At 64.4% G+C, this 90,705-nt stretch carries 82 protein-coding genes and 1 rRNA gene (1 of these 83 running past the window's edge); 43 read left to right on the plus strand and 40 right to left on the minus strand.

Annotated features, from left to right (window positions below; all coding sequences use genetic code 11):
- A protein-coding gene (locus tag J3S28_RS17960; protein WP_207842071.1) for a citrate synthase 2 crosses the window boundary here: on the minus strand, positions 1-88 show its 5' end (the start). The gene continues 1,040 nt to the left of window position 1, outside the view; the window shows 88 of its 1,128 coding nt (coding positions 1-88); the start codon lies at positions 86-88; the stop codon falls past the left edge of the window.
- A 128-nt stretch (positions 89-216) separates the two neighbouring features.
- Between J3S28_RS17960 and pdxH the strand changes: the two genes are divergently transcribed.
- Positions 217-894 (plus strand): pyridoxamine 5'-phosphate oxidase, encoded by a 678-nt coding sequence (pdxH, locus tag J3S28_RS17965; RefSeq protein WP_207842186.1) that lies wholly within the window; start codon positions 217-219, stop codon positions 892-894.
- Entirely contained in the window at positions 895-2,172 is a 1,278-nt protein-coding gene (locus J3S28_RS17970; RefSeq protein ID WP_207842072.1) for an MFS transporter, read from the plus strand.
- A gap of 60 nt (positions 2,173-2,232) precedes the next feature.
- Here the strand turns inward: J3S28_RS17970 and J3S28_RS17975 are convergent, their stop codons facing one another.
- From J3S28_RS17975 to J3S28_RS17995, 5 genes are all read right to left on the minus strand, one after another.
- Positions 2,233-3,573, minus strand: coding sequence for an ABC1 kinase family protein (locus J3S28_RS17975; RefSeq protein ID WP_207842073.1), 1,341 nt, complete (start codon positions 3,571-3,573; stop codon positions 2,233-2,235).
- Positions 3,574-3,901: 328 nt separating this feature from the next.
- Positions 3,902-4,921, minus strand: coding sequence for an oxygenase MpaB family protein (locus J3S28_RS17980; RefSeq protein WP_307797235.1), 1,020 nt, complete (start codon positions 4,919-4,921; stop codon positions 3,902-3,904).
- 859 nt (positions 4,922-5,780) lie between these two features.
- Positions 5,781-6,056 (minus strand): hypothetical protein, encoded by a 276-nt coding sequence (locus J3S28_RS17985; protein WP_207842075.1) that lies wholly within the window; start codon positions 6,054-6,056, stop codon positions 5,781-5,783.
- A 32-nt stretch (positions 6,057-6,088) separates the two neighbouring features.
- On the minus strand, positions 6,089-7,426 hold the full coding sequence (locus tag J3S28_RS17990) for a hypothetical protein (protein WP_207842076.1): 1,338 nt from the start codon (positions 7,424-7,426) through the stop codon (positions 6,089-6,091).
- Positions 7,423-7,680, minus strand: coding sequence for a hypothetical protein (locus J3S28_RS17995; protein WP_207842077.1), 258 nt, complete (start codon positions 7,678-7,680; stop codon positions 7,423-7,425). The genes J3S28_RS17990 and J3S28_RS17995 overlap by 4 nt, the downstream gene beginning before the upstream one ends.
- Before the next feature lie 171 nt (positions 7,681-7,851).
- Between J3S28_RS17995 and J3S28_RS18000 the strand changes: the two genes are divergently transcribed.
- From J3S28_RS18000 to J3S28_RS18030, 7 genes are all read left to right on the plus strand, one after another.
- On the plus strand, positions 7,852-8,784 hold the full coding sequence (locus tag J3S28_RS18000) for an aldose 1-epimerase family protein (protein ID WP_207842078.1): 933 nt from the start codon (positions 7,852-7,854) through the stop codon (positions 8,782-8,784).
- A 30-nt stretch (positions 8,785-8,814) separates the two neighbouring features.
- Positions 8,815-9,729, plus strand: a complete 915-nt coding sequence (locus J3S28_RS18005; protein WP_207842079.1) for a carbohydrate kinase family protein — start codon at positions 8,815-8,817, stop codon at positions 9,727-9,729.
- Positions 9,730-9,839: 110 nt separating this feature from the next.
- On the plus strand, positions 9,840-11,162 hold the full coding sequence (locus J3S28_RS18010; protein ID WP_207842080.1) for a citrate synthase: 1,323 nt from the start codon (positions 9,840-9,842) through the stop codon (positions 11,160-11,162).
- A gap of 4 nt (positions 11,163-11,166) precedes the next feature.
- Positions 11,167-11,526 (plus strand): FKBP-type peptidyl-prolyl cis-trans isomerase, encoded by a 360-nt coding sequence (locus J3S28_RS18015; RefSeq protein ID WP_084835735.1) that lies wholly within the window; start codon positions 11,167-11,169, stop codon positions 11,524-11,526.
- Between the two features lie 76 nt (positions 11,527-11,602).
- A complete protein-coding gene (locus J3S28_RS18020) occupies positions 11,603-13,132 on the plus strand; it encodes an alpha-amylase family protein (protein ID WP_207842081.1) in 1,530 nt (509 codons plus the stop codon).
- Positions 13,129-15,804, plus strand: coding sequence for an MGH1-like glycoside hydrolase domain-containing protein (locus J3S28_RS18025; RefSeq protein WP_207842082.1), 2,676 nt, complete (start codon positions 13,129-13,131; stop codon positions 15,802-15,804). Before J3S28_RS18020 ends, J3S28_RS18025 begins: the two co-directional genes overlap by 4 nt.
- Positions 15,805-16,021: 217 nt before the next feature.
- The gene (locus J3S28_RS18030; protein ID WP_207842083.1) at positions 16,022-17,371 is read left to right on the plus strand and encodes a cryptochrome/photolyase family protein; all 1,350 of its coding nucleotides are present in this window, start codon (positions 16,022-16,024) and stop codon (positions 17,369-17,371) included.
- Between the two features lie 74 nt (positions 17,372-17,445).
- Here J3S28_RS18030 and J3S28_RS18035 read toward each other — a convergent pair whose 3' ends face one another.
- The 5 genes from J3S28_RS18035 to J3S28_RS18055 all read right to left on the minus strand — a co-directional run bounded on the left by J3S28_RS18035 (position 17,446) and on the right by J3S28_RS18055 (position 21,917).
- Complete coding sequence (locus J3S28_RS18035; protein ID WP_207842084.1) at positions 17,446-18,195, minus strand: enoyl-CoA hydratase-related protein; 750 nt, start codon at positions 18,193-18,195, stop codon at positions 17,446-17,448.
- 38 nt (positions 18,196-18,233) lie between these two features.
- Positions 18,234-19,292, minus strand: coding sequence for an ABC transporter substrate-binding protein (locus J3S28_RS18040; RefSeq protein ID WP_207842085.1), 1,059 nt, complete (start codon positions 19,290-19,292; stop codon positions 18,234-18,236).
- A gap of 101 nt (positions 19,293-19,393) precedes the next feature.
- Positions 19,394-20,263 (minus strand): ABC transporter permease, encoded by an 870-nt coding sequence (locus J3S28_RS18045; RefSeq protein WP_237341721.1) that lies wholly within the window; start codon positions 20,261-20,263, stop codon positions 19,394-19,396.
- Complete coding sequence (locus J3S28_RS18050; protein ID WP_207842086.1) at positions 20,260-21,069, minus strand: ABC transporter permease; 810 nt, start codon at positions 21,067-21,069, stop codon at positions 20,260-20,262. Before J3S28_RS18050 ends, J3S28_RS18045 begins: the two co-directional genes overlap by 4 nt.
- Positions 21,066-21,917 (minus strand): ABC transporter ATP-binding protein, encoded by an 852-nt coding sequence (locus J3S28_RS18055; RefSeq protein WP_207842087.1) that lies wholly within the window; start codon positions 21,915-21,917, stop codon positions 21,066-21,068. The genes J3S28_RS18050 and J3S28_RS18055 overlap by 4 nt, the downstream gene beginning before the upstream one ends.
- 122 nt (positions 21,918-22,039) lie before the next feature.
- On the opposite strand from J3S28_RS18055, the gene J3S28_RS18060 reads away from it, so the two are divergent.
- Positions 22,040-23,335 (plus strand): glycosyltransferase, encoded by a 1,296-nt coding sequence (locus J3S28_RS18060; RefSeq protein ID WP_207842088.1) that lies wholly within the window; start codon positions 22,040-22,042, stop codon positions 23,333-23,335.
- Between the two features lie 83 nt (positions 23,336-23,418).
- Here the strand turns inward: J3S28_RS18060 and J3S28_RS18065 are convergent, their stop codons facing one another.
- From J3S28_RS18065 to J3S28_RS18090, 6 genes are all read right to left on the minus strand, one after another.
- The gene (locus tag J3S28_RS18065; protein WP_207842089.1) at positions 23,419-24,633 is read right to left on the minus strand and encodes an ABC transporter permease; all 1,215 of its coding nucleotides are present in this window, start codon (positions 24,631-24,633) and stop codon (positions 23,419-23,421) included.
- Complete coding sequence (locus tag J3S28_RS18070; RefSeq protein WP_207842090.1) at positions 24,630-25,526, minus strand: ABC transporter ATP-binding protein; 897 nt, start codon at positions 25,524-25,526, stop codon at positions 24,630-24,632. The genes J3S28_RS18065 and J3S28_RS18070 overlap by 4 nt, the downstream gene beginning before the upstream one ends.
- Entirely contained in the window at positions 25,523-26,170 is a 648-nt protein-coding gene (locus J3S28_RS18075) for a hypothetical protein (protein ID WP_207842091.1), read from the minus strand. The genes J3S28_RS18070 and J3S28_RS18075 overlap by 4 nt, the downstream gene beginning before the upstream one ends.
- Positions 26,167-26,445, minus strand: coding sequence for a helix-turn-helix transcriptional regulator (locus tag J3S28_RS18080; protein ID WP_207842092.1), 279 nt, complete (start codon positions 26,443-26,445; stop codon positions 26,167-26,169). The genes J3S28_RS18075 and J3S28_RS18080 overlap by 4 nt, the downstream gene beginning before the upstream one ends.
- 143 nt (positions 26,446-26,588) lie before the next feature.
- The gene (locus tag J3S28_RS18085) at positions 26,589-27,587 is read right to left on the minus strand and encodes an esterase/lipase family protein (protein WP_207842093.1); all 999 of its coding nucleotides are present in this window, start codon (positions 27,585-27,587) and stop codon (positions 26,589-26,591) included.
- An 82-nt stretch (positions 27,588-27,669) separates the two neighbouring features.
- Positions 27,670-28,794: an NAD(P)-binding domain-containing protein gene (locus J3S28_RS18090; protein ID WP_307797238.1), complete on the minus strand. Its 1,125-nt coding sequence runs from the start codon at positions 28,792-28,794 to the stop codon at positions 27,670-27,672.
- A gap of 30 nt (positions 28,795-28,824) precedes the next feature.
- Between J3S28_RS18090 and J3S28_RS18095 the strand changes: the two genes are divergently transcribed.
- The 3 genes from J3S28_RS18095 (at position 28,825) to J3S28_RS18105 (ending at position 32,270) form a co-directional block, all read left to right on the plus strand.
- Positions 28,825-29,556, plus strand: coding sequence for an enoyl-CoA hydratase (locus J3S28_RS18095; protein WP_207842095.1), 732 nt, complete (start codon positions 28,825-28,827; stop codon positions 29,554-29,556).
- A gap of 174 nt (positions 29,557-29,730) precedes the next feature.
- A complete protein-coding gene (locus J3S28_RS18100; RefSeq protein ID WP_207842096.1) occupies positions 29,731-31,419 on the plus strand; it encodes a purine-cytosine permease family protein in 1,689 nt (562 codons plus the stop codon).
- A gap of 188 nt (positions 31,420-31,607) precedes the next feature.
- Positions 31,608-32,270 carry an NAD(P)H-binding protein gene (locus J3S28_RS18105; RefSeq protein WP_207842097.1) on the plus strand — a complete coding sequence of 221 codons (663 nt, stop codon included), beginning with the start codon at positions 31,608-31,610 and terminating at the stop codon, positions 32,268-32,270.
- 7 nt (positions 32,271-32,277) lie between these two features.
- Here J3S28_RS18105 and J3S28_RS18110 read toward each other — a convergent pair whose 3' ends face one another.
- The 3 genes from J3S28_RS18110 to J3S28_RS18120 form a co-directional block, all read right to left on the minus strand.
- Entirely contained in the window at positions 32,278-33,192 is a 915-nt protein-coding gene (locus J3S28_RS18110; RefSeq protein ID WP_207842098.1) for a carbohydrate kinase family protein, read from the minus strand.
- A 4-nt stretch (positions 33,193-33,196) separates the two neighbouring features.
- Positions 33,197-33,847 carry a class II aldolase/adducin family protein gene (locus tag J3S28_RS18115; protein ID WP_207842099.1) on the minus strand — a complete coding sequence of 217 codons (651 nt, stop codon included), beginning with the start codon at positions 33,845-33,847 and terminating at the stop codon, positions 33,197-33,199.
- A gap of 71 nt (positions 33,848-33,918) precedes the next feature.
- Complete coding sequence (locus J3S28_RS18120; protein ID WP_207842100.1) at positions 33,919-35,292, minus strand: styrene monooxygenase/indole monooxygenase family protein; 1,374 nt, start codon at positions 35,290-35,292, stop codon at positions 33,919-33,921.
- 177 nt (positions 35,293-35,469) lie between these two features.
- Here J3S28_RS18120 and J3S28_RS18125 point away from each other — a divergent pair, with 177 nt between their 5' ends.
- The gene (locus J3S28_RS18125) at positions 35,470-36,096 is read left to right on the plus strand and encodes a nitroreductase family protein (protein WP_207842188.1); all 627 of its coding nucleotides are present in this window, start codon (positions 35,470-35,472) and stop codon (positions 36,094-36,096) included.
- A gap of 4 nt (positions 36,097-36,100) precedes the next feature.
- Here the strand turns inward: J3S28_RS18125 and J3S28_RS18130 are convergent, their stop codons facing one another.
- The gene (locus J3S28_RS18130; protein WP_207842101.1) at positions 36,101-36,493 is read right to left on the minus strand and encodes a VOC family protein; all 393 of its coding nucleotides are present in this window, start codon (positions 36,491-36,493) and stop codon (positions 36,101-36,103) included.
- Between the two features lie 100 nt (positions 36,494-36,593).
- Here J3S28_RS18130 and J3S28_RS18135 point away from each other — a divergent pair, with 100 nt between their 5' ends.
- Positions 36,594-37,406 (plus strand): mycofactocin-coupled SDR family oxidoreductase, encoded by an 813-nt coding sequence (locus J3S28_RS18135; RefSeq protein WP_207842102.1) that lies wholly within the window; start codon positions 36,594-36,596, stop codon positions 37,404-37,406.
- Between the two features lie 73 nt (positions 37,407-37,479).
- Here the strand turns inward: J3S28_RS18135 and ykgO are convergent, their stop codons facing one another.
- A complete protein-coding gene (gene ykgO / locus J3S28_RS18140; RefSeq protein ID WP_084835712.1) occupies positions 37,480-37,602 on the minus strand; it encodes a type B 50S ribosomal protein L36 in 123 nt (40 codons plus the stop codon).
- A 69-nt stretch (positions 37,603-37,671) separates the two neighbouring features.
- On the opposite strand from ykgO, the gene J3S28_RS18145 reads away from it, so the two are divergent.
- From J3S28_RS18145 to J3S28_RS18160, 4 genes are all read left to right on the plus strand, one after another.
- Positions 37,672-39,180 carry a carboxyl transferase domain-containing protein gene (locus tag J3S28_RS18145; RefSeq protein ID WP_207842103.1) on the plus strand — a complete coding sequence of 503 codons (1,509 nt, stop codon included), beginning with the start codon at positions 37,672-37,674 and terminating at the stop codon, positions 39,178-39,180.
- Positions 39,181-39,326: 146 nt separating this feature from the next.
- Positions 39,327-39,761 (plus strand): SRPBCC family protein, encoded by a 435-nt coding sequence (locus tag J3S28_RS18150; RefSeq protein WP_207842104.1) that lies wholly within the window; start codon positions 39,327-39,329, stop codon positions 39,759-39,761.
- Between the two features lie 39 nt (positions 39,762-39,800).
- A complete protein-coding gene (locus J3S28_RS18155) occupies positions 39,801-43,145 on the plus strand; it encodes a DEAD/DEAH box helicase (RefSeq protein ID WP_207842105.1) in 3,345 nt (1,114 codons plus the stop codon).
- 117 nt (positions 43,146-43,262) lie between these two features.
- Positions 43,263-44,072 (plus strand): hypothetical protein, encoded by an 810-nt coding sequence (locus tag J3S28_RS18160; RefSeq protein ID WP_207842106.1) that lies wholly within the window; start codon positions 43,263-43,265, stop codon positions 44,070-44,072.
- Positions 44,073-44,152: 80 nt separating this feature from the next.
- Here the strand turns inward: J3S28_RS18160 and J3S28_RS18165 are convergent, their stop codons facing one another.
- The 10 genes from J3S28_RS18165 to J3S28_RS18210 form a co-directional block, all read right to left on the minus strand.
- Positions 44,153-45,631 (minus strand): flavin-containing monooxygenase, encoded by a 1,479-nt coding sequence (locus tag J3S28_RS18165; protein WP_207842107.1) that lies wholly within the window; start codon positions 45,629-45,631, stop codon positions 44,153-44,155.
- 102 nt (positions 45,632-45,733) lie between these two features.
- Positions 45,734-46,456, minus strand: coding sequence for a DUF1684 domain-containing protein (locus tag J3S28_RS18170; RefSeq protein WP_207842108.1), 723 nt, complete (start codon positions 46,454-46,456; stop codon positions 45,734-45,736).
- Between the two features lie 220 nt (positions 46,457-46,676).
- Entirely contained in the window at positions 46,677-48,524 is a 1,848-nt protein-coding gene (locus J3S28_RS18175; RefSeq protein WP_237341723.1) for an ABC transporter ATP-binding protein, read from the minus strand.
- Positions 48,505-50,364: an ABC transporter ATP-binding protein gene (locus J3S28_RS18180; RefSeq protein ID WP_207842109.1), complete on the minus strand. Its 1,860-nt coding sequence runs from the start codon at positions 50,362-50,364 to the stop codon at positions 48,505-48,507. The genes J3S28_RS18175 and J3S28_RS18180 overlap by 20 nt, the downstream gene beginning before the upstream one ends.
- The gene (locus tag J3S28_RS18185) at positions 50,364-52,055 is read right to left on the minus strand and encodes a dipeptide ABC transporter ATP-binding protein (protein ID WP_207842110.1); all 1,692 of its coding nucleotides are present in this window, start codon (positions 52,053-52,055) and stop codon (positions 50,364-50,366) included. Before J3S28_RS18185 ends, J3S28_RS18180 begins: the two co-directional genes overlap by 1 nt.
- Positions 52,052-53,017 (minus strand): ABC transporter permease, encoded by a 966-nt coding sequence (locus tag J3S28_RS18190; protein WP_207842111.1) that lies wholly within the window; start codon positions 53,015-53,017, stop codon positions 52,052-52,054. The genes J3S28_RS18185 and J3S28_RS18190 overlap by 4 nt, the downstream gene beginning before the upstream one ends.
- A gap of 1 nt (position 53,018) precedes the next feature.
- Positions 53,019-53,987, minus strand: coding sequence for an ABC transporter permease (locus J3S28_RS18195; protein WP_207842112.1), 969 nt, complete (start codon positions 53,985-53,987; stop codon positions 53,019-53,021).
- 82 nt (positions 53,988-54,069) lie between these two features.
- Positions 54,070-55,752 carry an ABC transporter substrate-binding protein gene (locus J3S28_RS18200; protein WP_207842113.1) on the minus strand — a complete coding sequence of 561 codons (1,683 nt, stop codon included), beginning with the start codon at positions 55,750-55,752 and terminating at the stop codon, positions 54,070-54,072.
- A 48-nt stretch (positions 55,753-55,800) separates the two neighbouring features.
- On the minus strand, positions 55,801-56,973 hold the full coding sequence (locus J3S28_RS18205) for an acyl-CoA dehydrogenase family protein (protein WP_207842114.1): 1,173 nt from the start codon (positions 56,971-56,973) through the stop codon (positions 55,801-55,803).
- Positions 56,970-58,166 carry an LLM class flavin-dependent oxidoreductase gene (locus J3S28_RS18210; protein ID WP_207842115.1) on the minus strand — a complete coding sequence of 399 codons (1,197 nt, stop codon included), beginning with the start codon at positions 58,164-58,166 and terminating at the stop codon, positions 56,970-56,972. The genes J3S28_RS18205 and J3S28_RS18210 overlap by 4 nt, the downstream gene beginning before the upstream one ends.
- Positions 58,167-58,493: 327 nt before the next feature.
- Here J3S28_RS18210 and J3S28_RS18215 point away from each other — a divergent pair, with 327 nt between their 5' ends.
- Both J3S28_RS18215 and J3S28_RS18220 read left to right on the plus strand, forming a co-directional pair.
- Positions 58,494-59,363: a LysR family transcriptional regulator gene (locus J3S28_RS18215; protein ID WP_207842116.1), complete on the plus strand. Its 870-nt coding sequence runs from the start codon at positions 58,494-58,496 to the stop codon at positions 59,361-59,363.
- Complete coding sequence (locus J3S28_RS18220) at positions 59,363-60,205, plus strand: sulfurtransferase (protein WP_207842117.1); 843 nt, start codon at positions 59,363-59,365, stop codon at positions 60,203-60,205. Before J3S28_RS18215 ends, J3S28_RS18220 begins: the two co-directional genes overlap by 1 nt.
- Positions 60,206-60,253: 48 nt before the next feature.
- Here J3S28_RS18220 and J3S28_RS18225 read toward each other — a convergent pair whose 3' ends face one another.
- Positions 60,254-61,576 carry an FAD-binding oxidoreductase gene (locus J3S28_RS18225; protein ID WP_237341724.1) on the minus strand — a complete coding sequence of 441 codons (1,323 nt, stop codon included), beginning with the start codon at positions 61,574-61,576 and terminating at the stop codon, positions 60,254-60,256.
- A 197-nt stretch (positions 61,577-61,773) separates the two neighbouring features.
- On the opposite strand from J3S28_RS18225, the gene J3S28_RS18230 reads away from it, so the two are divergent.
- A complete protein-coding gene (locus J3S28_RS18230) occupies positions 61,774-62,790 on the plus strand; it encodes a ketopantoate reductase family protein (RefSeq protein ID WP_237341725.1) in 1,017 nt (338 codons plus the stop codon).
- A 46-nt stretch (positions 62,791-62,836) separates the two neighbouring features.
- On the opposite strand, the gene J3S28_RS18235 is transcribed toward J3S28_RS18230, so the two are convergent.
- Together J3S28_RS18235 and J3S28_RS18240 are read right to left on the minus strand one after the other, a co-directional pair.
- Complete coding sequence (locus J3S28_RS18235) at positions 62,837-64,516, minus strand: amidase (protein WP_207842119.1); 1,680 nt, start codon at positions 64,514-64,516, stop codon at positions 62,837-62,839.
- Positions 64,513-64,995, minus strand: coding sequence for a cupin domain-containing protein (locus J3S28_RS18240; RefSeq protein WP_207842120.1), 483 nt, complete (start codon positions 64,993-64,995; stop codon positions 64,513-64,515). Before J3S28_RS18240 ends, J3S28_RS18235 begins: the two co-directional genes overlap by 4 nt.
- Positions 64,996-65,069: 74 nt before the next feature.
- Between J3S28_RS18240 and J3S28_RS18245 the strand changes: the two genes are divergently transcribed.
- The 10 genes from J3S28_RS18245 (at position 65,070) to J3S28_RS18290 (ending at position 75,347) form a co-directional block, all read left to right on the plus strand.
- On the plus strand, positions 65,070-66,467 hold the full coding sequence (locus J3S28_RS18245; protein ID WP_207842191.1) for an acyl-CoA synthetase: 1,398 nt from the start codon (positions 65,070-65,072) through the stop codon (positions 66,465-66,467).
- A gap of 137 nt (positions 66,468-66,604) precedes the next feature.
- Positions 66,605-67,369 (plus strand): phosphotransferase family protein, encoded by a 765-nt coding sequence (locus J3S28_RS18250; protein ID WP_207842121.1) that lies wholly within the window; start codon positions 66,605-66,607, stop codon positions 67,367-67,369.
- A gap of 106 nt (positions 67,370-67,475) precedes the next feature.
- Complete coding sequence (locus J3S28_RS18255) at positions 67,476-67,847, plus strand: nuclear transport factor 2 family protein (RefSeq protein WP_207842122.1); 372 nt, start codon at positions 67,476-67,478, stop codon at positions 67,845-67,847.
- Positions 67,848-67,894: 47 nt separating this feature from the next.
- The gene (locus J3S28_RS18260; RefSeq protein WP_207842123.1) at positions 67,895-68,881 is read left to right on the plus strand and encodes an NAD-dependent epimerase/dehydratase family protein; all 987 of its coding nucleotides are present in this window, start codon (positions 67,895-67,897) and stop codon (positions 68,879-68,881) included.
- A 516-nt stretch (positions 68,882-69,397) separates the two neighbouring features.
- Positions 69,398-70,417 (plus strand): hypothetical protein, encoded by a 1,020-nt coding sequence (locus tag J3S28_RS18265; protein ID WP_207842124.1) that lies wholly within the window; start codon positions 69,398-69,400, stop codon positions 70,415-70,417.
- Positions 70,418-70,515: 98 nt separating this feature from the next.
- Positions 70,516-71,487, plus strand: coding sequence for a phosphotriesterase family protein (locus tag J3S28_RS18270; RefSeq protein WP_207842125.1), 972 nt, complete (start codon positions 70,516-70,518; stop codon positions 71,485-71,487).
- A gap of 21 nt (positions 71,488-71,508) precedes the next feature.
- On the plus strand, positions 71,509-72,696 hold the full coding sequence (locus tag J3S28_RS18275; protein ID WP_207842126.1) for an ATP-grasp domain-containing protein: 1,188 nt from the start codon (positions 71,509-71,511) through the stop codon (positions 72,694-72,696).
- Positions 72,697-72,814: 118 nt separating this feature from the next.
- Positions 72,815-73,117, plus strand: coding sequence for a hypothetical protein (locus tag J3S28_RS18280; protein ID WP_207842127.1), 303 nt, complete (start codon positions 72,815-72,817; stop codon positions 73,115-73,117).
- Between the two features lie 5 nt (positions 73,118-73,122).
- Positions 73,123-74,832 carry an alpha/beta hydrolase gene (locus J3S28_RS28785; protein WP_207842128.1) on the plus strand — a complete coding sequence of 570 codons (1,710 nt, stop codon included), beginning with the start codon at positions 73,123-73,125 and terminating at the stop codon, positions 74,830-74,832.
- Positions 74,829-75,347, plus strand: a complete 519-nt coding sequence (locus J3S28_RS18290; protein WP_207842129.1) for a hypothetical protein — start codon at positions 74,829-74,831, stop codon at positions 75,345-75,347. The genes J3S28_RS28785 and J3S28_RS18290 overlap by 4 nt, the downstream gene beginning before the upstream one ends.
- Here J3S28_RS18290 and J3S28_RS18295 read toward each other — a convergent pair.
- On the minus strand, positions 75,344-76,402 hold the full coding sequence (locus J3S28_RS18295; protein ID WP_207842130.1) for a chymotrypsin family serine protease: 1,059 nt from the start codon (positions 76,400-76,402) through the stop codon (positions 75,344-75,346). The genes J3S28_RS18290 and J3S28_RS18295 overlap by 4 nt on opposite strands.
- Before the next feature lie 124 nt (positions 76,403-76,526).
- Positions 76,527-77,090: a MarR family winged helix-turn-helix transcriptional regulator gene (locus J3S28_RS18300; protein WP_207842131.1), complete on the minus strand. Its 564-nt coding sequence runs from the start codon at positions 77,088-77,090 to the stop codon at positions 76,527-76,529.
- Between the two features lie 427 nt (positions 77,091-77,517).
- Between J3S28_RS18300 and J3S28_RS18305 the strand changes: the two genes are divergently transcribed.
- The 8 genes from J3S28_RS18305 to J3S28_RS18340 all read left to right on the plus strand — a co-directional run bounded on the left by J3S28_RS18305 (position 77,518) and on the right by J3S28_RS18340 (position 85,486).
- On the plus strand, positions 77,518-79,071 hold the full coding sequence (locus J3S28_RS18305; RefSeq protein ID WP_207842132.1) for a sugar ABC transporter ATP-binding protein: 1,554 nt from the start codon (positions 77,518-77,520) through the stop codon (positions 79,069-79,071).
- On the plus strand, positions 79,068-80,048 hold the full coding sequence (locus J3S28_RS18310) for an ABC transporter permease (RefSeq protein ID WP_207842133.1): 981 nt from the start codon (positions 79,068-79,070) through the stop codon (positions 80,046-80,048). Before J3S28_RS18305 ends, J3S28_RS18310 begins: the two co-directional genes overlap by 4 nt.
- Positions 80,049-80,101: 53 nt before the next feature.
- Positions 80,102-81,121, plus strand: coding sequence for a sugar ABC transporter substrate-binding protein (locus tag J3S28_RS18315; protein WP_207842134.1), 1,020 nt, complete (start codon positions 80,102-80,104; stop codon positions 81,119-81,121).
- Positions 81,122-81,142: 21 nt separating this feature from the next.
- Positions 81,143-81,970: an SDR family NAD(P)-dependent oxidoreductase gene (locus J3S28_RS18320; RefSeq protein ID WP_207842135.1), complete on the plus strand. Its 828-nt coding sequence runs from the start codon at positions 81,143-81,145 to the stop codon at positions 81,968-81,970.
- An 85-nt stretch (positions 81,971-82,055) separates the two neighbouring features.
- On the plus strand, positions 82,056-83,363 hold the full coding sequence (locus tag J3S28_RS18325) for an FAD-binding oxidoreductase (RefSeq protein WP_207842192.1): 1,308 nt from the start codon (positions 82,056-82,058) through the stop codon (positions 83,361-83,363).
- Positions 83,364-83,379: 16 nt separating this feature from the next.
- Positions 83,380-84,144: an alpha/beta fold hydrolase gene (locus J3S28_RS18330; protein ID WP_207842136.1), complete on the plus strand. Its 765-nt coding sequence runs from the start codon at positions 83,380-83,382 to the stop codon at positions 84,142-84,144.
- Positions 84,144-84,881, plus strand: coding sequence for an SDR family NAD(P)-dependent oxidoreductase (locus tag J3S28_RS18335; protein ID WP_207842137.1), 738 nt, complete (start codon positions 84,144-84,146; stop codon positions 84,879-84,881). The genes J3S28_RS18330 and J3S28_RS18335 overlap by 1 nt, the downstream gene beginning before the upstream one ends.
- Positions 84,878-85,486, plus strand: coding sequence for a VOC family protein (locus tag J3S28_RS18340; RefSeq protein WP_207842138.1), 609 nt, complete (start codon positions 84,878-84,880; stop codon positions 85,484-85,486). The genes J3S28_RS18335 and J3S28_RS18340 overlap by 4 nt, the downstream gene beginning before the upstream one ends.
- A 31-nt stretch (positions 85,487-85,517) precedes the next feature.
- Here J3S28_RS18340 and J3S28_RS18345 read toward each other — a convergent pair whose 3' ends face one another.
- Genes J3S28_RS18345 through J3S28_RS18355 form a run of 3 tightly spaced genes read right to left on the minus strand, consistent with a single transcriptional unit; the run spans position 85,518 to position 87,964 of the window.
- On the minus strand, positions 85,518-86,423 hold the full coding sequence (locus J3S28_RS18345; protein WP_207842139.1) for a hypothetical protein: 906 nt from the start codon (positions 86,421-86,423) through the stop codon (positions 85,518-85,520).
- A 1-nt stretch (position 86,424) separates the two neighbouring features.
- Positions 86,425-87,441 carry a COG1361 family protein gene (locus J3S28_RS18350; protein ID WP_207842140.1) on the minus strand — a complete coding sequence of 339 codons (1,017 nt, stop codon included), beginning with the start codon at positions 87,439-87,441 and terminating at the stop codon, positions 86,425-86,427.
- Positions 87,442-87,448: 7 nt separating this feature from the next.
- Positions 87,449-87,964, minus strand: coding sequence for a hypothetical protein (locus J3S28_RS18355; RefSeq protein ID WP_207842141.1), 516 nt, complete (start codon positions 87,962-87,964; stop codon positions 87,449-87,451).
- Between the two features lie 546 nt (positions 87,965-88,510).
- Between J3S28_RS18355 and J3S28_RS18360 the strand changes: the two genes are divergently transcribed.
- The 3 genes from J3S28_RS18360 to J3S28_RS18370 form a co-directional block, all read left to right on the plus strand.
- Positions 88,511-88,960 (plus strand): hypothetical protein, encoded by a 450-nt coding sequence (locus J3S28_RS18360; protein ID WP_207842142.1) that lies wholly within the window; start codon positions 88,511-88,513, stop codon positions 88,958-88,960.
- Positions 88,961-89,050: 90 nt separating this feature from the next.
- Positions 89,051-90,088: a hypothetical protein gene (locus J3S28_RS18365; protein WP_207842143.1), complete on the plus strand. Its 1,038-nt coding sequence runs from the start codon at positions 89,051-89,053 to the stop codon at positions 90,086-90,088.
- Positions 90,089-90,581: 493 nt separating this feature from the next.
- Positions 90,582-90,705 (plus strand): 16S ribosomal RNA (locus J3S28_RS18370); the annotation flags it as partial.

Raw genomic sequence — 90,705 nt, forward strand, 5'->3', positions numbered from 1 at the left:
TGTCCGGTTCGGCGATCTGGGTCGTGAAGGCGGTGACACCCTCGAGGCCCTCGACGAAACCTTCGGGTATTTCCACGTTGACTGCCATCGAACCGGACTCCTCTTGCCATGTGCGCCATTGCCGTACTTGTTAGGACTGTAGTGGGCCGAAGAGTTTCCGGTTACCCGGGAGTAGCGTTATTTGCCGTGGATAGCGAACCAATCGATTTGGCGAACATGCGGGTGTCCTACGCGGTAAGCGGCGGCGACGATGCCGCGGGCAAGGATGGGGTGAAAGGGAACCTCGATCCGAGCTGGCTGGCCGGTGATCCGCCCTGGACAGCACTGTTCTCTCAGTGGCTGCACGAGGCCATCGATGCCGGTGTCGCCGAACCCAACGCGATGGTGCTCGGCACCGTCGATGCCGATGGTCATCCGTCGACCCGGACGGTCCTGTGCAAAGGCGCCGACGCGGCGGGCGTTGTTTTCTTCACCGGCTACGACTCCGACAAGGGTGCCCATCTCGCGGCAGTCCCGTATGCGTCGGTGACGTTCCCGTGGATCGCGATGGAACGGCAGGTGCATTTCCGTGGAGCCGTCGAGGTGATCCCTGCCGAGCAGACCGAGAACTACTGGGTCAAACGCCCGCGCGGTTCGCAGCTGAGTGCATATTCGTCCGCGCAGTCCGAGCCGATCGAGTCTCGCCAGGCTCTGGAGGACAAGGCTGCCCGGACCGCTGCCGAATTCGGTGGCCCCGACGGTGATCAACCGGTGCCGGTGCCGCCGCGCTGGGGCGGATATCGGCTCGTGCCGACCGAGGTCGAGTTCTGGCAGGGCCGGGCGAACCGCTTGCACAATCGGGTTCGCGCCACCCTGGTCGACGGCCGGTGGTCCGCAGTGCGACTGCAGCCGTAGGTGGCCCGCCGCTTCCTCGCCGACACCACTCCGCTCGCGCAGCCGGATTTCCGGCGGCTGTGGTGGGCGAACATCGTCACCGTCATCGGCGCGCAACTCACCGTCGTCGCGGTCCCGGCGCAGATCTATCAACTCACCGGAAGCTCCGCGTACGTCGGATTGACGGGTCTGTTCGGCCTGGTCCCGCTGGTGGTGTTCGGACTCTGGGGCGGCGCCCTGGCCGACGCGATGGATCGCCGCATCCTGCTCATCATCACGACCATCGGCCTGATCGGTACCAGCGCACTGTTTTTCGTGCAGTCGTTCCTCGGGTTCGGCAACGCCTGGCTGATCCTGTGTCTGTTCGCGGTCCAGCAGGCATTTTTCGCCGTCAATCAGCCGACCCGCACCGCGATCCTCCCGAAGTTGTTGCCGGTGGCGCAGTTACCCGCCGCGAACTCACTGAACATGACGGTGATGCAGGCCGGCGCCATCGCCGGGCCGCTGGTGGGCGGTGCGATGATCCCCATCCTCGGTTATTCGCTCCTCTACTTCGTCGACGCACTGTTCTTGTTCGCGACGATGTGGGCCGTCATACGGCTGCCGTCGCTGCGGCCGGGTGATGGACTCACCAAGGCGCAGACTCCCGGACTCAAATCCGTGATCGACGGATTCCGCTATCTCGCCGGGCACAAGGTCCTGATGGCGTCCTTCCTGGTGGACCTCATAGCGATGATCTTCGGCATGCCGCGGGCATTGTTCCCGCAGATGGCTCATGAGAGTTTCGGCGGTCCCGACGGCGGTGGTGTCGCGTTCGCGCTGTTGTTCTCCGCGATCGCCATCGGGTCGGTGATCGGCGGTGTCTTCTCCGGGTGGGTCTCCCGCGTCGAACGGCAGGGTCGCGCCGTCATCATCTGCATCCTGATCTGGGGCGTGGCCATCATCGGGGTCGGCGTCAGTGTCGGATTCGCCGGTGGCACGGCACTTCCCATGCTGCCGGTCGCGGTCACCCTGTTGATGATCGGCGGAGCCGCGGACATGGCCTCGGCGGCTTTCCGCCAGTCGATGCTGCAGGCCGCGGCGAGCGACGAGGTCCGCGGCCGCTTGCAGGGCGTCTTCATCGTGGTGGTGGCCGGCGGACCCCGGATCGCCGACGTCGCTCATGGCGCCGCAGCGGCCTCGGTGGGTACTGCAGTGGCGACCGCGGGCGGCGGTGTTCTCGTCGTCATCGGCACCGTGATCGCAGCCCTCGCGATCCCGGCGTTCGTCCGCTACCGCATCACCCGCGACCCCCGATAATGGGTCGTTTTGGCGAACAAACCCGCAGGTCGGCTCCGCCAAAAGGACCCATTTCCGGGGTTACCGGGCGGCGGTGGTGCGGGCCCGGCTCGAGTCTTTGAGGAGTCCGGCGGTGTAGCCGACGACCATCGGATCCGACATCGCCTTCCAGCGCGGGGCCAGCAGCTTCATGTACCGCTCGACGTACAGCAACTGCTTGCCGACGAGGACGAGCTCGCGGGGGAGCCGGGCGTCGTAGGTCTTGGCCATCGCGGCCAGCTGCCTGCCGAGGTTCGCGTAGGACATGTCGCCGAGCTCGGTGCCGCCGATCGGCGCCGCGACCCTGCGCAGGTCCTTGGCGGTCTCCCGAACGGTTCCGGGCTTGCCGAACGTGCCCATGGAGGCCAGTGCCTGGCCGGCGGCTTCGTAGTCGCTGCGCATCATGTTGCCGAGCAGCGAACGCACGATCATCCGGGTCTCATCGTCGAAGCGGCCGACGATGCCCCAGTCCAGGAACACAATTCGACCCTGCGCGTCGACCAACACGTTCCCGGCATGAAGGTCGCCGTGGAAGATGCCGTCGGTGAACGCGGACTCGAGCAACGACATCAGCAGGGTCTTGACGATCGCGGCAGGGTCGTGACCCGCTCGGCGGATGGCCTTGACGTCGTCGATGCGTACGGCGTCGACGTATTCGAGGGTGAGCACCTTCTCGGTTGTGTAGTCCCAATACACCTGCGGGACACGAACCTTGTCGGCGAAACGCGAGCCGGAGATGGCGCTCGTCCACTCCTCCATGGTCGCGGCCTCGGTGCGGAAGTCGAGCTCGGAATTGAGGTTTGCCGTGAAGTCCTCGATGACGGCCTTGGCGCTGAGCATGCGACCGTACGACGAGAACTCCGCGATGGCGGCCGTCCGCTGCAGGATTTGCAGGTCGGCAGCAAGCCTGGACTTGATGCCGGGACGCTGGATCTTGACGACGACGGACTCGCCGGTCAGGAGAGTGGCGGTGTGGACCTGGGAGATCGACGCCGACGCGATCGGCTCGGGATCGAACTCGGCGAAGATCTCGTCGGGGTCGCTGCCGAGCTGGGCCGTCAGCAATGCCCGGACCTCGGTGGGGTCGGCGGCCGGCACCCGGTCGAGGAGCGTGCGGAACTCATCGGAGAGGACCTTGGGGAACACCCCGGGACTCGACGCGATGAGCTGCCCCAGTTTGACGTAGGTCGGGCCGAGCGCTGCGAACGTGTTGCGAGTCTCCCCGGCGCCCTTGGAGGCCAGGTCACCCGCTCCGGGCACGCGAGCGGCGAAGCGGGCTCCACCGCACACGGCTTGCCACGCGGTGGCCCCGATGCGGGCCGCCTCGGTGGTGAGCGACACCTTCTGCAGGGTCAGGGGTGCTTTCTCGGTCGTGATCGTCATAGGTCCTCCGCATGCGACTTCTTGCCTGGGTCGGCCCTGGTGGGGCCACAGTTACTCGACTGCCGGAATGCTCCGGGTGAGTTTAGGGCATTCGGCCGATATCGCCAGGTCGATCAGTATCCGCAGACCGCAGTTGTTACCGCGCTGCGCTGTTCTCGTACTGATAAGGAGTCGAAAACGCAGGCCACGATGTTAACGCGCCACGCCGACAAATGCCTGTGTTGTCGCTAACACTATGCGAGAAAACTGCGCATGCCGCCCACCCGTTTCGCGCCTCCCAGCCGCAATTGCTGGTGGTTCGTACAAAAACGGGTGGGGGATGCGGCGATCAATGTGCGACGGGACATTCCCCGGTCTCGTTGGCCTGCCAGGGCAGATTCGCCCGCCGGGCTGTGGTGACCGGGCAATAGTGCATCGATCCGCCGCGCACCGCCTCGGGCGGCAGGTTGCGGGTCGGCGTCTCGAGCAGTGGTGCGTCGACGGGCACCGTGCCGGCGAGGCGATCCCACGCGTCGCGGCAGCGCGGATGTTTCCGGTATCGCTCGGGCAGTGCGTGCATGAACATGTTGACGGCCTTGCCGAACCGCCGGAATCGGCGTTCGTCCGCATCCGACCACGTGAAGCCCATCATCTCGCGGACGGCCGGGTGATACAGCCCGACGGTCAGCCAGGTGAAGAACTTCTCGGTCGGCTTGACCATCACCTTCCACACGGGCCTGGGCAGGCGCGCCATCCATGGCGGCGGCGGTAGCTCGGAGATGTCGAGCACGGTTCGCACGGCAGGATGATCTTCGAGCACGTTGCGGCACATGTGGTCCCAGTACTCGAGGAACTCCTCGTAGGTGTCGGGGCAGGGCCGGGTGCTCACGCCGTACATCGAATACCAGATCCGCGATTCCTCGAAGAGCTCCCGCTTTTCGGCCTCGGTGATCGGCGGTCCGAACACCTCCGCGCACCGGATGTTGCCGTACCAGAACGTGGCGTGAGCCCAGTAGAAGACGTCGGGATCGAGGGCGTGATAGCGGCTGCCGTCGGGCATCGCGCCCTTGATCTCGCGGTGATAATCGCGGACCTCGCGGCCGGTGTCGGTGGTGCCGTCGAAGACGACCCCGATGATCGGGTACAGCGAGCGGTTGAGGCGTTGCCAGCGTTCGCCGAAGAAGTCCGAGTGCTCCCAGACCGCGGCACCCAGCTTCGGGTGCATGTTCTGCATCGATCCGGACCAGAGGCCTATCAACATGCCGTGCCAGCCCCCGAAGAACTTCCAGGTCACCGAATCCGGTCCCAGGGGTGCGGGTTCGGCCGGACTCGGCTGCGAGATCTGTTCGGATTCGTGGACGTCGGTCACGGGCGGCACCTTCCATCGACAAGCTGTCTGAGACGAAACTCTAGATCCGTCTCAACCCGATTGTCAACGATCGCGAAGTCAGTGGGAGCTGAATCGAACCCAGCGCAGCCGGACGCCAGGTCGCCGTCCCCGTGGTGTCCCAGCTGCCGGTCGCCGGTCGATGCGGACGCCGATGCGATCGGACTCGTGGTTCACTCGCCACGTGCTGGTGTAGAGGGCGCGCGGTTTGCTGACTCGGTCGACCCGGGGCCGGGGGAGAGGCGTGCAAGGTCACAGGGGCGTCGGGGGTGGGCATCTCCCCCGGAGCATGGGTCGCGGACGGCCATGGTCCGGCGAGGCCTCCGACCGCCAGTTTATCGGCGGCCTGCAGTGTCGGCGGGCCGAGTCTGGACAGTCGGTCGGCCGAGCGCGAACCCAGCACACCGGTGCGACGTCGATGCCACCGAGGATCGCCAGTTAGATGCGTAGTCCCGCCAGGGGCGGCGGAACTTCGAGTTCGGCGCGTAGTAGCGCACTACCGCCTCGATGGTCGCTTTGTCGCTAGCGGACCCGACTCGGTCGTGAAGTCGATGCAGCAACGCATCTCCCGCTGGCAGCTCACGCATCGCCGTTCACCTCGTTGCCGCTCACGCTAGCGGTCGTCAGGCTGCGTAGATCAGCAAGGCTACGACCAGGATCGGGAATAACAGCAATACACCGCACGAAACCTGTGCCGGCCGTGGCTTTCGTGCGTTCAACCCAACCAGCGCCGCGAAGAATGCCAACCAGATAACGGGGGTGACGAAATATCCAACTGTCCCGATCACAAGCCCCAGGACGATTCCAGGCTGCGTCCACGGGCCGAAATGTGCTCGGTCGCTCATCCCCATCCGAACAACGAGTTGGCGGCCGGAATGGCTGCAATCAAAACGACGGCGAAGCAGGCGCCGTGGACGACGGCGAGCAGCCCGTTCATGCGAAAACGTCGAACCACGAAGAGAATCGCAGCGTCGGCCACACCGGCTACGACGACTACTGAAATGGGGTGATGCAGGCCTTCGAAGGAGGGATGATGCCGCGAGTACCGTGCCCCGATGCCGATGGCGACCCCTGCCACCACGATGGTCGTGAGGTTGGATATCAGCCATCCGGACATTCGCACCCGTCGCCCGACTTTGTGTCTCATTGTTATTGCACAACAATTGTCTGCGGTGGATCCGACGGCGCCCCCGAGGTCGTTCCGTCCACTCGTAAATGGGGAACAACCGCTCGACTTCCCGGACCGGCCTTGTTTTCGAACAGTTCGTCGAATCCCTCCGGTCTTTCTCCGACGATGTGATAGCTTCCGAGTTCCAGAAGCGGACCATGTTGACTTTTATTGTCGGCGTCATCGGTGAGCAGCGTTGGTACGCCTTCGCGTTCTGAGTATGCCTCCGCAGACGGGTAGTCGCCGATGTTGCCGTAAAGGGCGGGGCCGTCCGGACCCGGTGTCACGATGACCTTCCCTCGTACGATTCGATCGACTACCTCCGATCCGGGAGGAGCGAAAGCGTTCTCCGCTCTGTAGTCGACCATCACGGTCCCATCGGGCAGCTGCCAGGTTTTTGCGGATGGAGCCTCGACCCTTACCTGTCCGTCACTTTGGATTGACGGATTCTGTCGTGTGATCACGATTCCGTTTTCGTAGTCGATGTAAACGGTCGCTCGAGTGTTTTCGGGACCGAAGTTCTTGTCGAACCCTCGGTCGTCACCGAGATCCCCGTCCGGGATGTTGAATACCATTTCGTTGGGGATGAATAGACCCAACTTGACTGTTCCCTGTCCGGGCACCGGCTGAATTTTCGAGACGACGACCTCTGATCTGACTCCTTTGGAGTCGGGTTTGTAAGCCGTTGTGTTCAGCATCGCGGCGGTTCGCCAGTCGGTCTCGGTCACTGGATCCCGGTGAAAGGTCTTTCGGAAAGCATCGCGATCGGTTTGATCTCGGTTGGATTCGTATACGGCAACCTGGCCTGTGGCACCCAGAATGGCGGCCGCGAGGTCTCCGTCCGCATCGTCAGCGGCTCTGAGGATGGAATCGATGTCTGCTTGCAATCTCTCGATCTGCTGCGCCTTGTGGGCGGTGTAGCGCTCGATAGCTCGCAGAGTCCACCCGTCCGTTGTGGGCCTCTTGGACGTGTCCTCTGAAACGACACCGTCGTCGGCGATGAGTAGAGATTCGTGACGGGCAGTCGCCCTTGCGCCATCCAGTCTGAGTTTTACGGATTCGACCTCTGACTCGACATTGTTGACCGCTCGCCGGATCTGTACCGATTGGGCCATCAAATCCCCGACGTCGACACGGGTCCTGCCGAGCGAATTCTCGGCGGCCAATGCAGCTGCCCCACCCCATCCTTCAAGTCGTCCGACATCCTTCAGGGTGTCGTCCAGGCGAACGCATTCGTCCCGGATTCGCGTGCACCGATCGAATACCTCTTCAATTGATTCGATTTCCCACGAGTCAATCTGAGACAACGTGATTGTCACGCGGGGCGGCTCGAATGGATCGTGGCTGCTTCGTCGTCGTCGACTCTTTCAAAAGCCCTTCGCGCGTCCGAAACGGAAGCTCCGAGATAATCAATTCTCTGAGTGATCGATGCCACTGATGCATCCCAGCTCACACCGAGGGCTTTCATCGCTCCCCGCGACCGCCCCGGCCAGCAACTGATGGCCTCGGCGATGCCGTCGCTATTCTGACGGATGCCGGTTTGCGCTACCTCGGCTGCCGTCTGCAGGCTCACTGACGCGCTGTGGAGTGCCCGATTGTCTGCTCGCAGTTCTTGTGCCACCCAATACCCCCCCGGGATTTGCTTGCATGGATGGCGGAAGACTAACAGAGTGCCGCAGTCGGCCTGATGCAAGGCAAGTGGCGAATGCTACAGCCTCAGATCTTTGCCCGCTAGACTGCACCGGTGGCCGGTCACAGCATCGAAGCGAATGGATACAGCGCACAGATCGCGAGCACGGGTGCCGGCCTGAGGGCGGTGCGGTGGGGCGATCGGCTGCTCACCGAGACCTGGGAGATCGAGCCGGGGGTCAAGCCCCCGCTGTCCTGTGGACTGGTCCTCGCGCCGTGGCCCAATCGCACCGGCGACGGTCGCTACACCTACGACGGCCAGAGCTATGAACTGCCGATCACCGAAGCCGCCCGCAACAATGCCAACCACGGTTTCGTTCGGATGGTCGACTGGAACGTTCTCGACACCACCGGGTCCTCGGTCACGCTGGGGATCGCGGTCGGGCAACATCCGGGCTGGCCATTCGATCTGCAGCTGACCGTCACATACTCGCTGGACGCCGGCGGGCTGACGGTCACGCACACCGCCACGAACTCCGGGAGACAAAGAGCTCCATACGCCCTGGGGCAGCACACATTCGTGCGACTCGGTGATGTCCCCGCCGACGATTGCGAGCTGCAACTGGCGGCACGCAAGTATCAGCCCCTCGACCCCGAGCGTCAGCTGCCTGACGGTCCCCCGGTCGACGCGGCGGGCACCGACTTCGATTTCTCCAGACCTCAACCGGTCTCGGGGCATTGGCTCGACACTCCGTTCACCGATATGGCGGACGTGGCGGGCTTCATCACGCATCGACTGATCGGTCCGGACGGGGACGCGACGGAGCTGTGGACCGACCTCAATTTTCCATGGGTGCAGGCTTTTACCGCCGATCCCGCGCATGACCAGCCGTATCCGGGTCGTGGCCGCGCGGTGGCCATCGAGCCGATGACGGCGCCGCCGAACGCCCTCGCGAGCGGCACCGATCTGATCGAACTGGAACCGGGTCAGATCTGGACGGGGCGGTGGGGTTTGCGCTACCGCGGCGCAGGGGACAATTTCCGATGACCGGGAGCGACTGACTGGAATGGGTGCGCGGTGAAGGAAATCGTTGTCTGCGGGGAAGGACTGGTCGACCTGGTGCCCGCGGGCGCAGGCCCGCTCAGCCCGTTGGTCCCCGCGCTCGGTGGTGGGCCGTTCAACGTGGCCATCACCCTGGGGCGTCTCGGCTCTGCGGTGTCCCTGATCTCGCGGTTGTCGAACGATCCGTACGGTGACGCGCTCGCCCATGCGCTCCGGGCGGCAGGGGTGAATCTGTCTCTGCTGCAGCGGGGTTCCGAGTCCACCACCCTCGCCCTGACGAGTATCGCCGAGGACGGGTCCGCCCAGTACAGCTTCTACCTCGAGAACACCGCCGACCGCCTCGTCGTGGACCCGGGTGAGTTGCCCCGCACGGTCGGTGCGCTGGCTTTCGGCACCTTGTCGATGGTGCTCGAGCCCGGCGCGAGCGTCTACGAGGCACTGCTGCACCGCAGTCACGCCGAGGGCCGGTTGACCCTGCTCGACCCCAACATCCGCGCGGGTGTCATCGACGACCCCGACGCGTATCGGACCCGGTTCGCTTCTTGGTTGCCCTCCCTGGACATCCTCAAGGTCTCCGACGATGACGCGGAGTGGCTCACCCCGGGCGGCGACGGGCCGGAGCAGTGGGTCGAGGCGGGGGTCGGTGCAGTGCTGATCACTCGCGGAGCCGAGGGTCTGAGCGTCCTCACCGAGAGGTTCTCGGTCGAGGTTCCTGCGCCCGCCGCCACCGTCGTCGACACCATCGGCGCCGGGGACACGATTTGTGGTGCGCTGCTCCACTGGCTCGATACGCACCGGCTGCTGGAGCCGCGCTCAGTTCGGCAGATGTCGCAAAGTGACTGGTCGGAGGCCATGGGTTTCGCGGCCACCGCCGCGGCGGTGACCGTCTCGCGGCCCGGGGCAGACCCTCCATGGGCGGGCGAGCTTTAAACCGACTAGGTTGTTAGGCGGATCGCGCGACCAGTTCGGGCGACCCCGGAGGTCAAACACCTGCACCGGTTCACGAGACCGGTGCAGCCCGTCGAAAAGGGGAGGACCAAGTGTCCGCCGAAACAGTGTCTGCCAATGGAAACGCAACGGAGGCCAACGCCTCGTTCGTGTATCCCGGTGGAGAGATCAAGCTTCCCATCGTCAAGGCGACCGAGGGTAGCGACGGCGTCGGATTGGGCAAGTTCCTTGCCGAGACCGGACTGACCACATTCGATGGCGGATTCGTCAACACCGCGTCGACCAAGTCGGCGATCACCTACATCGACGGTGATGCCGGCATCCTGCGTTACCGGGGCTACCCGATCGAGCAACTCGCCAAGGGCTCGAGCTTCCTCGAGGTGAGCTACCTACTCATCAACGGTGAACTGCCGACCCCATCCGAGCTCGCCGAGTTCACGGACAAGATCCAGCGCCACACGCTGTTGCACGAAGATCTCAAACGGTTCTTCGACGGATTCCCTCGCAACGCACACCCCATGCCGGTACTCTCCAGCGCGGTCAATGCGCTGAGTGCCTACTACCAGGACTCGCTGGATCCGAAAGACCCCGAGCAGGTCGAGCTCTCGACGATCCGCCTGCTGGCGAAGCTGCCGACGATCGCTGCGTACGCGTACAAGAAGTCGGTCGGGCAGCCGTTCCTCTACCCGGACAACTCGCTCAACCTCGTCGAGAACTTCCTCCGCATGACCTTCGGCTTCCCGGCAGAGCCCTATGTCGTCAATCCCGACGTGGTCAAAGCCCTCGACATGCTGTTCATCCTGCATGCCGACCACGAGCAGAACTGCTCGACCTCGACTGTGCGCCTGGTGGGCTCGTCGCAGGCCAACCTGTTCACGTCGATCTCCGGCGGCATCAACGCACTCTGGGGCCCGCTACACGGTGGCGCCAACCAGGCCGTGCTCGAGATGCTCGACGAGATCAAGGCCTCCGGTGGCGACACCAAGGAGTTCATGAACAAGGTCAAGAACAAGGAAGACGGTGTGAAGCTCATGGGCTTCGGACACCGCGTATACAAGAACTACGACCCGCGCGCTGCGATCGTCAAAGAGACTGCCGACCAGATCCTCGAACTCCTCGGAGTCAACGATGACCTGCTCGACATCGCCAAGGGGCTCGAGGAAGTGGCCCTGTCCGACGACTACTTCATCTCTCGCAAGCTGTACCCGAATGTGGACTTCTACACGGGCTTGATCTACCGTGCGATGGGCTTCCCGACCCGGATGTTCACTGTGCTGTTCGCTCTGGGCCGGCTGCCCGGTTGGATCGCGCACTGGCGTGAGATGAACACCGACCCGACCGGAAAGATCGGCCGTCCGCGGCAGATCTACACCGGCTACACCGAACGCGACTACCTGAATATGGATCAACGCTGAAGCCATGACTAAACCTGAGATCGAGTTCCCGCAAGGCCCCGCCCCGACCGAGCTGGTCGCCACCGACATCACCGTCGGTGAGGGCGCCGAAGCCGTCGCAGGCGGCATCGTCGACGTGCACTACGTCGGCGTCGAGTTCGAGACCGGTGAGGAGTTCGACTCCTCCTGGAACCGCGGCCAGTCGGCCAACTTCCCGCTCGACCGGCTCATCCCCGGCTGGCAAGAAGGCATCCCGGGTATGAAGGTCGGCGGACGGCGCCAGCTCATCGTGCCGCCGCTGCTGGCATACGGCCCCGAAGGCGCCGGACACCGGTTGTCCGGTAAGACCCTGGTCTTCGTGATCGACCTGCTGGGCGTCGGCTAGACCCGGATCAACAGCTCTTCCACATGCCCTGCGCGGTTCACGCGCAGGGCATTTGGCGTCGGGATAGATTTGCAGGGTGATCGCGAACCCCTTCGTCTACGAGATCAACACCTGGCCCTGGCTGCATGACGTCGGCGAGCGATACGGCCGCGACGTCGGGCTCGGTGCGGTACCCGCCGAGGAGTGGGATGCCGTCGCGGCGACCGGCTGCGACGCCGTCTGGCTGATGGGCGTGTGGCGGCGGAGTCCGGCCGGCATCGCGATCGCTTTGTCTGACAACGGACTCGTCGACACCTTCGGCGAAGCCCTGCCGGACTACACCCCCGAGGACGTGGTCGGCTCCCCGTACGCGGTCCGTGAATATGTCGTCGACGACCATCTCGGGGGTCCGGACGGACTCGCGCGGGCCCGCGCCGAACTGGCTCGGCGCGGACTGTCGCTGATCCTCGATTTCGTACCGAATCACGTGGCTGCCGATCACCCCTGGGTGGCTGCTCATCCGGAGGTCTTCATCCACGGCACGACCGATGAACTGCAGCAGGATCCGTTGTCCTACCTCGAGGTGGACGGGCAGGTCCTCGCCAACGGCAAAGACCCCTACTTCGCAGCGTGGACGGATGTGGTCCAGCTCAATGCGTTCTCACCGCTGCTCCGGACGGCGGCCATCGATACGCTGCTGCAGATCGCATCGCAGTGCGACGGTGTCCGCTGCGACATGGCGATGCTCATGATGAGCGACGTCTTCGCCAGGACGTGGGGCGACCGTGCCGGACCCAGACCACGAAACGAGTACTGGCCAGTGGTCATTCGGGCCGTTCGACGTGAGCACCCGGAGTTCGTGTTCATCGCGGAGGCCTACTGGGACCTCGAGGCCGCGCTGCAGGATCAGGGATTCGACCATTGCTACGACAAGGGCCTGTACGACAGGCTGGTGGCGCAGGAGGGCGCTGACCCGGTGCGTGGTCTGCTGGCCGACGACCGCCGGTACCAGAGCGGACTGATCCGATTCCTCGAAAATCACGACGAGCCGCGTGCGGCAGCGGTGTTCGACGACGACCAGCAGCGTGTCGCAGCGGTGACAGCATTCACGACGCTGGGAGCCCGGCTGATCCACGACGGGCAACTGCAGGGCCGGACCACGCGGCTGCCGGTGCAGTTGGGACGCTATCCCCATCAACCGGACGATCGGGAGCTCGGCGACTTCTATCGACGATTGCTCACGGTGCTGCAGGACAACACATTCCGAACGGGACGATGGGAACTCTGCGAGACCCGCGGCTGGCCCGACAACCCGACGTCGCAGGACCTCATCGCGTGGACATGGACGGGGTTGACCGGAGATCAAGCGAAGCGGGACTCGACCTCTTCGTCACGGTGGCTCGTTGTGGTCAACCTGAGTGCGGAGACAGCCAGCGCAGCGGTGAGTATCGACTGGGACGACCTGCGTGGCAAGGAGTTCGAACTGGTCGACGACACCAGGGACCTGCGGTTCACCCGAAAGGGCGACGACCTACGCGGGGGCATGTTCGTCGAACTCGGCCCATGGCTGTGGCATCTGCTGCGCATCGACCCGATCGACCCGGCATCATCTGAGGAGCGCGCGTGAACGAGCACCGTAAGCCACCGACCGGCACCGTCGAACACGGGAGACTGGCGGAGGCCACCGGCCGCCTCGAGGACGGCTTGCACGACGCGAACCCCTGGTACGAGTGGGGTCCGTACCTGTCCGAACGGGCATGGGGCACAGTGCGAGAGGACTACAGCGCCGACGGCGACGCGTGGTCGTACTTCCCGCACGACCACGCCCGGTCGCGCGCGTATCGCTGGAACGAGGACGGGATGGCGGGAATCTCCGACATCGCCCACGACTTCTGCCTGGCGCTATCGCTCTGGAACGGCGTCGACCCCATCCTGAAAGAGCGGATGTTCGGCCTCACCGGACCACAGGGTAACCACGGTGAGGATGTGAAAGAGTACTGGTGGTATCTGCAGGGACTGCCCAGTCACGCACTGCTGCAATGGCGCTACCACTACCCGCAGGCCGAGTTCCCGTACGCGGATCTGATCGCGGAGAACGCCAGACGCGGCCGGGAGGACTTCGAGTACGAGCTGCTCGACACAGGGATCTTCGACGACAGCCGCTTCTGGATTGTCGACGTCACCTACGCGAAGGCGAGTCCGACCGACCTTCTGATGCAGGTCGACGTCACCAACAACGGACCCGATGAGGCGACCATCGATGTGCTGCCGACCGGATGGTTCCGCAATTCCTGGCGGGTGGCAGGCATGTCGGAGATCCCGGGATTGTCGTTCAGCGGTGACGCGGTGGTGCTCGATCATCATCGACTCGGCGGGTACCGCCTGCAGGCCGCGCCGGCGAGTGATGGGACGCGGCCACAGATCCTGTTCTGCGACAACGAGACCAACATCCCCAAGATCTTCGGCGGCGACCCGATCTCTGCCTATCCGAAGGACGGTATCAACGACCACGTGGTCTCCGGTGCCGCCACCGTCAACCCGAACCGCACCGGCACCAAGGCGGCGTGGCATTACCGGCTCGCGGTGCCGGCGGGGCAGACGGTGCAGCTCCGGCTCCGACTCTCCGATGCGGACTCCGCAGCACACGATATCGATTGGGCGGGAACCTCATTCGAGGAAACCCAGGATGCGCGGCAGGCGGACGCCGACGAGTTCTACGCCGCGCTCGCACCGGATGACATCGACACCGAGCGGATGCGGATCGTCACCCAGGCCAGCGCCGGGTTGATCTGGAGCAAGCAGATGTATTCCTACGACGTGAGCCGCTGGCTCGACGGTGATCCGGGGGAACCGCCGCCACCGGCCGGGCACAAGGCTGTGCGCAACGAAGGCTGGCGACACCTCGACGCCCGAGACATCCTGGCCATGCCGGACCCCTGGGAGTACCCGTGGTTTGCCGCGTGGGACCTGGCTTTTCACACGATTCCCTGGGCCCATCTGGATCCGGCGTTCGCCAAGTACCAGCTCGTCGTGCTGCTGCGGGAGTGGTTTCAGCATCCCAACGGCGCGCTGCCGGCCTACGAATGGAACTTCGACGACGTCAATCCGCCCGTCCACGCGCTCGCTGCCCTGCGGGTCTTCATCATCGACGGTGGCACCGACGTACAGTTCCTCGAGCGAGTCTTCCAGAAATTGCTGCTCAACTTCACCTGGTGGCTCAACCGGGAAGATCCGGAGGGCAACAACATCTTCGGAGGTGGGTTCCTCGGCCTCGACAACATCAGCCCGGTCGACCGGTCACACCTGCCACCCGGCGCCACGCTGGAACAGTCCGATGGCACGGGCTGGATGGCGTTCTATTCGGCCGCCATGCTCAGCATCGCCCAACATCTCGCCGATACCGACTCGGTTTACGAGGACATGGTCATCAAGTTCCTCGAGCAGTTCGCCCTGATCGGGGAAGCACTCGAGAAGTCGGGCCTGCACGACCAGGAGGACGGCTTCTACTACGACCGGTTCACCGACTCCGCCGGAAACTCCTCGGCCATCAAGGTGCAATCACTCGTCGGGGTGATCCCGGCGCTCGCCGCGGCCACGGTGCCACTCCACGATGCGACCCGCGCGGGCCGCCTTCGAAAACGCTTCCAGCGACGGTTCAGCAACCTCGAGAAACGAGAGCGCCGATCGTGGCGATTCCGGACCGACGCAGCCGGCCACACCCGGATACTGCTGTCGGTGCTGACCTCCGACCAGCTACAACGACTGTTGCACACCGTGTTCGACGAAAACGCGATGCTCTCGCCCTACGGCCTGCGTTCGGTGTCGAAGAAGTACGAGGTGCCGTACGTCCTACCCAACGAGGCGGGTGCGGTGATCGACTACGAACCCGCCGAATCACGAACCGCCATGTTCGGTGGCAACTCGAACTGGCGCGGCCCGATCTGGTTCCCGATCAACTACCTCGCCATTCGCGCCATGGTGCAATACGGGCGATTCTTCGGCGAGGAGACCCGGATCCACTATCCGACCGGATCGGACGACGAACTGAGCTTCTTCGAGATCGCCCACGACATGGCCGAACGCCTCATCTCCATCTGGCTACCCGATGCGAACGGCAGACGCCCCGTCTACGGCGGGACCGACATCCTCCAGACAGACCCGGCCTGGAAAGACAACCTGCTGTTCAACGAGTACTTTCACGGCGACAACGGAGCCGGACTGGGAGCCGGCCACCAAACCGGGTGGACGGCGCTGGTGATCGATCTGCTGCTGCGGCCGCCGAACAAGTCGCATCATTGAGGGTTTTGTTTTTGCTCGCCTGAGCTTTGTTGTGCGTGCGTCGAGCGTGCCGTTGCGTGCGTCGAGCGTGCTTTTCCGGACGCCGAGCGTGCCGTTGCGTGCGTCGAGCGTGCTCTTCCGTGCGTCGACCGTGCCAATAACGCCGTCGAGCGTGCCGTTTCGAGGCAAGCGGGCACGGGTAGGTCACTTCCGTGAACGTTTTCGGCAGGATGGTGTGATGAGCGAACAACCGATCGTCCTGTGGTTACGCCGCGACCTGCGACTCAGTGATCTGCCCCCGTTGCTGACAGCGCAGGGACGGCAGGTGCTGGCGTGCTTCGTCCTCGACCCCACGCTCGAGGCGTCATCAGGGGATCGCCGTTTGTCATTTCTCTACGACTCGCTGCGCGACATCGAGGATCAGCTCGACGGATCTCTGCTCGTCGTGCGCGGCGAGGCAGAGAAGGTCATCCCGAAGATCGCCAAGGCGGTCGACGCCGAGGCCGTACACATCAGCGCGGACTACTCGCCGTACGGCACGCGCCGCGATGGCAAGGTGAAGGAGGCCCTGGGCGAGATTCCTCTCAGAGCCGAAGGCTCGCCCTACGCCGTCGCGCCCGGACGCGTACTCAAGGACGATGGCGAACGATACCGGGTGTTCACCCCGTACTTCCGGAAGTGGCGTGAGCACGGTTGGCGCGACCCCGCAGACACCGGCGTCGACAGCGCAACGTGGCTCACACCCGATGATGTGTCCGGGATACGTTCCATCAAGATCCCAAAGTCCAAGGCTGAGTTGGACATCCCGGCCGGCGAGCGGGCAGCGTATGCGAGGTTCGCGGAGTTCATGGCAGACGACATCAGCGGGTACGACGACGACCGGAATCGCCCCGACCACGCGTCGACGAGCCGGATGTCGGCATACCTCAAGTTCGGCAACATCCACCCGCGGGCCCTACTCGCCGATCTCGAGAACGGCGACGGCAAAGGCCGCGCGGCGTACATCCGCGAGCTGGCGTTCCGGGACTTCTACGCAGACGTCCTGCATCAGCGTCCCGACAGTAGTTGGTGGAACCTGAACAAGAAATTCGATGCTATCGAACATGATTCGGGCAAGGACGCCGATGCTGACTTCGACGCTTGGCGCCAAGGCAAGACCGGCTACCCGATCGTCGACGCCGGGATGCGACAGCTGTCGGGTAGTGGTTTCATGCACAACCGGCTGCGGATGATCGTCGGCTCGTTCCTGGTCAAAGATCTGCACCTGCCGTGGCAGCGCGGAGCCGCCTGGTTCCTCGATCAACTCACCGACGGCGACATGGCGAGCAACCAGCACGGCTGGCAGTGGGTGGCCGGTTGCGGCACCGACGCCGCGCCCTACTTTCGCGTCTTCAACCCGACCACACAAGGCAAGAAGTTCGACCCCTCCGGCGATTACGTGCGTCGCTGGGTGCCGGAACTACGGGAGATCAAAGGTTCCGCAGTGCACGAGCCGGGCGATGCACGACCCGACGACTATCCCGAGCCGATCGTCGATCACAAGACCGAACGCCAGGTTGCCCTGGACCGTTACAACAGCCTGTCCTAGGGCCCGCTCGACGACATCTACGGCACGCTCGACGACGATATCGGCACGCTCGGCGGCACTGCGGGGCACGGAGGCTACCGGGCCGTCCATTCCGGCGGCCGCTTCTCGAAGAACGCATCGATGCCTTCGCGCATGTCGTCGGACGCGAGAATTTTCTCCTGGGCCCGCCCTGTCGCATCCCAGCCGGCGGCGTCGGCCGCTTCGTACTGTTCGTTCAATGCAGCCAGGGTCGCGCGCACGGCGACGGGCCCGGAGGCGTTGATGTCGTCGGCGAGCACTTGGGCGTCCGCCAGCGCCTGCCCGGGCTCGCTGACCACGTTCACCAGGCCCAGGTCGTACGCGCGCTGCGCGGTCAGCCCTGCGCCGGTGATCAGCAGTTGCCGGGCAATGTTGGGCGGCAGCGCGCGGGTGACCCGGAAAAGCGCCCCCGAGGTGGCAACGAGACCACGCCGGGTCTCAGGTAGGGCCATCCGCGCCGTTGTGGACGCGACGATGAGGTCGCACGCCAACGCGATCTCGAGCCCTCCACCCATGCATGGACCCTCGACCGCAGCGATCAGCGGCTTGATCCGCTGACGCCGGATGACTCCGTACTCGCCACCGCGATCGGTGCGGGCCCCGGCGCCGTCTCTGAGGTCCGTGCCCGCGCAGAAGACGTTCGGTGTGCCCGTGATGATCCCCGCCCACAGCGAGTCGTCGTCATCGAGTCGGTCGAGGGCCGCGCTGATCCCCAGCGCCATCTCCACGTTGATGGCGTTCCGTTTGGCCTCTCGGTCCAGGTGGACGATCAGGGTGCGGCCCAGGACTTCTTCGCGAATCGGCATGCACGGAACGTATCAAGCGCCCGGTGAGAAGCTCTGTGTCAGATGGCCTTCTTGAGGTCTGGGTTCTCGGCGTAGACCTCCTGGATGAGCGACATGTCGAAGAGTTGCTCCGCAGTGATCTCGTAGCCGGCCTTGGCCAGTGCCTCGATGTTCAGGTCGATCAGCGCGGGCGTCATGGTCAGCAGACCGTTGGCCTTGCTGTCGTCGCTGACGATCAGCAGATTCTGGGCCTCGGCCTCCTTGGTCTGCTCACCGATCTCGAGTCCGAGGTCTTTGCCGTACTTGGTGACCGCGAGTTCCGCGGACTTCGCGGGATCGGCCACCGCGTCGTACCAGCCCTGGATGTCGGCTTTCAGGAATGCCTTGAGCTTGTCGCGCTCGTTGTCGATGGTCTCCTGCCGGACCACGAGGGTCTCGGCGACCAGCGGGAGGTTGAAGTCGGCGAACAAGAAGTTGGCGTTCGGGAATCCACCCTCGGCCAGCGTGATCGGTTCGTTCGTCACATACGACACCCAGCCGTCGACCTCTCCGGTGGTCAGCGGGGTCGGGTCGTACTGGACGGTGATCTTCTGGACATCGGACTCGACCATTCCGTTGGCCGTCAGCAGCGCCTTGAAGACGTTCTCGTTGGACGCCTGGACACCGATCTTCTTGCCCTTCATCTCTTGCGGCGACAGGATCGGCGTCTGCGCGCCGGAGACGATGCAGAAGGGGTTCTTCTGGAAGGTCGCGGCGATGGTCTTGAGAGCGGCGCCCTGCAGGATGACCGGGGCCGTGAGTTGCGGTGCGGTCATCCCGATCCACACCTTGTTGGACGTCAAGCCGGTTTCGACACCGGTGCCCGGGCCACCGCCGGTGATGAGGTCGGGGGTACCGAGACCCGCTGCCTCGTAATAGCCGTTCTCGATGGCGAAGTACTCGCCCGCGAACTCGATGTTCTTCTGCCACGACAACTGCACCTTCGGATTGGTGGCAGAGTCACCGCCGCTGTCGCTGCTGCCGGAACTACAGGCGGCGAGAACGCTCGCGCTGCCCACGGCGCCGCCGGCGATCATTGAATACCGAAGAAAGGACCGGCGGTCGAACGTATAGGCCATCAGAGGACTCCTTGTGTTGAGCTGCTTCGAAAGACGGTAGGGCGGCCTGGTTTCGGCCAGATTGCGCGCGCGGATTGCTTTGTTACGTAATCGGTTCGCCGTTATGTGGGCTGCGTACCCATCTGGGCGAGGACAAGCTTTTCCGCGACTCCGACGAACGCGTAGAGCACGATGGACGCGACCGTGATGACCAGCACCGACGCCCAGAGTTCGTTGTAGGCGGCCGCGGGAAGGGCTTGTTGCAACGTGGCACCCAGGCCCTTGTTGGTGCCGAGCCACTCGGCGACGGTGGCGCCGATCATGGCGCCGGGCACCGACACCTTGGCCGCGGCGAACAGAGCGGGCACAGCCGAGGGGAGCGATGCCATTCTCATCGAGGTCATCCGGGTTCCGCCGTAGGCGACGATGACATCGTTGATCTGCTTGGGCGCGTTGGCGAGTCCGGTCATGATCATCACCAGGGCGGGGAAGAACACCACGATGCCACCCATGACCGCGACCACCGCGACCCCGCGCCCCACCACGAGCGTGATCAGCGGCGTCATCGCCACCAGTGGAACCGAACGGAGCAGCATGGCGACGGGCATGAACGTCTGGGCGACGGGCCGGAACATGACGAACAACGCGGCCGCGATGATGGCTGCACCCATGCCGCACACGAAACCGATTCCCGCGTCCTTCAACGTGATCCAGAGGTTGTCGACGATCTCACCACGGTTCGTCGCCGACGTCGGCTCGGTGAACAGGTAGTGGAACACGTCGATCGGCGTCTTGCCGATGATCGGGCCGATGTCCGGGAAGGCCAGTAGGAACAGCCACCAGATCACCAAGATCAGAAAAAAGGAGATGATCAGGGAGCCGACGAACTTGGCGATCTCCCACGAGATCGCCTTGCCGTTACCCGAATTGGCTTGCGCCGCAGCGGCAGCCGGGACGGGTGCCGACGGCGGTGCCTTGGTGGTGGCGGTCATGTGTTGCCTGCCATTCCGGTGCTGTATCGGGTCACATAGGTCGAGATCACCGCGACGATCGCGTAACCCACACCGGCGACGGCGCCGGCAATGAGCGCGATGGCCCACACTGCTGGGATGTCGCCGCGCTGCTGGGCGACGATGAGTGCCGGTCCGGCACCACGTTCGGGCATGGCCAGGAACTCGCCCAGCACCGCGCCGAGTACGGCTGCCGGGGCGGCGATCTTCAGGGCGGCGAAGGTGCTGGGCAGGGCGGAGATGATCCGTACCCGGACGAGTTGGGCAATGGTCCCGCCGCCATACACTTTCACGAGGTCGAGGCTGGCCTGGTGTGGCGACCGCAGACCTGCCAGAGTGCCGATCATCGTCGTGAAGAACACGGAGATGGCGGCGAGGAAGATGATCATCGTCTGGACCTCGGCGAAGGCCACCTGGACGATCGGGGCGACGGCGATGATCGGGGTGCAGTAACTGATGATCGCGAGCTGGGTCGCGACTCCCTCGATCAGCGGAATGATCACCACCATGAGTGCGAGTCCGATCGCGAGCACGTTGCCCCACACGAATCCACGCAGCGACAACTCGATGGTCGGGCCGAAGTTGTTGGCGTAGTAGGTCCATCCCTGATCGCCGATGGTCTGCACTACGGCCCACGGCGTCGGGATGGTCCCCTTGAACCATTCGAAATAACCGGCCGCGGACCAGAGCAGCAAGACCGCCACGATGCCGGCAGCTCCTGCACCCCAGCGCTTCCCGGCGAGTTGCGCCCGCCCGGAGAACTGTGTTGCGGCAGTGAGGGTACTCACGCCACTCCCACCGTTCCCTTGCTGCCGAAAAGCAGTCCGCTCAGGTGGTCGTGCAGCGCATGGAATTCGGGGGTACGCATCATCTCGGGTACCCGGGGGCGAGGCAGGTCGATCTCGACGGTTTCGAGGATGGTGCCGGGTCGTGGGCTCATCACCGCGACAACGTCCGAGAGGAAGACGGCTTCGCCGATGCCGTGGGTGACCATCAGGGTGGTGGCCGGCTTCTCGGTCCAGATCCGGAGCAGTTCGATGTTAAGTCGTTGGCGGGTCATGTCGTCGAGGGCACCGAACGGTTCGTCGAGCAACAGTGCGGTCGGCTTGACCACGAGGGCCCTGGCGATCGAGACACGTTGTCGCATACCGCCCGACAACGTGGCGGGCTTGGCCTTCTCGAAACCTTTGAGGCCCACGAGTTCGATCAGATCTGCGATCGCCAATTTGTCGACCGGGAGTCCGGCGACCTGCAGCGGGAGTTTGATGTTCGATTCGACACTGCGCCAGGGCAGCAACGCCGAATCCTGGAATGCGATGCCCAGGCCGTGTTGGGATTGCAGCTCCTTGGGTGACCGCCCGTTCATCAGGGCGGTACCCGCAGTCGCCTCCTCGAGTCCGGCGAGGATTCGGAGCACCGTCGACTTGCCGCAGCCGGACGGACCGAGCAGAGAGAGGAAGGCGCCCTCGGAGGTCCGCAGGTCGACATCGTGCAGCGCGGTCACAGACGAACCGCCGCGCAGGCCCGCAGACTTGAACTCCTTGGTCAGCCCGGAGATGTCGATCCCGGTGCCCAGCGGGCGCACGGTCTTGGTGGTGGCGACCGGATCGGTGTCCGGTATGTCGGCAGAGCTCATATCCCGCGACGCTAGGCGGCGCTGGTTTCTTCCGCGTTACGCACGCGTTACTGCCCTCGCACCCGGCCTTCGCGAGGCCATCGCATTCGGCACCAACGGTTTTCGATGACTATCGTGCGGTCATGCAGATTGTGCTGATGTTCTATGGGAGCCGCGGCGACATCCAGCCGGGCGTCGCGGCGGGTCTCGAATTGCAGCGACGCGGTCACGATGTCGTGATCACGGTCCCGCCGAACTTCGTCGATTTCGCCTCCAGCCTGGGGCTGCGCGCCTACCCGGTCGGCCTCGACACCTCGTCGGTCTGGGATACCCCGGACGCGAAGAAGATTCTTGCGACGAAGAATCCGTACACCAAGTTCAAGCTCGCGACCGCGACGATCAAGGCGGGTTTCGCCGCGTTCGACGAGGACATGATCGCCCTGCTCTGCGGACCCGACCCGGTGCTGTCGGGCGTCGACGCGCTGGTCAGCGGACCGCTGTGCCAGGAGCGTATGTACGGCTTCGCGGAGAAGCTGGGCGTTCCCTTCACGGTGATGAGGTTCGGCCCGTTCTCGGAGAACGGGATCATCAGCGCCGTCCCGGGCGTGACCCGCAACCTGCCGTCGACGGTCAACCGGGCGTCGTGGCGCCTGTCCGACGCTCTGACGTGGACATTCACCAAGGGGGCCGAGAACACCTTTCGGAAGAAGCTCGACCTCGGTCCGGCGTCGGGATCCCTACAGGAGCGACTCACGCGGGTCGGTGCGGTCCAGGTGCAGGCCTACGATCCGATGCTCTTCCCCGGCCTCGCCGAGGAGTGGGGTGAGACGAAACCGATCGTCGGATACCTCGACCTTCCCACCGATGCGCGCGGCGGCCTCGCCGAATCGTCCCGGTCCGACCCCGCCCTGTGGTCGTGGCTGACCGAGGGCGACCGCCCGGTGCACATCACGTTCGGGAGCGTGCCGGTCCGCGACCCCGATGCGCTGACGGAGACGATCATCCGTGCCACCCGCGCGGTGGGCGTCCGCGCCCTGATCACGATGAAAGGCCGCCCCGACGGCCACGACCCGGAGCATCCGGACGTCTACTATGCGAAGGCCCTCGACCACGGAGCCGTGTTGCCCCAGTGCCGCGCGGTCGTGCACCACGGGGGCGCGGGCACCACCGCGGCGGGCCTGCGGGCGGGGCTGCCCACAATGGTCTGCTCTGGCGGCGCCGACCAGGCCTACTGGGGCGCTCAGGTCACCCGTCTGAAGGTCGGCACCGCCACCCGACTCAAGGGGCTCGACGAGGTCACGCTGACCGCGGGTCTTCGTGAGATCTTGGCGCCGGAGACGGACGAGCACGCGCGCGTGCTTGCCCAGCACATGATTGCCCCGGATGTCGCGGTGTCGCGGGCAGTGGACATCTTCGAGAAAATGCCGATCCCGAGCTGACCCCCAACCCCGAAAATGGGGCCTTTTGGCGAGCAAACCCGCAGGTGAGCTCCGCCAAAAGGCCCCATTTTCGGGTGCCGGGACTAGCCCTTGATGGCTTCCATCCACTTGACCCGGGCACCGGTGCGCAAAATGTTGCGCTGGTAGATGCGGGCGGCCAGCCAGGTGGCGATGGCGCAGGCGATGATCATCAGCACGACGGTGGCGATCACCTGGAAGATCGACGCGTCACCGGTCGCGATCCGCATCGGCATGATCGATGCGGAGAACGGCGGGATCCAGGCGAGTGTCTGCATCAGGGTGCTGTCCAGGGCGTTGATGCCGAAGATCGCGGCGTAGATGACCGCCATGGCCAGGATGGTCAGCGGTGCCGAACTCGATCCCAACTCTTCCTGTCGCGACACCACGGCGCCGGTGGCCGCGTACAGCGTTGCGAAGAACAGGAATCCGAGGATGAACCAGACGATGACGGCGGCGAACATGGAACCTGCTGTCGACGGTACGTCGAGGAGGCCGGTCGCAAGCGCTGTTATCAGGGCTGTGCCGCCGAGTAGGACCACCTGCGCAAACGCCATCAATCCGATGCCGACGATCTTGCCCCACAACAGATGCAGCGGTTTGATGGTGGCGAGCAGCAGTTCGACGACGCGCGAGGTCTTCTCTTCCACGACCCCGGCGGCGACCATGGAACCACCCTGTAGCACCGCGAACATGAGCAGCGAGACGCCGGTCAGGGCGATGGCGATCCGTTGTCCCTCATTGGGTTTGGCTGGTTCGGTTTCGGTGACGTTGAGCGTCGAGTCCGCTGTGATGGCGGCGAGGTCGACGTTCTCGGCCGCGAGGGCCTTGCTCAACCCGTCTTGACTGACGGACGTGCGCAGCACGCCCTCGAGTGTCCCGTCGAGGTCGTCCTTGGTGATGGCGTCGTAACTGTTGCCAGAGCCTGTCGGCACGAGGGCTACCTCGACGTCGCCCTTGTCGGCTTGCGTGCGGGCTTCCTCGGCATTGGCGATCGGGACGATCTCGATCTTCTCGCCCGAGGCGTCACCGATCGCGACGATCGTCTGTGACATCTCCGGATTGTCGCCGACCAGGCCTACTTTGGTGGCCTTGTCGTTACCGGTGAAGATCGACAGGACGATGATGCCCGCAATGATGACCACCAGCAGGATGATGTTTGTGATGATGAACGACTTGGTCGCGGCACGGGTGGTGATCTCGCGACGGGCGACCAGGCTGATCGCCCGGCCGGCACCGAGGCGTCCGGAGCTGGGGGTCTTGGACGACTGGACACTCATGCGGAGACAACCTCTCGGAAGAGTTCGGTGAGATCGGGCTTGGACAGTGCGAAGTGCGTGACCGGCCCGGTGGCGAGCGCGGCGGTGAGGATGGCTTGTTCGTCGGTGCCAGGGGTCAGGCTCACCGTGGTGAGGGCGCCGCGTTGGACGCTGCCCTGTACGCCGGGCAGGTGATCGGCCCATCCGGGCGGCGCTGCCGGTGCACCGACATCCAGCCGGATCTCCCCGGTGGATCTCAGGTCGTCGACCGTGCCGAGAGCTCTCATGGTTCCCTTGGTGATGATCCCGACCCGATCGCACAGTCGCTGGACCAATTCGAGTTGGTGACTCGAAAAGATCACCGGGACCCCCTGTGCTGCTTTCTCTTTGAGAACGTCGCTCATCACGTCGACCGCGACGGGGTCGAGTCCCGAGAACGGTTCGTCGAGGACCAGGACGTCAGGATTGTGGACCAGGGCGGCGGCGAGCTGCACCCGCTGCTGATTTCCCAGGCTCAGATTGTTGACGTCGTCGTTGATCCGTTCGTGGATTCCGAGTCGACGTACCCAGGTCTCGACCTGATCGTCGGCTTCGACCCGCGACAACCCATGTAGCTGGGCGAGAAATGAAAGCTGTTTGCCCACCTTCATCTTGGGGTACAGGCCTCGCTCCTCGGGCATGTACCCGATGCGTCGGCGCAGGTCGAGATCGATGGGTTGGTCGCCGAGGCGTACCTGTCCCGAATCTGCGCCGAGCACGCCGAGGATGATGCGCATGGTGGTCGACTTGCCTGCGCCGTTGGACCCCACGAATCCGAAGATCTCGCCCGGTGCGACGGTGAAGCTCATGTCCTGCAGGGCCGTGAGGGACCCGTATCTCTTGGTCAGTCTGTCGACGATCAGCGGCGCGGTCACTTGTCCAATCCTCCTGTGTTGGTGGCATTCCTGGTTTCGTGCGGGGATACTTGGCTGTACTGCGGTGGGTCGTAGACGGCGTAGTCCTCGGGATCGGGGTCGCTGAGCCACCAGCCGACGATGCAGATCGGGATGCTCGTGGCCGCGACCACCAGGACGATCAGCAGCATGCCCGTTCCATAGATCACCTGGCCGTCGACGGTGTCGGAGCCGCGGGAGATGGCGATGAGCAGCAGGTAGGGGATGAACATCCCGACCCACAGCACCGTGAACGCCAGGGACCGGGCGGCATTGCGAGTCGAGAGCTGAATTTCGTCGAGCGCTGCGGCGGGTGCATCGCTGACGTTCAACGTGATGGCGCGCAAGACGTAGAGGGCGGGGAGGAAGACAAGGCTGATCAGGACAAGGAAGGGCACGACGAACCACATCGTGAAGAACGCCGCGATGCTGCACAGGAACACGAGGAGCCAGCTCAGGATCAGCGTCATCACGAGTCGACGGGAGGACCGGCGGTTGCGCAGCCTCGGAAACCGGGTTCCCCAGCGTCGCAGGAACTTCTCGTGACTCTGGGCCTGCCAGGTCTCATACCGGCGCCACCACGAGGGCTTCGCCGATTCGGGGATGGCGGAGTTCGGATGGTTCATGACGGCCCTCCGTTGTTGCTGCTGTACAGCTGAGTTGACATCGCACTGAACTCGTGGCGGCTGAAGACGGCCTCGACCGGAAGCCCGAACACGTCGCAGATGCGAAAGGCCAGATCCAGGCTCGGGTAGTTGTCTGCCCGCTCCAACGATCCGATGGACTGCACGTTCACCCCGACCAGCTCTGCCAATTGCGCACGCGACATCCGGCGCTCCGCGCGTAGGACGCCGATGCGGTTGTAGATCGGCAGGTGCTCTGCCTTCTTGACCGGACTCACAGAACCAAGTGTTGTGAAAACACAACAAGATGTCAATAGTGGCAACCATTTGGTTGTCGGAAATATTTAGCGGTAGTCGCTAATCGGCCGGTGACCAGGCCCCCGGCCCTCGGACGTGCCCCGCACTAGAGGGTGCCGTCGACTCAGGAGTTCTCAGCGATCACCATTTGTAGGATGCCGTCCCCGAGCGGCACCTCGGTGCACGGGGCGGTCACACCGGCGGTGGGGTCGAGCGCGGCGTGGACGAGTGCGATGGTGAACGCGTCGTAGGGCATTCGGAAGTGACCACTCTGATTTGTCGCGCACTCATCCGAGATCACGAGATTCGTGGCCCCGGCACCCCGTAGGCCGGCATTGCTCAGGGGTTGGATCACTTCATCCACCCGCGAGGAGATGGTTGTGTACTCGACACCTGCGACGGTGTCGGTCGGGTTGTTCAAACCCTCCAACAGGGGTGAGCCCTGCGACTGCTGCCACAGCGCGGTCGAGACGACTTCCGTGGGCAGCACCGTCTTGGCCAGGTCCATCGAGCCGGGCACCTGTTCGGCGAGCGTGACGAGCCCGTACAGCGTGCTGCCGTAGGTCGGCGACGCCAGGCCGACCCATCGGCCCACCGCGTCGGCGCCGCCGAGTCGATTCGTGTAATAGCGCGAGACCGTCGCGCCCTGGGAGTATCCGACGAGATCCACTTCGGCGGCGCCGGTCGACTGCCGGACCTCGTCGACAAATGTCCTGAGTTGGCCGGCGCTCGTGGGGATGTCCTCGGTGCCGAAGGTGCTCGCGCCCGGCGCCGCGCCGTAATTCAGTGCGTAGACGCAAAACCCGGCATCAGCGAGATGTGGACCGATCGCGGCATAGTCGGAGTATGCGGAGGAATCCGTGCCGTGCAGGAGCACCACAGGGTGGGGATGTGCCGCCGACGGGACGCAGGTGAAATCGTTCACCCCTGGCGGCACTGCGCCCGGATGGGTGCGGGCATACCGCGAGGCGTCGGGGTGTGTGCTCTGGGCAGGGGCAGCCACGACGGGGACCTGCGCGACGGAGACGGGGGCCGGCGCTGCGGCCGCGGGTGATCCGAGGCATGCGGCAACGATCGCGCCGATCGCCACGGCTACGGTCCAGCCACGTTGTCGCTTGCGCATGCGGCACCTCTTGCGTCGCCCGACCCACTCTGACCTGTACATCTGACCACCGGCGACGCCGCCCCGCAGCCGGTCGGTGACTTTACGTCCGTTCGGGGGACCCGGAGAGTAGGGCTTGCACCACCCGGGCGGCTTCGCGTCCGGCCCGATTGGCGCCGATCGTCGACGCCGACGGACCATACCCCAGTAGTTGCACGCGTGGTTCGGCTTCGACCACGGTGGCCAGTCTGCCTGTCATCACTATTCCGCCGCCCGGTCCGCGTAGCCTCAGTGGTGCGAGGTGGTCGAGTGAACTGCGAAAACCGGTGCACCAGAGGATGACGTCGACGTCGAGGTGATCGGTGCCGGCCTGCCCGGGCGAGCAATCCCAGCACACACCGGTCGCGGTGATGCGGGTGAACATCGGCCGCCACTCCAAGATGCCGTCGGCCCTGGCCTGTCGGATCGAGTCGTTGACGGGCAAGCCTGTCACCGACACCACGGAACCCGGTGCGAGGCCGGCGCGCACGCGCTCCTCGACCCGGGCGACCGCGGCGCGGCCCTGCTCGGCGGTGAAAGAACGTTCGGTGAATCGAGGTTCCGTCCTGCTGCACCAAAAGGTCTGCACCCTATCGGCGTTGCGCGCGATCTCGATCAGCAGCTGTACCGCGGAGATGCCCGCCCCGACCACCAAGACCCGCTTGCCCGCGAAAGCGCCGGGGTCGAGGTAATCGTGGGTGTGTAGCTGTGCGCCGGTGAAGGTTTCGATTCCCGGAACATAGGGGATGAAGGGGCGATCCCAGGTGCCGGTCGCATTGATCACGGTGCGTGCCAGCAGGTCTGATCCGTCGGATGCCGTCACCCGGAAATCGTCGCCGTCTTTGGACACCGCGCGGATATGAACCGGACGCTGCACGTTCAGGCCGAACTTCTCCTCGTACTGCGCGAAGTAGTCGGGTACGGCCGTGCGTGCCGGCCAGTGATCACATTCCATTCCGAGTGCCTCGGACAATCCGAGGCCAGGGAGGTCGTGCACGTTGTTTGCGCCGGCCAAAGTCAGTGTCGGCCAGCGAAATTGCCACGCACCCCCGGGGCCCGGGGAGTGGTCCAGCATGAGGGTGCGGTCACCGAGACCGAAGCGGTGAAGGTAGTACCCGGCGGACAGACCTGCCTGGCCGCCGCCGATCACCAGCACATCAGTGCGACCTTCGAGGACATCATCGTTCACCACTCAAACAGTAGCTGTACGCTGACCCCCATGATTGGGACCAGCCGGGACGGCGACGTGCTGACCATTGAACTCCAGCGAGAAGACCAGCGAAACGCGCTCAACCACGAACTGGTGGAGGCGCTGTCGGGGGCCTTGACCGACGCGGTCGACGGCGGCGCACGCGCCATCGTCCTCACAGGTCGGGGGACTGTGTTCTGTGCCGGCGCTGACTTGTCGGGGCCGGTGTACGAAGAGAATTTCCTGGACAAGCTGCTGGCGATGCTCGGTGTCATCGAGAGCATTCCGGTGCCGGTGATCGCAGCCCTGAACGGCCCGGCGATCGGTGCGGGTCTGCAGCTCGCGCTGGCGGCCGACCTCCGGGTCATGGCGCCCGACGCGTTCTGCGGCATTCCCGCAGCCAAAATCGGTGTCACAGTTGACGAGTGGACAATCCGGCGTTTGGTGTCGCTGGTGGGTGCCGGGGATGCCGCCGGGATCCTGATCGGCTGCGATTCGCTCTCTGCCGAGCGTGCGTCCACTGTCGGATTCGCCAATCGCATCGGGGATCTGGGTGAGGCACAGCGTTGGGCCGAGATGATCGCCACATTGGCGCCGCTGACCTTGCAGCACTACAAGCTGGTGCTCAGCGACGACGGTGCGCGCAACCCGGCTCCCGAGTCCCATCGCGCGGCGATGGTGAAGGCCTGGCAAAGCCAGGACATGGCAGAAGGGCGCGCCGCACGGTCGGAGAAGCGTCCGCCCGTCTTCACCGGTCGCTGACGCGTCCGTTCCGGTAGCTGCATCGCCGGACCTGCGGCGTATGTCCGAAATGACCGTTTCCAGTGGTTTTCATATCGGTAACACGACAGCAGCCCGCCAGATACATGGCGGCCATAAGTTCAGCCAGTCTTCAGCACAGAGGGCGCGCGGGATGCTGCACGTGAGGGGATATGAATGTCAGTGGACAACTCGGGGAAGGCGGCGGACCCCTTAGCGGGTGCCGAATTGCCCAGCAACATCAATGCGATGAGCGAGACACTCGAGGATTACACCCTCAGGTTCGCGCCCCGCAGCTATCGCAAGTGGGGCCCGGCGGTCGTCGCGACCTCGGCTCTGGGCGGTATCGCCTATCTCGCCGACTTTGCCATCGGCGCCAACATCGGTATCGCCAACGGTACCGGTAACGCGCTGTGGGGCATTCTCATTTTCGCGGTGGTCATCGTCCTCACCGGATATCCACTGGCGTACTATGCGGCTCGATACAACATCGACCTCGACCTCATCACCCGCGGTAGCGGCTTCGGCTACTACGGGTCGGTGCTCACGAACGTCATCTTCGCGTCGTTCACCTTCATTTTCTTTGCGCTCGAGGGTTCGATCATGGCTCAGGGCCTCAAGTTGGGCCTGCACATTCCGCTGTGGCTGGGCTACCTGATTTCCTCGGTGATGGTCATTCCGCTGGTGATCTACGGCATGAAGACCCTTGCCACCCTGCAGGTGTGGACCACGCCGCTGTGGCTGGTCATGATGGTTCTCCCGTTCCTGTACCTGGTCATCAAGCACCCCGACGCGATCGGCGACTTCCTCGCGTTCAGCGGTGGCACCGATGCGCAGGGTGGTCACGGCGTCAGCTTCGCCGGCACGATGCTCGCTGCCGGTGTCTGTTTATCCCTCATCGCGCAGATCGCCGAACAGATCGACTACCTGCGGTTCATGCCGCCCAAGACGCCCGAGAATTCACGTCGCTGGTGGACCGCCGTCATCACGGCCGGACCGGGCTGGGTGTTCTTCGGCGCCATCAAGCAGATCGTCGGCCTGTTCCTGGCCGTCTACCTGATCATGAACTTCGCCGACGAGGCCGGCGTCGCCAACGAGCCGGTGCAGCAGTTCCTGGCCGTCTATGAGGAGTTCATGCCGCACTGGCTGGCGATGACCCTCGCGGTGATCCTGGTCGTCATCTCCCAGATCAAGATCAACGTCACCAACGCGTACTCGGGTTCACTGGCCTGGACCAACAGCTTCACCCGCGTCACCAAGACCTACCCGGGTCGCCTGTTCTTCGTGTTCTTCAACGTCGCGATCGCGTTGGTCCTGATGGAAGCCAACATGTTCAGCTTCCTGAACAACATCCTCAACTTCTACGCCAACATCGCCATCGCCTGGATCGTCGTCGTCGCTTCCGACATCGCGATCAACAAGTACCTGCTGAAGATCTCGCCGAAGGTGCCGGAGTTCCGTCGTGGCATGCTCTACAACTTCAACCCGGTCGGCTTCATCAGCGTGATCCTCGCCGGTGGCCTGTCGATCCTGATCTACTTCCACGCATTCGGTGATGCCATTCAGCCGTACTCGCCGCTCTTCGCGTTGATTCTGGGGCTGGTCCTGCCGCCGATCATCGCGTTGGCGACGAAGGGCAAGTACTACCTGCGGCGCACCGACGACGGCATCGATCTCCCGATGTTCGACGAGCACGGCAACCCGGCAGACGACAAGCTCATGTGCTGCGTCACCGGAATCGAGTTCGAGCGACCCGACATGCTCATGTCGGCCAAGCCCGGTCCGAACGGGGAGAAGCAGTACATCAGTTCGCTCGCCCTGTCATGCGACAAGACGGGGGAGCACGTCCTGCCCGCCCAGAAGTAGTCCTTGTCGAGCAAACCCACCCGCTCCGGGCACAACCAGGTGATGCAGCACCTGGGTGTGCCGGGAGCGGGTGGGTTTGTCTCAGGCACCCGTGAGCCGACGACGCCGGTGGAATGCCATCGCTGATGGTCTTGTTGGACCAACAAGTGCCCTAGCAGGGCAAGCCCATCAACGACGAAGGGATTCACATGTCACGTGTCGCCATTATCGGAGGCCACGGCAAGATCGCGCTCCAGCTCGCCAAGATCCTGACCGGCGAAGGCCACGAGGTCAGTTCGCTGATTCGTAACCCGGATCAGTCCGACGACATCAAGGCGACCGGCGCGACTCCGGTCATCGCCGACGTCGAAAACCTCTCCACGGACGAGATCGGTGAGGCCATCAAGGGTCACGACGCCGTGGTGTTCTCGGCCGGTGCCGGCGGAGGCAACCCGGACCGTACGTACGCGGTCGACCGGGATGCGGCGATTCGCAGCATCGATGCCGCCCTGAAGGTCGACGTACCCCGCTACCTGATCGTCTCGTACTTCGGTGCCGGACTGGATCACGGAGTGCCCGAGAGTGATTCGTTCTACGCCTATGCCGAGGCCAAGGCCGAGGCGGACGACTATCTGCGTAAGACGACTCTGCTGTGGACGATCATCGGACCGGGCAAGCTCACCGACGACGCCGGCACCGGCCGGATCGCGACCAAAGAGCGCGGCGCCGACTACGACGGGGTTCCACGCGCGGACGTCGCTGCGGTCATCGCCGCAGCACTGCAGACGCCGTCGAGCGTCGGAACCACCATCGATTTCGTCAGCGGCGAGACCCCGATCGCCGACGCTGTCAAGGGCGCCGCACCCGCGTAACCGCTGGTCAGTCGGGTAGTGACGCCGTCGCCGACGACCAGTCGACGTCGCCGTGGTCACTGCCCAGGCCCGTCGCCACCACCCCGGCGACCGCGCATCCGAGTTGTGCAGCCCGCAGCAGACTGAAGTCGTTCAACCGGCCGGCTATGAAGCCGGCCGAGAACGCATCCCCGCAGCCACTGGTGTCGACGACCTCGACATCGGTGGCTGCGGCGTGTTCGGCCGCAGTGGCCGTCACCACCCAGGCACCGTCGGCACCCGCGGTCACCGCCACGCATCCCACTCCGCGTTCGATCAGCAGGCGACACGCTGCGACGAGGTCGGCGCCCCCGGTGAAGCCGAGTACCTGTTCGTCGTTGGGCAGCAGATAGTCCAGATGCGGCAGAACAGGCTCGATCCACGCCAGCACCCCGGGGTCACCGGGCGCCAGGATGTCGGCCGAAATGGTCACCCCCGCAGTACGGATTTTCTCGAGAGTCGGCGCGAGCTCGGCCGGGTTGAGAAGCTCGGGTGCCCCGATGTGTACATGGTCCGCCGATGTGAGGAGCTCGATCGGGACCTGGTCCAGCGGGTACGTCAGGTTGGCGCCGGGCAGGTGCAGGGCAGGCCGATCGCCGTTGCTCCTGATCGGCAGCACGCTCATCGACGTCGGTTGATCATCTACTCGCAGCAGATGTTCGGTCACGACCCCGAAGCGTTGCAGTTGGGTGATCAGCAGGTCGCCGGAGTCGTCGCGGCCCAGGGCCCCGACGGTGGACACTGCAGCTCCCAGTTTGGCGAGGGTGATCGCCGTGCCGCCCGCAGGACCGGCGGGAACCAGTCGGATGTGTGGGACCAGTACGGCGCCTTGCCCTTCCGGTATCTGATCGACGGGATGTACCACCACGTCGAGAACGTGGGCGCCGAACGTCACTACCTGCATGGTTCTACTTTCTCCGGAGAGGTGAGTAGCCACGCTCCGCGGCGGCCACCGCCACCTGGACGAGTTGTTCCTGGGTGAGCGTGGCACCGGTTCCGACCGCAGCGGTGCGGAGATGGATTTCGGCCAACCATTCCACGAGTTCGATCCTGTCGCAGGCAATTCCGAGCGATTCGCCGTAAGCGACCGAGCCGTGGTTTCGCATCAGTGCTGCCGTCCGTTCGGCGAGAGCGGCCGCAACGGCGTCGGTGAGGGCCTGGGTCCCGAAGATCTCGTGGGGCGCCACGCGCACTGCGCCGCCGAGCAGAGCGGCGGTGTAATGGACGGCCGGTAGCTCGTCGACGAGATTGGCTGCCGCGATCGACGCGACCGGATGCGCGTGGACCACCGCGCCGGCATGTGTGGAGCGATAGATCTCGAGGTGGAGCAACAGCTCGGAGGTCGGGCGGTGCTCGGTGTCCTCGAGCACGTTTCCGTCGAGGTCGGTGACCACCACCTGGTCAGCGGTCATCTCGGCAAGGTCGGCGCCACTGGGCGTTGTGAACACCCGATCGGCGTCTCGAACCGACAGGTTGCCGCCGGTCCCGATCACCAGGCCGCGGGTGGCCAGGCGATGGGCCGCGACTGTGAGCCCTTCCCGCACGACGTCGGAGTCCATGGCGATGAGGTTATCGGGTGGTGGCGGCGATCGGGTGGAGATCGCCGCCACCGGTAGAGCAGGGCGATGATTCAGACGGCAGGCTCCAGCGCGTCGTACTGCGACCGCGAGAACCGGCCCGCGGGAGCGAACTTCGCCAGGATCGAGTCGGCGTCCTCTCCCGTGACCTGCTTGATCAGCGACTTCGCGTCGTCGACCGAGTTGATCGAGAGCACCGGCGACGGGTCGGACAGCAGACCGAACAGGGCGGACCCGAACTTCGGATTGGTCGCCGCAGCAGGGAACAGCACTGAGGCATACTCGGCGAAGAGGGGGTCGCGCAGGAAGATGCGGGTGGCGAGGTTGGCCGCGTCGACGCGGCTTGTGAGGAAGTTGTTGTAGGTGTCGTTGATCCAGGCGTCGTCGAACTCGCCTTCATGGTCCTTGGCGGCGGCGAGGAACTGGGCTGCCTGGATGAAGCCACTCTGGGCTCCCTGTCCGGTGATGGGGTCGTAGGACACGGCGGTGTCGCCCAGTGCGACGATGGAGTGGCCGCTTGCGGTGTGTCCCAGTGCTTTCCGGACCACCGGTCGAACAGCTCCCTGGATCCACGAATGCGGGTCTTCGTCGATGACACGGGTGCTGAGTACCTCGGGAAGGTCCCAGTCGAAGTATTCGCGGTGTAGGTCGATGACGACCTTGTGCGCGGAATGGGCGTCGGTGACCGACTGGAATCGCCGCTCCCATTCGCTGCCCGGCTGTGCCCAGCCGAGGAATGACCAGGATGGCCCGGCGTCCTTGTGCAGATACGGACCCCACCAGCCCTCGCCTTGATCGGCGAAGTTGAAGGCCTGATGTTTGGCTCCCGCCGGACTCCGATGAGCGAACACGTCGTCGCCGTGGCCGAGTCCGGCGACGGTGAGCAGCAGGACGCTGCGCTGGGGGCTCTGGTAGGGCGATCGCGACTCATCGACCGAGAACAGACCGGAGAGACCGGCTTTGCCGGTGGCGACGAAGGTGAGGTCGTTCTCGCCGGCGATGGTGTCAAGGCGCTCGGGGTCGACGTTCTCGACGACGAAGCGCCCACCCTTTTCGAGGAATTGCGTCAGGCGCTCATCGACCTTGAGCCGGGTGTCGACACCGACCGCCTCCCAGCCCGGGAAGTCTGCGTCGAAATCGAGGAGCTCGGAGTAGTCGTGCCCGCTGCCGGTGATGGTCCGCGCACTGATGCCGGTGACCTGGGGTGCGCGGCCCAGGAAATTGTCCACTCCCAGTGCGGTTTCCGATTGCTGTGAAAGTCCGAACGTCACTGCGGTTCCGGTGGCCGGGATGTCCCGGAAGAGGCTCTGCTGATCGCGTTCGCTGTAGACGGTGACGTCGAACCCGGCGTTCAGGAATCCGACGGCTGCTGAAATACCCGTCTGGCCGGCTCCGATGATGGCGACGGAACGGTTGGTGCTGGTCATTCGGCGATCTCCAATGCTGGTCGAATCATATTTGTCTAGAGGCGAATACGGAGAGCATCCGCTCCGGGCCGGATCAGCGGAACCCTTCGGATCAGCGGGAGATTAACTATCGGCGGAATGTCCGACGTCGATGCGAGGCCTGCGACACTGAAGCCAACCGTCGACGTGAGGATCACTGTGACCGACCTGCTGCCCCTGAACCCCGATGAGCTGCTGACCACCACGCGCACCGTGCGCAAGCGGCTCGACCTGGAGCGACCTGTGCCCGTCGAGGTGGTTCGCGAAGCGCTCGAGGTCGCGTTGCAGGCACCCTCTGGCAGTAACAAGCAGAAGTGGCACTGGCTGATCGTCACGGATCCAGAACTGAAGCAGAAGGTCGCGGAGTACTACGCCGCCTCGCATGCCGCGTACACAGGGGCGGTGGACCCGGCCGAGGATCCGGCGCGCGCCCGGATCGTCTCGAGTTCGAAGCACCTCGCGCAGGTGATGGGCGACGTACCGGTGTTGGTCATCGGGGCCATCGAGATCGACGAGGACGAGCTGCCCGCGGGCAACCAGGCCGGACTCTGGGGGTCACTGCTGCCTGCGGCCTGGAGCCTGTCGTTGGCACTGCGAGCACGCGGACTCGGCACCGCGTGGACGACGCTACATCTGCAGTACGAGCGGGAGGTGGCGAAGGTGTTGGGTATCCCGGGCAACGTTCGACAGGGAGTCCTGCTGCCCGTGGCGTATACCAAGGGCACTGACTTCAAGCCTGCACCCCGCAAAGACCTCGACTCCGTCATACACCTCAACGGGTGGTGACGCGCTAGAAGCCCAGGCGCTCGAATCCGTGGCTGACGGCCTCGACGTTGTTTCCGTCTGGGTCGCGGAGAAAGACGCCGTAGTACGTCGGGTGATACTCGGGCCACACGCGCGGCTGGTGCAGGATCTCCGCGCCTTCCGTGACGGCGAGAGCATGCACCTCGTCGACGACCTCGCGGCTCGCCGCGGCCAGCGCGAGATGCACCGGCCGAACGCCGGGGTCCACGAGCGGCCCGAACCAGAGTTCCGGGAAGTCGCCGTTGCCGAGTGCGACGAGCAGGCCATCGGGCCCGTCGAATCGCATCACTTCCTTCACCCCGAGTGGCTCGAAGACACGAAGGTAGAACGCCGCGCTCGCGCCGGGGTCGGCGGACTGCAGACTCAGGTGGTCGATCATGGCCCTGATCGTAGTCCGGCGGGGCCGCCCTGACGTGCGGGTTCGCCTCTCCTGCCTAGAGTGTGGGCGTACAGCACCGAACCGAGAGTGGGTTGCGCACGTGGGACGTCTTACCAACAAGGTCGCATTCATCACCGGGGTTGCCCGCGGGCAGGGTCGCGCGCACGCGGTTCGCCTGGCACGGGAGGGCGCGGACATCGTCGGCGTCGATCTGGCAGGCCCGTTGCCGGGGGTGCCGTACGAGTCGGCGACGCCGGCCGACCTCGCGGAGACCGCCGGGCTGGTCGAGGCCGAAGGTCGAAAGGCGTTGCTGCGGCAAGGAGACGTCCGAGATCTCGACGGATTGAAGGTCTTGGCCGCAGATGCCGTGACCGAGCTCGGTGGCCTGGACATCGTGGTCGCCAATGCGGGCATCTGTATCCCGGCGACCTGGGATGAGGCGACGCCGGACATCTTCCGCGACCACATGGACATCAACGTGACCGGCGTCTGGAACACCGTGATGGCGACGGCGTCTCATCTCATAGATCGTGGCGGCGGTTCGGTCATCTTGATCAGCTCGTATGCCGGAAAGAAGGTGCAGCCGTTCATGGTGCACTACACGACCAGCAAGCACGCCGTGACCGGCATGACCAGGGCCTTCGCGGCCGAACTCGGGGCGCACAGTATTCGCGTCAACAGTGTCCACCCAGGTGCGGTGAGCACGCCGATGGGTTCCGGGGACATGGTGGCGCGGATCGAGGAGACCAACGCGGCGAACCCGAAGCTCGCCTCGATGGGCACCTCGTTCCTCGAGCAGCTCTTCGCCGAACCCGAAGAGGTGGCGAACGTCGTCGCTTTCCTCGCATCGGACGAGTCGTCCTTCATGACCGCCGAACATCTGTCCGTCGACGGCGGCGCCCAGTACTTCTGATCCCGATCTTGGTGGGTTGTGGCGAGCGTTTGCCCAGGTCGGCGCCGCCAGAACCCACCAACACCGGGACGGATCAGCCCTGCCGGGCCTTGAGGCGAGGGTTCTTCTTGTTGATCACGAAGGTTCTGCCGCGACGGCGGACGACCTGGGATCCGGCCTGGTTCTTGAGTGACTTCAACGAGTTTCTGACTTTCACGACGCCTCCTGCTTAATGGGAATGATTATCAATAGTATCGCATCGCGCAAGCCCCTCTACGGTTGACGGGTGAGCGACGAAACACAGGGGCCGGAGAAGGTGCCCGCGACGGAGTTGTTGGCGAAGTTGGCCGATGAGGGCAGTTGGCAACCCTGGGACACGCAGATCACGACGCTGCCCGCAGATCCCGACTATGCCGCCGACATCGCGCGAGCTCGTGAGAAGACCGGTCTGGACGAATCGATCATCTGCGGTGAGGCGACCGTGCACGGCGTCCGCGTCGCAATCGTGGTGAGCGAGTTCGGCTTTCTCGGAGGATCGATCGGCCGGGATGCAGGCCGCCGGGTGGTGTCCGCGATCCGCAGGGCCACCGCGCAGGGGCTCCCGCTGCTGGCGCTGCCGGCCTCGGGCGGAACCCGTATGCAAGAAGGTACTGCCGCGTTCTTGCAGATGGTCAACATCACCGCGGCTGTGGTCGACCACAAGGCTGCGAAGCTGCCGTATCTGGTCTATCTGAGGCACCCGACGACCGGTGGCGTCTTCGCGTCCTGGGGTTCGCTGGGCCACGTGAGCATGGCAGGACCCGGTGCGCTGGTCGGCTTCCTCGGTCCGCGGGTGTTCGAAGGTCTCTATGGCGCCCCTTTTCCTGCCGGGGTCCAGGTGTCCGAGAACCTGCGGTCGCATGGGCTGATCGATCTTGTTGTGTCCGTTGCTGATCTGGGTGTGGCGGTGGCGAAGATCGTTCGGATCCTCGCCGACCCGGTGCGCACGGTCGACGACGCGGCGCCGCGGTCGCGGGAGGCCGGTGTCGCCGAGTTGTCAGCGTGGGACGTGGTCGAGGCATCGCGGCGGCCGGACCGGCCGGGGGTCGCCCAGCTGCTCCGAGTGGCCGCGGAGGAGGCGGCAGAGCTTGCCGGAGGTGGCGAGCTCGACGCCCGGAGCGGAATCGTGCTGGCACTGGCGCGGTTCGGTGGCCACTCGGTGGTGCTCGTCGGCCAGGATCGCAATCGGCAGTTGCCCGGAGCGTTGGTCGGCCCCGCGGACCTCCGACTGGCCCGGCGGGGGATGCGCATGGCGCAGAGCCTTGGTCTGCCGTTGGTCACGGTGATCGACACCCCGGGTGCGGATCTGTCGGTCGACGCAGAAGAAGGCGGCCTCGCAAACGAGATCGCCCACTGCATAGCCGAATTGACGGCGCTGGAGGTGCCGTCGGTGTCGGTGCTGTTGGGTCAGGGTGCGGGCGGTGCCGCACTGGCGCTCTTTCCCGCCGATCGGGTGATCGCCATGGCCAATTCCTGGCTCTCGCCGCTCCCGCCCGAGGGTGCGAGCCTGATCGTGCACCGCGACGTCAACCATGCGCCCGACATGGCCGAGGGTCAGGGTATTCGGGCCACGGATCTACACGCCTCCGGCATCGTGGACGTGGTCATCGCCGAAACCGGCGCACCAGGTGGCTTTCTGCCCGACCTCGGCGCCCAGCTCGCCATCGAACTCGCAGACCTCGCCGCGACGGACCAGTCGGGGCGGGCGCGCCGCCGCGAACTACGTCGACAGCGGATCGGTGGTTCGGGCGCCTGACCGTTTGCCGCGTCATCATCACCGCAGGTCACCGGGTCGGTACGAGTGTGCGCCTACAGTCGGGATCAGGCGCCCGGAAACCCGGCAGGCAGCAATCCGGCTCTCGGTGCCACCGGCCGGGGCCGAGATCTACGAGAGGACGACCCATGGTCGACGTGCAACGCACCTTCACCGTCAGCGCGGACAAAGAAAAGGTGCGCGCCTTCTTGCGTGATTTCGCCAACGCCACCCGATGGGACCCGGGGACTCAGAGTTGTGTCCAGAGCACGCCGGGGCCCGTCACGTTGGGAACCAAGTGGGACAACACGTCGAAGATCGCGGGCATCTCCACCGAACTGGTCTACGAGCTGACCCGCGACGATCCCGAACACATCGTGCTCACCGGGACCAACAAGACCGCGACGAGTGTCGACGACATCAGGTTCGAAGCCGAGGGTCCCGACATCACCGTGGTGACCTATCACGCGCACGTGGTCTTCAACGGCGCCGCGAAGTTGGCGGACCCCATCGTCAAACTGGTATTCCTGCGACTGGCCGACGAGACCGAGAAACAGATGACGAAGACCCTCGAGGCTCTCTGACCCCTTGGTCCGTCGGTAGGTCGCGTTAACCTGCAATCGATGACCACCGACTGGGCGCACCTGATCACCCCGGCGTCGCTCGGCAGCGACTACGACGCCGGTACGATCACACGCGGATCTGCCTACGCCAGGCAGCGCCGGCTGGTGGGCGTGACCTGGGACGACAACAACCGGCGGTTGGTCGGACGGTGCCAGGGCTCCGGGGTCTCCATGTACTCGATGAAGGTCGTCTTCAGCCATCTCGGGCACGAATGGAAGATCGCGGACGCCACGTGTACCTGCCCGGTCGGTTACTTCTGCAAACACACCGTCGCTCTTCTGCTCGACTTCGCCCACACGCCGGGCACCGCGGAGTCGGGCACCATTCCCCTCCCATTGCCGCGCACTCCCGATTGGGAACAGCGGCTGCGGCCTCTGTTGGCGACTCCTCCCGCGCCTGGTGCACCCCTGGCTCTGCAGCTGTTCGTCACGACGCTCGATCCGCAGCGCCGCAGAGGTGGACCGCAGGCCGCCTTGCGGCTGATGCGTCCCGGAACGCGTACCGAATGGATTCGGTCGGGGATCGACTGGCCCACGCTGATGCAGGCGAGCTTCTCCACCTTCGACCCTCGTCAACTCTCGATCCTGAGGATGATGGCGCGCGATTCGACGCAGACGACCCGATACGGACTGCCCAACGGTCTGATGTTGGAGACCGCTCCGGTCACCATCTGGCAACAACTCGACGACGCGCTCGCGGCGGGAGTCCCGCTCCTCGGCGATCCCGCCTCGGGCATCTCGGAGATACGCATCGCCACACAGGCGGCGCTCACCGTCGACATCAGCGGAGACCACGGAGAAGACGCGCAGCTGACCGTCGAGATGGCTGTCGACGGCACCGTGCTGGCGCCGCACGACGTGACCGTGATGGGAAAGCCTGAGCCCCACGGTATCTGCCATCTCGGCGATGAGGGGGTGGCGACGCTCGCGCCGTTCGACCCACACCTTCGCCACGTCGCAGCCCTCCTCGGGACCAAGCCGATCATCATCCCCGCCGGCGACGCCGCCAGATTCACCAACGAGATCCTGCCGCGACTGGTCGACTCGGTCCCGACCCGCGTACGCGACGGACTGTTCACCCCGCCGACCGTCACCGGTCCTGTCGGACTCCTCACTGTGACGTTCACCGAGCAGGTGGCCCACACCCACTGGGCGATAAGGTATCTGGTCAACGATCAGCCCTACGACTTCGACGCGGGATCGTGGACCGCATCGGCTCGGTGGCGGGACCAGGCCGCCGAAGAAGTTCTGTGGGAGACGTTGCGCGGTGCGATGGCTTCGGTGAGGCTGATCTCGGATCGGTCGGTGCTCAAGGCTCTCGCCGCCTATACCGGCGGTGGATACGCGTTCGGCACGGTCCCGCCGCCGGATCAGATCGAGAAGTCTGATCAGCACGAGGCCGTGAGCGCGTTGAGCACGCAGGAACTTCGCCGCGACCTCCACTTCACACTCCTGGAAACGGCCCGTCTGTGCGGTGAGGTCTTGCCCGACCTTCAGGGTCGCGATGATCTGGTGGTCGAGGTCGGCGAGGCAGCGAAGCGGTTCCGGCTTGTCACCGAGCGTGCTCAGGTGCGGTTCACGGCGTCGGACTCGGGCGACTCCGATTGGCTCGGGCTCGACATCACCATGGACGTCGACGGCGAGCAGGTCCTGTTGCTGGATGTCATCGCTGAATTGTCCACCGATGCAACCCATATGCTGCTGCCGTCGGGTGTCTACTTTCCGTTGGACACGCCCGAACTGACCAAGCTGAAAGCGCTGATGGACGAAGCGGAGAAGCTCGGGGAGCTGAAGGAGGGTCGCGCCAATCCGGCGCCGGTCAACGCGACCCTGTGGGAAGAGCTCCTGCAACTGGGGGTCGTCGACGAACAGCTCAAACAGTGGCAAGAACGGATCACCAAGCTCAGCAGCGCGAAGCCTCCGGTGGCCGTGGAACCGCCGCTGATGCTGCGCGCGACGTTGCGCGACTACCAGCTCGAAGGCCTGACGTGGCTGTCCTTTCTGTGGGACAACGGTTTCGGTGGCATCCTCGCCGACGACATGGGACTCGGCAAGACCTTGCAGACGCTCGCGCTGTTCGGTCGCGCGAAGGAGCAAGGCGAAGCCGGCCGGTTCCTGGTGGTGGCGCCGACCAGCGTCGTCAACAACTGGGTGGCCGAATGCCACCGGTTCACCGACTTGACCGCAGTGGCTGTCACCGCCACGCAGAAGAAGCGGAAAGTGGCGTTGGCCGAGGTGGTCGCAGGCGCGGACATCGTGATCACCACGTACGCCGTGCTCCGCCTGGACTTCGATTCCTTCGACCAGTTGGACTGGGCTGGAATGGTTCTCGACGAAGCGCAGTTCGCCAAGAATCACAATTCGAAGAACCACCAGTTCGCCAGGCGTCTCGACACAGCGTTCAAACTCGCCATCACCGGTACGCCGATGGAGAACAATCTGTTGGAGCTGTGGTCGCTGTTGTCGATCACGGTGCCGGGACTGTTTCCCAACCCGAAGTCGTTCGCCGACTACTTTCGTAAACCGATCGAGAAGGGCGAAGATCCGAACAGACTGCCGGTGTTGCGCAAACGGATCAAGCCGGTGATGTTGCGCCGTACCAAAGACCAGGTGGCACGGGACCTGCCGGCGAAACAAGAGCAGACACTCGACATCGAGTTGTCCGCGAAACACCGCAAGATCTATGACACCCGGTTGGTGAGGGAACGTGAGATAGTCCTCGGGCTACTGGGGGACTGGGAGAAGAATCGCTTCCAGATCTTCCGGTCGCTGACGATGCTTCGGCAGCTCAGCCTGCATGCCGGACTCATCGATCCCGCCGATGCCGGGGTGGAGTCCGAGAAGGTCACCTTCATCCGCGAGAAGCTCACGGAACTCATCGCCGAAGGGCACAGTGCGCTGATCTTCAGTCAGTTCACCGGATTCCTCGCGATTCTGCGGCAGGCGTTGGATGCCGACGGAATCCGGTACAGCTATCTCGACGGTTCACTGTCGGCGCGCGAGCGGGCTGCAGCGATCCAAGACTTCACTGCAGGCAAAACCCAGGTGTTCCTGATCAGCCTCAAAGCCGGTGGTTTCGGACTGAACCTCACCGAGGCCGATTACTGTTTCGTCTGCGATCCGTGGTGGAATCCCGCCGCGGAGGCCCAGGCGATCGACCGCACTCACCGCATCGGACAGACGAGGCCGGTCACCGTCTACCGACTGGTGTCGGCGGATACCATCGAGGCAAAAGTTGTTGCGCTCCAAGATCGCAAACGTGAACTGTTCACCGCAGTGGTCGACGATGGCGAGATGTTCTCCTCGGCCGTCGATGCCGACGATATTCGGAACATGCTCGGGTAATCCCCTGAGATCGTCCCGATCTGGGGTGACGAATGGCAATATGCCAGCGGTGGCCCCACTTGGGGACGATGTCAGGGACGTGTGGGTCGAGCGAGGCGTTCACAACGTCCAATCGGCATGGAGCGTGGGGTTTTCAGCACAGCTGAGCTGCAGCGGGTGGGCTACGACGACTGGCAGATCCGCAAGGAGATCCGAGACGGGCGACTGATCCGTCTGCGGGCCGGGTGGTATGCGACGGCGGCCGCCGATCGGGTTGTGGCGGAGGCCGTCCGAAGGGGAGGTGCACTCAGCTGCGTCTCCGCACTGAAGTGCCATGGCTTGTGGGTGCCACCGGGCTATGACCGGGTTCACGCGCGCGCGAGCAAGCATGGCAAGCACAAGCGCACACTCTTCTGCCAGGGACCCGGCCGGGCTCTGCCGGTGCTCACCGCACTCGATCCGATTCCGATCGCCCTGGGCTGCGCGGCGAAGTGCATGACCGAGGAGGATTGGATTGCGGTGTGCGACTCAGCGCTCAACAAAGACAGAAGGGTCAGCATCGCCGAGCTACAACGCGAGATGGGAGTCGTTCCCGCCTGGCTGCGCGACATGATGGCGAAGTGCGATCCGAGGTCGCAGTCCGGGACGGAGACGTTGACCCGCCTGCGCCTGCGGGCGGCCGGATTCACTGTCCACGTGCAACCGGAGATTCCCGACGTCGGGTGGGTAGACCTCCGGGTCGGCCGCCTGTTGATCGAATGCGACAGCGAACGTCACCACACCAGCCTGGAGAACTATCGGAACGACCGGCGCCGGGACCGCAACGCCCTGCTGGGCAGATGGCTGACGATGCGGATCACGTACGACGACGTCCTGTACGGCTGGGACGACGTGCTCGCCGATGTGCGAGCCATTGCCCGTACCGGTCGTCATCGGATTCGGCCCTGAGATCGTCCCCACTTGGGGTGCCGGTTGGCAATATGTCAATGGTGGGTGGTTCTGGGGACGATCTCAGGGGATTTCCGCGGTCACTGGTCGATCAGCGCCCGGTAGCGCGCTTCGCGGTCGGTGAACTGCTTCGAGGTGATGCCACCAAAGCTGGCCGCGTCGCGCGCATAACGTTGTGGCGCATCGGGAAGCGCATCGGATCCTTCGAGACGAAAGCTACTGGGTGCCAGCGGTCCGAAGAGCAATGCGCGACGAAGATCTGGCCATTTCTCGAGATCCGGCTCGACACCCGCCGCCCGCGCGAACGTCAGTGCGGCCAGGTTCATCCGGGTTTTCTGTGGAAGTCCGCGGCGCGACCGATAGGCCTCGATGGCCTGGCGTCGGACCGTGTCGCCGGTGGGCGGAATCGAGCCGCCCCATTCGTAGGCGATCCATCTCGCCTGCAATTCCAGGGGAACGAAATAGCCGCCCGACTGGTCCCACATCCCGACGAACGCGAGTCCCGGCAGATCAGGGTGGAACGTGTGGCGGTCGGCGTCGAGGTGCTGGGCATCGAGGTCGAGGACCCCGCGAATGTCTGGATCGAGGAACGGGATGTCGAGGTCGAACCCGGTGCCGAAGACGATTCCGTCGAACTCGTCATCGGGTCCGTCAGCGAAGGTGACAACAGTGCCCGAGATGTGGTCGATCCACGGTCGCACGGTGATACGACCTTCGGCGACGAGTGGCAGGTATTGCTGGTTGAGGGTGACACCGGCGGCGAACAGCGAGGGATTCGGAGCCGGTGCCCCGTACTGCTCGGGACTGCCTCCGGCCTCGACCACGATCTCCTTGAGTTGCCGGTCGATTTCGGAGGACTTGAGCCTTTCGGTGGAGAGGGTGCCGTATCGGGTGAAGATCCGGTGGTCCGACGGCACACCTGCCGCGAACTTCGGCAGGACGTACCGCTGGCGTCGTTGGGTGATCACCACTCGAGCGGCACCGAGTTGAGCGAGCTCAACGGCGATCTCGAGGGCACTGATCGCGCAGCCCGCCACCAGGACAGACTTGCCGCGATACGGAGCCGGCCCCCGATAGTCGTACGACGAGATCACGCCCGCTGCACCGGCGAACGTCTCGAGCCCGGATACCGGCGGGATGGCCGGTTTGTGGAATCGTCCGCTGGACACGACGACGCGGTCGAATCGTTCTGCAGTCCCGCTATGGCTCAGCAGCCAGCCGTCGCCGTCTCGGCTGAGCAGATCGACTCGGGTCCCGAGTCGGGTGCGGGTCAACAGGTCGAACTTCTCGGCATACCCGTGCAGGTAGGCGAGAATGTCTCCGTTCGAAGGAAATACGCGATCGGTGACGTGATCGAGATCGCTGAACGCCGTCAGCACCCGGCTGGTGTTGGTGTGCATCGACGGCCAGATGCCGCTGCGTCCCTCGATCCCGGTCCATTGCCCGCCCACCGTCGGACCCTGATCGAAGATCGTCGGCTCGAAGCCCTGCGATAGCAGCCACCGCGCCGCGACCAGCCCTCCTGGGCCGGCCCCGATGACCGCAACTCTCTCCGTCATCGCCGAAGTGTGACACGGCCCGGCCCTGAGATCGTCCCCAATTGGGGTACCGATTGGCAATATGTCAATGGTGGGTGGTTCTGGGGACGATCTCAGGGTGAATCACTTGGCTTGTAGCCGACTCTCCCCAGCCCTCACCGCAAAATCGAACCGATTGTTCTGCGGCGGAAGCGGGCACAGGTAGTGATCGGTGAAGGTGCACGGCGGCAGGAATGCGCGATTGAAGTCGATGACAACCGGCTCTCCGACCTCGCCGACCGATACGTTCAGGAACCGGAACCGCTGTGTCTCGGTGCCATTGGTGCTGTCGGCGAAAACGATCTGCGCGCTGCCGTCGGGTGCGGCGATGGCGCTGAGGGTCCGCTCCTCGCCTGCGATGACTGCCTTCAGCACCACTGTCTCCTTCGCGCCGACGAATCCGTCGATGTGCTCGATCGACAGTTCCTCGCGGGAGTCCAGGACACCGTCGATGATCCATGCTGGATCGGGCTCGAAGGCATCGATACCGGACAGCGCGAGGCGGGTGGGAGCTTGCGGGTCGAAGACCCGGACGGCCACCTTCCCGGCGCGGGCGAGCGCACTGACCGACAGGTCTCCGATGGCCTGGCTCTCGCCGGGTGCCAACGTCACGCCTGCGGTGCTGACGGCGCGTCCGTCCACGGCGGACCACGTCCCGGGCAGGGCCTCGATGGTCAGCGGCTCGTCGGTCAGCCAGTGCGTACCGGTCACGGACGCGATGCCCAGTGGGGCGGTGGCCGCCCTGTTGCGCTCGGCGCGCCAGTCGTTCCAGGTGTCGGTCCAGCCGGCGGTGGTGGAGATGGTCATGAGGTTCCTTTTCGATAGTGCGTGATGGACGGTGAGGTGGACCGATGTTCTTCAGTCGTGAGGGCTCCAACCGATCTGTGGTGCGACGGTCTGGGCGACGTCTTCGAGGAGCCGGATGTTCTGGGCGAGGGTGAACGACGGCGGGGGGCGCCGTCGGGCCGGGCCGCGCGCTCGGCATTGCCCGGTCCGGATGGGAATGCGACCCGGGCGGTCTGCACGGTCATGGCGAAGTCCTTTCCGGACTGGTCAGCGATGGAGTCGTGTGTGCGGCCCACACCCTGTACAGCCCGGAATAGGTGCCGCCTGCGGGCAAAAGCTGTTCGTGGGTACCGGACTCGACGATCTGTCCGGAATCGAAGACAAGGATCCGGTCGGCCGCCCTGGCCGTCACCATCCGATGGGCGATCGAGATGGTGGTGCGTCCCCGGGTCAGCCGCACCAGTGCCCGCTGCACCCGGACGTCGGTGGCCGGATCCAGTCCGCTCGTCGCCTCGTCGAGGATCAGCAGATCGGGATCCACGAGAGCCGTCCGGGCCAGCGCGACCAGTTGGCGTTCACCGGCCGACAGCAGCTCGCCCCGCAGTCCCACCTGGGTGCTCAGACCGTCGGGTAGAGACCGGAGCCAGTCGCCCAGCCCCAGCGAATCGACCACGGCCCGCGCTTCTTCGACACCGGCGCCGGGCACGCCGATCGCGATGTTGTCGCCGACGGTGGTGTCGAACAGGAAGGGATGCTGAGGGACGATCGCCAGTCTGCCGTGCAGCTCGCTGTCGGCGATCTCCTGCAGGGGCACACCTGACAACGTCACCGACCCGCCGGACATCCGAATGGTCCGGCTGATCATCTTCGCGAACGTGCTCTTCCCCGAACCGGTTTCGCCGACGACCGCCACGTGTTCACCGGCCCCGATCCGCACCGAGAGACCGTCGAACACGACAGGTCCGTCGCCGTACCGGACATGAGCGTCGACGACGTCCACCTCGATCGGGCCGGTCGCCGGGGAAACATTGCCTTCGCTGTGGACGGTCGCCGAATCGGTGAGGACGATCTCCATGGCGCGTCGCCATCCTGCCGCCGCGTTCTGGGCTTCACCGAGCATCTGGATCAGCAGCTGCAGGGGACGTACGAAAAAGGTCACCAAGAACACCATCGCCACCAGTTCGCCGGTGTTGAGCTCACCGGGCACGACGGTCGTGGAGAGCCAGACGCCACCGACGATGATCAGCACCGTCACCGATGCGATGGCGACCTCACCCAGAGACGTGTTGAGGTGCAACGGGATCAGGACACGTTTCTGCGATGTGTGGACATCCGAGATGGCGCCATCGATCCTGTGCTGAACCCGATCGGAGACACTCGTCGACCGGATGACCGCAGCACCGTGCACGGACTCTGCGATCGCCGATTGCAGATGCGAGATGCTGGTCCGAACCAGATCGAAACGACGAACGATCACACTGTGCAGCACCGACATCGCGCCGACCACGATCGCGGTCACCGCGAACACGGCGAGCGACAGCTGCCACGAGTAGGCCAGCATGATCGCGGCGGCGATCAACATCTGCGCGATGTTGGTCAACAGCACCACGCCGCCGGTCTGAGCGAATGTCGACACCGTGTCGACATCGCTGGTCAGCCGCGACATCAAATCGGCATTCCGGCTGCTCGCCACGGTGGCCTGGTCCATCGAATGGATTCGATCCAGCCCCTTCGCGCGCAACACCTCACAGGCCAGTTCGACCCTGCGATAGAGACGGACGTTGAGGAACATCGATGCCAGGGCGGCCACGACCAGGGCCGCGCCACCGACGCTCACGGCGTCGACGACCACCCCGGCGTCCGGTTGGTCGGGATCGCTCAGGCCGTGGTCGATGGCGTACTGCACCGTCAGCGGCGCAATGATGCGGCCGGCACCGGCGATCACGGCGGCGATCGTCGACACGATCAGCCCGGACGCCAGCACCGGGGTGACGCGAATACCGCTGCGCAGCAATTGCAGGGGCGACGCGCCGCTGAGGTCAGTCAGACCCCCGGCGGGCATCTGGGTGTCAGACCCGGGAGCCGACATGGGTCTCCTCCAGTCCGACGACGTCGCCGTCGTGTCCACCGGAGTACGCGGTGACGATGCGGCGGTAGTCGTCTTGGCGGTCGGCGACGTCGAGGTGGGCGCCACTGTCGACGATCGTGCCGTCGCGGACGAACAGCACCCGGTCGGTCAACGCCAGCGAGTCCGGCCGCGCGGCGACCACCAGGATCGTGGGTCCGTCTGGCGTCTCGGACAATGCAGCGATGCCGGCCAGCACCTCGGACTCCACCATCGGGTCGAGCGCCGACGTCGCGTCGTCGAGCACCAGCAGTCGTGGCCGCCGGATCAGGGCGCGGGCCAGGGCGATCCGCTGCCGCTGTCCGCCGGACAGCGCCGCACCCATCTCGCCCACCGGGTGGTCGAGGCCGTCGTCGCAACCACGGACGAAATCATCGATCCGGGCCTGCCGCAGTGCCTCCCACACCTCGTCGTCGGTGTGGTGGTCGCCCCACATGGTCACGTTGTCGCGAATCGAACCACTGAACAGGAATGCGGTCTGCGGAACCAGGGCGGTTGTCGCGGCGATCTCCGACTCGGCGAAATCGGCGACGGGTACGCCGTTGTGGGCAACGGTGCCCGCATCGGCATCCGACAATCGCACGACGAGTTCGCAGATGCTGGTCTTCCCCGAACCGGTGGCACCCACCAGCGCGACGACCTCACCGGGCGCGAGGTCGAAGTCGACGTCGTGCAGGATGTGGCTGCCGCCGCGGATCAGCCCGACCCCGCGTACCGACACGGCGGTGGCCGGAACCGGCTGCGCAGCCCGGTCTCCGTGACCGGGTTCGTCGCCACTGGCCAGGACGGCACCGACACGTTCGCCACCGGCAGCCGACATCGGCAACATCCCGAGGAACCGGCTGATGACACTGAGCGGAATCGTGATGGTCAACAGGAGATACACGACCTCGACCAGGGTTCCCACGGTCAGGGATCCGTCGACCACACGTCCGGCACCGACCACGAGTACCGCGAGAATGGCTCCGGTGGGGAGCAATTCGAGCAGGGGGTCGAAGACACCGCTGACGTTCCCGACCCGGATGTTCGCCGTCCTCAACGCGGCGATGCGGGGTGCGAATCGATCCCGTTCGGTGTCCGCGAGCCCCAGGGTGCGCACCACCTCGGCGCCTTCGACGCTTTCGTAAGCAACCCGGGCGACATCGGCGCGGGCCCGTTGTGCGGTGCGAGTCCGGGGTGTCAGTACGCGCTGGTAGGCCATGTTGATGGCGAACACCAAGACGATCAGGACCACGCCGATGAGGCCCAGCCAGAAGTCGTAGGTGACGAGACGAGCCACCGCCAGGACCAGCATCACCACCATACCGACCGCGAAGAAGAAGTGCGCCATCGGCGACCAGTGTGCCTCGACGTCGGACACCGCATTCGACAGCAATTGGCCGGGGGAGTGACTACGGTGCCAATCGAGCGAAAAGCGTTGGTATTTACGGGTCACCGCGCGCCGCGATCGGTCCTGCGACGCGTACTGCACCCGGCCGGTCGCGACACCGCGGATCACGATCGTCATCCACCGGACCGTTGAGATGCCGAGGATCGCGGCGATCGCGATCCACATCGCGGACACGACAACGGAACCCGCTTCGATCGACGGGATGATGAAGTGATCGGTGGCCCAGCCGACCGCGATGGCACCGGCCACCATGGTGGCGCCGTTGATGACACCGGCGGCCGTGGCAACGGCCGCCGGGACCGGGTGGGCGATCGCGCCGCCGGCCATTGCGCGGAGCCCGCGGAGGACTGACCCCCGCAGTGGCGTGGTGACGAGATCGTCGTCGGAGATCTGCGGGCTTGCCGAGGTTCGCATCAAAGGGTGGGGGCGACGACGCGACTGGCTGCTCGCTTACCCGGAATCGCATCCAGCAGACGCTGGGTGTAGGAACTGGTCGGCTCCCGGAACACCTTGGCCACCGAACCGGACTCGACGATCTTTCCTTTCTCGAACACCGAGACCGTGTGGGCGACCTGGGCGACCACGGCGAGGTCATGAGAGATGAACACATAGGTCAGCCCGAGCCGCTCTTGGAGTTCGGTGAGCAACTCGAGTATTTGTTCCTGCACCGACACATCGAGCGCCGAGACCGGTTCGTCGAGCAGCACGACCTCCGGCTCGAGCACCAGCGAGCGGGCAATGGCCACCCGTTGGCGTTGACCACCGGACAGCTCCACCGGCAGACGGTCGAGGTGATTCTGGGGGAGTCCGACCTGCTCGAGCAGCTCTGACGCTCGCTTGTTGCGGCTGTTCCGATCGCCGATTCGGAAGGACACCAACGGTTCGATGATGCTGTCGCGCACGGTGAACCGGGGATCGAGAGACGCAAAGGGATCCTGATGGACCAACTGGAAGCGCCTCCGCAGCGGGCGTAGATCGCGCCACGACAGTTCGGTGATGTCGGTCCCGGCGAATCGCACTGTGCCCGACGTCGGCTTCTCCAATCCCATTGCGATCCGCAATGTGGTGGTCTTGCCGGAGCCGGATTCGCCGACCAGCGCGTGAGTGCGTCCCGGTGCCACCCGCACCGAGATGTCATCGAGTGCAGTGAAAGTCTCGGTCCTGCTGATGTGAAAATCCTTGCTCACCGAGGTCAATTCGATGATCGGCTCATCAACCTCGACGTCGCCTGCGGCCACCACGAAGCGTGGCGAGATCGTACCGCCGTGCGCGAGTGCCGGGGCAGCGGCGATGAGACGCTGGGTGTATCCGTCCTCCGGGGCCACGAGAATGGTGGACGGAGAACCCTGTTCGACGATCCGGCCGTGTTGCATGACGATCACGCGATCCGAGCGGTCGGCGGCGACGGCGAGGTCGTGGGTGATGATCAGCAGCGCGGTGTCGGTGTCGCGGACCAACGACTCGAGGTGGTCGAGGATTCGGGCCTGCACTGTGACGTCGAGGGCACTGGTCGGCTCGTCCGCGATGATCAGGTCTGGCTTGCCCGCCAACGCGATCGCGATGAGGACGCGCTGGCGTTGTCCGCCGGACAGTTCATGCGGGTAGCGCCGCACCCATTGCGAGGGGTTGTCGAGCCCTGCCTTGCCGAGGGCGTCGACCACCTCGTCACCGATCTGGGGACCCTTGATGCCCCGGAGTTTCGCCGCTTCGGCCACCTGTACGCCGATGCGCTGGGTCGGGTTGAGCCCGACCATGGGGTCCTGGGGGATGAGACCAACAACGGAACCACGGAGTCGTCGCACGACTTTCTCCTTGGCGCCGGCGATCTCGACACCGCCGACCTTGATCGACCCCGAGGTGACCCGACCGTTGGCCGGCAGCAGTCCGATGATGGCGTTGGCCGTGGTGGTCTTACCCGATCCCGACTCACCCACGACAGCAACGACTTCACCGGGATTCACCCGCAGATCCAGGTCGTGGACCGCGGGCACGACCTTACGGTTGCGGACGTAGCCGATGTTCAGGCCACGGATGTCGACGATCGGGTCGCCGGTGTACTCACGCGGCGCAGGGACCGCGGAGGACTTGGTCAGGTTGGTGGTCATCGTTCGAGTTCCTGGAGGGTCTTGGAGATGTGGTTGAGCGAGAGCACCGTGACCGCGATGAACAAACCGGGCATCAGGGACACCCAGGGCGCGGTGACCAGGAAGTTGCGTCCGGTCGACACCAGGGTTCCCCACTCGGCCTCCGGTGGTGCGGCACCGAAGCCGAGGAAGCTCAGTGCCGCGATCGAGATGATTGCCACACCGAAGTCGAGAACCGCGAGAACCGCGACCGGTCCCCACGAGTTGGGCAGGATGTGCCGCAGCAGGACCCGCGTCCAGGAGGCGCCACCCGCACGGGCGGCCTCGACGTAGGGGAGGGTCTTGACCCGCAGGACCTCGGCGCGCGTGGTCCGTGCGAAGCCCGGGACGATGCCGATGCCCACGGCGATCGCGACGGGTACGGTTCCGAAGCCGAGGGCGGTGACGATGGCCAGCGCCAGCAGCAGGCCCGGAATGGCCAGCAGCACATCGACGAACCGCATGATCACCGAGTCCGTCACGCCGCTGAAGAAGCCCGAGATCACGCCGAGGGTCAGGCCGGCGACCACCGCGATGGCCAGGGCGATCAGCGCCGCTTCGATCGTGAGCGTAGAGCCGTACAGCGTCCGCGTCCACAGGTCGCGGCCCATCTCGTCGGTACCGAAGAGGTGGGTGGTGCTCGGCGGCAACAGGCGGTCGACGGGTGCGGTCCGGTAGGGGTCGTAGGAACTGAACCAGGAGGGGAAGAACGCCGACACCCCGACGAACGCGATGAACAGGACGGTGAGGACGAACAGCGGCCGCCGAACGGCTTTGGCGGTGGTTTCCCGGAGCGGACCCCAGCGTCCGCCGGGTTCGGTTGCCCCCGGTGGGGTCAGCGAGTGGTCGGGTTTCGCGACCGGGCGCTCCACGGGCAGGTCGATCCCCAGTGCACTGGCACTCGAACTGCTGATGTCGATGCGGTCCTTCAGCTTCTCGGTCATGTCAGCTCACCTTTGTCTTCGTACGAATCTTCGTCGTGTGGGCGATGCGCGGATCCAGCAGCGGGTACAGGAGATCGACGATCAGGTTGACCAGGACGAACGCCGCGGCGGCCAGCGTGACGATCGCCAGCACCACCGGGATGTCCTGCGCGAGAACCGCTTCCTGGGCCAACTTGCCGATCCCGTTGCGGTTGAACACCGTCTCGGTCACGATCGCGCTGGTCACGGTCACACCGACGAGCAGACCGAAGATGGTCAGCGCCGGTAGCGCGGCGTTACGGAACGCATGTTTGAGCTGTACGGCACCGCGGGACAGGCCCTTGGCCCGGGCGGTCACGATGTACTGCTCGCTCAACGTCTCGTTGAAACTCCGTGTCAGCACCTGCGCCAACGCGGCCGTGGTGGGGATGGCCATCGTGATCACCGGCAGTATCAGGTACTCAGCACCACCGGATCCCTGCGAGGGCAGCCAGCCGAGGTTGAACGCGAAGACCTGGATGAGGATCAGGGCGATCAGGAAGGACGGGATCGCAACGCCGAACGCGGGCAAGCGGTCCAGCAGGATCCGGACAGGCTTGAACTGGACGAAGGCGGCGAGGTACGCGAGGACGGTGCCGACGATGACGGCGAGCAGGCCGGCCAGGACGCTGAGGGTCAGTGTGCCACCGAGCCGTTCGGTGATCAGGTCGGACACCGGTGCCTGCTTGGAGATCGACAGGCCCCATTCTCCGCGTACGGCACCGCTCAGCAGTGAGAAGTATTGGTCGATCATGGATTTGTCGAGGCCGTATTTGGCCTTGACAGCCAGTAACTCGTCTGGCGACATGGTGTCGGGGTCGAGTCCGGCCGCGCCCAGCTGGATGCCGACGGCATCGCTGGGCAGGAGATAGAGGATGACGAACGTCAATGTGAATGCCGCCCACAACACCACAACCGCCTGGGCGATTCGGCCTGCTATGTATCTGCGCATGGCTGCGGTTCCTTTCTGTGGCGGTTGGCCCCGGTGGTGATCACCGGGGCCAACCGGTCGAGCGTTGTTGGTTCTCAGCTGGTTACGGCTGGAGGAACGTGTCGTTCAGGGCCAGGAAGCTCTCGGACGTGAACCGGAAACCGTTGACCTTGTTGCTGACTCCGGCCGATTGCTGGCGTTCGAACAGCGGGAAGCTGACTCCCTGATCGATCAGGAGGTTCTGCAGGTCGGCGTAGGCCTGCTTGGTCTGGGCCTCGTCGGTGGTCTGCACCGCCTTCTGGAACAGCTGCTGGATCTGAGCCGCCACCTCCGGGGTCGCCGCGTTCTTGGCCAAAGCCTTCTGGTTGGCGAGCGATTCGACCAGGATGAACTGCAGCGCACCGGGATCGGCACGCGTGAAGTAGGTGCCTACCAGGTCGTAGTCACCGCTCTTGTAGACGCCGATGGCTTCGGCCTGAGTGACCACTTTGAGCTGCAGGTCGATGCCGACCTGACGCCACTGGTCCTGCAGGAGCTCGTTGCCGGCGGCGAACTGGCCGACGACAGGCAGGGTGAGGGTCAGCTGCTGTCCGTTCTTGGAGCGGTATTCACTGCCGGCAGGCTTGGTCCAGCCGGCGGCGTCGAGGAGTTGGCCGGCACCGTCGGGGTCGAAGCCGAGTTTGCTTGCCTGTGATTGGAAGTACGGCGTGGTCAGGTCGAATGCGCCTTCGACGACGGGGTAGTCCGGGCCGTAGACGGTGGCCGCGTTGGTCTTGAGGTCGGTGGCCTTGTACAGGGCTTGGCGGACCTGCGGATCGGACAGTGGTTTTCCGGTGCTGACATTGGGGAACAGAGTGTTCGAGACGCCGGGTAGCGACCGCGATTCGATGTAGCCGCCGGAGCTCTTGATCAGTTCCTGGTCTTCGACGGTGAGCGGATTACGGGGCCAGGTTATGTCGACGGCGCCGCTGACCAGGTTGCCGGTGCGGACGCTGTCTTCGGCGACGTAGCTGTATTTGACCGCGTCGAGGTAAGCCTCGCCGGTGTTCTTCGACAGGCTCGAGCCCCAGTTGTAACCAACCCGGCGGCTCAGGGAGATGCCCTGGCCGGGCGTGTAGTTGTCCAGGGTGAACAGGCCAGAGCCCTTGAAGTTGCCCAGGCAGCGCTGTTCGGGGGTGTTCTGGAACGAGGCCGGGGAGATCAGGGCCAGGTTGGTCGTCGAAGTCGCTTGCAGGAACGAAGAGTTGGGCTGGGTGAAGTGGAACTTCACGGTCTGCGGGTCGACGACGGTGGTCGATTCCAGTCCCAGGATGTAGCTGGCGCCGAAGGCGGTGCCGCCGCTGGTCTTGGCCAGGTCGGCGAAGCCGTCGAAGTTGGTTTTGACCGCTGTGGCGTCCAAGGGTGCGCCGTCGGAGAAGGTGACGCCGTCGCGCAGGGTGAAGGTGTAGTCGAGGCCGTCAGGGCTGATCTCCCACGTGCTGGCCAGCCACGGGACGATCTCACCGGTGTCGGGGTTCTGATCGGTGAGGGAGTCAGCGATGTTGCGGATGACGCCGCGGTGCTCGATCCAGTAGGTCTGGAAGGGGTCGACACAACTGAACGTGGGGTTGTCCGGGAAGTAGGCGATGTCGAGGGTTCCGCCGCGGACGGGGTTGGCGGCGTCGCCGGTGGGACCGGATTCGGAGTTTCCGCCGGAGCTGCACGCGGTCACGACCAAGGTCGACATCAGGGCGAGTGCACCTGCGACCTTCCAGCGGCCGGATCTCGAGCGGGTGTGTTGACGCATTGTGTCTGTATCTCTTTCGAATGGGGTTGATGAAGCGGGTAGCTGGGTTCAGTCGCGCAGGAGTGCGCGTCCGGCCGCCAGCAGGGCGGTGTCTTCCTGGGGTGGATGCACGCGAACACAGAGCACATCGCGCAGATGCCGTTCGAGCGGATTGTGCCGGGTCAGAGCGGCGTTGCCGAGTGCGGCGACCGCGGTCTGGACCGCGGCTATCACCGACCGGGCGATCTGGACCTTGACCAGCGACAAGCCGGCGGTGACGGCGGGATCGTCGGCGGCGACCCGCAGAAGAGTTCCGTACAGCAGGGTTTCGGCCTGCACTATCTGGGCGTCGATCTCCCCGGCGATGGCCTGGATGCGTTCGGTCTCGGCAATGGGACGGCCCAACGCGGTCGGTACGCGTTCACGGGCGTAGGTCACGAATGCCGTACGGGCCGCCCGCGCAACTCCGACGTACAGCGCGGGATGGCCGAAACCCGTTGGGCCGGTGGCCACTGCGGGGTCGCGGTAGACGCCATCGGTCTTCGGGATCTCGAGGAAGTTCTCCTCGGCGACCTCGACGCTGTCGTAGCTGACGTCGTGGGTGTTGGAGGCGCGCAATCCCAGGTGATCCCAGGTCTGGTGCCAGGTGATTCCGCCGGCGTCGGCGGGAACGATCACGTGCCCGACGCGCGGTTCGTCCTCATCGGTGATCGCCCAGACCAGGTGGTACGCCAGCGCCGTTCCTCCGGTCGCGAACGTCTTGTGACCGCTCAGGGACCAGCCGTTCGCGGTCCGCCGTGCAATGGTCTTGGGGAGACCACCACGCGCCGGTGCGCCCAGCTCGGGTTCGGCGCGGATCACGTTGACCGGCGCCGGTCCCTGTGTCGACTGCTGCAGCAGGTTCTCGTAGACCTCGGCGGGCCAGGAGTCCGTGGCCGCCTGCATCTGGTGGATGGCCAGGTTGTTGGCCGCAATGAGTGCGACCGAGGGGTCGCCCTCACCGAGTGCGGCGAGGATCGCCGCGACCTCGAACGGTCCGGCCTCCGGGCCACCGAAGCGTGCTGCCACGGTCGCGGTGAGATATCCGCCGCGGTGGGCGGCGGCCAGGCCGGCCACGGGGATGTCGCCGCTGCGATCGTATTGTTCTGCGGTGGCGGCTACTTCGGCGGTCAGTGCCTTCAGGCCGGATGGTGAGAGATCGGGCGTCGGCAGCGTCACCGACCTCACGGAAGCGATGGTCATGCCTGGCCGGCCGTCGCGAAGGCGCCGAGATGATCGGACTGCAGTGTTCCGCGCTTACCGGTCGCCTCGCGGTGCGCGAGTTCCTGACGGACCAGCGGTACCACGTAGCGGCCATAGTCGATGGCGTCGTTGAGCGTGTCGTAGCCGCGGATCGACACCAGGTCGGCGCCCAGATCGATGTAATCGAGAATGGCAGCCGCCACGGTCTCGGCACTGCCCACCAGCGCGGTGGACGCTCCTGCACCGTTGACGGCCGCCGCGGTCCGGGTCCACAGCGCACGGTCGTAGATGTCCTTACGATTCGCGAAATCCAGAGCGCGTTGCGATCCCACGTTCTGCGGGGTGTTGCCGGCGATGGCCTTGTAGATCGGGTTCTTCGAGAAGTTGGCCTCGATGCGGTCGACGTAATCGTGAGCCTTGGCCCAGGCGAGATCGTCGGTGCGGTCGATGATGGGGCGGAACGTCACCCAGATCCGGGGGCGATCCTTGCGGCCGGATTCGGCGGCAATGCGGTGCACGCGCTCGATCTGACTCTTGATGTCCGCCAGCGGTTCTCCCCAGAAGCTGAAGATGTCGGCTTTGCGTCCGCCGATCTCGAAGGCGGCGTCGGACTGGCCGCCGATCGAGATCGGAACCTGCGACCCGTACGGGGCGAAACCGGGGCCGAAGTTGTCGAACTTGTAGTGGGTTCCACTGTGCGAGAACGGTTCTGTTCTGGTCCAGGAATCCCGCAAGATGTCGATGAACTCGTCGGTACGGGTATAGCGCTGCTCTTTGGTGAGGTAGTCACCCTGGCGGGCCTGCTCGGTGTCGTTGCCGCCGGAGATCAGGTGGACCAGCGCGCGACCTTCGGTCAGCTGGTCGAGGGTCGCGAGCTGCTGCGCGGCTACGGTGGGGAACACCGTGTTGGGCCGCAGCGCGACGATCGGTTTGATCGTGCTGCTGAGTTGTCCCACGGCAGAGGCCAGTACGAACGAGTCGGCGGTGTTGGACCCATACGGGAGCAGGGTCATGTCGAAGCCACCGTCCTCGAGGCTCCGGACGTAGCGGCGGAAGAACGGAAGGTCGATGCCACGAGACGGGATCGGGTTGAGTTCGGTGGACGGGTTCAGGTGCGTGAGGCTGATGAACTCGACCTTCGATGCGGCACTGGCCGGCACCGGCAACGACTCCTGGGACGGATCGGCGGTCATGTGGGGGTCCTTCCTGAGGTGAATCCGGGGCAGGTCCGAAACGGTTCGGTCCTGGTTCGTGAAGGGATGCTAGGGCGGTTGTGCCCGGGTAACCAGACTTGTGCTCACCGTTTTCGATTGGGATAACCGATGAGAATCGATAGGGCTGGTTTGCGCGGTCTTCGCAGGTCACCGCGGCTACCGATGCCTCAGATAGCCCTACTTTTGGTCATCCGGCCAGGGTTTTGCGCGGACAGAATCAAAGTAGGCACAGCGATCGCCAATAGAGGAAACTGGCCAGAACAGTTGCGTAGTCGAATGCGAATTCTCAAGAAGATGGTGGGCACGATGGCAGACCCCTTGGACTTGGTGCACTTGCGCACATTGGTCGCAATCGCCGAGACCGGTGGCTTCCGCAGGGCCGCTGATTCCCTGCACCTGAGTCAGCCGACGGTCAGTCAGCACGTACGTCTGCTCGAGAAGCGTCTCAAGCAGTCCCTCGTCGTCAAAGACGGTCGCGGGTCCCGGTTCACCGCCGCCGGTGAGCGCCTGGTCCTCGAGGCCAAGCGGCTCCTGACTGCACAAGACGAGGTCCTGCAGCGCTTCTCGGTGTCCACGCCGGAAAAGATCACCATCGGCTCCACCGAACACGCCGCCGACGGCCTGCTTCCCGAGTTGCTCGGTGCATTGCGGTCGGCCTACCCCGACGTCTGGGTACAGTTCCGCATCGACCGTTCCACGTCACTCGCCGAGTCGGTGAGCAAGGGTGCGCTCGACCTGGCCGTGGTGCTGGGTGGCAACGCCGAACCCACGGGCGCGGAGGTCGGTTCGTTGAACCTGCGTTGGGTGGCCGCCGCGGATCGGGACCTCTCCCAGGTGGACAGTGCGATGCCGCTGGTCGCGTTCGAAGAGCCGTGTGGTCTGCGGCGACGCGCGATCGCCAAGCTCGACGAACTGGGCCACGGCGTCACCGTGAGTGCCGAATCGGGAAACCTGGACGGTGTTCTCGCGGCCGCGCGCGCCGGTCTCGGTATCGCGTTGCTGCCGTTCTCGGGTCCGGTGCCCAGTGGCTTGCGTGAAGTGACGAGTCTCCCGTCGATGGGCGACATCGATGTCCGGTTGGTCTCACGTCGCGGATTGGACACGGATGTCGAACAGGCCGCAGTCGATGCGGTCAGTGCGCATTTTCAGCACCCGCGTCTGGTAGGAGTTGCCTGATGGCGCGCAATGATGTGGTGATCTCGGTATCCGAACTCGCCGAGCTGATCGACGGTACGACACCGGTGACGATTCTCGACGTCCGATGGCGTCTCGATCAGCCCGACGGCCGCGCCGACCACGACAGTGGTCACATCCCAGGGGCGGTCTACGTCGACCTCGACTCGGAGCTGTCCGATCATTCGGTGACCGGTCGTGGACGCCATCCGCTGCCGAGTGGTGACAATCTGCAAGCTGCTGCCCGGCGATGGGGCGTGCGCACGGGCGTTCCGGTCGTCGTCTACGACGATTGGAATCGTGCCGGATCGGCGAGGGCCTGGTGGGTGCTGGGCGCAGCCGGCATCTCCGACGTGCGCGTTCTCGACGGTGGACTCGAGGCCTGGGTCGCTGCCGGACACGACCTCGTGAAGGGTCTGGAGGCTCCGGTGGAAGGCGACGTCGTAGTCGCGCACTCCGACCTGTATTCCGGTGCTCTGCCCACACTGACTGCCGAGCAGGTCTCGGATTTCGCCGGCGTGCTCGTCGACGCCCGAGCACCGGAACGCTATCGCGGTGAGGTCGAACCGGTCGACGCGGTCGCCGGGCACATCCCTGGAGCAGGCAATGCACCGAGCACGGCAACACTCGACAACGGTTTCTTCCGGGACGCGGCTGAGCTGCGCGAGTTGTTCGCGGGCGCGGGCGCCGACGGAACCGCCCCGGTCGGTGTCTACTGCGGGTCCGGTGTCACCGCGGCTGTCGATCTCGTCGCGCTGAAGATCGCCGACGTCGACGCGAGCCTGTTCCCCGGTTCCTGGTCCCAGTGGAGTTCGGACTCAGAGAATCCCGTCGCCACCGGCTAGCTCCGCCGACCGTGCCAATACAGCCGCCGAGCGTGCCACAACGTCCCGCTACAGCGTCTTTCCCGGGTTGAACAAGCCGCTCGGGTCGAGAGCTCGCCGGACGGTTCGCTGCACCTCACTGGCCTCGGGGCCGAGTTCGCGTTCCAGCCACGTCCGCTTCAGCACGCCGACGCCGTGTTCGCCGGTGATCGTACCGCCCAATTCTGTTGCTGTGCCGAAGATCTCATCGGCGGCGACCACGGCGCGCTCGTAGGCACCGGTATCGCTCTCGGGCACCACGATGATCGGATGCAGGTTGCCGTCGCCGGCGTGGCCAAAGGTGTAGATCGCGGTGTCATGGCGAGCCGCGATGGCGGTGACGGCCCGGATGGCCTCGGCGATGCGAGATCTCGGGACCGCGATGTCTTCGATCAGTGCGCGGCCGTGACGTTCGAGAGCCGGTAGCGCTGCCCGTCGGACCGCGAGCAAGTGGTCGGCCGCCTGGGGGTCGTCGCCGACCAGGACCCGAGACGTGAATTGCCGGAACGAAGATTCGATGATGTCGGCCTCGGCCTGGGCTCCGAAACCGTCCGCCTGCGCGACGACGAACGCACCCGCTGACTCCGCCCGGACACCGAGATGGTCCTGCGCCTCTCGCAACGATGCTTCGTCGAGCAATTCCATCAGCGACGGCCGGACCCGCGCGGTCAACGCCGCTGTAGTGGCCGCGGCGGCCTCATCGACGTCATCGAAGTATGCGGCCACCGTGATCGTGTTCACCGGGACGGGTTGTAGTCGAACCGTCGCGGCGACGATGACACCCAGCGTGCCCTCCGACCCGGTGAAGAGGCTCGTCAGATCCAGACCCGCAACGCCTTTGGCAGTGCGACGACCGGTATGGATCAACCTCCCGTCGGCGAGGACGATGCTCAGTCCCAACACCGAATCGCCGGTCACCCCGTACTTCACGCACCGCAGCCCGCCTGCGTTGGTGGCGATGTTGCCACCGATGGTGGAGATCGCGGCGCTGGCCGGGTCGGGGGCGTACCGCAGTCCGAACTCGGCGGCCGCAGTGTCGAGGGCCTGCGTGATGACGCCCGGCTCGACGACAGCAAGCTCATCGGCCGGGGAGATCTCGAGGATGCGGTTGAGGCCACTGACGTCGAGAACCAACGAGCCGTCTCCCGCGCTCGCACCACCGGCGAGCCCGGTGCCCGCACCTCGGATCACCACCGACAGTCCAGCACTCGTCGCATAGCGCACCGCGTTTCGGACATCGTCGACGCTTGCGGCTTTCACCAGCACCGCAGGTGCCCCGTCGGGTACGAATCCGGACCGATCGATGCTGTATGCGGCGGGGATCTGATCACCGATCAGGACATCGCCCGTCAACGAGAGGTTCGATAGCGTAGAAAAAGGCACACTCCATCATGTCCGGCCCACCTGTCGGGTTGACAGCCGTAGCTGATCGCAATTCCTGATCGATGAGGTGATTCAACCAGGATGATTCAAACCGGTTCCCCCGTTGTTGCTGCGGTCGGGCGGGACGTAGCGTCAGGGGATCTGTTGGGCGAGAGAGACATGGGACGATGCCAAGATATGTGATTGTCGGCGCAGGTGCAGTCGGTGCGAGCTTCGCTGCTGCGCTGAGTGAACACAGCGAGGTCCTCGTGATCGCGCGCGGAGCCGCACTCGAGCACCTGCGGCATCACCCCCTGAAGTTTCGTACGTCGACCCGCAGTCGCGACGTCGATCTTCCAGTCGTATCGATCGACGAGGTCCAGCTGCGCACCGACGACGTGCTGGTGCTGGCCGTCAAGACCCAACACGTCGGCGAGGTCGCGACCGCGCTCGCCTGGCTACCCGTGCGCGACGAGTCCGGCGCTGTGGTCGGTTCGGCCGGGGAGTTGCTGCCGGTGGTGACCACGCAGAACGGCCTCGATGCGGAACGTGTTGTTGCGCGGTGGTTCTCGCATGTCATTGCGTCGACGGTGCTGATCTCGGCCCGCTACACGACGTTGGGCGAAGTTCGCGTCGGGGGTCGTCCGTACCTGGGCGCGCTCTTGATCGGCGAACCGTACCGGTCCACCGAGGTCGGGGCCGCGGCTGCCCAGACGATCGCGGCCGATCTGCGGACTGTGAACTTCGTGGTGTCGGAGGTCGAGAACATCACCTCGATCAAGGCGACCAAACTTCTGCACAGCGTGAAAAACGGCCTCGAGGTCCTGGCCGGTGACACCGACATCAAGAAGCAGGTCGGTAAGGCCATCGGCGCGGAGACGAGAGTGGTTCTCGCCGCGGCAGGGATCACACCGGCCGAGTCGGGCGCGCTCTCCATCTCACCCGAACAGGTCCACCTCGACGAGGACCTCGGCGTCGTGGCCGGTCAACAGTCGACGTGGCAGAGCTTCGCCCGCGGCGCGGGGTCACACGAGGTGGATCACCTGAACGGCGAGATCGTGTTGCTTGCGCAGATCCACGGCATCGAGGCGCCACTGAACCGGCGGCTGCAGGTGCTCCTGGGCACCGCGAGTCGGACCGGTGGCGGAGTCGAACTGGCCGGTCTGGATTCGCTGGTCGCACTGACGGCGGTCAACGCCGGCTGAGCGCACAACGATGCCGGAAGCCGGTAGGGGTCTGCCGCCATGAGATCTACGGCAACTCCGGCGTGCGCGGCGGAACCGGCCGACGATCGGCGGAGCCCTCGAAGGCCGATGCCATCGCCAGTAGCTGATTGTCGTCGTATGCCCGTCCGGCAAACGTCAACCCGACCGGCATCTGAGTATCCGCCATCAGCCCCATCGGCACCGTGACCGTCGGGATGCCGAAGTGCCGGATCGCGAGGTTCCCGTTGGAGTACCGAACCCCGTTGGCCCACGCGATGTCTGCGGACGCCGGATTGACATCCGAATCGGCGGGCCCCACATCGGACTGGGTCGGAAAGACCACGGCATTAAAACCATTCGCGTCCATCCAGTCCTCGAGATCGGACTTTCTGGTCTCCTCGAGTCCGGTCAGAGCCCAGTGCAGGTTCGGGATGTCACCCAGTGCGGGCACCCCTTGCTTGGCCCGCTCGACGGTCACGGTGAAGTCTTCGTCCTCGACGTCGTAGCGATCGGGCAGGGCGCCCGGTGGGAGCGGAAAAATCTGTGGCCCATCGACATCGGCGAGAGCGTGGAGGTTCGGATCGCCGTTGGCGTCGAGGAAGTCGTGCCAGCCCCACATCATCAGCACACCCATCTCCCAGGAATAGTAGTCGTCGGGCACCAGCCCGCGACTGACCATGCTGTACGCCCCTTCTCGGTCTTCCTCGTGATTTTCGACGATTGGGAAGTCACTCTCCACCACGGTCGCGCCGAGCGCTTCGAGATGGGCACGAGCACTGTCCCAGAGGTCGATGATGCTTTGTCTGGTGTGTACTGGATCCCTTCCTGCGGTGTCGGAGTTGATGTACATCCGGGGAACCGCGATTGTCTTGCCTTCGAGCGCAGGGGTATTGGCCAATGCGCGGTAGTCGTTTGGACGAACCGACGACGCCTTCGGGATCGGCACGTGCTGCTGCATACGCCAGAAATCGCCGCGGGTCTTGTCGTCGTCCGCCACGATGACGTCGAGCAGTTGCACCATGTCGTCGACGGTTCTGGTGTGTGGCACAACGACATCCATCGTCCCGTAGAGCGGCCAGTTCCCGCGCATCGAGATGACGCCACGCGAGGGCGTGTACGCAACCAGACCGTTGTGCGACGCCGGAGCCCGGCCCGACGACCACGTTTCCTCGCCGAGACCGAATGCCGCGAAGCTCGCTGCGGTTGCCGTACCGGAGCCGTTCGACGAACCTGATCCGAACGACGAGGTGAGATAATCAGCGTTGTAGGGACTTTCGGCCCGCCCGTACACCCCGCGCTGCATTCCTCCTGCCGCCATCGGAGGCATGTTGGTCAACCCGAGGCAGATCGCACCGCCGGCCCGCAAACGGGAGATGACGTAGGCGTCGTCGCCCGCCACCAGATTCTCGAACGCGGGGGAGCCGGCCGCAACGGTGAGACCGCGCACCTTGTAGCTGTCCTTTGCGGTGTAGGGGATGCCGTCGAGTGGACCGAGCACGGCGCCGTGCGCGCGACGCTGATCGGAAGCCTGCGCCTCGGCAATCGCGTCGGGATTCATCACCACCACCGCGTTCAACGTGATCCCGCTGTGGTCGTAGTGCTCGATTCGGTCGAGATACCGCTGGACGAGGCCCACGCTGGTCACCTGGCCCGACTCCAGCGCCAGGCGTAGATCGGCGATGGATGTCTCCACGACACCGAATCCCTCGGTACTCGACCCGGTCATGAGGGTTCGGAGTCGAGTGCGTACAACTCGGGCAGATTGACGACGATCGCCTCCTGGGTACTGCGGGCGATCACCACCACGGCGGGATTGTTAGGATCGGGGTTCTCCTCGCGGTGGGGCACGTACGGCGGCACGAAGATGTAGTCGCCGGGTTCGGTGCTGATCCGCACCTCCTCGGCGCCGTCGTGGAAGACGAACTCTGGATGCCCGCTGCGGATGAAGATCGCGGTTTCTGATTCGCCATGATGATGGTTGGCCGAGGCAGTGTCGGGTGCGACGTGGGTTTCGCCCATCCACAGCTTTTCCGATCCGACGCTCTCGCCGCTGATCGCGGCCAGTCGCCGCATCCCGTCGGTTTGCGCGGTGTCACCGCTGACGTCGGATGCCTTGACGTGGTGCAGCCGGGACCGCAGTGATTGCCGTCCGAACTCTGCGCCGGTGGTCTCCAGATCAGGATGAAATCCGTCGTGATTGCCCATGGCAACGATTCTCCCCCGAACTCCCGTCACGGACGAGAGCCTGGCGGAAACGATGTGAGAAAGTGGTCGGTGTGCTGCTGTTTCCGACGTTGACCCAAACCGCCCTCGCCAATGGAGCGGACAAATCCGCAGTCGTCACGGTCGGTGATGTCACCCTTTCGCGCAGCGATCTGATCGGCGCGGCCACCTCGGTGGCCGAACGTATCCGTGGCGCCCGCCGGATCGCCATCCTCGCCGAACCCACCGCACAGACCGTGGTCGCGATGGTCGGTGCGCTCATCGCGGGTGTCGTGGTGGTCCCCGTCCCGCCCGACACCGGTACTGCGGAGCGTCAGCACATGCTCGACGACTCGGGGGCACAGGCCTGGCTCGGAGCAGCACCCGACGATCCGACGCTGCCGGTACTCCCGGTCCGGATGTTCGCGCGGTCGTGGCACAGCCATCCCGAACCGCATCCGGATTCGGCGGCGTTCATTCTCTACACCTCCGGCACCACCGGACTTCCCAAAGGTGTCCCGATGACCAGGCGGGCGATCGCCGCCGGACTCGATGCGCTCGCCGACGCCTGGGCGTGGACAGCGGACGACGTTCTCGTGCATGGCCTTCCGCTGTTCCACGTGCACGGACTGATCCTCGGGATCCTCGGACCGCTGCGGGTCGGCGGTTCGGTGATCCATACCGTCAAACCCACCCCGGCGAACTATGCGACGGCGCAAGGCAGTCTGTACTTCGGCGTGCCGACCGTCTGGTCCCGCATCGCTGCGGACGAGGATGCCGCACGTGCATTGAGTTCGGCCCGCCTGCTCGTCTCCGGTAGCGCGCCCCTGCCGGTCCCGGTCTTCGAGACGATCGAGCAGCTGACCGGACACCAGATCGTCGAGCGCTACGGCATGACCGAAACCCTCATCACGATCAGCACCCGGGTGGACGGCGAACGCCGGCCCGGTTGGGTCGGGCTGCCGGTGGCCGGTGTCGAGACCAGGCTTCGGGCGGAGGACGGCACCGATGTCCCACACGACGGCGAGACCATCGGCGAACTGCAGCTTCGTGGCCCGATGCTGTCGCAAGGCTATCTGAACCGACCTGAGGCAACTGCCGAATCCTGGCTCGACGACGGTTGGTTCGTCACCGGAGATGTCGCCGTCATCGACTCCGGCGGGATGCACCGGATCGTCGGCCGGTCGTCCATCGACCTCATCAAGTCCGGTGGCTATCGGATCGGCGCGGGAGAGATCGAGACGGTGCTGCTCGGGCACCCCAGTGTGCGCGAGGCTGCGGTGATCGGTGTGCCCGACGACGACCTCGGCCAGCGCATCGTCGCCGTGGTGGTCGGCGACGGCATCGACGAGGCGGCCTTGATCGATCTGGTGGCCACAGAACTGTCGAATCACAAGCGTCCTAGGGAAATTCGGGTCGTCGACGAGTTGCCACGCAACGCGCTGGGTAAGGTTCAGAAGAAGTTGCTCCTCTAGCGCACGCGCTCGGGCGTCCGCTCGATGACTCTGGGCTAGCGTTGTCCAGTGTGGGGACATGGCATCAGGATCGTCTGAGTGCGGGCCAGGCCGCCCAGGTCGCCCGCTGGCTCGGGGAGTGCTCGCTCCGCTCCGATATGAGTTGGGATCTGGTCGATACGGTCGTGCTCGACGTCGAGTCTGACCGTGGGCGATGTGTGATCAAGGCTGCCGGAGCGGCAAATCACCATATCGGGCGCGAGATAACAGCGCATCAACAATTCACTCACCCGCTGGTACGCACTGGACACGCTGCGCCGCTGGTCGCCTGTGACCGGGCAGCGAATCTTCTTGTCACCCGATATCTGGACGGGCGCCTGGCAATGGGCTCCGACATGGAATACGACCGCGACATTCACCGGCAGGCGGGACGCTTGGCGCGGGTGTTCCACGATCAAGCCGAGCGCCCGGACGTGAACTGGGAAGCTGCGGCTGTGGCGAAATCGCTGGCCTGGCTCGATATGCCCAGCAGAATCGACCCGTCGCTCAGTGCCGAGATGCAGGCGCTTCTGGCTTCGTTGCGTCCGCGGCCGGTGGCAGTTGTTCCTACCCACGGTGATTGGCAGCCAAGGAACTGGCTTGTCGATGAAGGGATGGTCAAGGCCATCGACTTCGGGCGCTGCGACTGGCGGCCTGCGACCAGTGACTTCTGCCGTCTTGCTGCCAACCAATGGAGAGGCAACCCGCAACTCGAGGAAGCGTTTTTCGCCGGTTACGGCGGCGATATCAGGGTTGCAGACCAGTGGCGGATCATGGCGATCCATGAAGCCATTGCCACCGCAGTGTGGGCACACCAGGTCCGCGACGAACGGTTTGAGCAACAGGGGCACCGAATGATCGCAGAAGCGCTCGAGCTCTTCTGAGGCCCCGGGCTCGCATTCAGTCGCTGCACCCCGAATACCTGTTCTGCGCGTGCCCGCCGTCCCTTGCCGCTAGCGTGAGGGAACCCGTGACGAGGAGGTCGAGTACATGCACGCATTCCGTTCTGCAGTCGAGTCGAACAAGGTCGACGACATCGCGTCGCTGCTGGATGAGAAGGTGACGTTCAACAGCCCGGTGGTGTTCAAATCCTTCGAAGGTCGCGAGACGGTGGCGTCCGTGTTGCAGACCGCCTTCGAGACTTTCGAAGACTTCGAGTATGTGCGCGAACTGGATTCGCCACTCGATGGTTACACCGGCCTGGTGTTCAAGGCGAAGGTCGACGGCCTGGACATCGAGGGCTGCGACTTCATCCACGAGACTCCCGACCGATTGATCGACGAGTTCACGGTGATGCTGCGGCCGATGAAGGCCACCCAGGCCTTCGCCGAGAAGATGGGTGCCAAACTACCCAAGAAGTGATCACCGCAGACGCATGATCCGGTTCTGATCGGGGTACGTTGCGCTGCATGGGTCTCACAGTTGCGGTCACCGGTCCGACGGGTGAAATAGGAATTTCGGCAGTCACGGCACTCGAAGCGGACCCGGGAGTGGATCGGGTACTCGGAATGGCGCGGCGCGAGTTCGACCCCGCGGCCCACGGATGGACCAAGACCGAGTATCGGCAGGGTGACATCCTGGACACCGACGCGGTGACGTCGCTGGTCAGCGAGGCAGACGTCGTCGTCCACCTCGCTTTTCTGGTCCTCGGTACGCGGCAGGAGGGACAGCGGGTCAATCTGCAGGGGACGAAGAACGTTTTCGAGGCCACGGTGGCAGCGGAGCGACCCAAGCGCATCGTCTACACCTCGTCGGTGGCGGCGTACGGTTATTACGCCGACAACCCGCTGCCGCTGACCGAGGACACGCCCATCCGTGGGTCGAGCGAGCACTATTACTCCGAGCAGAAGGCCGACGTCGAGGCTGCGGTCGCCGAGATCGTCAGCGGGACGGACCTCGAGGTCTACATTCTTCGCCCATGCATCGTTGCCGGCCCGAAAGCGACGGCTCTGGCCGACGCCATGCCATGGAACTGGTTTCCCGATGCCGTCCGCAAGGTCGCGGGCGCGGTGCCCGGTCTGAAGATGCCGATCCCGGACCCCGGCACTCCGGTGCAACTGGTTCACCACGACGATGTCGCTGCCGCAATTGCTCGCTGTGTGATCACCGATGCGCCCGCCGGTGCTTACAACATCGCGGGTACCGGCACGGTGTCGATCTCCGAGGTGGCAGCAGCTCTGGGCGGCCAACCGGTGAAGGTTCCGTCGGCCACCGTGACAGTTGCCGCAGAGGTGATCAAGCGTCTACCCAAAGTCCCTTCGGATGCCGAATGGATACACATCGGAAAGACGTCCGTCGTGATGGACATCTCGAGGGCCACCGGTTCATTGGGCTGGACCCCGAGGTATTCGTCCAAAGAGACCCTTGAGGCGCTTGCCGCAGGGGTCGCGAAGTAGCCGCACCACCGGCATTGGCGGGCAACACGGACACCGCATGGTGCGCTATCGCTGAACCATCCGTCGGGCAATTCGAATTCTGGGTGAGCGAAAGCAGGTATAAGCGGAATCGCGGTTTACAAGGCCGATAAGCATTGTTACGTTTTGGACGCTTGGCAAGAAATGAATTGCGTTACCTCCGTGTTAGTTCCGCTAACGATGGTTGTATTTGTCTCGTTCAACGTGCATTATCAGTTACCTACTGAAGAGTAGGGTTCGGTCGGATTCAGTGTCACTCGAGCGTGTGGCACTCGCGCGGAACCCGATTGTGTTGATGCTGCGCCAGGTGAGGGGTTTTCGCAGCGCCTACATACTCGGGTTCCGGCCGGCCACCGCTCGACCGCCCTGATGGCAATTACCATTCGAGGGTGATGGCATCGAGCAAGAGCAACAATCGCAAGCGTCGCGCCGACAAACAGAAGGCTCGCGACCAGCGACGCGCTTCTTCGAGAACCGAGTTCGTTCTCAGGTCCTCAGTTGGAGCAGGCCTTCGTCGCCTGGCTTCCGGACTCCGAGTTCGCGGACGAATTAACCCCTGAGCAGGCAGTTGGCGGCATCGGTCCGGTGTTGGGCATGATCGCCCACGGCAACCCACGCTTCAGTGCGACAGCGTGGACGATGGCCGACCTCGACGTGTTCGCGGCCTTCCTCGACGACGTCGAGGCGACCGGGTCTGAGCTCGATCTCCAGGTCTCCGATGGCTTACAGCTCGCTGCCATGGCGTGGCTCCACTTCCTGGAAGAGACGGATCGGTGGACCGGCACCGACGAGAACCTGGTGTACTGCACCGGCGTCCTGGGGCTGGAACAGCTGGACGTCCCGCCGATTCGGACACCGTCGATGATCGAACTCGATCCAGTGGATCCGGAGGTCGAAGGCGAGGCACTCGCGGCACTACCCCTGTTCACGCGCCTGACGACGGTCCTCGAGTGGATCGGCGATGGCGTCCTGGTGACGGAGGCAGGTGAGCTGAGCGTGGATGGCACCGTCGACGTGGCGACCCATCTCGGGTTCGAGCTCAGCGAGCGGCCCGAATCGATGTACGACCTCTCCAGCGTGAGCATCCCGTGGGCGGTGCTGACCGCCCTCGGGATCGTCGCGACCAACGGGGACCGGGCCGAGCCAACCGACCGCGTGAATCTGTTGTCGGCCGGTGATCTGGAGACCTTGCGCTCGGCACTCACGGCCACCATCGCGGCGGAGTTGGCGGACTCCCTGTCGCCAGACATGTCCATGGATGGCGGATTCATAGTCGTACAGCTCCTCCTCGCCGGAATGACCGACGAGCCGCTGTCACCCATTGACCCGGTGGACGACGAGTTCGACGATCAGCAGACCGTCATCGCGAAAACCTTCGCGAGCGCGCTGACGGCGCGGCTCATCGACGACGGCTACTTGGTGTTGGTCGATGGTCTGCTCGAGGTTCCGTCGCCGCTGCGCCCGGCCATACTCGCGGGCCTCCCTGATCTGAGTGACGACGACGTCGACGACCTCTGAGTCAGCCACCCCCAGTTCCTCGAACCGATCTCCTCAGCCGCGGCGCTGCGCCACCATGAGGTGGCGGCGTCACTCCCGACGCCCGGTGAGGAGTTGGTGTGTCAACCGTCGAGACCGTTCGAGGACCCGTGGACGCCGCCGCTCTCGGGAGCACCCTCATGCACGAGCACGTGTTCGTGCTGGGGGAGGAGATGCGACAGAACTATCCCGACTTTCCGAATCCGTGGGATGAAGAGCGTCGAGTCGAAGACGCCATCCAGAAGCTGTCTGCGTTGCCCTCGCGGGGGATCCGCACGATCGTCGATCCGACCGTCATCGGGCTGGGCCGCTACATTCCCCGGTTGCAGAGAATCAATGCCGAAGTCGACCTGAACATCATCGTCGCCACCGGCATCTACACCTACAACGAGATCCCCTTCCAATTCCACTACACCGGTCCGGGTTTGCTGTTCGATACGCCCGAACCGATGGTGGAGCTGTTCGTCAAAGACATCCGCGAGGGCATCGCCGACACCGGTGTCAAGGCGGCCTTCCTCAAGTGCGCCATCGAGGTACAGGGCCTGACCCCGGGTGTAGAACGGGTGATGCGCGCAGTCGGGGCCGCTCAGGCCGAGACGAAGGTGCCGATCACGGTGCACACCAATCCGCACACCGGGTCGGGGCTGGTGGCGCAACGGGTTCTGAAAGAAGAGGGGGCGGACCTGTCGAAGGTCGTGATCGGCCATTCCGGTGACACGACCGACCTCGATTACCTCTGCAAGGTCGCCGACGCCGGTTCCTATCTCGGGATGGACCGTTTCGGCCTGGATGTGTTGCTGCCCTTCGAACAACGCGTCGACACAGTCGCCGAGATGGTGCGCCGAGGCTATGCAGAACGCATGGTCTTGGCGCACGACGCGTCGTGCTTCATCGACTGGTTCGACGAACACGCCAAAGCCGCTGCGGTGCCGAACTGGATCTTCACCCACATCAGTGACGACGTGCTGCCGGCACTTCGCGAACGTGGGGTGTCGACCGAGCAGATCACAACCATGCTCGTCGACAATCCGCGGCGCTACTTCGAGAACTGAGGTCCGTAGGATCTCCAGGATATGAGCTCGCCCACGCCCCGCATCCTGGCCACCACATCGCGCATGCCCTTCGCGGTGGACGAGATCCGCAAGCTGGGCGAAACGGGCCGGGACGTGACGGCGGTGGACACCTTCAAGGCGTCGCCAGGTAGCCATTCGCGGGGAGCGGCTCGGCACGCCGAGGTGCCTGCACCCGCGCAGAATCCGCTGGAGTTCATCGCCGCCGTCGACGAGTTGATCGACAAGCACCAGATCAACTGGCTGATCCCCATGTTCGAAGAGGTCTTCTACCTCGCGGCGTATCGAGAGCAGTTCGCCGGCCGGGCCGAATTGTTCTTTCCGTCGTTCGAGACCCTGGCGCAGGTGCACGATAAAGTTGCGTTCAGCGAACTGTGTGAGTCTCTTGGCTTGCCTGTGGCGCAGTCGATCACGGCCACGTCGAACGCCGAGCTCCGCGAGGCTGTCCAGCACTGGGACCACTGGTTCGCGCGTGCCGCGTATGGGCGCGGCGGCCTCGACGTCATCACCAACAGCGGCCCACTCGCCGGGGAGTCCGGTCTCGACGACATCCACCCGACACCTGCCGAACCCTGGCTCGTGCAGGAGTACCTGAAGGGCGTCGACCGCTGTAGCTGGAGCGTCGTCCACCACGGTGAGGTGGTACTGCATTCCTGCTACGAACATCCGCTCACCATCGACGACCGCGGCGGCATCATCTTCGAATCGGTGGACTCACCTGAGTCGCTGCACTCGGCGCAAACCATTGCGCGCGAACTGAACTGGCACGGCCAGCTGAGTTTCGACTACCTCGTCACCGACGACGGAGTTCATCACATGGTCGAATGCAATCCACGCCCGACGTCGGGATGTACCGTCGCGACGGCAGCAGAGTTCGACGCTGCGCTGTTCGGGCCGCGGCCGGCAGCGCCGGTCGTGGTTCCCGCGGGACGGAAGCGGTCGATCAAGGTCGCTGTTCTGCGGGACGCGCTCCTGCACCCGAGCCGGGCCCGGACCAACCTTCGCGCGGCTCACGGCGCGAGCGATGTCTACGGCCCGAAGCATGATCACCTGCCGCTGCTGTACACGGCGCTGTCGCTGCAGCACGTACTGCGGTACCGGAAGGCTCTCGGCGTCGACCGCGATACGCGCGAACAACTCGTGGCGGCCCAGTTCTTCGACGTCTCCTGGAACGGTGCACCGATCCGCTGAGTTGTCCACAGGCCCTCCGACAATCCACAGGCGTCCTGCTCGCCCCTCACACAGTCCTCCCGACGACTCGGACGTGACCTAGCGTCAGTCTCGATCACCGAGGATTGGGGGAATCCAGATGGCACCAGTGTTGAAGGCGGATCTCGACGCGATTCGCACGCTCGCAACTGATCTGACGAACGCCGCGAACAACATCCGCGGCATCGATGTGAACCGCACGTTCGCGGGATTGCTCGCAGGTCTCAGAGGATCCGACGTCGCGGCGGCGTGTGAGACTGCGGAGATCCAGATCGAGCAGGCACTGAAAGCAGTGGCCGTGCGAGTGGACGCCCTGGCGCAGAGGAACATCGAGGCGGCACGGACCGTCGGAATCACCGACGAGCAGTATGCCGACTCGATCAGCGGACTGCTGAAGCTGTGATCGGTGTGAGTACACCCACTGTGTCCCAGGCCCGTACCTGGGCGTCGAACGCCCACTTCTTGTCGACGACAGCAACTGGCATCGACACCGCGGTCGACACCTTCGATACGGCGATGAACGATGTCGCCCGATCTGTCGCCACGACCATGGACAGCTGGCGGGGTGATGCGGCCGAGGCGTCGCAGGCCCGGACCGACTCGGAGAAGCAGGCAAGTAACCGGCTCGCGATCACGATCCTCGACATTGCCGACACCATCAACCGTCTCGGACCGGACGTCGTTCGTTCGAGCGAGGTCGTCCGCAATTGGGCGAACAACATCGTGGACAACGGCTTCCTCGTTGCCGACGACGGCGCCGTCACGGCTCCGGCAGACTCCCGACCTGGACATCCCATCGCGATACCGGCGAGCATGGATTATGAGGAGGCTCGTGCGTTCGCCGTTCGTAGAGCAGCCGAATACCAGTCCTATCTGATGGATGCGCTCGCGACGGCAGGTAGCGCGGATGCGATTCTGGCCGCCGAGATCACCAAGACGCTCGGTGAACTGGTCCAGAATGCCGACCGTGCCACCACCGTCGTCCCGCTCGGCCCAGTGGTGCGCGACATCATCGCCGGCCGCGGTCGGCTACCGACAGACCCGCAGGCGCTCAACGACTTCTGGGATGGGCTGACCTCGGCCGAGAAGGCGGCGCTCTGGGATCATGATCGGGGAGTGGGAAACATGGACGGGATCCCGGTGGCCGATCGCGACCACTTCAATCGCCGCTACCTGGGCGAGCTGCAGAACGAGGCCCGCGGCAAGATCATGGACGTCGAGGCCCTCAAACCCGACCCCGCGCAGTATCCGACCCGTAATGCCCCAGGGGAGCAGGGCAATCCCGATGGTTACCGGCAGCGACTCGAGGACTGGCAGCAACTTCACGACTCGGCGACGGCCGACTTGGCGGCGCTGGTCGGAGTGCAGAACACAGTCGCAGCCGAGTCTGACGGGAGGAAGCAGTATCTGATGAAGGTGGACAGGCGGCACGCTGCCGTCGCCGTCAACAATCCCGACACCGCGGACAACGTCGCCACCTACGTCCCCGGCACGGGTGCGAATCTTGGCGGGATCGGTGGCGGTGTCGAGCGTGCCGATCGGATGGCTCAGGCAGCCGCGGACGTCGACAAGGCGTCAGAGACGGCAACAATCGCCTGGTTCGGTTATGACGCGCCGCCGGATCTGGTCGAGGCCGGAGCAGGTGTGTACGCGGCCCGAGGAGCTGATTCCCTGGTGACTCTGCAGGAAGGTCTCCGCGCGACCCATGAGGGTGTGGGGCGATCGCACAATACGATCATCAGTCACAGTTACGGGACGGTCGTCGCTGCCGAGGCTGCATCGGGGAGGCGAGAGCTGAACATCGATGATGTCGTGTTCGTCGCCAGCCCCGGGCTCGGCGGGCCTGACGACGTCGGCGACCTGAACCTCACCGGTCCCGACGACCGGCCCACTGCGCAACGCGTCTGGGCGACGGTCTCGACCGACGACGTGATCAACCTCGTCGAGGTGGTACATGGCGCCGATCCGCACGACAGCGGTTTCGGGGCGCGGGTATTCGCATCCGAGCGGGGGCAGGGCGTGAGCCTGGAAGCACACAGCGATTACTGGGACGACGATTCTGTATCGCTGCTGAACATGGGCCGCATCATCGCGGGGAAATATGGAGATGTGCAGTGATGCAGAGGATTGTGGTCGCATTGACCGCGCTGGGACTGCTGGCGGTCGGCGGGTGTGCCGACGAGGAGCACATGAACAATCAACTGGCCCACGACCGGATCGTCGAACTGATCCAGTCAACAGCCGATGCGCTGCCGTGGTCCGCGACGCTGATGACGACGTACCCCGGATACCCCCACTCGACCTTGGGCGATGCGCCTGGACCGTGCACCGGTGACGACAGCGGCGATCCCGACCAGCCCTACAACTGGACCTTCGGTATGTGGTTGCTCGTACCTGGTGACATGAATCCGGCCCAGGTGCGCGGCGCTGTCGTCGATGCGTGGCGTGCAGACGGCCACCACGTGAAAGGCGATTATGACGTGGTGGGCGTGACGGAGGACGGCTTCACCCTCACGATGGTGGGAAAGCCGGACGATGTGTCACTCAGAGTCGGCTCGCCGTGCTTTCCGGAGTCGGCGATGGACCGCGGTATCGGTTGGCCCGACAAAATCGTCACGCAGAGCGTGGATTAGTGCTCGGTCCTCGTGTGACCTTCGAGCTTGCGCTGGATGGACCGGGTGGCGCCGCCGAGGGTGACCGTGGCCACGAGGTACTCGATGCCCGGTTTGCGTGCGGTGGACGTGCCGATGCGCCAGGTCCATTCCACCCAACCGGTGCTGTCGGAGCGCTGTGGCGCCAATCCTGCTGCGCTGCTGCGCCGTCCACTCGGATAACGGATCTCGACCGAGCATTCGGTGTCGGGGGCGGTCCGTGCCAGGACTCGGCAGGTCCCGCCGATCCAGGCCGTACTGACGGCGAGGCCATCGAACACGAGGACCTTGAGCTTGTCGGTGACAGCGATCATGCGGACGGCCGTTGCCCGTTCGGTGCCGCCGGCCACCGATTCGTCGTTACCGGCGCGGTGCAGGCCGACGGCGAGGCTGTCCGACCGGTTGATCCACACGGAACCAGAGTCTCCGCCGAGGCTGATCTCCGGCATGGCAGGATCGTCAGGCACGATCGTGAAGGTGCTGGCGGTGACTCCCTCGATGACGCCCCAGGTGACCCCCGTCGTCAAACCGGACTTGATGACCTTGGCTCCCAGGCGTGGGTCGCTCAGCCCGGTCGCCGAGCCGAGTTCATGCAGGTCGAGGGACCATGTGCGTCCGGCGAGGACGCAAACGGCGCAGTCGAGTACCCGGTCGTAGCGCAGGACGCCGCCCATGATGTCGACACCCGACGGTTGCGCCATCACATCGGCCGGCTGTGCCGGATTTTGCAGCATCACATGCCAATTCGACAGAGCAAGCGGTTGCAGACTGTCTCGGTCGAAGACGATCATGCCCAAGGTTCCGGCCGATGTCTTAGACGTGTTCATCATCTGCACGCCGCCGCGGAGAGGATCGAAGCGGTCGGTGCGGACGAGATGTGGTGCGGGGTTGTACTGGATGACATCGACAGGGATCCCGTCGATATCGTCTGGGACCCGCTCGACGCGTTTGAGCTTCGTCTTGGACTTCTTCTCGGTCACGTGGACACGGAGGGCGAGTCGGCCGGTGGGGGAGCCGTCGGCGTATTCGAACCCCACGTCGACGTTGTGCACGTTGGGGTAAGCAGACAGGGATCTCCTGTGTTTGCGCAGTGCCTTCTCCAGCCGGGCCTGTTCGTCTGCGGAGATCTCGTCCCTGCGGCCACCTCTGGCTGTGGGGTGTCTATCCCGATGAGCGATTATGCGCTGTCGGCCCTGGCCGCACGTTGTCGTTCAGGATGATTGATCGCTCGAGTTTTTGTAGCAACTTGGCGAGTTGAGTCTGCTCCCGCTCGGACAGATCCCCGAGCATCTGCTTTTCGTTGCCGAAATGTTCGGCAGCGGTCTCATCGATCAACTGCAGGCCCTTGGGGGTGAGGCAGGCATAGACAATGCGCCGGTCGTCTTCGTCACGCTCTCGCACTACGAGTCCGGCTTGCTCGAGGCGATCCACCCGCAGGGTGATGCCACCGGTGGTGACCAGTGCAGATTGCGACAGCTGTCCGGATGTCATCCGATAGGGAGGCCCCGAACGGCGAAGCGCTGCAAGAACATCGAAAGAAGCCATGTTGATGTCGTACTTCTCGAACACCGCCGATATGGCGGTCTGATAGCGCAGGTAGCTGCGGTGCAATCGACCGAATATACGCAGCGCGGACACGTCGAGGTCCGGCGCCTGCCGGGCCCACTGGGCCACGATCTCGTCGACGGCGTCCTCGCCCTTGCCCTTGCCGCTGTTTTCCTGCACACCGACCTCCTTGCGTCCGTCCCCTGTGGAGCGTTGGCTGGCATCTCGGACACTCTGAGCGCCAAGATGCTTTCTCAGGCTACGGGACAAGGGGGTTTGAGGCCGTATCGCCGACCCTGGTGGCGTCGATTTCCTGGGCCGTCGGGTGACGCCGGGAGAGGTCGATGACGGTTGGGCTGTGTGTATGGCGCGCGTTGAACTCGTGCATGTAAATCACTCTCTGCCAATGTTCAGTGGATTTCCTGGCGCTCAAGCTATATCCGATCTATCGGTGCTACAACGATTTTCGAATCCAGTTGTGGTGCCCATCACGGATTTTGGGGGCTTCGATGCCGATGTGTTCAGAGCATGTCTCATCTTTGTTAACAGCTCAATACATAGGTGCTCAACAGTTGACACCTAAGATAACTGGCCGCATTCTTTTTTCATGCCTCAGCAGCTCACCAACCCCGTGCGCAGCCAGGACGAATCGACTTCCAGCCAGACCTCCGGTGATCCTGCCGTGGTTCTGGAGGCGCTCGGACTGGTCAAACGTTTCGGGGTCAACACCGCCCTTGATGACGTCTCGATCAAGCTTCACACCGGAGAGATACACGGTATCGCCGGCGAGAACGGGTCCGGCAAATCGACTCTCCTCGCGTGCCTGTCCGGAGCGTTGCGCCCCGACGCCGGTGCCGTCGAACTCCGGGGGGTCGAACAGCAGTGGAGGTCGGTTCGGGCCGCCAATCAGCAGGGTGTCAGTATCGTCAGCCAGGAACTGACCCTGGTTCCGCAGATGTCGATAGCCGCCAACATCGTGATGGCCATGCCAAGGTGCTCAGCTACTTTCACGCTGAGTCAGCGGCAGACCGCCAAGCTGGCGGCGCCGTTCATGGAATTGGTCGGGCTCACCGAGCCGCCGCACCGGTTGGTTGACGGGTTGCCGATTCATCTACAGCAACTCGTTGAGATCGCTCGCGCGCTGTCGAGTCATCCCACCGTTCTGCTGATGGACGAACCGACCTCGTCACTGGAACGTCATGAGGCCGAGTCGGTTCTCGACCTGGCCCGCGCGCTGGCCGATGACGGGATGTCCATCGCGTTCATCTCGCACCGGATGCCCGAGTTGATCGAGTACGCCGATCGCGTCACCGTGCTGCGTGACGGTTTCCGCGTCGCCGACCGCAAGCCCGGGCAGGCCTGGGATGGAGAGTGGGTCACTCACGCCATGGTCGGCCGATCAATCGACCTTTCTCGTCGCGCCGGTGCCGGCCCTGACACCGAGACCGTGTTGAAAATCGAAAAGCTCAGCGATCGTGACGGCTTCGTCAAAGAAGTGGACCTTCACGTCAGAGAGGGCGAGATCGTGGGTCTGGCAGGCCTGGTCGGCGCCGGCCGCACCGAACTGCTGGAGACCGTCTACGGCATGCGCAAACGAGCTTCGGGTTCCGTCGCGGTAGATGGTGTCCCGGTGAGCGGCTCGACTCGGACGGTGATGTCACACGGTATCCGACTGGTTCCCGACGACCGGTTGGGTAAAGCTCTGATCCCGGAAATGACCATTGCCGAGAACATCGATCTGGACGGTTTGCTGAACGGCAAGCTGCTCAATCCTGGTCGCCGGCGGACCGCCGCGCGAGCGGCGGTGGCCGAGCACCACATCTCCGCGGCCAGTGTCGATCTTTCCGTCGCGATGCTCTCGGGCGGGAACCAGCAGAAGACCATCTTTGCTCGGCAACTTGCGTCGAATCCCCGGGTGCTGCTCTTGGACGAGCCCACCCGAGGGATCGATGTCGGTGCCAAAGCAGCCATCTACGAGCTGCTGAGAGACCTTGCTTCGCAGGGGCTCTCGATTCTTGTTGCATCATCTGAACTCGAGGAGCTGATCCAATTGTGTCATCGCGTATACGTGATGTTCGAAGGGCAGGTTGTCCAGCAACTGTCCGACAACGAACTCACTGAAGACCGCATCGCCGCCGCTGCAACAGGTCTTGCATCATGACGACCGAAGTGAAGCCGGCCGTGAACCCGATGACAAGGCGGATACCCAAGTCGGTCGATCTGCCGCCGTACACGGGGGTGTTCGGACTGCTGGCCATCATCGTCGTGTTCTTTTCCGTGTCGGCACCTGGGTTCCTGACCTCCGGCAACATGAGCAGCCTGCTCGCGGATTCGGCCGTGATCGCGATTCTCGCCATCGGGATGACACCATCCATCATCAGTGGTGGTATTGATTTGTCTGTCGCATCCAACGCCGTGCTCTGTGCGGTGGTCACCGTATGGACGGCGACCAACTATGGGACGGCGCCCGCGATCATCGTCTCGCTGGTCACCGGATGCCTGGTCGGGGCCGTCAATGGCGTACTGATCGCCAAGTACAAGCTCAACGCATTTGTGGTCACCCTGGCCGGCCTGCAGGCGTGGCGCGGACTCGCCAGGCTTTTCGTCGACGACGAGACCAACACCTTGGAGTCCAGTGCCTTCAGCGACTTCACCAGCTGGTCCATCGGCCCGGTGAACGCCCCTATCATCCTCACCCTGATCCTCGCAGCCATAGCAACGTGGATGTTGCGCCGAACGTATTTCGGCCGCAACGTCTACGCCATCGGCGGCAACGAGAAGGCCGCGTCCATCGCGGGCATCAACGTCGTGCGTTCGAAGTTCCTGGTCTACGTGTTCTCCGGTCTGTGTGCAGGAATCGCTGCTCTTGTCGCCATCGGCTTCAACGCGGATTCCGCGTCCCCCACGCTTCTCAACGGCGCCGAACTCACGGTCGCAGCGGCGGTCCTGCTCGGTGGCACGTCGTTGGCCGGGGGCGCAGGCACGATCATCGGCAGTGTCATTGCCGCAGTGTTCTTCTCGGTGCTGACCAAGGGTCTCAACCTGAACGGCATCACCGCGTCCTACTGGCAGCTCATCATCACGGGCATCCTCCTTGTCGCCGCGGTGGTCATCGACCGACTCCGCACCCGATCCTGATCGTCCCCACCTCCAGCCCCAACCACGTTTGCCCACCACGAAAGAGAAATACGATGACATCTCGGATCAACGCCATCCGAACCGGCGCAGCCGCCGTCGCCCTGCTCTCGCTCGCCGCCTGCAGCCAATCGTCCGACAGTGCCTCGGGTGGCGGCGATTGTGCCGTCGGGTTCGCCAATCCCACAGCGCAGAACACCTATACCGGCGCAGTGGTCGATGCCATCAAGATCAAGGTCGAGGCCCGCGGCTGCACGTTCACCGAACTCGACTCCAAGCTCGATGTCAGTCAGCAGATCTCAGACATCCAGACGTTCATGACGCAGGGTGTCGACGCCATTGTCGTCTACCCCCTCGACTACGCGTCGGAGAAGAACATCTTGACCAAGGCTGCGGACCAGGGCATCGCGATCTTCGGCGACAACGCCGACATCACCGCGGCAGGTCCCGGCAAGCCACCCGCCCCATTGACCGGACAGCTCATCGACGGCCACCTGGACGAGGAGTTCGTTCGCGCCCGCTTCGACTACCTGAGCAGCGTGCTGCCGGGCGGAGCCGGGGAAGTGGTCTACATCGGAACCTCCATCCCGGTGGCGCCCCTCGACCAGGAATGGGAGCTGACGCAACAGGTCGCGAAGGACTATCCGAACATCGACATTGTTGAACGCGTCAACAACCCCACGGACGACGTGGCGGGTGCCACATCCCCTGCGGCCGCGGCGCTGTCGAAGTACCCTGACTTGGACGCCTTCATTTCGTACAACGACCCGACGGCCATCGGTGCGGCCGCTGCGATCAAGAATGCGGGCAAGACCGGACAGGTCATCAGCATTGGCTGCCAGCTCCAGCCTGAGGGTGTCGCCGCAGTCAAAGATGGCACTCTGAAAGCAAGTTGGGACTTCCAGCCCGTATCGATGGGCTCGGATCTCGCCGACTTGATCATTGCTGATCTGGACGGTCAGACCGCAGACGCCGAAAAAGTCGTCAAGGGCGGATTCACCGAATACACCTCGGCGAACATCGATCAGTACGTGTCGATCGAAGACCAGCTCGCGCAGCTCAAAACTGCACAATAGATATAGAAAGTGACGGAGATCATGACTGCAGTGTCCGAATTGTCGACCACCCCGCGAGAGCGCAGCGGCCTCGATCCGGCTGAGATCTTCTCGGTCCGAGGCCGACGGATCGTCGTCACCGGCGGAGCTCAGGGGATCGGTGCGGCCATGGTGCAGGGCTTGGCCGCCCAAGGGGCCAACGTGGTGGTGCTCGATCTCGATGGCCCGGCACTGGACAGCGCTGCAGCCTCGACCGACGACACCGGTGGCGGGCTGATCGGTGCCGTCGCGGCGGACATGCGCGTCGAGAGCGCGGTGGAGTCGGCGTTCGACTCGGCCGCAGAGATGCTCGACGGCATCGACGTGGTCTTTGCCAATGCCGGTGTCGCCGGAACGGTCGGACGACTCGACGAGTGGTCGCTCGAGGACTGGCGACAGGTGATGGCGGTCAACCTCGACGGGGCATTTCTCACCGCGAGGGCTGCGACCAGGCGAATGGTTCCGCTGAGTGGGAAGAAGCTGATCTTCACTGCATCGGTGTGGGGCCAGCGGGGCAGTACGACCGCACAGTGCCCCGGTTACTCCGCCTCGAAGGCCGGTGTGGTGGGGCTGATGAAGCAGTTGGCCGCTGACTTCGCGCCGGACCGGATGACGGTCAACGCCATCGCCCCGTCCGGATTTCTGACCGACATCGCTGGTGGGATGATGCGCAACGAGGTCGCGGCGCAGCCGATGCTGGCCCGTCAGCCTTGGCACGACTTTGTCGGGCCCGAGAGTGCCATCGGTACGGCGTTATATCTGGCCAGCCCTGCGTCCGATCATGTGACCGGACATCTCCTGGCGCTCGACGGTGGTTATCTTGCTGTCTGACAGTGTCGTTGACGTAGCGTCGGTGCAATCCGAGCTCCGGTCTGCGCTGTCTGATCCCGGACGGTGCGTCTCCGACCCGGACGCGATGCTTGCCCACCGGAGCGATCACGCGTTGTTTACGAGTGCCGGTGTTCCGGTCGCGGTGGTGTTCCCGACGAGTACCCACGAGGTCAGCGCCGTGTGCGCGATCGCGTTCGCGCACGCGGTTCCGATAGTGCCGCGTGGCGCGGGCACCGGCCTCAGTGGTGGGGCCAACGCCGTGGACGGTTGTATCGTGCTGTGCGTCGACCGGATGGACTCGATTCTCGAGATCGATGAGGTCAACGGCCTCGCTGTGGTGCAACCTGGCGTCATCAACGGAGTGCTGTCTGCGGCGGTTCGGGCGCAAGGTCTGTTCTACCCGCCCGATCCGGGCAGCCAGGAGACCTCCAGTATCGGTGGCAACGTGGCCACCAATGCCGGTGGGTTGTGCTGTGTCAAGTACGGCGTGACCCGGGACTACGTGCTCGAGCTCGAGGTCGTGCTCCCCGATGGGCGCGTCCTGCGAACCGGGCGACGGTCTCGCAAAGGTGTTGCCGGACTGGATCTCACGTCATTGTTCACCGGGTCCGAAGGCATTCTTGGGGTGATCACGCAGATCACGGTGCGATTGCTGCGGGCTCCGAGCACTGCGGTGTCGACCGTGCTCGCCGAGTTCGCATCCCTCGAGGCGGCCGGTCTCGCCGTCCAGCAGATCGTCGCCGGTTGTACTCCATCCCTCCTCGAGATCATGGACTCCGGCAGCCTTTCCGCCGTCAATCAATGGAAGCAGATCGACATCTCACCCGATGTCGCCGCGGTGCTCATCGCCCGGTCCGATTCACCGGGCGGGACGGCGCAGGCCGACATGGCGGTGATCGAGAAGGCCTGTCACGGTGCGGGTGCCGTGGCGGTGTACAGCACCGACGACCTCGACGAGGGTGAGATGCTGGTGCAGGTCCGTCGGATGGCCGGCACCGCGATGGAACGGCTCGGCAGTGTTCTTGTCGACGACGTGGCGATCCCGATCTCTCGGTTGGCCGAGTTCTTGTCCGGTACGCAGAACATCGCTGCCCGCCACCGGGCGAACGTGTGCATCATCGGCCACGCAGGCGACGGAAACATGCACCCGTCGGTGATCTTCGATCCTCAGGATGCCGAGCAATCCGCCACAGCGATGACCACATTCGAGGAAATCGGCCTCCTCGGGCTGGAACTCGGCGGAACCATCACCGGCGAGCACGGAGTCGGGCTGCTGAAAGCCGATCTACTCCGCACTGAATTGGGACCGGTGTCTCTCGACGTACATCGCGCGATCAAAGCCGCGCTCGACCCCCGCAACATCATGAACCCCGGAAAAGTTTTCAGCCAGTAGCAAAGGAGAAAGACCCATGACCACAATCGATCACAGCAAACCCACGGTGCTCTTCACCCACGGCACATTGATGGACTCGTCGATGTTCGACGCACAGGTCGCCGCCATCGCCGACACCCACAACGCCGTCGCACTGGAGTTCCGCGCCAACACAGATCAGTACAACACCGAATACGATCTGAACGACCTGGCCGAAGACACCATCGCAGCTGCGGACAGCCTCGGCCTCGACAAGTTCGTGCTCGCAGGTATGTCCATGGGCGGATTCATGGGTCTCGAGTTGGCCCTCAAGCACCAGGATCGCCTGTCCGGGCTCGTCCTCATCGACACGATGGCCCGCGCCTACCAGCCCGACCAGAAAGTAGGCTTCGGCGAGGCATTCAACCCTCTCGATACCGACGGTCCGTTGCCCCGTAGCTTCGGTGATTGGTGCGTGCCCCTGGTCTTCGGGCCGCACACGATCTCGGACAACACCGAGCTGGTCGACAAGTGGCTGCAGCGCTGGGATGAGCGTCCGGCACGTTCGGTCTACCGCGAGTTCAAGTCATGGATCGACAAGGACGATCTGACCGACCGCCTGCACGAGATCACCGTCCCGACCCTCATCGTGCACGGTCGGCAGGACAACGTGTTGCCGCTCGTCGACTGCGGCATCCCGCTGGCCGAAAGTATCCCGAACAACACGTTCGTCATCATCGAGGACTCGGGCCACACCTCCAACGCCGAGCAGCCCGAAGCAGTGAACCGGGCACTCGTGGAGTTCCTGGCGACTCTCGACTGATGCAAGCCTCCGCTGAAACGTTCCAGCCGCGGGTCGCGGTCGTCACCGGCGCCGGCTCCGGCATCGGTGCGGCCTGCGTCCAGCTGCTTGCGAAGTCCGGGATGAGCTGCGTAGCAGTCGATATCGCCGATCTCCCACATCTGTCGGCTGCCGAGGGCGTACGAGTGGTCATCGGTGACGTCGGAGACGAGGCGACCGCCAAGTCCGCCATCGCAGCGGCCCTTGTACTCGGCGATCTGCATGCGGTCTTCAATGTCGCCGGTGTGACCGGTCCTCCCGGGCCCATCGAGTCGATGGAGACGTCGGACTTCGACAGGGTGTTCGCGGTCAACGTCCGGGGAACCGCGCTGATGGTGAAACATGCTCTGCCGGTAATGGTCGACGGCGGCACCATCGTCAACATGTCCTCCGCGGTCGGGCTCGTGGGCGGTCCGGCACAGGCGGTGTACTCGGCCAGTAAACACGCGGTGGTCGGATTGACCAAGAGTGTGGCGCTCGACGCCGCACCCCGAGGGATCCGGGTCAACTGCCTGTGCCCAGGCGTGGTCGACACCCCGATGTCGGGGTTGGCCGGCGCCTCCGAGGGATTACGAGAACAGTGGGCTTCCGCACACCCGCTGGGTCGATACGCGCAGCCGGAAGAGATTGCGGCCGCTGCTCTTTGGCTTGCAAGCGACAATGCGTGCTTCGTCACCGGGGTCGCCATGCCGGTCGACGGCGGATACCTCGCCCGATGAGCCGACGCGCCCCTGGCACTCCGTGCTGGGCAGAACTCGGTGGTCCGGCCGAACCCCAGCTGCTGGATCACTATGCGAGGCTGCTCGGTTGGGAGTTCGGTGAGAATCGGACGGTGAGTGGTTATCAGCGCGGATTCGCGGGCGGTGAGAAGGTCGCGGGTTTCGGTGGGCCGCGCTCGCCTCAACCCGCCGGCGGTTGGCGTGGATACCTGAGTGTGGACGATCTCGACTCCGTGCTGTCCGATGCACGTCTTCTGGGCGCTGACATCGTGAGCGACACTGTTCTCGTCGGTGCGGATGGGCGATTCTCGTGGATTCTCGACCCCGGCGGCGCGTTCGTGGGACTGTTCGAACCGAACGATGATCCTGGCACCAGTCGGGTTCCGGGACCGGGTCGAATCGTGGATTGGGTCCTTGTTTCCCCGAGAGCGGACAGCAGCATCGAGTTTCACGCCACGCTGTTTCCTGCGGTGCACCAGCACCTCCGAGCTACCGAGCGTGACGGCATCGGTGGCTGGCGCCCGATGTTCGCCGCAGACCCGAGCACTGCTGGAGTCCACATCGACCCAGCCGGCAATGTCGTGCATTTGGTGCCCTGGGAATAGAAGACGTGATGTCGGCCCGTCGTTCCCAGACTCAATAGATCGAATGCGTCAGCGTCGCCTCGTAGGTGTCGGCGACGACGTCGGTGGCGGGAACGCCGATGGAGACGGTTGCAGTCCAGTCGGTCACACACTGCGGGGCACCACGCTTTGCGTTGATGGGGGTCGCCGTCAGGTTGACCTGAACGGCGGCCGAGGTACCGAGGACCAGAAGGCAGCTCGTTGCAGGCGCGCTGTAGGTCGCGGACGTGGGCGTCACTACTCGGCCTGTGTTCGTGCCTCGAATGGGTGACAAGCGGACTGTTGAAATCCACCCCTCGAAGATCCCGACGTTGATGACGCCCATATTCATCGTTCCCGTCCACGTTTGTCCGGGAGCGATTGTTTCCGGTCCACTCAGCGACAAGCCGCCGGAAATCGTCAGGAGGCCGGCCGCTACCGGAGCCGCCGATTTCGCAGGTGCCGCAATCGGGGCAGTTGCGAGCGGCGCGGACGGTGCCGATGAGCCTGTCGTCGCTGACTGCGACGTCGATGACCGTGGGATCGTGGTCGTGGCAACAGTATTCGACGAGCTACCCGATGCATCGGTCGACGTCGACGAAAAGGCCGTGGATTCCGCCGCGGCGGGTGCCGCGGTCGTTGCCGTGACCGTCTCCGGCGGGATGGTCGGGACGGCGACAACGCTGACCGGAGGTGTCTCGGTCTCGCAGACCCAGATGGGCTCGATCGCGGGTTCGGTGGTCGTGGTGGTTGTTTCGGTCGTGGTTGTCGGGATCTCCGTCGTGGTTGTGGTGGTCGTCGTCGTGGTCTCCGGCGGCGCCGGCGTCACCCATTCGCAGACGGGTTCTTCGGGTTGCGCGCCGGCGAGGGGTGCGCCGGCCACCAGCGCGATGACCAGCCCGCAGCAGGTCACCAGTCGTCGTGCAGTGGTCCGGCGCATCTCACTGCACCTTCCTGCTGCGCCGCACCAGGAACCCTGCCGCAATGATCGCCAGAACGACGATCGCAATCGCAACTGCCACCATCACCCACGTGGGGACGCTTTCACCGCGATCGCTGCTGCTGGCAGTGACTGAGCCTTCGTCGGGAAACGTCAGCTTTCCCTGCGACGAGTGTTTGACGAGTCCGCTGCTGATCTCGACGGACGCCTCCCACGGCCCGGCGGGGATTGCCGGATCCAGGGAGAACACGAGCGTTCCAGTCTTGCCGGGCGCGATCGACCCGCCAGAACTGGACACCGGTGCGGTCGAGATTCCGCCAGGACCGCCGGTGAGGGTCAGCGTGCCTCGGGGATCAAGTGCGCGACCGCCGGTGTTCTTGACTGTGGCCACCACTTCCGGAGCACCTGAAGCAGCGCGCTGGGCAGCCAATTCGCCGATGTCGAAGTCGGCGGGCGGGCCGTTACCCGGTCCGACCGACAAGTACGTGCGAATGCCCGCTCGGCTGACGTTCTGGATGGCGGAACCGGTTTCGTCACCAACCGTTTGTGCCCACACGACGGCGTACTGCTCACCTTCGGGAGCGTCCTTGGGCACCTTGATGGTGACCTTCGCCTCGGCAGTGGCGTCAGGAGCGAGCTCGACCTCGGCCGGCGCGACGGACATCCAGGTGGTCAGTTCGTTCACCGCTCTGTCGTCGCCCACGTCGAATCCGCCGTCTTTGGTGTCAGCTATCGACGCAGCCCCCGGATACAGACTGATGACCCGCTCGACACTGCTGCTGTTGCGGACCTCGATTCGTCGAGTGATCTCTGAACCCGGCGGGAGGTTGTCGACGATGTACGACAGCGCACGTGGATCGTTCTGCAGCGCGACGGGTGCCTCCAGGAGCCGGATGCCGACCCCGCCCGTCTCCGGGGTGTCCGTGGGCTGAGCAGTTGCGTATCCGGGAATGAGCAGCGGGACGACTGCAAACATGAGTGCCAATAGGCCGGCGGCGAGCCGCCGATGAGTCGACATGGGCAGGTCAGGACACCGAGTGCGTGACCTGGCCGGTGTAGGTGCCGGCAGTTATGTCTTCGGGGAGGTCGACGGTGACAGTGCCGGTCCACGTGACGGTGTTCAGGCCGGTCGCACCGGTTGCCCCCATGATCGTTGTCGGGCTGGCGATCGCCACCGGTACGAGGGCGGGCACTGCGACGACAACACCGGTGAATGCTGTCACGGCGGATGAGTAGGTGACGTCGGAAGCCGGGATGGTCGTGTCACCGTTGCTGAACGCCGTGCTCGAAGCCTTTGCCGCCCACACTCCCAGTAGGGCGCGCCTTTCGTCAGTGACTTTCACGCCGGTGATGTTGCCTTGGGCCTGGTCGCCGACGAGCGGCAGCGTTTGCAGCGCGGTGGGTGCGGTGATTGTCAGGAATCCACCGGAGATGCCGAATGTCAGTGGAGTGGTGACGTCGGCGCCGGCCTGACCCGGAGCGACGAGAACGAATGCGAGAGCGCTGGCAGCAGAGGCGGAGGCAACAAGGGTTTTACGCATCAGGGCATCCTTAATAGGGGCTGGTAAACCAGGGCTGGTTCGTATCTACGTGACTCTAATCCGCGTCGAAAAAGAATTTGTTACGAATTCCAATAAATTCTCTTATGGTGGCGCATCATGATTCGGTGGCGATATCTCGATGTCGACCGGAACCCACCGTTAGCGTTAGTCATAAGTGTGGGTATGCACATTATTCTCTTCATAGGTTTGGCATGCCTGAGCTGCAACTATGTCTTTAGTTTGATGAAAGAACTTTCGAATGAGATGGTCTTAATCGAATTCCTGGTGCACGCAACAACGCATTTCGGCGCCGACGATGTGCATTGTCGAACGGCTTTCTATTGGACGGGTAAACAAACGCTGTCCTACGACCTGCGCGTGCATTGCAGTCATGCGACGTGCCGTTTCTCGGCTGCGATATCTGGGCCCGGATTCAGCGCTTCGAAGCGGCGATCTCAGAGCGTGAAACGCCCGGGAGATGCTGCGACCCTTCCTGTCGGTACCCGGCGCTATGTTGTGTTCGGAAGCGACGAGAGGAGGACCACCATGGACGAACCTGACAAGACCTCGGGAGTGCACGAGTGGTCCGATATGGCCGCTTGGCTCGTCGAGTCGTTCACGGACAAGCCGGTCGGCTTCATCCTCGAGATGGGGCCCAGCGGATATATCGATTACGACGATGACCATGAAGACGAGGTCGTCTGCGCGCAGGTCCAGATGTTGGCCGACGGCGTGATGATGCTGCGGCGTTCCCGCTGCGTTCTCGGTCACCTGCTGATCGCCGACTACTCCTCGGACAAGCTGCCCCTGAACAAGTGGCTGTACAACGACAACTTCGATGACTGCACCGACGGCTACCTGTTCAGCCGCGATCCGGAATTGCTCGCCGACATCTGTGTGACCTGGTTCCGCGACAACTGGGGCACCGAATCGACCGACGCCCTCGGGTGCGAGTACCGCTTCCCAGACGATTTGCTGCCACCCGAGGACGGCTGACAACCACTGGTTTCCGGTGCGTAGTCTGCGCCGGCAACTGACCTGTTGGTCTGTAGACAGATGTCGGACCACCGCTCGCGAGGAGCGCCCATGGAATTGTTGATGCACGCAATGTGCAGGGCCACAGTCGAACTGCCGACGCCGGTCATCGCTTGGATGATCGCCACCGCCCACCCGCTGTTCCAACCGTGGCGGGCCCTGGTACGCCGACCCGACCTCACCGACCAGCAAGCCTGGGAGTGTCTGTGGCGCGACGACGCCCTGATCAAGTCCGCGAGAAAGATCCCCGGGAAGTGGACGGCCAACGCGACGTCGGAGCAGCTTTCGGACACGGTGTCCTTGTATCTGTCACGACCGGATGTGCCGGCCGGTCGGATCACCCTGCTGCGCACCCGGCTCGATCCGGACCAGCTTCACCGACTCGACTTGCTTCGGCATGTGACCGAGTTGGGTGGCACTGACCTCGTATGCCAGGAGATCGTTGCCGAACCCCCGCCGGGGTCCACGCGGGACGAGCACGTGGGCCCACGGGAGCTGGCTCTGATCGAGAGATACCGCAGGGCTGCCGCCGAGCTGGCGGCCGAGCGCGAGAGCACGACCCGATACGTGGTGGATCAGATCGTGCGAGAAGACGGTCTGATTGCCAGGGCATCGAAGGCCAGGTCGTTGGATCAGGTTGCTCAGGTCAGAACCCTCCGGGCCTGCTTGTTCGGACGGGGGAGCGTAGCGGCCCGCCCCGAAGACGCCGACTTCAACACCGCGATCTACCTGCTGGAACTCGGACGCACGGCGTCGACCGGGCACGACGATCCCGGCCTCGGCGAAGTGCTGTCGGCGCTGCGCCCCATCCTGCGGGCATTCATCAACCCTGGGTACACAGCCCCGCGAAGTCCGGTCACCAACCGGCTCCTGGTGTTCGGGGAGGCCGGGGCTGCGCCGCTGGGTAGCTCGATCAGCGCAGAAGAGGGTGACTACCTCTACCGAAGGTTTGGCTCCAGTGTGAGCAAGTACGAGGCCCTGGGGAAGATCTCCGGGCAGAACCGCGACGAGCCACTGCGCGAGCTGTGCAACCGAGTCGAAGCAGCCGAACGGTTGCCTGCCCGACAACCTGCGGCAACACGCCGTTAACCAGGCGATTTGACTCCTGGCACGGTAGTCCCGTAGCTTTCTTCAAGTCAGCGAGTGAGGCGCCGGAGAGCGAGAGTCCGGAACGGCCCTAACACCGACAGGAAGTTTCCTGAAGGAACAACGCTGGCCGCCCACGATAGATACGAGTCCACTTCAGTGTGGAGCGTATCGTCGCGGACATAACAAAATATCTTTGCCGGGATGGCGCCTGTTGTGGGTGTCGAAGTCGGTGGGGGTGTGTTCTTTGAGAACTCGATAGTGTGTCGATGGATTGTTAGTGCCATTTAGGTGCTGCTTCTGTCACGGTGACGAAACTTCCTTTGTGGGGGGTTTGGTTGGTGATGGTTGTGGTGCCGGCATTAGTTAGTTTTATTTTTGATCCCATCGCAGGTTTTGAGTCCTGTGGTGGTGTCAGTTTTTGTTTGGTTGGGATTATGAAAATCTCTTCAGGACATATTTTATTGAAAGGCACTTCGGTGTTTTTTGGTGAGTTTTCATGGAGAGTTTGATCCTGGCTCAGGACGAACGCTGGCGGCGTGCTTAACACATGCAAGTCGAACGATGAAGCCAGCTTGCTGGTGGATTAGTGGCGAACGGGTGAGTAACACGTGGGTGAT

Source organism: Williamsia soli (genome assembly GCF_017377795.1).
Taxonomy (GTDB): domain Bacteria; phylum Actinomycetota; class Actinomycetes; order Mycobacteriales; family Mycobacteriaceae; genus Williamsia; species Williamsia soli.

What these genes read in the sequence shown, in the direction of transcription:
- J3S28_RS18340 (WP_207842138.1), top strand. Translation starts at nt 84,878, where the DNA reads ATGAGCCGACGCGCCCCTGGCACTCCGTGCTGGGCAGAACTCGGTGGT.
- J3S28_RS18190 (WP_207842111.1), bottom strand. Translation starts at nt 53,017, where the DNA reads ATGACCGAGAAGCTGAAGGACCGCATCGACATCAGCAGTTCGAGTGCC.
- J3S28_RS18100 (WP_207842096.1), top strand. Translation starts at nt 29,731, where the DNA reads ATGTCAGTGGACAACTCGGGGAAGGCGGCGGACCCCTTAGCGGGTGCC.
- J3S28_RS18095 (WP_207842095.1), top strand. Translation starts at nt 28,825, where the DNA reads ATGATTGGGACCAGCCGGGACGGCGACGTGCTGACCATTGAACTCCAG.
- J3S28_RS18275 (WP_207842126.1), top strand. Translation starts at nt 71,509, where the DNA reads ATGAGCTCGCCCACGCCCCGCATCCTGGCCACCACATCGCGCATGCCC.
- J3S28_RS18130 (WP_207842101.1), bottom strand. Translation starts at nt 36,493, where the DNA reads ATGATCGACCACCTGAGTCTGCAGTCCGCCGACCCCGGCGCGAGCGCG.
- J3S28_RS18235 (WP_207842119.1), bottom strand. Translation starts at nt 64,516, where the DNA reads ATGACCGGGTCGAGTACCGAGGGATTCGGTGTCGTGGAGACATCCATC.
- J3S28_RS18175 (WP_237341723.1), bottom strand. Translation starts at nt 48,524, where the DNA reads ATGTCGGCTCCCGGGTCTGACACCCAGATGCCCGCCGGGGGTCTGACT.
- pdxH (WP_207842186.1), top strand. Translation starts at nt 217, where the DNA reads ATGCGGGTGTCCTACGCGGTAAGCGGCGGCGACGATGCCGCGGGCAAG.
- J3S28_RS18215 (WP_207842116.1), top strand. Translation starts at nt 58,494, where the DNA reads ATGGCAGACCCCTTGGACTTGGTGCACTTGCGCACATTGGTCGCAATC.
- J3S28_RS17985 (WP_207842075.1), bottom strand. Translation starts at nt 6,056, where the DNA reads ATGTCCGGATGGCTGATATCCAACCTCACGACCATCGTGGTGGCAGGG.
- J3S28_RS18165 (WP_207842107.1), bottom strand. Translation starts at nt 45,631, where the DNA reads ATGACGGAGAGAGTTGCGGTCATCGGGGCCGGCCCAGGAGGGCTGGTC.
- J3S28_RS18180 (WP_207842109.1), bottom strand. Translation starts at nt 50,364, where the DNA reads ATGCGAACCTCGGCAAGCCCGCAGATCTCCGACGACGATCTCGTCACC.
- J3S28_RS18065 (WP_207842089.1), bottom strand. Translation starts at nt 24,633, where the DNA reads ATGAGTGTCCAGTCGTCCAAGACCCCCAGCTCCGGACGCCTCGGTGCC.
- J3S28_RS18200 (WP_207842113.1), bottom strand. Translation starts at nt 55,752, where the DNA reads ATGCGTCAACACACCCGCTCGAGATCCGGCCGCTGGAAGGTCGCAGGT.
- J3S28_RS18210 (WP_207842115.1), bottom strand. Translation starts at nt 58,166, where the DNA reads ATGACCGCCGATCCGTCCCAGGAGTCGTTGCCGGTGCCGGCCAGTGCC.
- J3S28_RS18155 (WP_207842105.1), top strand. Translation starts at nt 39,801, where the DNA reads ATGACCACCGACTGGGCGCACCTGATCACCCCGGCGTCGCTCGGCAGC.
- J3S28_RS18160 (WP_207842106.1), top strand. Translation starts at nt 43,263, where the DNA reads ATGGAGCGTGGGGTTTTCAGCACAGCTGAGCTGCAGCGGGTGGGCTAC.
- J3S28_RS18075 (WP_207842091.1), bottom strand. Translation starts at nt 26,170, where the DNA reads ATGAACCATCCGAACTCCGCCATCCCCGAATCGGCGAAGCCCTCGTGG.
- J3S28_RS18230 (WP_237341725.1), top strand. Translation starts at nt 61,774, where the DNA reads ATGCCAAGATATGTGATTGTCGGCGCAGGTGCAGTCGGTGCGAGCTTC.
- J3S28_RS18030 (WP_207842083.1), top strand. Translation starts at nt 16,022, where the DNA reads ATGAGCGAACAACCGATCGTCCTGTGGTTACGCCGCGACCTGCGACTC.
- J3S28_RS18365 (WP_207842143.1), top strand. Translation starts at nt 89,051, where the DNA reads ATGGAATTGTTGATGCACGCAATGTGCAGGGCCACAGTCGAACTGCCG.
- J3S28_RS18240 (WP_207842120.1), bottom strand. Translation starts at nt 64,995, where the DNA reads ATGGGCAATCACGACGGATTTCATCCTGATCTGGAGACCACCGGCGCA.
- J3S28_RS18170 (WP_207842108.1), bottom strand. Translation starts at nt 46,456, where the DNA reads ATGACCATCTCCACCACCGCCGGCTGGACCGACACCTGGAACGACTGG.
- J3S28_RS18045 (WP_237341721.1), bottom strand. Translation starts at nt 20,263, where the DNA reads ATGACCGCCACCACCAAGGCACCGCCGTCGGCACCCGTCCCGGCTGCC.
- J3S28_RS18040 (WP_207842085.1), bottom strand. Translation starts at nt 19,292, where the DNA reads ATGGCCTATACGTTCGACCGCCGGTCCTTTCTTCGGTATTCAATGATC.
- J3S28_RS18315 (WP_207842134.1), top strand. Translation starts at nt 80,102, where the DNA reads ATGACATCTCGGATCAACGCCATCCGAACCGGCGCAGCCGCCGTCGCC.
- J3S28_RS18335 (WP_207842137.1), top strand. Translation starts at nt 84,144, where the DNA reads ATGCAAGCCTCCGCTGAAACGTTCCAGCCGCGGGTCGCGGTCGTCACC.
- J3S28_RS18260 (WP_207842123.1), top strand. Translation starts at nt 67,895, where the DNA reads ATGGGTCTCACAGTTGCGGTCACCGGTCCGACGGGTGAAATAGGAATT.
- J3S28_RS18105 (WP_207842097.1), top strand. Translation starts at nt 31,608, where the DNA reads ATGTCACGTGTCGCCATTATCGGAGGCCACGGCAAGATCGCGCTCCAG.
- J3S28_RS18280 (WP_207842127.1), top strand. Translation starts at nt 72,815, where the DNA reads ATGGCACCAGTGTTGAAGGCGGATCTCGACGCGATTCGCACGCTCGCA.
- J3S28_RS18220 (WP_207842117.1), top strand. Translation starts at nt 59,363, where the DNA reads ATGGCGCGCAATGATGTGGTGATCTCGGTATCCGAACTCGCCGAGCTG.
- J3S28_RS17975 (WP_207842073.1), bottom strand. Translation starts at nt 3,573, where the DNA reads ATGACGATCACGACCGAGAAAGCACCCCTGACCCTGCAGAAGGTGTCG.
- J3S28_RS18360 (WP_207842142.1), top strand. Translation starts at nt 88,511, where the DNA reads ATGGACGAACCTGACAAGACCTCGGGAGTGCACGAGTGGTCCGATATG.
- J3S28_RS18250 (WP_207842121.1), top strand. Translation starts at nt 66,605, where the DNA reads ATGAGTTGGGATCTGGTCGATACGGTCGTGCTCGACGTCGAGTCTGAC.
- J3S28_RS18255 (WP_207842122.1), top strand. Translation starts at nt 67,476, where the DNA reads ATGCACGCATTCCGTTCTGCAGTCGAGTCGAACAAGGTCGACGACATC.
- J3S28_RS18110 (WP_207842098.1), bottom strand. Translation starts at nt 33,192, where the DNA reads ATGCAGGTAGTGACGTTCGGCGCCCACGTTCTCGACGTGGTGGTACAT.
- J3S28_RS18150 (WP_207842104.1), top strand. Translation starts at nt 39,327, where the DNA reads ATGGTCGACGTGCAACGCACCTTCACCGTCAGCGCGGACAAAGAAAAG.
- J3S28_RS18320 (WP_207842135.1), top strand. Translation starts at nt 81,143, where the DNA reads ATGACTGCAGTGTCCGAATTGTCGACCACCCCGCGAGAGCGCAGCGGC.
- J3S28_RS18120 (WP_207842100.1), bottom strand. Translation starts at nt 35,292, where the DNA reads ATGACCAGCACCAACCGTTCCGTCGCCATCATCGGAGCCGGCCAGACG.
- J3S28_RS18085 (WP_207842093.1), bottom strand. Translation starts at nt 27,587, where the DNA reads ATGCGCAAGCGACAACGTGGCTGGACCGTAGCCGTGGCGATCGGCGCG.
- J3S28_RS18205 (WP_207842114.1), bottom strand. Translation starts at nt 56,973, where the DNA reads ATGACCATCGCTTCCGTGAGGTCGGTGACGCTGCCGACGCCCGATCTC.
- J3S28_RS18350 (WP_207842140.1), bottom strand. Translation starts at nt 87,441, where the DNA reads ATGTCGACTCATCGGCGGCTCGCCGCCGGCCTATTGGCACTCATGTTT.
- J3S28_RS18325 (WP_207842192.1), top strand. Translation starts at nt 82,056, where the DNA reads ATGCTTGCCCACCGGAGCGATCACGCGTTGTTTACGAGTGCCGGTGTT.
- J3S28_RS18345 (WP_207842139.1), bottom strand. Translation starts at nt 86,423, where the DNA reads ATGCGCCGGACCACTGCACGACGACTGGTGACCTGCTGCGGGCTGGTC.
- J3S28_RS18310 (WP_207842133.1), top strand. Translation starts at nt 79,068, where the DNA reads ATGACGACCGAAGTGAAGCCGGCCGTGAACCCGATGACAAGGCGGATA.
- J3S28_RS18185 (WP_207842110.1), bottom strand. Translation starts at nt 52,055, where the DNA reads ATGACCACCAACCTGACCAAGTCCTCCGCGGTCCCTGCGCCGCGTGAG.
- J3S28_RS18060 (WP_207842088.1), top strand. Translation starts at nt 22,040, where the DNA reads ATGCAGATTGTGCTGATGTTCTATGGGAGCCGCGGCGACATCCAGCCG.
- J3S28_RS18195 (WP_207842112.1), bottom strand. Translation starts at nt 53,987, where the DNA reads ATGCGCAGATACATAGCAGGCCGAATCGCCCAGGCGGTTGTGGTGTTG.
- J3S28_RS18015 (WP_084835735.1), top strand. Translation starts at nt 11,167, where the DNA reads ATGACTAAACCTGAGATCGAGTTCCCGCAAGGCCCCGCCCCGACCGAG.
- J3S28_RS18055 (WP_207842087.1), bottom strand. Translation starts at nt 21,917, where the DNA reads ATGAGCTCTGCCGACATACCGGACACCGATCCGGTCGCCACCACCAAG.
- J3S28_RS18330 (WP_207842136.1), top strand. Translation starts at nt 83,380, where the DNA reads ATGACCACAATCGATCACAGCAAACCCACGGTGCTCTTCACCCACGGC.
- J3S28_RS18115 (WP_207842099.1), bottom strand. Translation starts at nt 33,847, where the DNA reads ATGGACTCCGACGTCGTGCGGGAAGGGCTCACAGTCGCGGCCCATCGC.
- J3S28_RS18355 (WP_207842141.1), bottom strand. Translation starts at nt 87,964, where the DNA reads ATGCGTAAAACCCTTGTTGCCTCCGCCTCTGCTGCCAGCGCTCTCGCA.
- J3S28_RS18305 (WP_207842132.1), top strand. Translation starts at nt 77,518, where the DNA reads ATGCCTCAGCAGCTCACCAACCCCGTGCGCAGCCAGGACGAATCGACT.
- J3S28_RS18035 (WP_207842084.1), bottom strand. Translation starts at nt 18,195, where the DNA reads ATGCCGATTCGCGAAGAAGTCCTGGGCCGCACCCTGATCGTCCACCTG.